General features: G+C 71.1%; 102 protein-coding genes and 2 pseudogenes (2 of these 104 only partly in view). 62 read left to right on the top strand and 42 right to left on the bottom strand.

Features of this window, described 5'->3' with window-relative positions:
• Together ACFV9J_RS23395 and ACFV9J_RS23390 are read left to right on the top strand one after the other, a co-directional pair.
• Positions 1 to 687, top strand: the 3' portion of a protein-coding gene (locus ACFV9J_RS23395) for a helix-turn-helix domain-containing protein (RefSeq protein ID WP_385356831.1). 177 nt of this gene lie to the left of the window's left edge; only the last 687 of its 864 coding nucleotides appear in the window; the start codon falls outside the window, past its left edge; its stop codon occupies positions 685 to 687.
• Positions 659 to 967, top strand: coding sequence for a DUF397 domain-containing protein (locus tag ACFV9J_RS23390; RefSeq protein ID WP_385356829.1), 309 nt, complete (start codon positions 659 to 661; stop codon positions 965 to 967). The genes ACFV9J_RS23395 and ACFV9J_RS23390 overlap by 29 nt, the downstream gene beginning before the upstream one ends.
• 12 nt (positions 968 to 979) lie before the next feature.
• Here the strand turns inward: ACFV9J_RS23390 and ACFV9J_RS23385 are convergent, their stop codons facing one another.
• Together ACFV9J_RS23385 and ACFV9J_RS23380 are read right to left on the bottom strand one after the other, a co-directional pair.
• Complete coding sequence (locus tag ACFV9J_RS23385; RefSeq protein WP_385356827.1) at positions 980 to 1,480, bottom strand: hypothetical protein; 501 nt, start codon at positions 1,478 to 1,480, stop codon at positions 980 to 982.
• A 38-nt stretch (positions 1,481 to 1,518) separates the two neighbouring features.
• Entirely contained in the window at positions 1,519 to 2,394 is an 876-nt protein-coding gene (locus ACFV9J_RS23380) for a helix-turn-helix domain-containing protein (RefSeq protein WP_385356826.1), read from the bottom strand.
• Between the two features lie 167 nt (positions 2,395 to 2,561).
• Between ACFV9J_RS23380 and ACFV9J_RS23375 the strand changes: the two genes are divergently transcribed.
• The 6 genes from ACFV9J_RS23375 to narI all read left to right on the top strand — a co-directional run bounded on the left by ACFV9J_RS23375 (position 2,562) and on the right by narI (position 11,582).
• Entirely contained in the window at positions 2,562 to 3,602 is a 1,041-nt protein-coding gene (locus ACFV9J_RS23375; protein WP_385356824.1) for an NAD(P)-dependent alcohol dehydrogenase, read from the top strand.
• A gap of 165 nt (positions 3,603 to 3,767) precedes the next feature.
• Positions 3,768 to 4,553, top strand: coding sequence for an SDR family oxidoreductase (locus ACFV9J_RS23370; protein WP_385356822.1), 786 nt, complete (start codon positions 3,768 to 3,770; stop codon positions 4,551 to 4,553).
• A 216-nt stretch (positions 4,554 to 4,769) separates the two neighbouring features.
• Positions 4,770 to 8,483 (top strand): nitrate reductase subunit alpha, encoded by a 3,714-nt coding sequence (locus tag ACFV9J_RS23365; RefSeq protein ID WP_385356821.1) that lies wholly within the window; start codon positions 4,770 to 4,772, stop codon positions 8,481 to 8,483.
• A complete protein-coding gene (gene narH, locus ACFV9J_RS23360; protein WP_385356819.1) occupies positions 8,483 to 10,198 on the top strand; it encodes a nitrate reductase subunit beta in 1,716 nt (571 codons plus the stop codon). Before ACFV9J_RS23365 ends, narH begins: the two co-directional genes overlap by 1 nt.
• Positions 10,195 to 10,872 carry a nitrate reductase molybdenum cofactor assembly chaperone gene (gene narJ / locus ACFV9J_RS23355; protein WP_385356818.1) on the top strand — a complete coding sequence of 226 codons (678 nt, stop codon included), beginning with the start codon at positions 10,195 to 10,197 and terminating at the stop codon, positions 10,870 to 10,872. The genes narH and narJ overlap by 4 nt, the downstream gene beginning before the upstream one ends.
• Complete coding sequence (gene narI, locus ACFV9J_RS23350) at positions 10,869 to 11,582, top strand: respiratory nitrate reductase subunit gamma (protein WP_385356817.1); 714 nt, start codon at positions 10,869 to 10,871, stop codon at positions 11,580 to 11,582. Before narJ ends, narI begins: the two co-directional genes overlap by 4 nt.
• A gap of 88 nt (positions 11,583 to 11,670) precedes the next feature.
• On the opposite strand, the gene ACFV9J_RS23345 is transcribed toward narI, so the two are convergent.
• The gene (locus ACFV9J_RS23345; protein WP_385356816.1) at positions 11,671 to 12,714 is read right to left on the bottom strand and encodes an aldo/keto reductase; all 1,044 of its coding nucleotides are present in this window, start codon (positions 12,712 to 12,714) and stop codon (positions 11,671 to 11,673) included.
• Positions 12,715 to 12,858: 144 nt separating this feature from the next.
• Between ACFV9J_RS23345 and ACFV9J_RS23340 the strand changes: the two genes are divergently transcribed.
• The 3 genes from ACFV9J_RS23340 (at position 12,859) to msrA (ending at position 16,028) form a co-directional block, all read left to right on the top strand.
• The gene (locus ACFV9J_RS23340) at positions 12,859 to 13,455 is read left to right on the top strand and encodes a TetR/AcrR family transcriptional regulator (protein ID WP_385356815.1); all 597 of its coding nucleotides are present in this window, start codon (positions 12,859 to 12,861) and stop codon (positions 13,453 to 13,455) included.
• 142 nt (positions 13,456 to 13,597) lie between these two features.
• The gene (locus ACFV9J_RS23335; RefSeq protein WP_385356814.1) at positions 13,598 to 14,992 is read left to right on the top strand and encodes a hypothetical protein; all 1,395 of its coding nucleotides are present in this window, start codon (positions 13,598 to 13,600) and stop codon (positions 14,990 to 14,992) included.
• Positions 14,993 to 15,509: 517 nt separating this feature from the next.
• Positions 15,510 to 16,028 carry a peptide-methionine (S)-S-oxide reductase MsrA gene (gene msrA / locus ACFV9J_RS23330; RefSeq protein WP_385356813.1) on the top strand — a complete coding sequence of 173 codons (519 nt, stop codon included), beginning with the start codon at positions 15,510 to 15,512 and terminating at the stop codon, positions 16,026 to 16,028.
• A gap of 87 nt (positions 16,029 to 16,115) precedes the next feature.
• On the opposite strand, the gene ACFV9J_RS23325 is transcribed toward msrA, so the two are convergent.
• A complete protein-coding gene (locus ACFV9J_RS23325; protein ID WP_385356812.1) occupies positions 16,116 to 17,234 on the bottom strand; it encodes a hypothetical protein in 1,119 nt (372 codons plus the stop codon).
• Between the two features lie 96 nt (positions 17,235 to 17,330).
• Here ACFV9J_RS23325 and ACFV9J_RS23320 point away from each other — a divergent pair, with 96 nt between their 5' ends.
• Positions 17,331 to 18,485, top strand: coding sequence for a cystathionine gamma-synthase (locus ACFV9J_RS23320; RefSeq protein ID WP_385356811.1), 1,155 nt, complete (start codon positions 17,331 to 17,333; stop codon positions 18,483 to 18,485).
• 13 nt (positions 18,486 to 18,498) lie between these two features.
• Here the strand turns inward: ACFV9J_RS23320 and ACFV9J_RS23315 are convergent, their stop codons facing one another.
• The 3 genes from ACFV9J_RS23315 to ACFV9J_RS23305 all read right to left on the bottom strand — a co-directional run bounded on the left by ACFV9J_RS23315 (position 18,499) and on the right by ACFV9J_RS23305 (position 19,987).
• The gene (locus ACFV9J_RS23315; RefSeq protein WP_385356810.1) at positions 18,499 to 18,756 is read right to left on the bottom strand and encodes a hypothetical protein; all 258 of its coding nucleotides are present in this window, start codon (positions 18,754 to 18,756) and stop codon (positions 18,499 to 18,501) included.
• A 46-nt stretch (positions 18,757 to 18,802) separates the two neighbouring features.
• Positions 18,803 to 19,309 carry a sigma factor-like helix-turn-helix DNA-binding protein gene (locus ACFV9J_RS23310; RefSeq protein ID WP_385356809.1) on the bottom strand — a complete coding sequence of 169 codons (507 nt, stop codon included), beginning with the start codon at positions 19,307 to 19,309 and terminating at the stop codon, positions 18,803 to 18,805.
• A gap of 171 nt (positions 19,310 to 19,480) precedes the next feature.
• On the bottom strand, positions 19,481 to 19,987 hold the full coding sequence (locus ACFV9J_RS23305; RefSeq protein ID WP_037666375.1) for a MarR family winged helix-turn-helix transcriptional regulator: 507 nt from the start codon (positions 19,985 to 19,987) through the stop codon (positions 19,481 to 19,483).
• Between the two features lie 163 nt (positions 19,988 to 20,150).
• Here ACFV9J_RS23305 and ilvA point away from each other — a divergent pair, with 163 nt between their 5' ends.
• The 3 genes from ilvA to ACFV9J_RS23290 all read left to right on the top strand — a co-directional run bounded on the left by ilvA (position 20,151) and on the right by ACFV9J_RS23290 (position 23,402).
• Positions 20,151 to 21,380 (top strand): threonine ammonia-lyase, encoded by a 1,230-nt coding sequence (gene ilvA, locus ACFV9J_RS23300; protein ID WP_385356807.1) that lies wholly within the window; start codon positions 20,151 to 20,153, stop codon positions 21,378 to 21,380.
• Positions 21,381 to 21,540: 160 nt separating this feature from the next.
• Positions 21,541 to 22,548, top strand: a complete 1,008-nt coding sequence (locus ACFV9J_RS23295) for an ATP-binding cassette domain-containing protein (RefSeq protein WP_385356805.1) — start codon at positions 21,541 to 21,543, stop codon at positions 22,546 to 22,548.
• On the top strand, positions 22,545 to 23,402 hold the full coding sequence (locus tag ACFV9J_RS23290) for an ABC transporter permease (RefSeq protein ID WP_385356804.1): 858 nt from the start codon (positions 22,545 to 22,547) through the stop codon (positions 23,400 to 23,402). Before ACFV9J_RS23295 ends, ACFV9J_RS23290 begins: the two co-directional genes overlap by 4 nt.
• A gap of 54 nt (positions 23,403 to 23,456) precedes the next feature.
• On the opposite strand, the gene ACFV9J_RS23285 is transcribed toward ACFV9J_RS23290, so the two are convergent.
• From ACFV9J_RS23285 to ACFV9J_RS23275, 3 genes are all read right to left on the bottom strand, one after another.
• A complete protein-coding gene (locus ACFV9J_RS23285; protein ID WP_385356803.1) occupies positions 23,457 to 24,176 on the bottom strand; it encodes a hypothetical protein in 720 nt (239 codons plus the stop codon).
• Between the two features lie 476 nt (positions 24,177 to 24,652).
• Positions 24,653 to 25,150 (bottom strand): transcription elongation factor GreA, encoded by a 498-nt coding sequence (greA, locus tag ACFV9J_RS23280; protein ID WP_385356802.1) that lies wholly within the window; start codon positions 25,148 to 25,150, stop codon positions 24,653 to 24,655.
• A gap of 180 nt (positions 25,151 to 25,330) precedes the next feature.
• Positions 25,331 to 25,729, bottom strand: coding sequence for a DUF4307 domain-containing protein (locus tag ACFV9J_RS23275; RefSeq protein ID WP_003974010.1), 399 nt, complete (start codon positions 25,727 to 25,729; stop codon positions 25,331 to 25,333).
• 151 nt (positions 25,730 to 25,880) lie between these two features.
• Here ACFV9J_RS23275 and mca point away from each other — a divergent pair, with 151 nt between their 5' ends.
• On the top strand, positions 25,881 to 26,741 hold the full coding sequence (gene mca, locus ACFV9J_RS23270; RefSeq protein ID WP_385356866.1) for a mycothiol conjugate amidase Mca: 861 nt from the start codon (positions 25,881 to 25,883) through the stop codon (positions 26,739 to 26,741).
• On the top strand, positions 26,734 to 26,973 hold the full coding sequence (locus ACFV9J_RS23265; protein WP_385356801.1) for a hypothetical protein: 240 nt from the start codon (positions 26,734 to 26,736) through the stop codon (positions 26,971 to 26,973). Before mca ends, ACFV9J_RS23265 begins: the two co-directional genes overlap by 8 nt.
• Positions 26,974 to 27,010: 37 nt before the next feature.
• Here ACFV9J_RS23265 and ACFV9J_RS23260 read toward each other — a convergent pair whose 3' ends face one another.
• On the bottom strand, positions 27,011 to 30,259 hold the full coding sequence (locus tag ACFV9J_RS23260; protein WP_385356800.1) for a tetratricopeptide repeat protein: 3,249 nt from the start codon (positions 30,257 to 30,259) through the stop codon (positions 27,011 to 27,013).
• Positions 30,260 to 30,813: 554 nt separating this feature from the next.
• Between ACFV9J_RS23260 and ACFV9J_RS23255 the strand changes: the two genes are divergently transcribed.
• The 5 genes from ACFV9J_RS23255 to ACFV9J_RS23235 all read left to right on the top strand — a co-directional run bounded on the left by ACFV9J_RS23255 (position 30,814) and on the right by ACFV9J_RS23235 (position 38,403).
• Entirely contained in the window at positions 30,814 to 32,331 is a 1,518-nt protein-coding gene (locus ACFV9J_RS23255) for a xanthine dehydrogenase small subunit (RefSeq protein ID WP_385356799.1), read from the top strand.
• Positions 32,328 to 34,748 (top strand): xanthine dehydrogenase molybdopterin binding subunit, encoded by a 2,421-nt coding sequence (gene xdhB / locus ACFV9J_RS23250; RefSeq protein WP_385356798.1) that lies wholly within the window; start codon positions 32,328 to 32,330, stop codon positions 34,746 to 34,748. Before ACFV9J_RS23255 ends, xdhB begins: the two co-directional genes overlap by 4 nt.
• Position 34,749: 1 nt before the next feature.
• Positions 34,750 to 35,559 carry a xanthine dehydrogenase accessory protein XdhC gene (gene xdhC / locus ACFV9J_RS23245; RefSeq protein WP_385356797.1) on the top strand — a complete coding sequence of 270 codons (810 nt, stop codon included), beginning with the start codon at positions 34,750 to 34,752 and terminating at the stop codon, positions 35,557 to 35,559.
• Between the two features lie 202 nt (positions 35,560 to 35,761).
• Positions 35,762 to 36,265: a nucleoside deaminase gene (locus ACFV9J_RS23240; RefSeq protein WP_159324081.1), complete on the top strand. Its 504-nt coding sequence runs from the start codon at positions 35,762 to 35,764 to the stop codon at positions 36,263 to 36,265.
• A 95-nt stretch (positions 36,266 to 36,360) separates the two neighbouring features.
• A complete protein-coding gene (locus tag ACFV9J_RS23235) occupies positions 36,361 to 38,403 on the top strand; it encodes a thioredoxin domain-containing protein (protein ID WP_385356796.1) in 2,043 nt (680 codons plus the stop codon).
• Between the two features lie 10 nt (positions 38,404 to 38,413).
• Here ACFV9J_RS23235 and ACFV9J_RS23230 read toward each other — a convergent pair whose 3' ends face one another.
• From ACFV9J_RS23230 to ACFV9J_RS23220, 3 genes and pseudogenes are all read right to left on the bottom strand, one after another.
• Positions 38,414 to 39,142 (bottom strand): Mut7-C RNAse domain-containing protein, encoded by a 729-nt coding sequence (locus ACFV9J_RS23230; protein ID WP_385356794.1) that lies wholly within the window; start codon positions 39,140 to 39,142, stop codon positions 38,414 to 38,416.
• A gap of 39 nt (positions 39,143 to 39,181) precedes the next feature.
• Positions 39,182 to 39,725: pseudogene (locus ACFV9J_RS23225) on the bottom strand (TetR family transcriptional regulator).
• Positions 39,726 to 40,430 (bottom strand): hemolysin III family protein, encoded by a 705-nt coding sequence (locus ACFV9J_RS23220; RefSeq protein ID WP_385356792.1) that lies wholly within the window; start codon positions 40,428 to 40,430, stop codon positions 39,726 to 39,728.
• A 286-nt stretch (positions 40,431 to 40,716) separates the two neighbouring features.
• Here ACFV9J_RS23220 and ACFV9J_RS23215 point away from each other — a divergent pair, with 286 nt between their 5' ends.
• On the top strand, positions 40,717 to 42,546 hold the full coding sequence (locus tag ACFV9J_RS23215) for a phosphoenolpyruvate carboxykinase (GTP) (protein ID WP_385356791.1): 1,830 nt from the start codon (positions 40,717 to 40,719) through the stop codon (positions 42,544 to 42,546).
• A gap of 291 nt (positions 42,547 to 42,837) precedes the next feature.
• Here the strand turns inward: ACFV9J_RS23215 and ACFV9J_RS23210 are convergent, their stop codons facing one another.
• From ACFV9J_RS23210 to ACFV9J_RS23200, 3 genes are all read right to left on the bottom strand, one after another.
• A complete protein-coding gene (locus tag ACFV9J_RS23210) occupies positions 42,838 to 44,238 on the bottom strand; it encodes an SMI1/KNR4 family protein (RefSeq protein ID WP_385356790.1) in 1,401 nt (466 codons plus the stop codon).
• 225 nt (positions 44,239 to 44,463) lie between these two features.
• Positions 44,464 to 44,895 carry a hypothetical protein gene (locus ACFV9J_RS23205; protein WP_385356789.1) on the bottom strand — a complete coding sequence of 144 codons (432 nt, stop codon included), beginning with the start codon at positions 44,893 to 44,895 and terminating at the stop codon, positions 44,464 to 44,466.
• Between the two features lie 115 nt (positions 44,896 to 45,010).
• A complete protein-coding gene (locus tag ACFV9J_RS23200; protein ID WP_385356788.1) occupies positions 45,011 to 46,222 on the bottom strand; it encodes a pyridoxal phosphate-dependent aminotransferase in 1,212 nt (403 codons plus the stop codon).
• Positions 46,223 to 46,456: 234 nt separating this feature from the next.
• Here ACFV9J_RS23200 and ACFV9J_RS23195 point away from each other — a divergent pair, with 234 nt between their 5' ends.
• Positions 46,457 to 47,329: a serine protease gene (locus ACFV9J_RS23195; RefSeq protein WP_385356787.1), complete on the top strand. Its 873-nt coding sequence runs from the start codon at positions 46,457 to 46,459 to the stop codon at positions 47,327 to 47,329.
• Between the two features lie 49 nt (positions 47,330 to 47,378).
• Here the strand turns inward: ACFV9J_RS23195 and ACFV9J_RS23190 are convergent, their stop codons facing one another.
• Both ACFV9J_RS23190 and ACFV9J_RS23185 read right to left on the bottom strand, forming a co-directional pair.
• Positions 47,379 to 48,989, bottom strand: coding sequence for an amidohydrolase family protein (locus ACFV9J_RS23190; RefSeq protein ID WP_385356786.1), 1,611 nt, complete (start codon positions 48,987 to 48,989; stop codon positions 47,379 to 47,381).
• A gap of 59 nt (positions 48,990 to 49,048) precedes the next feature.
• Positions 49,049 to 50,356, bottom strand: coding sequence for an amino acid deaminase (locus tag ACFV9J_RS23185; protein ID WP_385356785.1), 1,308 nt, complete (start codon positions 50,354 to 50,356; stop codon positions 49,049 to 49,051).
• A 136-nt stretch (positions 50,357 to 50,492) separates the two neighbouring features.
• On the opposite strand from ACFV9J_RS23185, the gene ACFV9J_RS23180 reads away from it, so the two are divergent.
• From ACFV9J_RS23180 to ACFV9J_RS23150, 7 genes are all read left to right on the top strand, one after another.
• Complete coding sequence (locus ACFV9J_RS23180) at positions 50,493 to 51,548, top strand: sugar kinase (RefSeq protein ID WP_385356784.1); 1,056 nt, start codon at positions 50,493 to 50,495, stop codon at positions 51,546 to 51,548.
• Entirely contained in the window at positions 51,545 to 52,309 is a 765-nt protein-coding gene (locus ACFV9J_RS23175) for an IclR family transcriptional regulator (protein ID WP_385356783.1), read from the top strand. The genes ACFV9J_RS23180 and ACFV9J_RS23175 overlap by 4 nt, the downstream gene beginning before the upstream one ends.
• Positions 52,306 to 52,716 carry a RidA family protein gene (locus ACFV9J_RS23170; RefSeq protein WP_271320100.1) on the top strand — a complete coding sequence of 137 codons (411 nt, stop codon included), beginning with the start codon at positions 52,306 to 52,308 and terminating at the stop codon, positions 52,714 to 52,716. Before ACFV9J_RS23175 ends, ACFV9J_RS23170 begins: the two co-directional genes overlap by 4 nt.
• A gap of 139 nt (positions 52,717 to 52,855) precedes the next feature.
• Entirely contained in the window at positions 52,856 to 54,337 is a 1,482-nt protein-coding gene (locus ACFV9J_RS23165) for a GntP family permease (protein ID WP_385356781.1), read from the top strand.
• A gap of 63 nt (positions 54,338 to 54,400) precedes the next feature.
• Positions 54,401 to 55,072, top strand: coding sequence for a hypothetical protein (locus tag ACFV9J_RS23160; RefSeq protein WP_385356779.1), 672 nt, complete (start codon positions 54,401 to 54,403; stop codon positions 55,070 to 55,072).
• A gap of 67 nt (positions 55,073 to 55,139) precedes the next feature.
• Entirely contained in the window at positions 55,140 to 56,462 is a 1,323-nt protein-coding gene (locus ACFV9J_RS23155) for an Nramp family divalent metal transporter (RefSeq protein ID WP_385356778.1), read from the top strand.
• Between the two features lie 306 nt (positions 56,463 to 56,768).
• Positions 56,769 to 57,356, top strand: coding sequence for a hypothetical protein (locus tag ACFV9J_RS23150; RefSeq protein WP_385356776.1), 588 nt, complete (start codon positions 56,769 to 56,771; stop codon positions 57,354 to 57,356).
• Positions 57,357 to 57,399: 43 nt separating this feature from the next.
• Here ACFV9J_RS23150 and ACFV9J_RS23145 read toward each other — a convergent pair whose 3' ends face one another.
• The 4 genes from ACFV9J_RS23145 to ACFV9J_RS23130 form a co-directional block, all read right to left on the bottom strand.
• On the bottom strand, positions 57,400 to 58,665 hold the full coding sequence (locus ACFV9J_RS23145; protein ID WP_385356774.1) for a hypothetical protein: 1,266 nt from the start codon (positions 58,663 to 58,665) through the stop codon (positions 57,400 to 57,402).
• A gap of 80 nt (positions 58,666 to 58,745) precedes the next feature.
• On the bottom strand, positions 58,746 to 59,255 hold the full coding sequence (locus ACFV9J_RS23140; protein WP_003973981.1) for a SigE family RNA polymerase sigma factor: 510 nt from the start codon (positions 59,253 to 59,255) through the stop codon (positions 58,746 to 58,748).
• Between the two features lie 98 nt (positions 59,256 to 59,353).
• On the bottom strand, positions 59,354 to 59,545 hold the full coding sequence (locus tag ACFV9J_RS23135; protein WP_385356773.1) for a hypothetical protein: 192 nt from the start codon (positions 59,543 to 59,545) through the stop codon (positions 59,354 to 59,356).
• Between the two features lie 11 nt (positions 59,546 to 59,556).
• Positions 59,557 to 60,408: a helix-turn-helix domain-containing protein gene (locus ACFV9J_RS23130; RefSeq protein ID WP_385356772.1), complete on the bottom strand. Its 852-nt coding sequence runs from the start codon at positions 60,406 to 60,408 to the stop codon at positions 59,557 to 59,559.
• Positions 60,409 to 60,624: 216 nt separating this feature from the next.
• Here ACFV9J_RS23130 and ACFV9J_RS23125 point away from each other — a divergent pair, with 216 nt between their 5' ends.
• The 4 genes from ACFV9J_RS23125 to ACFV9J_RS23110 all read left to right on the top strand — a co-directional run bounded on the left by ACFV9J_RS23125 (position 60,625) and on the right by ACFV9J_RS23110 (position 66,545).
• Entirely contained in the window at positions 60,625 to 61,113 is a 489-nt protein-coding gene (locus ACFV9J_RS23125; protein WP_385356770.1) for an ATP-binding protein, read from the top strand.
• 121 nt (positions 61,114 to 61,234) lie between these two features.
• Complete coding sequence (locus tag ACFV9J_RS23120; protein WP_385356769.1) at positions 61,235 to 61,546, top strand: hypothetical protein; 312 nt, start codon at positions 61,235 to 61,237, stop codon at positions 61,544 to 61,546.
• A 7-nt stretch (positions 61,547 to 61,553) separates the two neighbouring features.
• Positions 61,554 to 65,978 (top strand): RHS repeat-associated core domain-containing protein, encoded by a 4,425-nt coding sequence (locus ACFV9J_RS23115; RefSeq protein WP_385356768.1) that lies wholly within the window; start codon positions 61,554 to 61,556, stop codon positions 65,976 to 65,978.
• Between the two features lie 12 nt (positions 65,979 to 65,990).
• Complete coding sequence (locus ACFV9J_RS23110) at positions 65,991 to 66,545, top strand: hypothetical protein (protein WP_385356767.1); 555 nt, start codon at positions 65,991 to 65,993, stop codon at positions 66,543 to 66,545.
• Positions 66,546 to 66,629: 84 nt separating this feature from the next.
• On the opposite strand, the gene ACFV9J_RS23105 is transcribed toward ACFV9J_RS23110, so the two are convergent.
• The gene (locus ACFV9J_RS23105; RefSeq protein WP_385356766.1) at positions 66,630 to 68,342 is read right to left on the bottom strand and encodes a chitinase; all 1,713 of its coding nucleotides are present in this window, start codon (positions 68,340 to 68,342) and stop codon (positions 66,630 to 66,632) included.
• A gap of 318 nt (positions 68,343 to 68,660) precedes the next feature.
• Here ACFV9J_RS23105 and ACFV9J_RS23100 point away from each other — a divergent pair, with 318 nt between their 5' ends.
• The 13 genes from ACFV9J_RS23100 to ACFV9J_RS23040 all read left to right on the top strand — a co-directional run bounded on the left by ACFV9J_RS23100 (position 68,661) and on the right by ACFV9J_RS23040 (position 78,605).
• A complete protein-coding gene (locus tag ACFV9J_RS23100) occupies positions 68,661 to 69,638 on the top strand; it encodes a hypothetical protein (protein ID WP_385356764.1) in 978 nt (325 codons plus the stop codon).
• Positions 69,639 to 69,738: 100 nt separating this feature from the next.
• Positions 69,739 to 70,446 carry a Flp pilus assembly protein CpaB gene (gene cpaB, locus ACFV9J_RS23095; protein ID WP_385356762.1) on the top strand — a complete coding sequence of 236 codons (708 nt, stop codon included), beginning with the start codon at positions 69,739 to 69,741 and terminating at the stop codon, positions 70,444 to 70,446.
• Between the two features lie 7 nt (positions 70,447 to 70,453).
• Entirely contained in the window at positions 70,454 to 71,764 is a 1,311-nt protein-coding gene (locus ACFV9J_RS23090; protein ID WP_385356760.1) for a CpaE family protein, read from the top strand.
• On the top strand, positions 71,761 to 72,168 hold the full coding sequence (locus ACFV9J_RS23085) for a TadE/TadG family type IV pilus assembly protein (protein WP_385356758.1): 408 nt from the start codon (positions 71,761 to 71,763) through the stop codon (positions 72,166 to 72,168). Before ACFV9J_RS23090 ends, ACFV9J_RS23085 begins: the two co-directional genes overlap by 4 nt.
• Position 72,169: 1 nt before the next feature.
• Positions 72,170 to 72,532 carry a TadE/TadG family type IV pilus assembly protein gene (locus tag ACFV9J_RS23080; RefSeq protein WP_385356756.1) on the top strand — a complete coding sequence of 121 codons (363 nt, stop codon included), beginning with the start codon at positions 72,170 to 72,172 and terminating at the stop codon, positions 72,530 to 72,532.
• An 18-nt stretch (positions 72,533 to 72,550) separates the two neighbouring features.
• On the top strand, positions 72,551 to 73,888 hold the full coding sequence (locus tag ACFV9J_RS23075; RefSeq protein WP_385356754.1) for a CpaF family protein: 1,338 nt from the start codon (positions 72,551 to 72,553) through the stop codon (positions 73,886 to 73,888).
• Positions 73,889 to 73,897: 9 nt separating this feature from the next.
• The gene (locus tag ACFV9J_RS23070) at positions 73,898 to 74,848 is read left to right on the top strand and encodes a type II secretion system F family protein (RefSeq protein ID WP_385356752.1); all 951 of its coding nucleotides are present in this window, start codon (positions 73,898 to 73,900) and stop codon (positions 74,846 to 74,848) included.
• An 18-nt stretch (positions 74,849 to 74,866) separates the two neighbouring features.
• Positions 74,867 to 75,769, top strand: a complete 903-nt coding sequence (locus tag ACFV9J_RS23065) for a DUF5936 domain-containing protein (protein ID WP_385356750.1) — start codon at positions 74,867 to 74,869, stop codon at positions 75,767 to 75,769.
• A 262-nt stretch (positions 75,770 to 76,031) separates the two neighbouring features.
• Positions 76,032 to 76,232, top strand: coding sequence for a Flp family type IVb pilin (locus ACFV9J_RS23060; protein ID WP_385356748.1), 201 nt, complete (start codon positions 76,032 to 76,034; stop codon positions 76,230 to 76,232).
• On the top strand, positions 76,229 to 76,828 hold the full coding sequence (locus ACFV9J_RS23055; protein WP_385356746.1) for a pilus assembly protein TadG-related protein: 600 nt from the start codon (positions 76,229 to 76,231) through the stop codon (positions 76,826 to 76,828). Before ACFV9J_RS23060 ends, ACFV9J_RS23055 begins: the two co-directional genes overlap by 4 nt.
• 32 nt (positions 76,829 to 76,860) lie before the next feature.
• A complete protein-coding gene (locus ACFV9J_RS23050) occupies positions 76,861 to 77,445 on the top strand; it encodes a hypothetical protein (RefSeq protein WP_385356744.1) in 585 nt (194 codons plus the stop codon).
• Between the two features lie 8 nt (positions 77,446 to 77,453).
• A complete protein-coding gene (locus ACFV9J_RS23045) occupies positions 77,454 to 78,074 on the top strand; it encodes an OmpA family protein (RefSeq protein ID WP_385356742.1) in 621 nt (206 codons plus the stop codon).
• A gap of 6 nt (positions 78,075 to 78,080) precedes the next feature.
• Positions 78,081 to 78,605, top strand: a complete 525-nt coding sequence (locus ACFV9J_RS23040; RefSeq protein WP_385356740.1) for a hypothetical protein — start codon at positions 78,081 to 78,083, stop codon at positions 78,603 to 78,605.
• Positions 78,606 to 78,659: 54 nt separating this feature from the next.
• Here ACFV9J_RS23040 and ACFV9J_RS23035 read toward each other — a convergent pair whose 3' ends face one another.
• The gene (locus ACFV9J_RS23035; protein WP_385356738.1) at positions 78,660 to 78,872 is read right to left on the bottom strand and encodes a hypothetical protein; all 213 of its coding nucleotides are present in this window, start codon (positions 78,870 to 78,872) and stop codon (positions 78,660 to 78,662) included.
• A 187-nt stretch (positions 78,873 to 79,059) separates the two neighbouring features.
• On the opposite strand from ACFV9J_RS23035, the gene ACFV9J_RS23030 reads away from it, so the two are divergent.
• Complete coding sequence (locus tag ACFV9J_RS23030) at positions 79,060 to 79,770, top strand: hypothetical protein (protein WP_385356736.1); 711 nt, start codon at positions 79,060 to 79,062, stop codon at positions 79,768 to 79,770.
• A 226-nt stretch (positions 79,771 to 79,996) separates the two neighbouring features.
• A complete protein-coding gene (whiG, locus tag ACFV9J_RS23025; RefSeq protein ID WP_385356865.1) occupies positions 79,997 to 80,806 on the top strand; it encodes an RNA polymerase sigma factor WhiG in 810 nt (269 codons plus the stop codon).
• 111 nt (positions 80,807 to 80,917) lie between these two features.
• Here whiG and ACFV9J_RS23020 read toward each other — a convergent pair whose 3' ends face one another.
• Positions 80,918 to 81,325 carry a DUF192 domain-containing protein gene (locus ACFV9J_RS23020; protein ID WP_385356734.1) on the bottom strand — a complete coding sequence of 136 codons (408 nt, stop codon included), beginning with the start codon at positions 81,323 to 81,325 and terminating at the stop codon, positions 80,918 to 80,920.
• 240 nt (positions 81,326 to 81,565) lie between these two features.
• On the opposite strand from ACFV9J_RS23020, the gene ACFV9J_RS23015 reads away from it, so the two are divergent.
• The gene (locus tag ACFV9J_RS23015; protein WP_385356732.1) at positions 81,566 to 82,234 is read left to right on the top strand and encodes a hypothetical protein; all 669 of its coding nucleotides are present in this window, start codon (positions 81,566 to 81,568) and stop codon (positions 82,232 to 82,234) included.
• 35 nt (positions 82,235 to 82,269) lie between these two features.
• Complete coding sequence (locus ACFV9J_RS23010; protein WP_385356731.1) at positions 82,270 to 83,265, top strand: hypothetical protein; 996 nt, start codon at positions 82,270 to 82,272, stop codon at positions 83,263 to 83,265.
• Positions 83,266 to 83,303: 38 nt separating this feature from the next.
• Here ACFV9J_RS23010 and ACFV9J_RS23005 read toward each other — a convergent pair whose 3' ends face one another.
• Positions 83,304 to 83,528: a hypothetical protein gene (locus tag ACFV9J_RS23005; protein ID WP_385356864.1), complete on the bottom strand. Its 225-nt coding sequence runs from the start codon at positions 83,526 to 83,528 to the stop codon at positions 83,304 to 83,306.
• A 33-nt stretch (positions 83,529 to 83,561) separates the two neighbouring features.
• Here ACFV9J_RS23005 and ACFV9J_RS23000 point away from each other — a divergent pair.
• The 4 genes and pseudogenes from ACFV9J_RS23000 to ACFV9J_RS22985 all read left to right on the top strand — a co-directional run.
• Positions 83,562 to 83,777, top strand: a pseudogene (locus tag ACFV9J_RS23000) (ATP-binding protein); the annotation flags it as partial.
• 87 nt (positions 83,778 to 83,864) lie between these two features.
• Positions 83,865 to 84,737 (top strand): LLM class flavin-dependent oxidoreductase, encoded by an 873-nt coding sequence (locus ACFV9J_RS22995; protein ID WP_385356730.1) that lies wholly within the window; start codon positions 83,865 to 83,867, stop codon positions 84,735 to 84,737.
• Between the two features lie 102 nt (positions 84,738 to 84,839).
• Positions 84,840 to 85,811, top strand: coding sequence for a MerR family transcriptional regulator (locus ACFV9J_RS22990; protein WP_385356729.1), 972 nt, complete (start codon positions 84,840 to 84,842; stop codon positions 85,809 to 85,811).
• Positions 85,808 to 86,626: a class I SAM-dependent methyltransferase gene (locus tag ACFV9J_RS22985; RefSeq protein WP_385356728.1), complete on the top strand. Its 819-nt coding sequence runs from the start codon at positions 85,808 to 85,810 to the stop codon at positions 86,624 to 86,626. Before ACFV9J_RS22990 ends, ACFV9J_RS22985 begins: the two co-directional genes overlap by 4 nt.
• A gap of 30 nt (positions 86,627 to 86,656) precedes the next feature.
• Here ACFV9J_RS22985 and ACFV9J_RS22980 read toward each other — a convergent pair whose 3' ends face one another.
• Positions 86,657 to 87,868, bottom strand: coding sequence for a winged helix DNA-binding domain-containing protein (locus ACFV9J_RS22980; protein WP_385356727.1), 1,212 nt, complete (start codon positions 87,866 to 87,868; stop codon positions 86,657 to 86,659).
• 1,064 nt (positions 87,869 to 88,932) lie between these two features.
• Between ACFV9J_RS22980 and ACFV9J_RS22975 the strand changes: the two genes are divergently transcribed.
• The 3 genes from ACFV9J_RS22975 to ACFV9J_RS22965 all read left to right on the top strand — a co-directional run bounded on the left by ACFV9J_RS22975 (position 88,933) and on the right by ACFV9J_RS22965 (position 92,975).
• Entirely contained in the window at positions 88,933 to 90,258 is a 1,326-nt protein-coding gene (locus ACFV9J_RS22975; protein WP_385356726.1) for a PhoH family protein, read from the top strand.
• Positions 90,259 to 90,686: 428 nt separating this feature from the next.
• Positions 90,687 to 91,385, top strand: coding sequence for a transglycosylase SLT domain-containing protein (locus tag ACFV9J_RS22970; RefSeq protein WP_385356724.1), 699 nt, complete (start codon positions 90,687 to 90,689; stop codon positions 91,383 to 91,385).
• Between the two features lie 162 nt (positions 91,386 to 91,547).
• Positions 91,548 to 92,975, top strand: coding sequence for an AI-2E family transporter (locus ACFV9J_RS22965; RefSeq protein ID WP_385356723.1), 1,428 nt, complete (start codon positions 91,548 to 91,550; stop codon positions 92,973 to 92,975).
• A 259-nt stretch (positions 92,976 to 93,234) separates the two neighbouring features.
• Here ACFV9J_RS22965 and ACFV9J_RS22960 read toward each other — a convergent pair whose 3' ends face one another.
• Positions 93,235 to 93,771: an alkyl hydroperoxide reductase gene (locus ACFV9J_RS22960; RefSeq protein ID WP_115743982.1), complete on the bottom strand. Its 537-nt coding sequence runs from the start codon at positions 93,769 to 93,771 to the stop codon at positions 93,235 to 93,237.
• 6 nt (positions 93,772 to 93,777) lie between these two features.
• Entirely contained in the window at positions 93,778 to 94,332 is a 555-nt protein-coding gene (locus ACFV9J_RS22955; protein WP_087807470.1) for a peroxiredoxin, read from the bottom strand.
• 137 nt (positions 94,333 to 94,469) lie between these two features.
• On the opposite strand from ACFV9J_RS22955, the gene ACFV9J_RS22950 reads away from it, so the two are divergent.
• Positions 94,470 to 95,408, top strand: a complete 939-nt coding sequence (locus tag ACFV9J_RS22950; protein ID WP_385356722.1) for a LysR substrate-binding domain-containing protein — start codon at positions 94,470 to 94,472, stop codon at positions 95,406 to 95,408.
• 116 nt (positions 95,409 to 95,524) lie between these two features.
• Here ACFV9J_RS22950 and ACFV9J_RS22945 read toward each other — a convergent pair whose 3' ends face one another.
• The 5 genes from ACFV9J_RS22945 to ACFV9J_RS22925 form a co-directional block, all read right to left on the bottom strand.
• Positions 95,525 to 97,867: an ABC transporter permease gene (locus ACFV9J_RS22945; protein ID WP_385356721.1), complete on the bottom strand. Its 2,343-nt coding sequence runs from the start codon at positions 97,865 to 97,867 to the stop codon at positions 95,525 to 95,527.
• Positions 97,864 to 98,553 (bottom strand): ABC transporter ATP-binding protein, encoded by a 690-nt coding sequence (locus ACFV9J_RS22940; protein ID WP_385356720.1) that lies wholly within the window; start codon positions 98,551 to 98,553, stop codon positions 97,864 to 97,866. Before ACFV9J_RS22940 ends, ACFV9J_RS22945 begins: the two co-directional genes overlap by 4 nt.
• A complete protein-coding gene (locus ACFV9J_RS22935) occupies positions 98,550 to 99,074 on the bottom strand; it encodes a PadR family transcriptional regulator (protein WP_003973941.1) in 525 nt (174 codons plus the stop codon). The genes ACFV9J_RS22940 and ACFV9J_RS22935 overlap by 4 nt, the downstream gene beginning before the upstream one ends.
• Before the next feature lie 149 nt (positions 99,075 to 99,223).
• On the bottom strand, positions 99,224 to 99,502 hold the full coding sequence (locus ACFV9J_RS22930) for a hypothetical protein (protein ID WP_356856348.1): 279 nt from the start codon (positions 99,500 to 99,502) through the stop codon (positions 99,224 to 99,226).
• Entirely contained in the window at positions 99,499 to 100,437 is a 939-nt protein-coding gene (locus ACFV9J_RS22925; RefSeq protein ID WP_109033211.1) for an SPFH domain-containing protein, read from the bottom strand. The genes ACFV9J_RS22930 and ACFV9J_RS22925 overlap by 4 nt, the downstream gene beginning before the upstream one ends.
• Before the next feature lie 248 nt (positions 100,438 to 100,685).
• Between ACFV9J_RS22925 and ACFV9J_RS22920 the strand changes: the two genes are divergently transcribed.
• The gene (locus tag ACFV9J_RS22920; protein WP_385356719.1) at positions 100,686 to 103,019 is read left to right on the top strand and encodes a transglycosylase domain-containing protein; all 2,334 of its coding nucleotides are present in this window, start codon (positions 100,686 to 100,688) and stop codon (positions 103,017 to 103,019) included.
• A 141-nt stretch (positions 103,020 to 103,160) separates the two neighbouring features.
• Here the strand turns inward: ACFV9J_RS22920 and ACFV9J_RS22915 are convergent, their stop codons facing one another.
• The 3 genes from ACFV9J_RS22915 to ACFV9J_RS22905 are packed head-to-tail and all read right to left on the bottom strand — an operon-like array spanning position 103,161 to position 106,605.
• Positions 103,161 to 103,889, bottom strand: coding sequence for a hypothetical protein (locus ACFV9J_RS22915; RefSeq protein WP_385356717.1), 729 nt, complete (start codon positions 103,887 to 103,889; stop codon positions 103,161 to 103,163).
• Entirely contained in the window at positions 103,886 to 104,356 is a 471-nt protein-coding gene (locus ACFV9J_RS22910) for a hypothetical protein (protein ID WP_385356715.1), read from the bottom strand. Before ACFV9J_RS22910 ends, ACFV9J_RS22915 begins: the two co-directional genes overlap by 4 nt.
• A 14-nt stretch (positions 104,357 to 104,370) precedes the next feature.
• Positions 104,371 to 106,605: a glycoside hydrolase domain-containing protein gene (locus tag ACFV9J_RS22905; RefSeq protein WP_385356714.1), complete on the bottom strand. Its 2,235-nt coding sequence runs from the start codon at positions 106,603 to 106,605 to the stop codon at positions 104,371 to 104,373.
• A 382-nt stretch (positions 106,606 to 106,987) separates the two neighbouring features.
• On the opposite strand from ACFV9J_RS22905, the gene ACFV9J_RS22900 reads away from it, so the two are divergent.
• Positions 106,988 to 107,407, top strand: coding sequence for a hypothetical protein (locus tag ACFV9J_RS22900; RefSeq protein ID WP_385356712.1), 420 nt, complete (start codon positions 106,988 to 106,990; stop codon positions 107,405 to 107,407).
• A 103-nt stretch (positions 107,408 to 107,510) separates the two neighbouring features.
• Here ACFV9J_RS22900 and ACFV9J_RS22895 read toward each other — a convergent pair whose 3' ends face one another.
• From ACFV9J_RS22895 to ACFV9J_RS22880, 4 genes are all read right to left on the bottom strand, one after another.
• Positions 107,511 to 109,724 carry a SpoIIE family protein phosphatase gene (locus ACFV9J_RS22895; RefSeq protein ID WP_385356711.1) on the bottom strand — a complete coding sequence of 738 codons (2,214 nt, stop codon included), beginning with the start codon at positions 109,722 to 109,724 and terminating at the stop codon, positions 107,511 to 107,513.
• A 282-nt stretch (positions 109,725 to 110,006) separates the two neighbouring features.
• Entirely contained in the window at positions 110,007 to 110,717 is a 711-nt protein-coding gene (locus ACFV9J_RS22890) for a DUF402 domain-containing protein (protein WP_385356710.1), read from the bottom strand.
• A gap of 88 nt (positions 110,718 to 110,805) precedes the next feature.
• On the bottom strand, positions 110,806 to 112,191 hold the full coding sequence (locus ACFV9J_RS22885; RefSeq protein WP_385356709.1) for a class II fumarate hydratase: 1,386 nt from the start codon (positions 112,189 to 112,191) through the stop codon (positions 110,806 to 110,808).
• A gap of 127 nt (positions 112,192 to 112,318) precedes the next feature.
• A protein-coding gene (locus ACFV9J_RS22880; protein ID WP_385356708.1) for a M28 family peptidase crosses the window boundary here: on the bottom strand, positions 112,319 to 112,551 show its final stretch. The gene runs 1,228 nt beyond the window's last position; 233 of the gene's 1,461 nt are visible here — the last part of the coding sequence; its start codon lies off the right edge, out of view — the gene reads right to left on this strand; the stop codon is at positions 112,319 to 112,321.

Genomic DNA, 112,551 nt, shown 5'->3' with positions numbered 1-112,551 from the left:
CTGGCCCGGCACGCGGACCAGGTGCTGGGGACGGACGGGTTCTTCGAGCGGCGGTGCGAGGACGTGCGGAAGGCGCGGCGGGGGCCGCACGCCGCGTACTTCGAGAAGGTGCTGGACGCGGAGCGGCACGCCGAGTCCATCGAGGAGTGGTGCCCCAGCACGTTCCCCGGGCTGCTCCAGACCGCCCCGTACGCGCGGGCTCTCGTACGTGCCGCCCATCCGCAGGCCGTCGACGAGTGGGTGGAGGAGAAGGTGCAGGCCCGGCTGGCCCGCGCCCGTCTCTTCGAGGACGACCACACGACCCCGGAGTACTGGGCGATCCTGCACGAGTCGCTGCTGCTCGATCCGATCGTGTCGCCGGGGGAGATGGTCGCGCAGCTCGACCGCATCGTGGAGCTGGCCGGGCGGCACCGGATCACTCCGCAGATCGTGCCGCGGAAGTGCGGGGCGTATCCCCTGATGGCCGCCTCCATCATGGTCATGACCTTCCCGGACGCGCCACCCCTCGTCTACACCGAGGCGTCATACAGCGGGGACACCATCGACGATCCGGCCCTCGTGAAGCAGTACCGCAAGGCATACGATCGGCTCAGGGCCGTCGCACTGTCACCGGAGGCGTCCCTGGCCCGGATCGAGGCAGCGGCAGGGGATTACCGAAATGGCAAGCAACCGGATCGACTTGAGTGACGCGCTCTGGGCGAAGAGCAGCTACAGCAACGGTGACGGCGGCGACTGCGTCGAGGTCGCGAGCGACTTCCCCGGCGCCGCCCTGTGGCGCAAGTCGACCTACAGCAACGGCGACGGCGGCAACTGCGTCGAGGTCGCCGACGGCATCCCCGGCCTCGTCCCCGTCCGGGACTCCAAGGTCTCCCGCGACGGCGACGGGAACTGCCCCGTCCTCCTCCTCACCGCCCGCGCCTGGGCGCCCTTCGTCACCGCGCTGAGCCGGGGCACTCTCAGGGCGTGACGTCGGCCGGGATCAGGAAGACGGCCTGGCCGGAATCCAGTGAGCTTCGCGCACCGGTCGCCAGCGCCTCCTGTACTGAATGAAGAGGAGCGTGCCCAGTGTCGCCCAGACGGCCACCGCGAGAAACCCCCAAAGCCCGGAGGACCAGCCGGAGTCTTGCGTCAACCACCACAGGACAGCCGCGGAAGGGAGCAAGAAGAAGACCGGCACGACGAGCCACCCGAACACATAGCATCGGATGACTTCGCTCATTCGGACGGAGGACCTTCCGAAGAACTCGTAGCGCGTCGTGTGCACCGTCCCGCCGAGTGCCGGAGACTCGCTGCTCGCTCCCTGCCGCACGTAGTAGCGGCCCCGCGGCAGGACCGGGAACAAGATCACCAACCATGCGGTGGCAAAGAACCGGCCGCTGGTATCCGGCCGTGAGTTGTGCAGCAGCATGGTCCCGATGCCACTGTCGGTTCTCAACTCGGGTATCTCGTCCGGGGACAGCGGCCACACGGGATCAGACACCACCCCATGCTAGCCGTCGAGGACTCCCGGACGCACCGTCACGCCGACAGTGAGGCCGCCGCGTCCGTCCCCCAGCTCGCCAGCAGCCGCAGCGCGTCCGCCGACGGGGAGCCGGGCTCCGCGTGGTAGGTGATGAAGGCCTGTTCGTCGTCGTCGACCAGGCGGAACGTCTCGAAGGACAGGGTCAGGTCGCCGACCAGCGGGTGCCGCATCCGCTTGACGCCGTAGCTCTTCTCCTTGACGTCGTGCGTGGCCCACAGGCGGCGGAACTCCTCGCTCTTCACCGAGAGCTCACCGACCAGCGCGGACAGTCGCGGGTCGTCCGGGTGCCGGCCCGCGTCCATGCGCAGGAAGCTGACCATGTCGTACGCCTTCTGGTCCCAGTCGACGAACAGCTCGCGGTAGTCCGGGTTCAGGAAGACCAGCCGCGCCCAGTTCCGCTCGGCGGGCGGCAGCTTGCCCCAGTCGCCGAAGAGGGCCGCGGCCATCCGGTTCCAGGCGAGGATCTCCGAGCGGCGGCCCGACACGTACGCCGGCACCGTGTCGATCGACTCCAGGAGCTGGAGCAGCGCCACCCGCACCGGCTGCTTGCCCCGCGGGGCCCCGGCCCGCCGGCGCTGCTGCTTCGGCTTCGCCAGGTGCGTCAGGTGGGCCTGCTCCGCGTCGGTCAGCCGCAGCGCGCGGGCGATGGCGTCCAGGACCTCCGCCGACACGTTCTGCCCGTTGCCCTGTTCGAGACGGGTGTAGTACGCCACCGACACCCCGGCCAGCTGCGCCAGCTCCTCGCGCCGCAGCCCGGGCACCCGGCGCTGCCGCCCGTACGACTCCAGGCCCACGTCCTCCGGCTTCAGCCGAGCCCGCCGCGTGCGCAGGAACTCGCTCAGTTCGGCCCGCCGGTCAAGCTGTCCGTCCATGCTTCCAGTATCACCGGACGTATTCCCGGTCGTACGCACATGAGCCTGTCCCCGTCAGTGGTACGCACGCCGGTCGTACGCAAAGCCGTGGTCTGGGTGGATCCGCAGGTCGCAGGCAGGGTGGAAGCATCACCCAGGCACGCCGAGAGAAACCCGGAGAACCCGGCATGACCACTGTCGCCGCGTACGCAGCACCCGCCGCCAAGGCGCCGCTGGAGCGCACCACCATCGAGCGGCGCGAGGTGCGGGAACACGACGTCCTGATCGACATCAAGTTCGCCGGCATCTGCCACTCCGACATCCACCAGGTCAAGGAGGGCTGGGGCGAGGCCATCTTCCCGATGGTCCCCGGCCACGAGATCGCGGGCGTCGTCTCCGCCGTCGGCCCCGGCGTCACCAGGTTCGCCGTCGGCGACCGGGTGGGCGTCGGCTGCATGGTCGACTCCTGCCGCGAGTGCGAGAACTGCAAGGCCGGCCGTGAGCAGTACTGCACGGGCGGCAACGTGATGACCTACAACGGCATCGGCAAGGACGGCGAGCCCACCTACGGCGGCTACTCCGAGAAGGTCGTCGTCGACGAGAACTTCGTCCTCGGCATCCCCGAGGGCATCTCCCTGGACGAGGCCGCGCCCCTGCTGTGCGCCGGCATCACCACGTACTCCCCGCTCAGGCGCTGGAACGCGGGCCCCGGCAAGAAGGTCGCCGTCGTCGGCCTGGGCGGCCTCGGCCACATGGCCGTCAAGCTCGCGCACGCCCTGGGCGCCGAGGTGACCGTGCTGTCGCAGTCCCTGCGCAAGAAGGACGACGGCCTGAAGCTGGGCGCCGACCACTACTACGCCACCAGCGACCCGGCCACCTTCGAGGAGCTGGCCGGCACCTTCGACCTGATCGTCTCCACGGTCTCCGCCCCGCTCGACTTCGCCGCCTACCTGGGGCTGCTGAAGACGGAGGGCACGCTGGCCAACGTCGGCGCTCCCGAGGAGCCCGTCTCCCTCAACCTGTTCGCGCTGCTGGGCGGCGGCAAGTCCCTGACCGGCTCCATGATCGGTGGCATCGCCGAGACCCAGGAGATGCTGGACTTCTGCGCGGAGCACGGCATCGGCGCCGAGATCGAGCTGATCGCCGCGTCCGAGGTCAACGAGGCGTACGAGCGCGTGCTCGGCAGCGACGTGCGGTACCGCTTCGTGATCGACACCGCGACGATCTGATCCCCCGGGAAGATCTTTTCGGATTCTTCCCCCCGCCCTGTCACACAGCCGCCCCGCCCCGGGTCATACCGCCACGACACACAACGGCGGACGTCCGGGGCGGGGCGGTGCCACATCGGCTCCCACCCCGCTCCCCGGACGCCACGGACACCGGGAGCAGCAGCCATGACCCACCCCTCGACCTCCACGACGCCCCTCCTGGTCACCGGCGGCACGGGAACCCTCGGCGGCCACGTCGTCCCGCTGCTGCGGGCGGCCGGACAGGAGGTGCGCGTCCTCACCCGGCGCCCCCGCCCCGACGCGGACGGCATCACCTACGTCACCGGAGACCTGCGCACCGGCGAGGGCGTCGAGGCCGCCGTCGACGGCGTGCACACCGTCCTGCACCTGGCCGGCGGCCCCAAGGGCGACGACGAGGCGACCCGCACCCTGGTGCGCGCCGCGGTCGGTGCGGACGTACGGCACCTCGCGTACATCTCGGTCGTGGGCGCCGACCGCGTCCCGCTGGCCTGGCTGCGCACCAAGCTGGAGTCCGAGCGGGCGATCGCCGGCTCGGGGATCGGCTGGACGGTGCTGCGGGCGGCCCAGTTCCACGAGCTGACCCTGACGATGATCGAGAAGATGACCCGGCTGCCGGTCCTCCCGGTCCCGGGCGGGATGCGGCTGCAACCGGTCGCCGCCCGCGAGGTCGCCGCGCGCCTGGCCGAGCTGACGCTGGCCGAGCCGTCCGGCCGGGTGCCCGACATGACCGGCCCCGAGGTCCACGATCTGGTCACGCTGGCCCGTTCCTACCTCGACGCACGCGGCGGACGCCGGCGTCCGAAGCTGCCGGTGCGCATTCCCGGGAAAGCGGGGCGGGCGTACCGTTCTGGCCAGAACCTCACCCTGGAAGACGCTCTGGTCGGCAAGCTGACGTGGGCCGAATTCCTGGCGGAAAGGGTGACCGTATGAGCCCTCCCGGCGTTTCTGGCCGAAAGTCTGCGCAACCGAAGAATATGCGCATGACAACTATTGCAAAGCGAATGAAAACCTTCGCCCCCTCCTCCGCAAAGGGAGCCGGAGGATCGTTTCCGCAGCGAATTTCGGCGAGATGCTGAATGCGGCACACAGCGTGCCCGCCGGAACCCGGCGGGCATTGCTCCGTCGCGTTCGCAAGGAGATGGCAACGTGGTGCGAAGCAGGGCGAAGGCCGCGGCCGACGCCGCCGACCGGCTGCTGAAGGCCGGTCAGCTGCTGCGGAAGTCCCCGACCACCCTCGACCTGAGGGCCGTGTACCGCACGGACCAGAAAGTCAATGACAGTCCTTATCGGGAGCGGTGGGCGCATGACAAAGTCGTGCGCTCCACGCACGGCGTCAACTGCACGGGTTCCTGCTCGTGGAAGGTGTACGTCAAGGACGGTCTGATCACCTGGGAGACCCAGCAGACGGATTATCCGAGCATCGGTCCCGACCGGCCGGAGTACGAGCCGCGCGGCTGTCCGCGAGGCGCTTCCTTTTCCTGGTACACCTACTCGCCCACCCGCGTTCGCCATCCGTTGGCCCGCGGTGTCCTCGTGGAAATGTACCGGGACGCCAAACGCCGGCACGGCGGCGACCCCGTGGCCGCCTGGGCCGAGCTGACCGGTGACCCCGACAAGCGCCGCCGCTACCAGCGCGCCCGCGGCCACGGCGGCTTCGTCCGCGTCGACTGGGACGAGGCGCTGGAGATCGCCGCCGCCGCCCAGGTGCACACCATCGCCGAGTACGGCCCCGACCGGGTCGCCGGTTTCTCCCCGATCCCCGCCATGTCCATGGCCTCGCACGCGGTCGGCGCCCGCTACCACTCCCTCATCGGCGCCCCGATGATCTCCTTCTACGACTGGTACGCCGACCTGCCGATCGCCTCCCCGCAGGTCTTCGGCGACCAGACCGACGTACCGGAGTCGGGGGACTGGTGGGACGCGGCCCACCTGATGCTGTGGGGCTCCAACGTCCCCGTCACCCGCACCCCGGACGCCCACTGGATGGCGGAGGCCCGCTACCAGGGCCAGAAGGTCGTCGTCGTCTCGCCCGACTACGCGGACGCCACCAAGTTCGCCGACGAGTGGCTGCACCCGCACCCCGGCACCGACGGGGCGCTCGCGATGGCGATGGGGCACGTGCTGCTCACCGAGTTCTTCGTGCGGCGGCAGGTGCCGTACTTCACCGACTACGTGAAGCGCTTCAGCGACCTGCCCTTCCTGGTCGCCCTCGACGAGCACGCGCAGGGGAGGTACACGCCCGGCAAGTTCGTCACCGCCGCCGACCTCGGGCTCGGCCGGCACGCCGACGCCGGGGCGCGGGCCTGGATGCCGGTGCTGATCGACGCCGACACCGACGACGTCGTCGTCCCGAACGGCACCCTCGGCGACCGGTGGGGCAAGGACGGCGCGGGGCGCTGGAACCTCGACCTCGGCGGGACCGACCCGCTCCTCACCCTGCACGGACACACCGACGGCGGCCGTGACAACGGTGTCGAGGTGGTGCTGCCCCGCTTCGACGAACCCGGCGCCACCGTCGTACGCGGCGTACCGGCCCGGGAGATCGGCGGCCGGCTCGTCACCACCGTCTACGACCTGCTGCTCGCCCAGTACGCCGTGGCCCGGCCCGGACTCGCCGGCCAGTGGCCCACCGGCTACGACGACGCCGGCGAACCCTGCACCCCCGCCTGGCAGGAGCGCCTCACCTCGGTCCCGGCGGACGCGGCGGTCCGCACCGCCCGGGAGTTCGCGCGCACCGCCGAGCAGACCCGGGGCCGCTGCATGATCGTCATGGGGGCGGGCACCAACCACTGGTTCCACTCCGACACCATCTACCGCTCCTTCCTCTCCCTGCTCATCCTCACCGGCTGCCAGGGCGTCAACGGCGGCGGCTGGGCCCACTACGTCGGCCAGGAGAAGGTCCGCCCGTACACCGGCTGGCAGCAGCTGTCCACGGCCGCCGACTGGGTCCGGCCCTCGCGGCAGATGGCGGGCACCCCGTACTGGTACCTGCACACCGGCCAGTGGCGGTACGAGTCCCACGCCGCCGACGCCCTCGCGCCGCCCACCGCCCCCGGCACCCTCGCCGGGCGCCACACCGCCGACCTGGTCGCGCAGTCCGCCCGGCTCGGCTGGATGCCGTCCTACCCGACCTTCGACGCCAACCCCCTCGACCTCGGCCGCCGCGCCCGCGAGAGCGGCCAGGACCCCGGTGACTGGATCGCGGAGCAACTCGGCTCGGGCGCCGTCGACTTCGCCTGCGAGGACCCCGACGCGCCCCGCAACTGGCCGCGCGTGCTGACCGTGTGGCGGGCCAACCTGATCGGCTCCTCCGCCAAGGGCAACGAGTACTTCCTGCGCCACCTGCTCGGCGCCCGCGACGGCGCGACCAGCGACGAGGCGCCGCCCGAGCACCGGCCGCGCTCCGTGGCCTGGCGGGACGACGCCCCCGAGGGCAAGCTCGACCTGCTGCTGAGCCTCGACTTCCGGATGACCTCCACGACGCTCTTCTCCGACCTGGTGCTGCCCGCCGCCACCTGGTACGAGAAGCACGACCTGTCCTCCACGGACATGCACCCCTTCGTGCACGCCTTCAGCCCCGCGATCAACCCGCCCTGGCAGGCCCGCACCGACTTCGAGATCTTCCACTCCCTCGCCCGCCGCCTGGGCGAACTCGCCGCCGGCCGGCTCGACACGGCGTACGACCTGCTCGCCACCGCCCTCCAGCACGACACTCCCGGCGAGAGAGCCCAGCCCGGCGGCCGGGTCACCGACTGGCGCGACGGCCGCACCCCCGTCGAGCCGGGCCGCAACGCCCCGGACGTGACCCTCGTCGAACGGGACTACACGGCCGTCGCCGACCGGCTCGCCGCCTTCGGGCCGCTGGCCGAGGAGCACGGCATGACCGTCAAGGGCGTCACCGTCAACCCGCACGAGGAGTCGCGCTGGCTCGCCGCCCGCTGCGGCACCGCCCCCGCCGGGCCCGCCCGCGGCCGCCCCCTGCTCGACACCGACGTCAAGTTCTGCGAGGCGATCCTCGCCCTGTCCGGCACCACCAACGGCCGCCTCGCCGCCGAGGGCTTCGACCGCCTCGCCGACCGCGTCGGCCCCGGCGCCGGGCTCGCGGAGCTGGCCGCGTCGGTGGCGGAGCGGCGCGTGGTCTTCTCGGACACCCAGGAACGGCCCGTGCAGGTCGGCGCGAGCTTCGAGTGGTCCGGCAAGGAGGCGCCCGACCGGCGCTACTCGCCCTTCACCGTCAACACCGAGCACAAGAAGCCCTGGCACACCCTCACCGGCCGCCAGCACTTCTACGTCGACCACGACTGGATGGCCGAGCTGGGCGAACAACTCCCCGTCTACCGGCCGCCGCTGAACCTGGCCGAGCTGGGCGACGCCCCGACGACGGCAGGCGAGAGCGACGGCCGCGCGGTGACCGTCCGCTACCTCACCCCGCACGCCAAGTGGTCCATCCACAGCGAGTACCAGGAGAACCTGCTGATGCAGACCCTGGCCCGCGGCGGCCCCGTCATCTGGATGAGCCCCGCCGACGCCGACGCGATCGGCGCCGCCGACAACGACTGGGTGGAGGCCGTCAACGCGCACGGCGTCGTGGTCGCCCGCGCGGTCGTCTCGCACCGCGTCCCGGACGGCACGGTGCTCATGTACCACGTCCAGGAACGCCTGGTGAACGTGCCGAAGTCGGAGGCGAACGGCCGCCGCGGCGGCGTCCACAACTCCCTCACCAAGCTGCTCGTCAAGCCCACCCACCTCATCGGCGGCTACGGCCAGCTCTCCTTCGCCCCCAACTACTACGGCCCGACCGGCAACCAGCGCGACGCGGTCACCACCATCCGGCGCCGCTCCCAGGAGGTCACGTACTGATGCGCGTCATGGCACAGGTGGCGATGGTCATGAACCTCGACAAGTGCATCGGCTGCCACACCTGCTCGGTCACCTGCAAACAGACCTGGACCAACCGCACCGGCACCGAGTACGTCTGGTTCAACAACGTCGAGACCCGCCCCGGCCAGGGCTACCCCCGCGGCCACGAGGACCAGGAGAAGTGGAAGGGCGGCTGGCACCTCAAGGGCGGGCGCCTCGTCCCGCGCAGCGGCGGCCGGGCCCGCCGCCTCGCCCGCCTCTTCGCCAACCCCGAACTCCCCACCCTGGACGACTACTACCAGCCCTGGACCTACGACTACGAGAACCTCACCACCGCACCCCTCGGCGACGACATCCCCACCGCCCCGCCCCGCTCGGCGATCGACGGCCACCCCACCGCCATCACCTGGGGCCCCAACTGGGACGACGACCTCGGCGGCGGCCCCGACCAGCTCGCCGCCGACCCGCTGCTGGCCCGGATGAGCGAGCAGGTCCGCCTCGACTACGAGCGGGCGTTCATGTTCTACCTGCCGCGCATCTGCGAGCACTGCCTCAACCCGTCCTGCGTCGCCGTCTGCCCCTCCGGCGCCCTCTACAAGCGCGTCGAGGACGGCATCGTCCTGGTCGACCAGGACCGCTGCCGGGGCTGGCGGATGTGCGTCAGCGGCTGCCCGTACAAGAAGGTCTACTTCAACCACGCCACCGGCAAGGCCGAGAAGTGCACCTTCTGCTACCCGCGCATCGAGGCCGGCGACCCGACCGTCTGCTCCGAGACCTGCGTCGGCCGGCTGCGCTACCTCGGCGTCATGCTCTACGACCCCGACAAGGTCGGCGCCGCCGCCTCCGTCACCGACGAGAAGGACCTGTACGAGGCCCAGCTCGGCTGCTTCCTCGACCCCGACGACCCCGAGGTGGCCCGCGCGGCGGAAGCCTCCGGCATCCCGCACGACTGGGTCGAGGCCGCGCGCCGCTCCCCGGTCCACGCGCTGATCACCCGGTACCGCGTCGCGCTCCCGCTGCACCCGGAGTACCGCACGATGCCGATGGTCTGGTACGTCCCGCCGCTCTCCCCGGTCGTCGACGCCCTCACCGGCAGCGGCCACGACGGGGAGGACCCGGCCGCGCTGTTCGGCGCGATCGACACGCTGCGCATCCCCCTCGGCTACCTCGCCGAACTCTTCACCGCGGGCGATCCCGGTCCCGTCGAGGCCGCCCTGTGCCGGCTGGCCGCGATGCGCTCCCACATGCGGCGCGTCAACCTCGGCGAGGAACAGGACCCGCGGATCGCCGAGGCGGTCGGACTGGACGAGCCGGGCATCCTGGAGCTGTACCGGCTGCTCGCCCTCGCCAAGTACGACGAGCGGTACGTCATCCCGACCGCCTACACCGGCTCCGTCCCCGACCCGGGCGGCACCGGGGCGGGCTGCAGCCTGGACGGCGTGGGCGGGCCGGGGATGATGCCGATGCCGGACGGCGCGGGCGGCGGCTCCGGCTCCGGCTCCGGCTCCGGTTCCGGCTCCGGCTCCGGTTCCGGTTCCGGTTCCGGTTCCGGGGAGTTCGACCCCGACGCCTTCCACGCGCCGCCGACCGCCGGGTCCGGCACGTCGTCCGCGCTGCGCGGCCGGGTCAACCTCCTGAACTGGAACGGCAGGGGACGCCCGAACGGCCTCTTCCCGCGCGCCCGCGGCACCGTGCGGACGGAGCCGGAACTGTGAACCGCGGCCGCACGGGGAACACCACCAACGCCGCGGTGGTCTTCCAGGCCGCCGCCCTGCTCCTCGGTTACCCGGACCGGGACTGGCCCCGCCGCCCGCACACCGTCCGCGAGACGGTCGCCGAACTCCCCGGCCCCGAGATCCAGCTCCTGCTCTCCTTCTGCGACCGGGCGGAGCGGGAGGACCCCCTCGCCGTCGCCGCCCGGTACGTCGCCACCTTCGACCGCAGCCGCCGGCGCTGCCTCTACCTCACCTACTACACCGACGGCGACACCCGCCGCCGGGGCGCCGCGCTGGCCCGTATCAAGTCCGTGTACCGCACCCACGGCTGGCTGCCGCCGGACGACGAACTGCCCGACTTCCTGCCGCTGATGCTGGAGTTCGCCGCCCGCACCCCCGAGGCGGGCACCGCACTGCTGACGGAACACCGCGCGGCGGTCGAGGTCCTGCGCTACGCCCTCGAAGCCCACCGCAGCCCCTACGCCGCCCTCCTCCAGGCCGTCGGCCGGTGCCTGCCGGGCCGGGCACCGGCCAGCCGGGAGGAGGCCCTGCGCCTGACCCGGACCGGCCCGCCGACCGAGGCGGTGGGCCTCGACGTCCTGGGACCCTTCCCCGCCCAGCCGGGGCAACCCGCCCACCCTGGGCCGGCGAACGACGAAGGAGCCCGCCGATGAGGCACCTGCACACCGCCCTGTGGGGCGTGCTGCCCTACCTGACCCTGGTGGTGCTGGTGGCGGGGACGGCCTGGCGCTACCGCTACGACCGCTTCGGCTTCACCACCCGTTCCAGCCAGCTGCACGAGAGCCGGCTGCTGCGGATCGCGGGCCCGCTCTTCCACTACGGCCTGCTGTTCGTGATCGCCGGCCACGTGGCCGGGCTCCTGGTCCCCGAGTCGCTGACCGACCGCCTCCACGTCAGCGAGCGCGTCTACCATGCCAACGCCCTGATCGCGGGCGGCGCCGCGGGCCTGGCGACCCTGGCGGGCCTGTCCCTCCTCCTGTACCGGCGCCTGCGCACCCCCGCGATCCGGGCCGCGACCAGCCGGAGCGACCGAGTGGTCTACCCCCTGCTGATCACGGTCGTCCTCGCCGGACTGACGGCCACCGCGTCCGGCGCGACGGCGACGTCCACGTACGACTACCGGCTCGGCGTCTCGGTCTGGTTCCGCAGCCTGTTCGCACTGGACCCGGACGTGACCGCCATGGCCCAGGCCCCGCTGGTCTACCGCCTGCACGCGCTCCTCGCCATGGCCCTGTTCGCCCTGTGGCCCTGCACGCGCCTGATCCACGCCTTCACGGCGCCGATCGGCTACCTGGTGCGGCCGTACGTCGTGTACCGCTACCGGGGGCGCGGCGAGGTGGGACCGGGCCGGCCGGGACGCTGACGCCTCGGCGCCCGCCCCTCGGCGCCCGCCCCACGGCGCCCGCCCCACGGAGCCCGCCCCACGGAGCCCGCCCCACGGCGTCCGCCGTTCAGCCGGCCGCCGGGTGGCGCCGGCGCCGACGGCGCAGCGCCGGGTCGAGCAGCGCGGGCGTGGCGTCGAACTTCTCGTGCGCGGCGAGGTCGGTCCCCGGCGCGACGACGGCGTCGACCGCGTCGAGGACGTCGTCGGAGAGCACCGTGCCGGCGGCGGCGAGCTGGGAGTGGAGGTGGTCCAGGGTGCGGGGCCCGACGAGCGCGGCGGTGACGGCGGGGTGCGCGGTGACGAAGCCGAGCGCGAGCTGGATCAGGGTGAGCCCGGCCTCGTCGGCGACCGCGGCCAGCTTCTCGACGGCGTCGAGCCGGGCGCGGTTGGCGGGCAGCGCGGTGTCGAAGCGCTCGGGAAGGATCACGGACCGGTGCGTGTCGACCTCCCGCCCCGCGCGCACCGCCCCCGACAGCCATCCCGAGGCCAGCGGGCTCCACACCAACACGCCGAGCCCGTACTGCTCGGTCACCGGCAGCACGTGGCTCTCGACCCCGCGCTGCAGGAGGGAGTAGCTGGGCTGCTCGGTGACGTAGCGGCTCAGCCGGTGCTCGCGGGCGGCCCACTGGGCCTCGACGATGCGGTAGGCCGGGAAGGTGGAGGACCCGAAGTACCGGATCTTCCCGGCGCGCTGCAGATCGGTGAGCGCGGACAGCGTCTCCTCGTCGCTCGTGTTCGGGTCCCACCGGTGGATCTGGTAGAGATCCACGTGGTCGACGCCGAGCCGGCGCAGGCTGTTGTCCAGCTCGGTGACCAGCCAGCGGCGCGAGGCACCCTGGTGGTTGGGCTCGTCACTCATCGGCATGTACGCCTTCGTGGCCAGCACGATGTCGTCGCGACGCCCGGCGATCGCCTTGCCGACCATCTCCTCCGACTCGCCGCGGCCGTACATGTCGGCGGTGTCGATGAGGTTGATCCCGCCCTCCACGGCGGCGTCGACGATGGCGGTGGCCTCGTCCTGGGTGGTACGCCCGATGCTGCCGAAGTTCATGGCGCCGAGCGCCAGCGAGCTGACCTGCACACCGGTGCGGCCCAAGGTGCGGTACTGCATGACGGTTCCTCCGTTGGGGGCATGACTTGGTGGCGGGCTCGGTGCTCTGGCATCATGAGGACACCAAGCGGAACGCCGTCCCGTTTACTCGGCCAACAATACGGAACGGTGTCCCGTTTATCAATCGGTGAAGGGAACGGCACGGTGAAGGACGGCGAAGCGGCGACGGGACAGGCGGCCTCCCGGCCCAAGCGCGCGGACGCCCGGCGCAACGAGAAGACCCTGCTCGACGCGGCCGCCGCGGTGTTCGTCAGATCGGGAGTGGAGGCCCCCGTGCGCGACATCGCGGCCGAGGCCGGGGTCGGCACGGCCACGATCTACCGTCACTTCCCGACCCGGGCGGACCTCATCATCGGCGTCTACCGGCACCAGGTGGAGGCCTGTGCCGAGGCCGGTCCCGCCCTGCTGGCGAGCAGCCCGACCCCGTACGCCGCGCTCGCCGGCTGGATCGACCTGTTCGTCGACTTCCTGGTCACCAAGCACGGCCTCGCCGCGGTCCTCCAGTCCGACAGCGCGGGCTTCGAGACCCTCCACGCGTACTTCCTCGACCGCCTCGTCCCCGTCTGCACCGACCTCCTCGCCGCCGCCACCGACTCCGGCGAGATCGCCACCGACGTACCGCCCCTGGCGCTCATGCGCGGTGTCGGCAACCTCTGCATCGGCGCGGAGACCCCCAACCCGAGTTACGACGCGCGGCAATTGGTGGGGGTGCTGGTCGCGGGGTTGCGCCGACGGGACTGACGGGGCGGGACGACCCGGCCGGCCGCGTACGACGGGCCCGGCCCGCACCCGGCCCGTCATGATCTCCGGCGTTGACCCCGTACCGGCCCCGCGCGCACAATCCGGTGGCCGGCGACGTTCGCCGGCCGACAGGGGGGGGACCATGGACCGGGACTGCCGTACGCGAGAGACTCTCACCGCGATCGCCTACAACCCGGCGGCACCGGCCGAGATCCTGATCAGGCTGCTGAGCACGGAAGCCGCCGCGGCCTGGGACATCGTCGCCTGGCGTGCCCTGCCGGACCAGGTGATCGACGCCGTCCTCGCGCACCCCGACCGCAGGGTGCGGGGCGCGTTCACGGCGAACGTCGCGGTGGCGGCGGAGCAACGCGCCAGGCTGGTGGACGACCCCGACGCACGCGTCCGCCGGGAACTGGCCTACGGACCGGACTGGTTCCGGGTCCCCGCGCCACCCCTGCCCCGGTCCGTCCAGCGTCGCCTGCTCGCCGATCCGGACCCCGTGGTCCGCGAGGGCGCGGCGTTCTGCCGTCACACGGACCCCGACCTGGTCGCCGGACTCGCCGGTCATCAGGAAGCCGGCCTTCGGCGAGCGGCCTGCGGCCAGTGGTCCCTGCTCTCCGAGGACGCCCGTCAGCGACTGCTCCGGGACGCCGACGACGGAGTCCGCAAGGCGGCGATGATGAGGGCCTGCCGCGACGACGCGCACTGGACGGACCTCCTCCTCGCCACCGAGTTGGGTTCCTTCGACCGGCACGAGGTGATCCGCCGCGGTGGGATGACGACCACGACCGCCGAACGCCTCGCGACCAGCGGTGAAGAGGCCGACCGGTGCGAACTGGCGGCGAACCTCGCCGTCCCCGTCGACATCGTCCGAACCCTGAAGGACGACGAGGTGCACAGCGTCCGGCTGGCGGTGTCGGTACGGCCGGAGCTGACGGAGAGCGAACGCCTCGCCGTCGACGTCACCATCAAGCCGTCCGACCGCCTCCAGCCCGTCGAGTGGGTCCGCCTCTGCGACGACCCGGACGCCCTGCGGCAGTGCGCCAAGTCGGCCAACAGCCTGCTACGGCGCAGCGCCGCCCTCAGCCCGCACCTCCCCGCCGACGCCGTCGCCCTCCTCGCAGAGGACGACGACTACGCCGTGCGGCTCCTGCTGTGCGAGAACCAGCCGACCGTCGACGGCGAAGTGGTGCTGCAGACGTACCTGGACTGCGAGGTCATCACCAAGGGCGCGCTGCTGCGCCACCCGAACTTCCCGACTGCGGGCAACGGTGAGCGCTTCGCCGACGACCCCCGTCCGGAGAGGCGAGTGCTGGTGGGGCTCGACCCCGAAGCGCCCGTGGACATCGTGACCCGCCTGCTCGCCGACTCCGACGGGCGTGTACGTGCCATGGCGGCCGCGCACCCCGCGCTGCCGGTCGCACTCATCCTGCGCAGCTGCGAGGACCCGGAACTCTCCTCCCACGCGCTGACCAACGCGAGCCTGCCCGCGGAAGCCATGCACCGGTACCTGGACGCGGCGGGCGTACCCCGCTGAGCCGTACCGCCGCGGCGGCCCGTCCGCAGCAGCGCCAAGTCATCCCCGGGAACGACGGCTTGACTCCCGTCACGCCTCGCTCAAAGACTTCCGGTGCCGCTCTCCTGGGCCTTGAGGAGTTCGTCGCCGTGTTCGACCGCCCAGCGCCCCAGCGCCGTCATCTGGGCGATGAACCGCTGCAGGGGCGCCAGATCCGATCCCTACCGGGACTGGTCCGCGGCTGGGGGATGAGCGGTTGCCCGGCGGCGGAGGTGGTCATTGCTACTCCCATGGGCGCGATTCTGGTCCCACGCATCAGGCTGTCCGGCACACGCGTCGACGCACCGCCCGAACGGGTGAGGCGGAACCGATACGCCCGTCCGAGGCGGTCACGCACCCGCTGCCCTGGTCGGGCGGAAGGCCGGGCATGGAATCGTTGGGGAGCCCGGTGTGTTGCACACAGGGTGGAGACGGAGGCCGGTGACGTGCGGGCCGAGCGCTCCGAACGACCGGGTCGAGAGAATTTTGGAGGGCCGCGATGGCTGCGCAGACGCAGAGGGCCGTGCTGGCGGGCGGGTGCTTCTGGGGCATGGAGGAGCTGATCCGTCGGCTTCCGGGCGTGACCGCGACCCGGGTCGGATACACCGGGGGTGACGTCCCGAACGCGACGTACCGCAATCACGGCACGCACGCGGAGGCCATCGAGATCCTCTTCGACCCCGAGGCGACCGACTACCGCGCGCTCCTGGAGTTCTTCTTCCAGATCCACGACCCGAGCACCAAGAACCGCCAGGGCAACGACATCGGCCTCAGCTACCGCTCGGCGATCTACTACGTGGACGACGAGCAGAAGCGGGTCGCCGAGGACACGATCGCGGACGTGGACGCCTCCGGACTGTGGCCCGGCAAGGTCGTCACCGAGGTGGAGCCGGTCGGCCCCTTCTGGGAGGCCGAGCCGGAGCACCAGGACTACCTGCAGCGTTACCCGGACGGGTACACCTGCCACTTCCCGCGCCCGGGGTGGCGACTGCCCGCCCGCAGCGGCAGCGAGGGCTGAGCGTCCGAGGCTCAGCGGGACGAGACTCAGCGGGACGCGGTCCGGCCGGTGACGGCGGGGCCGCGTTCCTGTGAGCGTGCCCGGTGCTCAGTGCGGCAGCGTGGCCGGGCTGCCGCCGTTCGCCTCGTACCCCGCCACCGCGAGCGCGCGGTACACCGCGAACTCCGCCGCCGGGTCGGTGGACAGCGTCCAGGGCAGGGCGCCCACGTGGCCGTCTATCACCGTCAACTGGTTCATGGCCTCGGCCCAGCGCTCGCCGCGGACCAGGAAGAACACCAGAAGGTGGCGGACGTGCGCCTGCATGGGGTCGTCCGGGCGGGCCGAGTGGACCGCGTGCAGGGCGCCGTGGACGGCCTTGGTGACGACCTCGCTCTGGTAGAAGCCGCTGACCAGATTGACCTCGGGCAGGTGCTCGAAGACCGCGAAGAGCGGCATCGCCGCCAGAAGCGAGCCCCGCGGGGCCCGTGCGGCCGCCGCCTCCGCGAAGGAGTACGCCAGCTCGCGCGAACCGTGCCACTTCTCGCACCAGTACTGCAGGGCGGCCAGGTGCGCGCCCATGTGGTTGGGAGCGCGGTCCAGGATCTTCAGCCAGAGCTGCTCGAACTCCTCGCGCGAGTAGCCCAGACCACGGGCCACCGACAGCTCGACGATGTACGGGATCGGGTCCCCGGGCGCGAGGAGGGCCGCCTCGCCGCAGGCCGCCTTCGCCTCCTCCATGATGATCCGGAAGTCGTCCGAGCCCGGCGTCGACGTCCGCCACGCCTGCTGCACCAAAAACTCGGCGTGCACCGCCGCGCCGCCCGCGTCCTTGGGCGCCTCGGCCCGCCACACCCGCAGCCACTGCCCGCCCGGCGTCTCCCCGACACCGCCGGGCCGCTGCCGCAGCTCCAGCGACGCGGCACCCGCGAAGGCCTGCACCCGCTGCCAGCGCCGCTCACCCTCCGCCTCCGTGCCGGCGAGGAGCTGCATCGCCCCCCGGTAGTCCTGGGTGCGCTGCACCAGGTCCAGGACGTCGAGCAGGTCCTGGTCGGGGCCCGGCATCCGGATGTCCAGCTCCTCCTCGCGGGCGAAGCCGTAGTTCGCGGGGTCGGCGGCGTCCGGGTGGCCGGGCTCGACCAGGCCGACCGCGCCGCGCCGGCGCCGCGAGACTTGGAGCAGCACGAAGCCGAGCATGACCAGTGCCATCAGGACCCAGAGAATCTCCATGTCTCAAGCGAACCAGACGCCGCCGACAATTGGCCAACCCGTCCCCCGCCCTGTGGAAAACGCGCGAAGCGTTCCGCACGGCTACCCTCGGTGCCCATGAGCGACAGGCACATCAGTCAGCACTTCGAGACGCTCGCGATCCACGCGGGCAACACCGCCGATCCCCTGACGGGCGCGGTCGTCCCGCCGATCTATCAGGTGTCGACCTACAAGCAGGACGGCGTCGGCGGGTTGCGGGGCGGCTACGAGTACAGCCGCAGCGCCAACCCGACCCGCACGGCGCTGGAGGAGAACCTCGCCGCCCTGGAGGGCGGCCGTCGCGGCCTCGCGTTCGCGTCCGGACTGGCGGCCGAGGACTGCCTGTTGCGTACGCTGCTGCGCCCCGGCGACCACGTGGTGATCCCGAACGACGCGTACGGCGGCACCTTCCGCCTCTTCGCCAAGGTCGCCACCCGGTGGGGCGTGGAGTGGTCGGTGGCCGACACCGGCGACGCCGCCGCCGTGCGGGCCGCCCTCACCCCGAAGACCAAGGCGGTGTGGGTGGAGACGCCCTCCAACCCGCTGCTCGGCATCACCGACATCGCGCAGGTCGCCCAGGTCGCCCGGGACGCCGGCGCCCGGCTCGTCGTCGACAACACCTTCGCCACCCCGTACCTCCAGCAGCCGCTGGCGCTGGGCGCCGACATCGTCGTGCACTCGCTGACCAAGTACATGGGCGGGCACTCGGACGTCGTGGGCGGCGCGCTGATCGTCGACGACCCGGAGCTGGGCGAGGAGCTGGCCTTCCACCAGAACGCGATGGGCGCGGTCGCCGGACCCTTCGACTCCTGGCTGGTGCTGCGCGGCACCAAGACCCTCGCCGTGCGCATGGACCGGCACAGCGAGAACGCGACCAAGGTCGCCGACATGCTCTCCCGGCACGCGCGCGTGACGAGCGTGCTCTACCCGGGGCTGCCCGAGCACCCGGGGCACGAGGTCGCCGCCAAGCAGATGAAGGCGTTCGGCGGCATGGTGTCGTTCCGCGTCGAGGGCGGCGAGCAGGCCGCCGTCGAGGTGTGCGACCGCGCGAAGGTCTTCACGCTCGGCGAGTCCCTCGGCGGCGTCGAGTCGCTGATCGAGCACCCGGGCCGGATGACGCACGCCTCCGCGGCGGGCTCCGCCCTGGAGGTGCCCGCCGACCTGGTGCGGCTGTCGGTCGGCATCGAGAACGCCGACGACCTGCTGGCCGACCTCCAGCAGGCGCTGGGCTAGGGCCTGGGAGGGCTCACCAGCCCTCCCAGCCGGTCACGGGTGGGGTCGTCTCCGAGGGCGGCTCCACCCAGGGCTGCACGGTCAGCGCCCACACCGCGAACGCCACGGCCGCGGCGCCCAGCAGCAGCCACATCAGGCGGCGGGCGGCGGTCCTGCGGCGCAGCATGCGGCCGCCTCGGCGGACGGCCTCCGCGTAGAGGTCGGGCGGCACGCGCGGGGGCGACTGCTCCATGATCTGCCGTGCGGCGGCCTCGCGCCGGGGACGGTTCACCGGCACCTCCCCGGGCGCCACGCGCGCGTGCCGGTCGCCGTGTCCGTCATGGCGTCGCCGCCTTCGCGTCCGCCGTCACCGGGCGGGCGGGTGCCGGCGGCGGGCGCAGCAGAGCGGCGGTCGCCCGGTCGCAGATCGTCCGTACCCGCTCCACGGGCAGGCCCAGCAGCGCGGCCGTCTGTTCCTCGGCGACTCCCTCGTACAGCCTCAGCACCAGGAGCAGGCGTTCCTGCGGGGCGAGCCCGCCCAGGGGGCCCGCGGGGTGCCGGCGGGTCCGGCCGAGAGCGCCGTACCGGTGCCAGGCCTCACGGGCGAAGCGCGTGGCCAGGTGCTGGCGGGCGCGGTCGTACGGGTCCTCCCCGTGCAGGCGGTCCCAGTCCGCGTACGTGTGGGCCAGGCTCAGGGCGAGCAGGCGCCGCGCGCGCGGGTTGGCGTCCGGGGCCTCGGCGGTGAGCAGTGTGGCGGCGTGCAGAAGCCGCCCGGCCGCGCCCGCGACGAACGTCTCGAACTCGCGGGCCCGGCGGGCGTTTCGGGACGCTTGCCGTTCTCGCACCGCGCCTCCCGCCCAGACGGCGACGACCCCTGAGGTCTCATATCAGGCCAGGGGCGGGCCGCCGGTCAAGGGTTCGGTGCGAACCCCGTTCCGGAAAGCTCGGGAGGGATCAAACGGCTCAGGAAGGCTCGGGAAGGCTTGAGAAGCTCCGGAAAGGACGGGAAGGGTCGTTCAGGAGCCCGAGGGGGCGTCCGTGGGCGACACGCCGGACGGGGCCATACGGGCGGACAGGGCGCCGTTGAAGCGCGCGAGGAGCGCGCAGAACGTCTCGCGCTCCTGCGGCGCCCAGTCGTGGGTCAGCTCGGCCATGAGCTGACGCCGGGAGGAGCGGACCTCCTCCAGCCGCGCCACGCCGCGCGGTGACAGCTGGAGGACCACCGCGCGTCCGTCCTCGGGGTGCGAGGTCCGCTTGACGAGTCCGGTGTCGACGAGCGGGGCCACCTGGCGGGTGACCGTCGAGGAGTCGATCCCCATGCTCGCGGCGAGCGCCTTCACGCCCATCGGGCCTTCCTTGTCGAGGCGGTTGAGCAGCAGGTAGGCGGCGCGGTCCATGGAGTTGCGCACCTGTCCGACCCCGCCGAGCCGGGTCTGTTCGGCACGTCGGGCGAAGAGCGCGACCTCGTGCTGGAGCGTCTCGAGAAGACCGGTGTCACCGGCGGTCGTCATGTCCATCGACATTTCAGGTGTTGTGGGCATGGCCGGGGGCTCACTTCGTGGAGGGCTGCTAATTGGGGGACAGGGTACGCGGCCCGGCGGCAAGGCGTACCGGCGCTGGGCAAAGCGGGTCTCGGAGGTTGGTCACAACGGCGCACGGCGCCCGTGAACTGCGATGCTGGAGGCTATGAGCTACAGCACAGCGTCCCGCGTCGCTCCCGTCACCCTCGACGACGTGCGCGGAGCCCAGAAGATGCTCTCGGGCGTGGCGCGGGTGACGGCGATGGAGGGCAGCAGGCACCTGTCCCAGCTGGTCGGCTCCCCGGTGCACTTCAAGTGCGAGAACCTCCAGCGGACGGGCTCGTTCAAGCTGCGCGGCGCCTACGTGCGGATCGCCGGGCTGCTGCCCGAGCAGCGGGCCGCGGGCGTGGTCGCGGCGAGCGCGGGCAACCACGCGCAGGGCGTCGCGCTGGCCTCGTCGCTGCTCGGTGTGCGCTCGACGGTGTTCATGCCGCAGGGGGCGCCGCTGCCGAAGATCAGCGCGACCCGGGACTACGGCGCCGAGGTGCGGCTGCACGGCCAGGTGGTGGACGAGACGCTGGCCGCCGCGCAGGAGTACGCGGAGCGGACCGGCGCGGTCTTCATCCACCCCTTCGACCACCCCGACGTCATCGCGGGCCAGGGCACGGTCGGGCTGGAGATCCTGGAGCAGTGCCCCGAGGTACGGACCGTCGTGGTCGGCATCGGCGGGGGCGGGCTGGCGGCCGGCATCGCGGTCGCGGTGAAGGCGCTGCGGCCGGACGTGCGGATCGTCGGCGTGCAGGCCCAGGGTGCGGCCGCCTACCCGCCCTCGCTGGCCGCCGGGCGCCCGGTCGCCGTCGAGAACCCGGCGACGATGGCCGACGGGATCAAGGTGGGGCGGCCCGGCGACGTGCCGTTCGGGATCGTCGGCGAGCTGGTGGACGAGGTCCGCACGGTCTCCGAGGACGAGCTGTCCACCGCTCTGCTGCTGTGTCTGGAGCGGGCCAAGCTGGTCGTGGAACCGGCCGGCGCGAGTCCGGTGGCGGCGCTGCTGAGCGCGCCGGGCTCCTTCGAGGGGCCGGTGGTGGCGGTCCTGTCCGGCGGCAACGTGGACCCGGTGCTGATGCAGGGCGTGCTGCGGCACGGCATGGCCGCGCAGGGCCGCTACCTGGCGGTCCGGCTGCGGCTGACGGACCGGCCCGGGGCGCTGGCCACGCTTCTCGGGGTGTTGTCAGTAGTCGACGCTAACGTCCTCGATGTGAGCCACGTCCGAACCCATCCGCGGCTCGGGCTCACGGAGGCGGAGGTCGAGCTGCACCTGGAGACGAAGGGCCCGGAGCACTGCGCCGAGGTCGGCCGGGCGCTGCGGGAAGCGGGATACACCGTCATCGCCTGAGGCCGGGCGGGGCACCGGCAGTCACTTCGTCACTCGTTCGAGCAATTGCATTGTGAGACGCGATACATCGCGTTATGGTGTGTCGTAAATCGCTCGCTGAGCGCGGCGAAACGTACAAACCTAGGCTTTCCGAAGAATCCCCGACGACGTGGAGACTCATATGCCAGGCGCCATCTATGCCGAAGGCCTGGTGAAGACCTTCGGTGACGTAAGGGCTCTCGACGGCGTCGACCTCGACGTTCCCGAGGGCACGGTCCTGGGCCTGCTCGGACCGAACGGCGCGGGCAAGACCACCGCCGTCCGCTGCCTCACGACGCTACTGCGCCCCGACAGCGGCAAGGCGGTCGTCGCGGGCATCGACGTCCTCAGGCAGCCCAACGAGGTACGCCGCTCCATCGGCCTCTCCGGCCAGTTCGCCGCGGTCGACGAATACCTGACCGGCCGGGAGAACCTGCAGATGGTCGGCCAGCTCTACCAGATGAAGGGCAAGGTGGCGAAGGCGCGGGCCGCCGAGCTGCTCGACCAGTTCCACCTCTCGGACGCCGCCGACCGCCCCACCAAGACCTACTCGGGAGGCATGCGCCGCCGGCTCGACCTGGCGGCCGCCCTGGTCGTCTCCCCGCCCGTCATGTTCATGGACGAACCCACGACCGGCCTCGACCCCCGCAACCGGCAGGAGCTGTGGGAGGTCATCAAGCAGCTGGTCGCCGGCGGTACGACCCTGCTGCTGACCACGCAGTACCTGGAGGAGGCCGACCACCTCGCGCACGACATCGCGGTCGTCGACCACGGGCGTGTCATCGCCCGTGGCACCTCCGACCAGCTCAAGGCCCGCACCGGGGGAGAGCGCGTCGAGGTCGTCGTCCACGAACGCGACCACATGGCGACGGCCGCCGAGGTGCTCGCCGGATTCGGCAAGGGCTCGACCACCGTCGAGGAGCACACCCGCAAGCTCACCGTCCCCGTCACCGGCGGCGCGAAGCTGCTCGCCGAGGTCATCCGCGAACTCGACGTCCGCGGTATCGAGATCGACGACATCGGCCTGCGCCGCCCGACCCTGGACGACGTCTTCCTCTCCCTCACCGGCCACGTGGCCGAGGTGAAGGACGAGGAGAACAACCTGGCGGACGACGCAGGCCACGAGCAGGAGAAGGAGGCCGCCAAGTGAGCGCCGCCACCGACACGGCGCCGGTCACGGCGCCCGGCAACCCCGTGAGCCAGTCCGTCCGGGACTCACTGGTCATCGCCCGCAGAAACCTGATCCGGATGACCCGGATCCCGGAGATGGTCCTGTTCGGGGTCATCCAGCCGGTGATGTTCGTGGTCCTCTTCACGTACGTCTTCGGTGGCTCGCTGAAGATCGGCAACACCACCGACGCGGACGTCTACAAGGACTTCCTGATGGCGGGCATCTTCGCCCAGACCGTCACCTTCGCCACCGCCGGATCGGCGGCGGGCATCGCCGACGACATGCAGAAGGGGCTCGTCGACCGCTTCCGCTCCCTGCCGATGGCCCGGGGCGCGGTCCTCACCGGCCGCACCGTGGCCGACCTCGTGCAGACGGCCATCACCCTGCTCGTCCTCGCGATAGTCGCGCTGATCGTGGGCTGGCGCACCGGCTCCGCCGACCCGACCAGCGCCGGCGAGATCCTGGCCGGATTCGCGCTGCTGCTCCTCCTGGGATACGCCTTCACCTGGATCGGGGCGCTGATCGGTCTGTCCGTGCGCACCCCGGAGGCGGCGACCTCGGGCGGGATCATCTGGCTGTTCCCGGTGACGTTCGTCTCGAACGCCTTCGTCGACTCCAGCCAGATGACGCCCTGGCTCCGGCACATCGCCGAGTGGAACCCGTTCAGCGCCACCGTGCAGGCATGCCGCGAGCTGTTCGGCAACCCCGGCGTCGTGCAGTCCGACGCCTGGCCCATGCAGCACCCCGTCTGGGCCTCGCTGATCTGGTCCGTCCTGATCATCGCGGTCTTCCGGACGCTGGCGGTCCGCAAGTACCGCTCCGCGTCCATCTGACGGAGGACTTGGGGCGCGAGGGCGCGAGGGTGCGCGGCCACGCGGACGGGCTGCCTACGGGCTCCCGCCCGGTGGGTTGTTCCCGGCCGTCGGGGTGGGTGGCGCCGTCGTGGTGGTGGAGGCCTGGGACTGTTCCGGCCGGGTCGGTTCGGTGGGCTCGGTGCCCTGCGCCTGCGCCTGCGGCGGTACATGCGCGCCGGTGGGCTGGGGAGAGCGCCGTTGCTTCCACGCGAGCCACAGTCCCAGGACGGCGGCAAGGGCGGTCGCGAGGAAGGCCAGTTCCTCGACCATCTTCTTGAGCCAGCCGTAGGTGTCGGCGGCCCAGGAGAAGGCGCCGTCCTCCTTGGGGGCCTCCTTGGCCTTTGCGTCGGCGGTGATCGGCGGCTTCTCGTAGAGGACGGTGGTCGTGTTCCCGTAGTAGGAAGTCACGGTGAGGGCGAAGTACACCGTGCCGGGTTTCTTGGGCGTCACTTCCCAGACCCAGGCCGGTGCGTCCGTGAACCGACGGTCCTCCGTCACGAGTCGGCGCTTGGAGGAGATGGGCGTGCAGGTGGCGACACCGGAGCAGTGGAGGCTGACGGTGACCTGGCCGCCCACGGTCACCTTCTCGCTCTCGGTGTCCTTCTCCGTGCTCTTCTCCCTGCCCTTCTTCGCCACCCAGGTGCCCGAGACAGCAGCTCGGAAGTAGGACGGCCTGCCGACCGTCAGATCGAGCGAGGAGGGCTTGCTGTAATCGAGACGGCCGGTGAAGAGCCGCGTGCGAGCACGGCTCACCTCCGCGTCGAAGAGGTCGTCGCTGCTGCAAGCCGCTTCCCTGCCGCACGCTGAGTCTTCTGCCTCCTTCGGGTCCAAGTCGACCCATAACGTCAACGTGACGGAGACAAGTAATCCAAGGAGAGCTGCAAGGGTCGCTTTGTGGACACCGGTGAGCGATGCCGCCCAGGCCCGGATTCGTCGCGGTGCCGCCCTGCGTGCTGACCCCGATGGAGCGGCTCGGTGCTTCTCGTCCTCGCCAGGTCGAAACACGCAGCCCCCTCGCGGTGTCGGTGCCCGCCACCCACGCAGAAGACGGTGGGTGCCGAGCGAGGCAGCAACTCTACTGGTCTGACGGGTGATGCGGAATTTGATGGCGCATGGGCGATTTGGCCACGCCTCCCGCCTCCCGCCTCCCGGCTCCCGCCTCCCGCCGACGAGCCCCCGGCGTCACGGGGACACCGGGGGCTCGTCGGCGGTGGGCGGTGGGCGGCGCGTCAGCCGCTGTACGGCTCGGCCTTGAGGATCCTCACCGAGGCCGGCTTGCCGTTGGGCAGCTCGTACTGGGCGTCGTCGCCGACCTTGTGGCCGAGGACGCCCGAGCCGAGCGGGGACTGCGGCGAGTACGTCTCGATGTCCGAGCTCGCGTACTCGCGCGAGGCGAGCAGGAAGGTCAGCGTGTCGTCCTCGTCGCCGTCGAAGGCGATCGTGACGACCATGCCGGGCGCCACGACGCCGTCGGCGGCCGGGGCCTCGCCCACCTTGGCGCTCTCGAGCAGCTGGGTCAGCTGGCGCACGCGGAGCTCCTGCTTGCCCTGCTCCTCCTTCGCCGCGTGGTACCCGCCGTTCTCACGCAGGTCCCCCTCCTCACGAGCCGCGGCGATCTTGGCAGAGATCTCGGTGCGCGCAGGACCAGTAAGGTATTCAAGCTCCTCCTTGAGCTTGTTGTACGCCTCCTGGGTCAGCCAGGTGACGTTCTCGCTGGTCTGGGTCACGGGTGCTCCTCGTTGGTACTGGGAATACAAATCAACGCCCTACCCAGAAGGATGTTCCTTCACGGAAGGGCGAAACCACGAGCCTAACAATTCAGTGGCCAAAGGGGGAGGACATAAGCCACCAGATTCCTGTCACCGCAGGTCAGGCGGCAGGTATTGGCGTCAGTGGGGCTCGCCGCATCACTCCGGATGGCAGCCGAGCAGCTCGGCCGTCGTCCCGGCGGCCTTGGTCCGCAGCGTGACGACCTTGTCGATGCGGGTGTCGTCCCCGTCGAAGCGGAAGTCGGCCCGGCCCACCTCGTCGCCGTCCTCCGCCTGGGAGCGCACGGTGCAGTAGCCGGTGACGCCGGCGTCCTTGCGGACCTCCAGGTGCACCTGCACCGAGTCCTCGGCGAGCTCGAAGCCGATCAGCTCGCCGCTGATCTTGTTCTGACCGACGTAGTGGTAGCCGAACCAGCCGATCAGTGCGAGCAGGAGCGCGCCGAGCACGGCACCGACGATCTTGAGCGTGCGGTCGGCCTGCTCGTCCGAGGAGCGGCCGTAGCGGCCCTGAGGAGTCCGCGTGCTCGCCGTACTCATGATCGTCCTCTCCGCGGGAGCGGGTCCGGGTTCTCGGGCCCCGGAATTATTCCGCTCCCGATTCGGTCACTATAGAAGCCTGCGATTGCGCCGCTGCACGCCGGGGCGCCGACTGACCGAGGATTGAGTCTTGACTGACCAGCTGCGACTGATGGCCGTTCACGCCCACCCCGACGACGAGTCGAGCAAGGGCGCGGCCACCATGGCGAAGTACGTGTCCGAGGGGGTGGACGTGCTGGTGGTGACCTGCACGGGCGGGGAGCGCGGCTCCATCCTCAACCCGAAGCTCCAGGGGGACGCGTACATCGAGGAGAACATCCACGAGGTGCGCAGGAAGGAGATGGACGAGGCCCGGGAGATCCTGGGCGTGGGGCAGGAGTGGCTCGGCTTCGTCGACTCCGGCCTGCCCGAGGGCGACCCGCTGCCGCCGCTGCCGGAGGGCTGCTTCGCCCTGGAGGACGTCGACAAGGCGGCCGGCGAGCTGGTGCGGAAGATCCGCTCCTTCCGCCCCCAGGTGATCACCACCTACGACGAGAACGGCGGCTACCCGCACCCCGACCACATCATGACCCACAAGATCACGATGGTGGCGTTCGAGGGCGCGGCGGACACCGAGAAGTACCCGGAGGGCGAGTACGGAACGGCTTACCAGCCGCTGAAGGTCTACTACAACCAGGGCTTCAACCGGCCCCGCACCGAGGCGCTGCACCACGCGCTGCTGGACCGCGGCCTGGAGTCGCCCTACGAGGACTGGCTCAAGCGCTGGGCGGAGTTCGAGCGCAAGGAGCGCACCCTCACCACGCACGTGCCCTGCGCGGACTTCTTCGAGATCCGCGACAAGGCGCTGATCGCGCACGCCACGCAGATCGACCCCGAGGGGGGCTGGTTCCGGGTGCCGATGGAGATCCAGAAGGAGGTCTGGCCGACCGAGGAGTACGAGCTGGCCAAGTCCCTCGTGGAAACCTCCCTCCCCGAGGACGACCTCTTCGCGGGCATCCGGGACAATGCCTGACATGAGTGCAAGCGCAAGCCTGGCAATGACGCACCTCGTCACCCTCGCCGAGCTGGACGAGGACAAGGTCACCCCCGGTGTCCTCGGGTTCATCGTGTTCGCGGTGATGGCCCTGGCGGTGTGGGGACTGATGAAGTCCATGAACCGGCACATGGGCAAGGTGGACTTCAAGGAGCCGGCGGAGCGGGACGCCGCCGGCGGCGGCGGTGAGGCGAAGCCTCAGCGGAGCTGACCCCGGGTCGGCCGCCGCACGGGCGGGCGGGCCCGGCTCAGGCCTTGACCGCCACGCCCATCACCTCCCGCGCCTGGCGGCCCGGGACCATGCCCAGGCGCCAGGCCTGCCAGCCCGCCTCCAGCTGTACGCCGCGCTCCAGCAGGAGCTGGTAGGCGTCCACGTAGTCGTCCAGCTTGGTGTCGCGGGCGGGATGGCGGGCGCGGGAGAGCTGGGCCAGCTCCTCCTGCGCCACCGCCGTGCCGATCTCCACCCCGCCCGGGGCGGCGTACGGCAGCAGCGTGCAGCGCAGGAAGCGGGCCCAGTCCTCGCCCCGCCGGTCGCCGTACCCGGCGAACAGGGCGGCGGCCTCGTCGCACAGGGCCAGCGCCTGCGGCGTACGGGCGTTGCCCGCGTCCACGACCGCCAGCTCCAGGCACGTCCACGCCTCGCCGTGCCCGACGCCGATGCGCTGGAAGTCGGCGCGCGCGTCGACCAGGAGCTGCCGGGCGAAGCCCGAGTTGCGCAGGGATCCCGTCTGGGCGGCCCGCTGGTCGCGGGTGACCCGCGCCGAGTGGTGCCGGGCGCAGGCCAGGCCGTACACGTCCCGCATCCGGGAGAACATCGTGCGGGAGCGTTCCAGTGCGCGCACCGACTGGTCGAGCGCGCCCGTCTCCTCCAGTGCCTGGCCCAGGTAGTAGATGCTCCACGCCTTGCCGCGCGCGTCCGCGTTCTCCCGGTGCCGGGTCTCCGCCCGTCGCAGCCCCTCCACCGCCGCGGACACGTCCCCGTCCACCAGCCGGGCCCGCGCCAGTTGGGTCAGCGCCCAGGCCTCGCCGCGGGCGTCCTGGGTGCGGCCGTACAGCTCCAGGGCCGCCCGCAGGTCCGACTCCGCCCCGGGGACGTCGCCCATGCGCAGGTGGAGCTGGCCGAGCTGGAAGTGGGCCCACGCCTGGCCGTGCACCGACTCGCCCGCGCGGTGCAGCACCAGCGACTCGGTGAGCAGCTCCAGGGCCTCGGCCAGCCTGGCCCGGTCGCGCTGCACCGCTGCCAGCGCGTGCATCGTCCAGGCCCGGTCGGTGGCCAGCTCCGGCACGGCCTGGAGGTCCAGCGCCTCCTGGAGCTTGGCCGCCGCGTCGGTCAGGTTGCCCTGGTGGTGCAGCGTGATCCCCAGCGAGCACAGGGCCCGCGCCGCACCGGCGTCGTGGTGGGCGTCCCGGTAGAGGTCGACCACGGAGGCCAGCGTCGTACGCGCCTTGTCCAGCTCGCCGAGCTGCCGGGCCGCGATGCCGGTGCGCCACTGCACCGAGCGCACCAGCAGCCCCTGGTCCACGGACTGCGCCAGCTCGCTGATCTCACCGAGCCGGTACAGGTCGCCCCGCAGCAGGCAGTAGTCGCACAGCGCGCCCAGCAGGTTCAGCACCGCGCCCTGGTCGACGCCCTCCGCGTGCCGCAGGGCCGCCGTGATGAAGCTCGACTCGTCGTCCAGCCAGCGCAGCGCCTCGTCCAGGGACGTGAAGCCGTACTGCCCGAACTGGTTGGAGCGGGTCGACATGTTGCCGTCGACCAGGCGCAGCACGGAGTCGGCCAGCTCGGCGTAGTTGGCGATGAGCCGTTCCTGCGCGGCCGTCCGGTCGGCGGGCTCCTCCTCGTCGGCGAGCCGGGCGCGGGCGAAGACACGCACCACGTCGTGCAGACGGTAACGGCTGCCCCGGACGTGGTCGATCAGCCCCGCCCGCGACAGCGCCGTCAACTGTCGGGTCGCCTCCGCCTCGTTTGTGGCCAGCAGCGCGGCCGCGGCCGCGGCGCCCAGCGAGGTGCGCCCCGCCAGCGCCAGCCGGCGCAGCAGCCGGCGGGCCGGTTCCGACTGGTCGGTGTAGCGCAGCCACAGCGCCCGCTCGACCGGCTCCACCGGCCCGTAGGCGCCCAGGTCGGTCGCCAGCGCGCGCGGTGAGCGCGGGCCCAGCGACGATCCGGCGATGCGCAGCGCCAGCGGCAGCCCGCCGCACAACTGCCGGATCAGCTCGCTCGACTCGGCGTCGTAGGGCCCCGAGGCGTCCTCGGCCGCGGCGCCCAGCAGCTCCTCGGCGCCCGCCGCGTCCAGCGCCTCCACGGGCAGGTCGTACACCCGCGCGGGCAGGTCGGGCGGGAGCCGCAGTGCCTCCCGCGCGGTGACCAGCACCAGGCTGTCCGAGCGCTCCGGCACCAGCGTGCGCACCTGCTCGGGGTCCGAGGCGTCGTCCAGGACGACGGTGACCGGGACGCCCGTCAGATGCTTGTGGTACAGCTCGCTGAGCCGCTTGACCTGATGGTCCGCGGAGGAGCGCTCCCGGAACAGCAACTGCTCGCGCGGCGCCCCGAGCCGGTTCAGCAGGTGCAGCAGGGCGTCCCGGGTGCTCAGCGGCGACTCCCCGCCGTCCGCGGAGCCGGCCGATCCAGATCCGCCGGATCCGGCGCCGCCCGACCCGGACCCGGCCCCGCGCAGATCGACCAGGCAGGCCCCGCGGAAGTAGTCCCGCAGCTCGTGGACGGCCCGGACCGCCAGCGCCGTACGGCCGCTGCCGGGCGCCCCGTGCAGCACCACCACCGTCGGCTTGGTCTCCGTGCTCGCGCGGGCCGCCTGCACCCACTGCCGCAGCCGCGCCATCTCCTGCCGCCGGCCCGCGAACACGCCCTCGGGCTCGGGCAGTTGCCCGAACGACTGCTCCAGCGCGCTGCGTCCCCGGGCGGCCGCGCTCTTGTCGGCGCCCCGCAGCTTCGGCCCGGTCTTGGCCGGTCCGGTGGACGCGGCGAGCATCCGCTGCTGGTCCAGGAACGGCCGGATGCCGCGCACCTCCAGCGCGGTGAGCCACTGCAGCCGCAGCTGCTCGGGCCCGCCGGGCTGGCTGACCGCCCCGGCCCGGTGGTGGGCGGCCGGCACATGGGCCCCGACCACCTTCACCACGGTCGCCGCCGCGCCGACGACCCCGACCGTCACGCCCGCGCCCACCGCGGTGCCGGTGCCGGTGCCCAGCGCCACGTCGGCCACCACCGCGGCGACGGCCGCCACGGCGGCCACCAGCAGGGGCGTGCCGGCGCCCTCACGGGCGTAGCGCTGGCGGAAGGTGAGCTGTCCCGCCGCCGCCTCGTCGAGGGCGTGGGTGTAGGCCGAGTACTCCTCGCCGGCCGTGCCCGCCATCGCGTCCAGCGCAGCGCGGGCCCGGGAGAGCAGTACGTTCCCGTCCGTGCGTCCGCCCGAGCGCCGTACCTCCTCCTCCACGGCTCGCCTGAGCAGCCCTTCGGCCTCCACCCGATGACTGTCCCGCATGTCGCGCCCCCTCCGGCGGCATCGGTGTCCTGCCGGGTCGCCCCGGGCGCCCCGGTGGCCCCAGGCGTCCCAGCGGCCCTCCGGCCCATCCCCGGGTCCTTCCCCGGTTGTGCGTCGGTCAAGTGTGCTGCGACGAGGAGACCCTGGGGAGGGGTGGTCCGCGCCGGCCGGGAAAATCGACGAATTCCGCTCTTGACCCGGGTGACCGCGGCCACTTATTTTCGAGTGAAGCAGACCCATGACTACCGACAGGAGGCGACCGGCAGATGTACACCAACTCCGACCTGAGTCGCCTCGCCCGCCGCACCGTGTGGGTTTCGGGTCGGGTCGCGCACGGCTGCTGACACGCCGTTCCGCTTTCTCTTTCACTTTCACCACTTCACGGCATGCCGTTGTCGCGTGCCGATGTGCGCTCGCTGGTCTCCCGCGGCGCGTTTGGACACAGAAAGCTGCCTGAAATTGGCGAACACGATGAATCCATCTGCCTCGAATCCACCTGTCCCGAATCCACCTGTCCCGAATCGACCCGCCCCGATTCGAATTGAAGGTCTGTCATGGTGACGGCACGGATCACGGTCAACGGAAAAGAAGCACCGATCGCGCCGGCCGCCCCGCACACCACGGTGCTGGACTTCCTGCGCGAGCGTGGCCTCACCGGCACCAAGGAGGGCTGCGCGGAGGGCGAGTGCGGCGCCTGCTCGGTCCTGGTGGCCCGCCCCGGGGTGAACAAGCCCACCGACTGGGTGCCGGTCAACGCCTGCCTGGTCCCCGTCGCGGCGCTCGACGGCCAGGAGGTCGTCACCTCCGAGGGCCTGGCCACCGTGGAGGCGCCCGGCACGCCGCCCGTCCTGCACCCGGTGCAGGAGGAGATGGCGGTCCGCGGCGGCTCCCAGTGCGGATACTGCACGCCGGGATTCGTCTGCAGCATGGCGGCCGAGTACTACCGCCCCGACCGCTGCGCGCACGCGGACCGGGGTCCGGACGCGACCGCCGGTGCGGCCGGTGCCGGTGCCGACGGCGGCGACAGCGGCGACGGCGGCGACGCCGAGCACGGTCCGAACGGCTTCGACCTGCACGCGCTCAGCGGCAACCTGTGCCGCTGCACCGGCTACCGGCCGATCCGCGACGCCGCCTTCGCCGTCGGTACGCCCACCGACGAGGACCCGCTGGCCCGGCGCCGCGAGCAGGACCCGCCCGCGCCGGTCGCCACCGAATACCGTCAGGACGACAGCGCCTTCCTGCGCCGCGGCACCCTGGCCGAGACCCTGCGGCTGCTGCGCGAGCGGCCCGACGCGGTGGTGGTCGCGGGCAGCACCGACTGGGGCGTCGAGGTCAACATCCGCTCCCGGCGGGCGGATTGCGTGATCGCCGTCGACCGGCTGTCCGAACTGCGCGGCCTGCGGGTCGAGTCCGACCACGTCGAGATCGGGGCCGCGCTGACGCTCACCGAGATCGAACGCCGCCTGGACGGCAGCGTCCCGCTGCTGGCGCAGCTGTTCCCGCAGTTCGCGTCCCGGCTCATCCGCAACGGCGCGACCCTCGGCGGCAACCTGGGCACCGGCTCGCCCATCGGCGACAGCCCGCCGGTGCTGCTCGCGCTGGAGGCGTCGCTGGTGCTCGCCGACGCCGACGGGGAGCGCGAGGTCCCGCTGGCCGACTACTTCACCGGCTACCGGCAGAGCGTGCGCCGTCCCGGCGAGCTGATCCGCGCCGTGCGCCTGCCGCTGCCGCTGTCTCCGGTCACGGCCTTCCACAAGATCGCCAAGCGGCGCTTCGACGACATCTCCAGCGTCGCGGTCGCCTTCGCGCTCGACGTCGAGGACGGCACCGTCCGCAAGGCCCGCATCGGGCTCGGCGGCGTGGCCGCCACCCCGGTCCGCGCGCTCGCCACCGAGGCCGCCCTGGAGGGCCGGCCCTGGACCACCGGGACCGCCGAGGCCGCGGCCGAGGTGCTGCGGGGCGAGGGCACGCCGATGAGCGACCACCGGGCCAGCGCCGGCTACCGGGCCGCGATGCTCGGCCAGAGCCTGCTGAAGCTGTACGCACAGACCACCGAGGCGGTGCCGTCATGAGCCACCTGTCCGAGCGTCCCGAGAAGCCGGTCGTCGGCGTCTCCATGCCGCACGAGAGTGCCGTCCAGCACGTCACCGGTGCCGCGCTGTACACCGACGACCTGGTCCAGCGCACCAAGGACGTGCTGCACGCCTACCCGGTCCAGGTCATGAAGGCCCGCGGCCGCGTCACCGCACTGCGTACCGGGGCCGCCCTCGCGGTGCCGGGCGTGGTGCGGGTGCTGACCGGCGCCGACGTGCCCGGTGTCAACGACGCCGGCATGAAGCACGACGAGCCGCTCTTCCCCGACGAGGTCATGTTCCACGGCCACGCGGTCGCCTGGGTGCTCGGCGAGACGCTGGAGGCCGCCAGGATCGGCGCGGCGGCCGTGGAGGTGGACCTCGAGGAACTGCCCTCGGTCATCACGCTCCAGGACGCCATCGCGGCGGACAGCTACCACGGCGCCCGGCCCGTCATGACGCACGGCGACACCGACGCGGGCTTCGCCGACTCCGCGCACGTGTTCACCGGCGAGTTCCAGTTCTCCGGCCAGGAGCACTTCTACCTGGAGACGCACGCGGCCCTGGCCCAGGTCGACGAGAACGGGCAGGTGTTCATCCAGAGCAGCACCCAGCACCCGTCCGAGACCCAGGAGATCGTCTCGCACGTGCTCGGGGTGCCCGCCCACGAGGTGACCGTGCAGTGCCTGCGGATGGGCGGCGGCTTCGGCGGCAAGGAGATGCAGCCGCACGGCTTCGCGGCCGTCGCCGCGCTCGGGGCCAAGCTGACCGGCCGCCCGGTGCGGTTCCGGCTCAACCGCACCCAGGACCTCACCATGTCCGGCAAGCGGCACGGATTCCACGCCACCTGGAAGATCGGCTTCGACGCCGAGGGCCGCATCCAGGCCCTCGACGCCACGCTCACCGCGGACGGCGGCTGGAGCCTGGACCTGTCCGAGCCGGTGCTCGCCCGGGCGCTGTGCCACATCGACAACACCTACTGGATCCCCAACGCCCGCGTCGCGGGCCGGATCGCCAGGACCAACACGGTCTCCAACACCGCCTTCCGCGGCTTCGGCGGACCGCAGGGCATGCTGGTGATCGAGGACATCCTGGGCCGCTGCGCGCCGCAGCTCGGCGTGGACGCCAAGGAGCTGCGGGAACGCAACTTCTACCGGCCGGGCCAGGGCCAGACGACGCCGTACGGTCAGCCCGTCACCCAGCCCGAGCGGATCGCCGCCGTCTGGCAGCAGGTCCAGGACAACGGCCACATCGCCGACCGCGAGCGCGAGATCGCCGCCTTCAACGCCGCGCACCCGCACACCAAGCGGGCCCTCGCGGTCACCGGCGTGAAGTTCGGCATCTCGTTCAACCTCACCGCCTTCAACCAGGGCGGCGCGCTGGTGCTGATCTACAAGGACGGCTCCGTCCTGATCAACCACGGCGGCACCGAGATGGGCCAGGGCCTGCACACCAAGATGCTCCAGGTGGCCGCGACCACGCTGGGCATCCCGCTGCACAAGGTGCGCCTCGCCCCGACCCGGACCGACAAGGTGCCCAACACCTCCGCCACCGCGGCCAGTTCCGGAGCCGACCTGAACGGCGGGGCGGTGAAGAACGCCTGCGAGCAACTGCGCGAGCGGCTGCTGCGGGTGGCCGCGAGCCAACTGGGCTCCAACGCCGCCGACGTGCGCATCGTCGAGGGCGTCGCACGCAGCCTGGGCAGCGATCAGGAGCTGGCCTGGGACGACCTGGTGCGCACCGCGTACTTCCAGCGGGTCCAGCTCTCGGCGGCCGGCTACTACCGGACCGAGGGGCTGCACTGGGACGCCAAGGCCTTCCAGGGGTCGCCGTTCAAGTACTTCGCCATCGGCGCCGCCGCGACCGAGGTGGAGGTGGACGGCTTCACCGGCGCCTACCGCATCCGCCGGGTGGACATCGTGCACGACGTCGGCGACAGCCTGTCCCCGCTGATCGACATCGGCCAGGTCGAGGGCGGGTTCGTGCAGGGCGCGGGCTGGCTGACCCTGGAGGACCTGCGCTGGGACACCGGCGACGGCCCGAACCGCGGGCGTCTGCTGACCCAGGCCGCCAGCACCTACAAGCTGCCGAGCTTCTCGGAGATGCCCGAGGAGTTCAACGTCACCCTCCTGGAGAACGCGACGGAGGAGGGGGCGGTGTTCGGGTCCAAGGCCGTGGGCGAGCCCCCGCTGATGCTGGCGTTCTCGGTGCGCGAGGCGCTGCGTCAGGCGGCCGCCGCGTTCGGGCCGAGGGGGACGGCCGTCGAGCTGGCCTCGCCCGCCACGCCGGAGGCGGTGTACTGGGCGGTCGAGTCGGCCCGGCAGGGCGGCACCGCCGGGGACGGCCGCACCCACGGCGCGGCGGCCTCCGACGACGGCGCGGTCCGCACCGGCGTGGAAGTGCTGAGCGGTGCCTGACATGACCTGGGTCGCCGCGGTCGCGCGGTTGCGGGCCCGCCGGGAGCCCGGCGTGCTGGTGACCGTCGCGACCGTGCGCGGCCACGCCCCGCGCGACGCCGGCGCGAAACTCGTCGTGGGGCGCAGCGGCACATGGGGCTCGATCGGCGGCGGCAACGTCGAGGCCGTCGCCGTCGACCGGGCCCGGGAGATGATCGCCGCGGCCGCACCGGAACCGGAGATGCTGGACTTCGCCCTCAACGACAAGGTGACCAACCGGCACGGCGTGCAGTGCTGCGGCGGCACCGTCGCCGTACTGCTCGAACCGCTGCCGGTGGTCCGGGCGGTGGCGGTCTTCGGCGTCGGGCACGTCGGTCTGGAACTGGCGCGCGTCCTGGCCCGTCAGGACCTCGACCTCCACCTGGTCGACAGCCGCGCCGAGCTCCTGGCCGAGGAGCGGCTCGGTGTGCTGTCGGACGCCGTGGCGCAGGTGCACACGCACCACACGCCGCTGCTGCCGGAGGAGGTGCTGGCCGAGCTGCCGCCCGGCACCCACGTCCTGATCATGACCCACGACCACGCCGAGGACGCCGCCCTGTGCGACGCCGCCCTGCGCACGGACCATCTGGGGTCCATCGGACTGATCGGCTCGGCGGCCAAGTGGGCGCGCTTCCGCAAGCGCCTCGCCGACGAGGGCGGCCACGACGACGCCGTCATCGACCGGATCAAGACCCCGATCGGGCTGGCCGACATCACCGGCAAGGAGCCCGCGACCATCGCCGTGAGCGTCGCGGCGGACCTGCTGCGCACCTTCGAGGCGGACGGGGCCTGACCCCTCCAGGGCCCTTGTGGGCCCTTGTGGGCCCTTGTGGGAATCTACGAAGCGCCGGTCGCAGCCTGCCCGTAGTTCATGTATTCGGCCCCTGGCCGGTTCTCGTCGGCGAGCGGTGTACTGCTCCTACGCATCCTCCCCGCGAAGCGCACCGGCCCGCACGCCGTACTCCCGCACGCTGCCCGCCCAAGAAGGAGCACGCATGACGACCGACACCCTCGAGACCGGCATCCGCGAGTTCGAGCGCGCCTGGATGGACAAGGCCATCGAGCTGGCCACCACCAGCGTCCGCAACGGCGGCGGCCCCTTCGGCGCCCTGATCGCCAAGGGCGGTGAGATCGTCGCCCTCGGCAACAACCAGGTGACCGCCGGCCTCGACCCCACCGCGCACGCCGAGGTCAGCGCCATCCGCGCCGCCTGCAAGACGCTCGACACGTTCAGCCTGGAAGGCTGCACGCTCGTCACGTCCTGCGAGCCCTGCCCGATGTGCCTCTCCTCGGCCCTGTGGGCCCGCGTCGACCGCCTCGTCTTCTCCGCCGACCGCCACGACGCCGCCGTGGCCGGCTTCGACGACCGCAAGTTCTACGACCTGTTCGAGAAGCGGCCGCAGGCGAACTGGCCCATGACCGTGGAACACCTCGACCTGCCCCACCGCACCCAGCCGTTCGACGCCTGGATCGCCAAGACGGACCGCGTCGACTACTGAGCACAAGCCGCTCCGAGGCCCCGGCCGCCCCGTCCGCACGCCCCTCCACCCGTGGCGTATGGGCGGGGCGGCGGCGCGTACGCCAGGATGGAGACATGCCCAACCGACTTGCGCAGGCGACGTCCCCCTACCTCCTCCAGCACGCGGAGAACCCGGTCGACTGGTGGCCGTGGGAGGCCGACGCGTTCGAAGAAGCCCGGCGGCGCGGCGTCCCCGTCCTGTTGAGCGTCGGCTACAGCGCGTGCCACTGGTGCCACGTCATGGCGCACGAGTCGTTCGAGGACGGGCCCACCGCCGAGTACCTCAACTCGCACTTCGTGAGCGTCAAGGTCGACCGCGAGGAGCGCCCCGACGTCGACGCCGTCTACATGGAGGCCGTGCAGTCGGCCACCGGTCAGGGCGGCTGGCCCATGACCGTGTTCCTCACGCCCGACGCGGAGCCCTTCTACTTCGGCACGTACTTCCCGCCCGAGCCCCGGCACGGCATGCCCTCCTTCCGCCAGGTGCTCCAGGGCGTCCAGCAGGCCTGGGCGGAACGGCGCGGCGAGGTCGACGAGGTCGCCGGGAAGATCGTGCGGGACCTCGCCGGGCGGGAGATCTCCTACGGCGACGCCGAGGCACCGGGCGAGGAGCAGCTCGGGCAGGCGCTGCTCGGGCTCACCCGGGAGTACGACGCCGAGCGCGGCGGGTTCGGCGGGGCGCCCAAGTTCCCGCCGTCCATGGTGATCGAGTTCCTGCTGCGCCACCACGCCCGCACCGGCGCCGAGGGCGCGCTCCAGATGGCGGCCGACACCTGCGAGCGGATGGCCCGCGGCGGCATCTACGACCAGCTGGGCGGCGGCTTCGCCCGCTACTCGGTGGACCGCGAGTGGGTCGTGCCGCACTTCGAGAAGATGCTGTACGACAACGCGCTGCTGTGCCGGGTGTACGCCCACCTGTGGCGGGCCACCGGCTCGGACCTCGCCCGCCGGGTCGCCCTGGAGACCGCCGACTTCATGGTGCGGGAACTGCGCACCGCCGAGGGCGGGTTCGCCTCCGCGCTGGACGCCGACAGCGACGACGGGACGGGGAAGCACGTCGAGGGTGCCTACTACGTGTGGACGCCCGCCCAGCTCACCGAGGTCCTCGGCGCCGAGGACGCGGAACTGGCCGCGCAGTACTTCGGCGTGACCCAGGAGGGCACCTTCGAGCACGGCGCCTCCGTGCTGCAACTGCCGCAGCAGGAGGGCGTCTTCGACGCCGCGCGGATCGCGTCGGTGCGGGAGCGGCTGCTCGCCGCCCGGGACGGACGTCCCGCCCCGGGCCGGGACGACAAGGTGGTCGCCGCCTGGAACGGCCTGGCGATCGCCGCGCTCGCCGAGACCGGCGCCTACTTCGAACGCCCCGACCTGGTCGAGGCCGCCGTCGCCGCCGCCGACCTGCTGGTACGCCTGCACCTGGACGAGCAGGTCAGGCTCACCCGCACCAGCAAGGACGGCCGGGCCGGAGCCAACGCCGGGGTGCTGGAGGACTACGCCGACGTGGCCGAGGGCTTCCTCGCGCTGGCGTCGGTCACCGGGGAGGGCGTCTGGCTGGACTTCGCGGGTTTCCTGCTCGACCACGTCCTCATCCGCTTCACGGACGAGTCCGGCTCGCTGTACGACACCGCCTCCGACGCCGAGCAGCTGATCCGCCGCCCCCAGGATCCCACCGACAACGCCACCCCGTCCGGCTGGAGCGCCGCCGCGGGCGCCCTGCTGACGTACGCCGCGCACACCGGCTCCGAGCCCCACCGCACCGCCGCCGAACGCGCCCTCGGCGTGGTGAAGGCGCTCGGCCCGCGCGTCCCGCGCTTCATCGGCTGGGGGCTGGCGGCCGCCGAGTCGCTGCTCGACGGCCCGCGCGAGGTCGCCGTGGTCGCCGCGGGACCGGCCGACCCCGCCGCGCGCGGGCTGCACCGTACGGCGCTGCTCGGGACCGCGCCCGGGGCGGTCGTCGCCTTCGGGACCGAGGGGAGCGACGAGTTCCCGTTGCTCGCCGACCGGCCCCTGGTGGGCGGGGCACCGGCCGCGTACGTCTGCCGGAACTTCACCTGCGACGCGCCGACCACCGACCCGGACCGGCTGCGTGCGGCGCTGGGCGGCGCCCCGACCGGCTGAGGCGGCCCGCTCAGACGTCCCGGGTGCCGCCCACGGCGCGCTCCACGATCGCCTCCAGCTGCTCGTGGTGCGCGCCCCGCCAGTAGGCGCGGCCGCACGCGGTGCACTGGGCGAAGACGTCGTACGACCGCTGGGTGCCGCCCTTGAGCTGCTCCGCCACCTCTTCCTTGGTGGCCGCCCTGAGCAGTCCGTTGCAGGCGGTGCACCGCGTCCAGGGGCTGAGCGCGGGCCGGAACCGGTCCAGGACCTCCGGGAGCTGCTCCTCGGGGCGGGTGCTGTAGACGTAGGCGCCGGCCCACAGCTCGCGGCGGCGCAGCAGACCGCGGTCGCGGCTGAGCAGGACCCGCTTCTCGGCCGCCGACAGCGCGGCGAGCGCCGGGTCGCCGAGGTCCGTCGACTCGTACGCCGTGTCCACGCCGAGCAGCCGCAGCCGGCGCGCGAGGGTACCGAGGTGCACGTCGAGCAGGAACCGCAGGGGAGCGCCGGGGACCCGCTGGGGGTGCCCGACGGGCCGGACGCGCACCGACTCGCCGCCCGCCGGGATGTGGCCGGGCGGGACCTCGCGGCCGTCGACGAGCAGGGCGCCGACCTCGGTCAGCGGGACCCCGAGGGACTCGACGAGATGGCCGAGGGTGGAGACGCCGTCGGTGGCCGCGCGGGCGGCGCCGGTGGGGCGGGCGCGCGGGACGAACAGGTGCAGCTCGGGGGCGAACTCGACGTGGATCTCGGGACCGTTCACCCGGTCAGGATGCCACGGGGCCGGGCCCGGGCCCGGGCCTCAGTCTTTTCGACGGCCTTCCCGACGGCCCTCCCGGCGGCATCCCCGGTGGCTCTCCCCGCGGCCTTCCCGGAGGGCGGGCAGCCCGTTCTCCAGGGCGTCCAGGGCGCGGTCGGCCAGCTCGGCCAGGCCGGCCTCTCCTCGTGGTCGTGCTCGGCCCAGTACCTGGAGGCCTCCATCAGGCCGCCGACCAGGGACATCGACGCGATCCTGACCTCGAGACCGTCCGGGTCGAAGCCGGGTCCGCAGCCGGGTCGGCTCGGCCTCCTCGCCGGCGCCGAGGTCGAGGGCCTTGCGCGGCACGTGCCGCAGGGAGTCCGACCACGGTTCCTCCGCGGGCCGGGCGGCGAGTTCCGCGGCCGGGACCGGGTCGTACTCGCCCGTGAGGACGATGTCCTCGCTGGTTGGTCGGGAAGTAGCCCTGCTGACGGATCAGCCCGTGGGTCGCGGCGCGGATCGCCTCACGGGTCCTGGTCTTCTTCCGCTCCCGCAGGCCCGGCCGCGGGGCCCCGGGTGGCGACCGTGCGACGACGCCCCTCGGCAGCTAGTACGCGACCAGCGAGATCCCCACGTAGTGCGCGATGAAGGCGGCCAGCGTGAAGGAGTGGAACACCTCGTGGAAGCCGAACCAGCGCGGTGACGGGTTGGGACGCTTGAGGCCGTAGATCACGCCGCCCGCGCTGTAGAGCAGGCCGCCGACGATCACCAGGACGAGGACGGCGATGCCGCCGGCCCGCATGAACTCGGGCAGGTAGAAGACGGCCGCCCAGCCCATGGCGAGGTAGCAGGGGGTGTAGAGCCAGCGCGGGGCGCCGACCCAGAAGACGCGGAAGACGATGCCGGCCGCGGCGGCCGCCCAGATGCCCCACAGCAGCCACTCGCCCTTGGCGCCGGGCAGCAGCAGCATCGTGAGCGGGGTGTAGGTGCCCGCGATGATCAGGAAGATGTTGGCGTGGTCGAGACGGCGCAGCACGCCGTCCATGCGCGGGCTCCAGTCGCCCCGGTGGTAGAGCGCGCTGACGCCGAACAGCAGGCAGGCCGTCAGGACGTAGACACCGCAGGCTATGCGGCCTTCGGGCGACTCGGCTAGGGCGGTGAGCACCAGACCGGCGATCAGGACGGCGGGGAACATGCCGAGGTGCAGCCAGCCGCGCAGCTTCGGCTTGACCGGATGCGGGAGGGAGAGCGCTACGGGCCCGCGGCCGCCGGCCGGCAGGTCCCTGGGCGCGTCGGGGACGGACGCAGTCATGGGCGCATCGTACCTACGGTTCCGTAAGTTACGTATCAGTACGGACGTATGACGAACGGCGAGTGGCCATCGTCTCACGGGGGAGCCGGCGGGGCATCCCCGGTCCGGCGGCGTGGCGATCCTCACTCCGCTCAGTTGTGACGCCCTCTGGACAGATGGGCACTCAGGTCGGATGATCAAATGAGTGCGGTCGACACCGGATGAGCGCCCGCGAGGCACACGTCACGCATCCGGGTCGCAGCCCCCACGGGGCCTCCAACAAAAAACCCCTCATTTAGGAGCAATCGTGGCGCGCGACATCGCGGCTCCCCCCGTCCCCACCAAGCACCGGGAACTGATCTCGTGGGTCAACGAGATCGCCGAACTGACCCAGCCGGACACAGTGGTCTGGTGCGACGGATCCGAGGCCGAGTACGAGCGCCTGTGCGGGGAGCTCGTCGAGAAGGGCACCTTCCGCAAACTCGACCCGATCAAGCGCCCCAACTCGTACTACGCGGCCTCCGACCCCACCGACGTCGCGCGCGTCGAGGACCGGACCTTCATCTGCTCCGCCAAGGAGGAGGACGCGGGCCCGACCAACCACTGGAAGGACCCCGCCGAGATGCGGGAGATCTTCCGTGGCGACAAGGGCGAGGGCGGGCTGTTCCGCGGCTCCATGCGCGGCCGGACCATGTACGTCGTGCCCTTCTGCATGGGCCCCCTCGGCTCCCCGCTCTCCGCGCTGGGCGTCGAGATCACCGACTCCGCGTACGTCGCCGCCTCCATGCGCACCATGACCCGTATGGGACAGCCGGTCCTGGACGAGCTGGGCGAGACGGGCTTCTTCGTCAAGGCCGTGCACTCCGTCGGCGCCCCGCTGGAGCCCGGCCAGGCCGACGTCCCCTGGCCCTGCAACAGCACCAAGTACATCTCGCACTTCCCCGAGGACCGCGAGATCTGGTCCTACGGCTCCGGCTACGGCGGCAACGCCCTGCTCGGCAAGAAGTGCTACGCCCTGCGCATCGCCTCCGTCATGGCCCGCGACGAGGGCTGGCTCGCCGAGCACATGCTGGTGCTGAAGCTGACGCCGCCCACCGGGGAGCCCAAGTACGTTGCCGCCGCCTTCCCGTCGGCCTGCGGCAAGACCAACCTCGCCATGCTGGAGCCCACGATCTCCGGCTGGACCGTGGAGACCATCGGCGACGACATCGCCTGGATGCGCTTCGGCGAGGACGGCCGCCTGTACGCCATCAACCCCGAGGCCGGCTTCTTCGGCGTCGCCCCCGGCACCGGTGAGCACACCAACGCCAACGCCATGAAGACCCTCTGGGGCAACTCGGTCTTCACCAACGTCGCCCTGACCGACGACGGCGACGTGTGGTGGGAGGGCATGACCGAGGAGACTCCCGCACACCTCACGGACTGGAAGGGCAACGACTGGACGCCCGAGTCCGCTGCGCCCGCCGCGCACCCCAACGCCCGTTTCACCACGCCCGCCGCGCAGTGCCCGATCATCGCGCCGGAGTGGGAGGACCCCAGGGGCGTGCCGATCTCGGCGATCCTCTTCGGCGGGCGCCGCGCCACCGCCGTACCGCTGGTCACCGAGTCCTTCGACTGGAACCACGGCGTCTTCCTCGGCGCCAACGTGGCCTCCGAGAAGACCGCCGCCGCCGAGGGCAAGGTCGGCGAGCTGCGCCGCGACCCCTTCGCCATGCTGCCGTTCTGCGGCTACAACATGGGCGACTACATGGGGCACTGGGTCGACGTGGCCAAGGACAAGGACCAGTCCAAGCTGCCGAAGATCTACTACGTCAACTGGTTCCGCAAGGACGACGAGGGCAGGTTCGTCTGGCCCGGCTTCGGCGAGAACGGCCGCGTCCTGAAGTGGATCGTGGAGCGCCTGGAGGGCCGCGCGGAGGGCGTCGAGACGCCGATCGGCGTGCTGCCGACCAAGGAGTCCCTGGACACCGACGGTCTCGACCTGGCCGACGCCGACCTGGACTTCCTGCTCGGCGTCGACAAGGAGGTCTGGCGCGAGGAGGCGGCACTCGTCCCCGAGCACCTGAACACCTTCGGCGAGCACACGCCCGCCGAGCTGTGGGACCAGTACCGGGCGCTGGTGCGGCGCCTGGGCTGAGCACCCGTCCCCACCGCCCAGCTCCGTGGCCGGTCCGACTAGCCCTGACCCGCGAAGTCGTCACGAAGGCCGGTCACGTAGGGGGTTTCCCCGCGCTCCAGTAGCTCTTCGCACCCCGGAGCGCGGGGAAGCCCCGCTCGGGCCGGGTCCCCGCACAACGGCGTGCGACGGACCCGGCCCTTCGGCACGTCCGGCAGCGCGGTCAGCCGGTGAACGGCCGCCCGCAGCCCTTCGAGACCGTCCCCGCTCACTCCCCGCTCACTCCCCGCTCACTCCCCGCTCACTCCCTGCTCACCGGGCGCCGCCCTCCGCCGTCCGGTCGGTGTCCAGGTCGCCTTCGAGGACCGTCCGGCTGATCAGCGGGCGGTCCCACAGGGACAGGAGTTCGTTGGCGAGGGCGATGATCTGCGGCGGGTGGTGTTCGCCCCGCACCTCGATGTGGGCCGCCAGCAGACCCCGGGGGACGGCGCCCGCGTCGAGCAGGACCCGCCACTCCTCGGGGCCGAGGCGCAGGTACTCCAGCCGCGTCAGCCCGGCGATCTCCAGCGGGTCGGCGAGCGTGCCCGGGTAGGCGTCGAGGGTCCGCAGCCGCGGGAGTCCGGCGACCGGGGCGAGGCTGCGCGGCTCGCCCTCCCGGCCGCCGAGCACGAGCACCTCCAACTCGGGACGGGCGGCAGCCGACACGTCGTCGTTGAGGATGTCCAGCCGGGCGACCACCGGCGGTCCGTCCCAGTCGCGGCCCGCGTTCCACTCCGCCCGGCCGTTCACCACCATGTCGGTGAGGGACTCGGCGAGCAGTCCGGCGCCGATGCTGTCCCCGTGGCCGATCATCACGACCTGCCCGGTGTGCCCGCCCGGCCCCGGGGTCAGGTCGAGGGCGAGCCGGTCGCCGCCGCCGTTGTCGCCGAAGGCGATCCAGCCGGGCGAGCCGACGAGGCCCTGCACGGCGGCGTCCGGTGCGGTGACGACGGCGTCCGTGGCGGCGAACTGCCACAGGCTCGGGCGGGAGCGCGCGTCCGCGACGTACAGCTGGTCCAGGGGGAGCAGCTCACAGCCGACGGCGTCGATGACGCGCTCCTGAGCCGCGTAGTCGCCGCGCCAGTCCTGCCACCGGGCCCGGATCACGCGGTAGAGCGCCTTGAGCTCGTCGGGCAGCGTGACACCGAGGCGCGCCTCGGCCTCGGCGATCTCCGCCTCGGTCGCACCGACGGCCTCGGGGAGCCGCTCGCGCAGGGTCCGCTCCAGCAGCGCCGGGTCCGCCGACGGGGCCGGGACCGCCCCCGGCACCGCTTCGGGCAGCCGCCGCCAGGGCTCGGGGACCGCCCCCTCGACCAGCACCAGGGTCCCGACGAAGGGGCTGACGAGGCCGGGCTCCACGGCGGGGCCGGAGTCGACGACCTGGAGCGCGGTCCTCCCGTCCACGAGCGTCTCGACCATGAACGACACGGAGTCCGTGCCGTGGGCCCTCAGGGCGGCCTGGATCGCCTCCACGGCGGTGAACTCGTCCTGCATGTCCTCCACCAGCGACGCGCGCCCGGGCGCGGGGTGCGGCCGCCGCACGGGCACGCTCCACCCGCCGAGACCGATCTGCCCCATGACGTGGCCCCCGGGCCCGGCGAGCCGCTCCGGGTGGGACGCCCGCACCAGCCGCAGCAACGGCTCCCAGGTCGCGAAGTCGTGTATCGAGGACAACGGCGCTCTCCGTCCGCTCGCTCGGTGCGCCGGCCGGCCGCCGGGCCGCCGACGCCCCTGATCACCTTGACGCGGGGCGAGCATAGGCGCGGCCGCCGACAACGCCCCGGCGGGCGACGGGCATGCGCCGCTCCGCGCGCGGGAGGGACGGAGGGTGTGTGGCACCCGGTCCGCGCGTCGCTGCGGGTGCGCGCGGACCGGGGCCGTTCGAGGGCCCGGGAGGGCTCAGTGGGACGCGAGCGGGCGCGGCTCCAGGGCCGCGGAGTGCGCGTCCATGCGCTCGGCGGTCAGGATCGCGACCGCCGTGTCGGCGCGGGAGGCCGCGACCACCAGGGCGCGGGCCGCGAGGGTGTGCGCCCGCCCGTGCAGAGCCGCCGGACGCGGCTCCTGGCGGCCGGCGGCGACCTGCAGCCGGACCGGCGCCCGACCTCCCCGCAGCCGGGTCACCTGCTCGGCGAGCCGCTCGGCGGCGGCGTCCAGGCCGGTGTCCAGGCCGGTGTCGGGGGCCAGCGCGCGCAGCTCGTCGGTGACGGCGAGCAGCGCCGCGAGGTGGCCGGCGAGCTGGATGTCCAGCTCCTCGTCCCGGGACCGGCGGGGGAAGTCCGTGGGGCCGGCCATCGTGCTGTGGACCGACTTGCTGCGGATCGGCTCGTACATGGATGGCCTCCTGTGTGCTTCAGGAAGCCATCCTACATTAGATTCAATCTAAAGTTGACGGCGTTCGGGTCTAAAGGGTCTAAAGTTGACGGTGTTCGGGATACCCGGGGTGCACTCAGTGCTGCCCGTACCCGTCCAGGAAGTTCCCGATCCGGCCCACCGCCTCGCGCAGGTCCACCGCCGTCGGCAGGGTCACCACCCGGAAGTGATCGGGCTCGGGCCAGTTGAAGCCGGTGCCCTGGACGACCATGATCTTCTCCTGGCGCAGCAGGTCCAGGACCATCCGCCGGTCGTCCTTGATCTTGAAGACCTTGGGGTCGAGCCGCGGGAAGAGATACAGCGCGCCCTTCGGCTTCACACAGGTCACGCCGGGAATGCTGGTCAGCGCCTCGTGGGCGGCGTCCCGCTGCTCGCGCAGCCGCCCGCCGGGCAGCACCAGCTCGTTGATGGTCTGCCGCCCGCTGAGCGCCGCGACCACGCCGTGCTGGCCCGGCATGTTGGCGCACAGGCGCATGTTCGCCAGGATCGTCAGGCCCTCGATGTAGGACTCGGCGTGCGCGCGCGGCCCGGAGATCGACATCCAGCCGACCCGGTAACCGGCCACCCGGTACGCCTTCGACATGCCGTTGAAGGTGAGGGTGAGCAGGTCGGGGGCGATCGCGGCGGTCGGGGTGTGGGTGGCGTCGTCGTAGAGGATCTTGTCGTAGATCTCGTCGGAGCAGACCAGCAGGTTGTGTCGGCGCGCGATGTCCGTCAGCCCGCGCAGCATCGCGTCGTCGTAGACCGCGCCCGTCGGGTTGTTCGGGTTGATGATCACCAGCGCCTTGGTGCGGTCGGTGATCTTCCGCTCCACGTCGGCGAGGTCGGGCATCCAGTCGGACTGCTCGTCGCAGCGGTAGTGCACCGCCGTACCGCCGGACAGTGAGACGGCGGCCGTCCACAGCGGGTAGTCCGGGGCCGGGACGAGGACCTCGTCGCCGTCGTCGAGCAGGCCCTGCATCGCCATCACGATCAGCTCGGAGACGCCGTTGCCGATGAAGACGTGCTCGACGTCCGTTTCGATGCCGAGGGTCTGGTTGTGCATGACGACCGCCCGGCGCGCCGCCAGCAGGCCCTTCGCGTCGCCGTAGCCGTGCGCCGTGGAGACGTTGCGGAGGATGTCCTCAAGGATCTCCGGCGGGCACTCGAAGCCGAAGGCGGCCGGATTGCCGGTGTTCAGCTTCAGGATGCGGTGTCCGGCCGCCTCCAGCCGCATCGCCTCCTCGAGCACCGGGCCCCGGATCTCGTAACAGACGTTGGCGAGCTTGGTCGACTGGATCACCTGCATGTCCGCGAGCTTACGACCCGGTTACGACCCATGGGCCGTGTTTTCCACCACGTGAGACGCCCCCGTCCGGGTGGTCGCGGCCGCCGGTGACGGTGCCCGGTGGGCCGGTTCCCGCCAACTGGCGGCCGGTTACCGGCCCTTGTCCGCACCCCTCTCCGTCATGAGAATGCTCATGACAATACGGTGCCGTCCGGACGACCTCCGGCCGGTGCCCTCCATAGAGGGGACCCCCACATGAACAAGCCTCTCCTTGCCGCGCTCGCCACCCTGGCCGTCACCGGCGTCGGCGTGGCACCGGCGGCCGCGTCACCCGCGTCACCCGCGTCACCCGCGTCACCCGCGGCTCCCGCGTCACCCGCGGCTCCCGCCACCCGCGCCGTGTCCTTCGCCGGCACCGTCGCGCTCAGCAACTGCTCCGGCTCGGTCGTGCGCCTGCCCGCCTCCGAGGACGACGACCCGGCGCTGGTCATGTCCAACGGCCACTGCCTGGAGACCGGCTTCCCGGCGGCCGGCGAAGTCGTCGTGGACCAGCCCTCCAGCCGCACCTTCGGGCTGCTCAACGCCTCCGGCAGCCGCGTCGGCACCCTGCGGGCCGGCAAGATCGCCTACGCGACGATGACCGACACGGACGTCTCGCTCTACCAGCTCACCAGCACGTACGCCCAGATCCGCGGCTCCTACGGGATCAGCCCGCTCACCCTCGACGACAGCCGTCCCGCGGCGGGCACCGCGATCACCGTCGTCTCCGGCTACTGGAAGCGCACCTACGCCTGCGACGTCGACGGGTTCGCGTACCGCCTGAAGGAGGGGGAGTGGACCTGGAAGGACTCGGTCCGCTACACCTCCGCCTGCCAGACCATCGGCGGCACCTCCGGATCGCCCGTGGTCGACAACGCCACCGGCGAGGTCGTCGCCGTCAACAACACGGGCAACGAGGACGGCGGACGCTGCACCGACAACAATCCCTGCGAGGTCGCCGAGGACGGCACCGTCACGGTCCGCGAGGGCATCAACTACGGCCAGCAGACCTACCGGATCCCCGGCTGCTTCGGCCTCGACAACAAGCTCGACCTCTCGCGCAGCGGCTGCGCCCTGCCCAAGCCCTGACGACGGGGCCCCGGGCCGGTCCGGCGGGCCCTGCCGGACCGGCCCGGGATCAGCGCGGAACCCGGCGCACCGACCGTCCGGCCAGTACGTCGGTGCGCCGCCCGTCCTCCATCACGAAACGCCCGTCGACCAGCACGTACGGGATGCCGGTAGGCAGCACCCGCGGCTCCTCGAACGAGCTGCCCGCGGCCACCGTCGCCGGGTCGAAGAGCACCAGGTCGGCCCGGTACCCCTCGCGGACCAGTCCCCGGTCCGGCAGCCGCAGCCGGGCCGCAGCGCGCGAGGTGAGGTGGGCGACGCACTCCTCCAGCGGGAGTACGCCCAGCTCGCGCACGTAGTGACCCAGGTAGTGCGGGAAGGTGCCGTAGGCGCGCGGGTGCGGCTTGGCGCCCTGGAGGATGCCGTCCGAGCCGCCGGTGTGGACCCGGTGCCGCATGATCGCGCGCACGTTCTCCTCGTGGCCGACGTGCTGGAGGACGGTCGGCGCCAGCCGGTCGGCGAGCAGCAGGTGCCGGGCGACCGTCCACGGGCTCTCGCCGCGCAGCCGCGCCGACTCCAGCACCGTACGGCCGACGTACTCGGCGAGCGCCGGGTCGCCCGTGCCGGAGATCTCGATCGTCTCCCACTCCATGGGCACGCCGTGGGAGCCGTCGGAGCCGATCTCCTCCATGTGGTGCCGGATCCGCTCGGCGGTGTCGTCGTCCGCCAGCCGCTTCAGGATCTGCTCCGGGCCGCCCTCGCTCGCCCAGCTCGGCAGCAGCGCCACGAGGGTGGTGCAGCCGGGGGTGTAGGGGTAGGTGTCGAGGGTGATGTCGGCGCCGCCCGCGAGTGCCTCGTCGAGCAGGGTCAGCAGCTCGGGCGCCTTGCCCTTGTTCACGCCGAAGTTCATGGTGGCGTGCGCCAGGTGCAGCGGGCAGCCCGCCTCCCGGGTCAGCTCCACCATCTCCTCGTACGCCTTCAGGGCCCCCGCCCCGTACGAGCGGTGGTGCGGGCAGTAGTAGCCGCCGTACTGGGCGACCACCCGGCACAGCTCGGTCAGCTCGGCGTCCTTGGCGTACATGCCGGGCGTGTAGGTCAGCCCCGACGACAGGCCGACCGCGCCCTGCTCCAGGCCCTCGGCGACCAGGCGCCGCATGTGCTCCAGCTCCGCCTCGGTCGCCTCCCGGTCGTCCCAGCCGACGGCGAGGGCGCGCACCGTGCCCTGCGGGATCAGGTACGCGGCGTTCACGGCGATGCCGCGGTCGAGCCGGTCCAGGTACTCGCCGACCGACCGCCAGTCGAAGTCGACGTCGTCCCCGTGGCCGTTCCACCCGGCGATCGCCCGGCGCACCTCGCCGAGGGTGCGGTCGTCGACCGGCGCGTACGACAGCCCGTCCTGGCCGATGACCTCCAGGGTGACGCCCTGGGCGGCCTTGGCGCTGTGGTCCGGGTCCCGCAGCAGCGCCAGGTCGCTGTGGGCGTGCATGTCGATGAAGCCGGGGGACAGGACCAGACCCTCGGCGTCCAGCTCCCGGCGCGCCTTGGGGCGCTGGCAGCCGGCGGCCGCCGCCTCCTTGACGATCGAGACGATCCGGCCGCCGTCGACCACGACGTCGGCGCGGTAGGAGGCGCCGCCGGAGCCGTCCACGACGTCGGCGTCCCTGATGACCAGCTCTTCCATGCCTGACTCCTCCTGGTTCCTCTGCCTGGATCCGGTGCGTGGATCCTCTACCCGGTCCTCTAGAAGAACGTGCGGATGTAGTCGACGACCGTCCCGTCCGCCTGCGCGAGAGGGATGAGCTGCCACTTGTCGAAGGAGGTGCACGGGTGGGACAGGCCGGTCCCGAGCCAGTCACCGACCTCCAGCTCCGCCTCCCCGGTCGTACGCACCCACGCGTGCTGGTCGGACAGACCGGTCACCTCGATGCCGGTCGCCGGGCGCTCCGGGCCGCCGTCCGCCGGGCGCACCACCTGGGCGAAGGGCAGGTGGAGGTCGTACGCCGCGTCCCGCTTGCCCGCGTTGGTGAACGCCTGCTCGGGGGAGGGGCGGGAGACGACCTGGCTCCACAGCCGGAAGGCGGGCTCCAGGGCGCCTTCCGCGGGGACCCGGTTGAAGGGGGTCAGCTCGCGGTAGTGGCCGTCGTCGTGGGAGACGTACGCGCCCGAGCGCAGCAGCTTCAGGACGGGCAGCGAGAGGCCGGGGACCTCGGCGAACACGTCGGCGACCGCGTCGAACCAGGCGCTGCCGCCCGCGCTCAGCACGATCTCGTCGAGGCCTCTCCCGGCGAACCGCCCGGCCTTGTCGAAGTCGGCGGCCAGCGCGACCAGCCGCCGCAGCCACGCGTGCACGCGCTCCGGGTCGGCGTCCGGCACCTCGCCCTCGTACCCGGCGACACCGGCCAGCCGCAGCGTCCGGGTGCCGGCCACCGCGTCGGCGACCGCCGCGCACCCGGCCTCGGTGCGCACACCGGTCCGGGCGCCCTCACCGGCGCCCAGCTCGACCACGACGTCCACCGGACGGCGGGCCCCGGCCCCGGACAGGGCCGCGTCCATCAGCTCGACGCCGCGCACGGAGTCGGCGTAGCAGACGAAGCGGAAGCCGGGGTCGGCGTCCAGCTCGGCCGAGATCCAGCGCAGGGCGGCGGCGTCGACCAGTTCGTTGGCCAGGAAGACCCGCTGGATACCGAACGCCCGCGCCACCCGTACCTGGTGCGGCACGGCGAGGGTGATGCCCCAGGCGCCGTGCTCGATCTGGCGGTGGAAGAGCTGCGGCGCCATGGAGGTCTTGCCGTGCGGCGCGAAGGCGAGGCCGTGCCGGGCGGAGTACGTCTCCATGAGCTTCAGGTTGTGCTCCAGGCGCTCGGCGGACAGCGCGAGCACGGGGGTGGTGAAACCGCCGGTGAAGAGGTTGCGGCGCTGCCCGGCCAGCTCGGCGAGGGTCAGGCCGTACGCGTCCGGCGGGAGGCCCTTGAAGCGGTGGTCGACCCGCTCCCCGGCCAGCTCGGCGAGGGCATCGCGGCCGCCTGCGGGGCCGTTGTCGAGGGCCATGGAGTCTCCCTGATCTGATTCGTTGCAAATCCTGCAACGATCGTTGCGTATATCGCTTACTGCTGTCTAACATCTCGGCGAACGCGGGGTCAACGGAGCCGCCGCCCGCGAGACGCGAAGAGGAGCCAGGACCATCGTGACCGTTGACGGACCCCGCAGCACCGCCCCCGACGTCGTGGACGTCGTCGCGCTCGGCGAGTCCATGGTCACCTTCCTGCCCTCCCGGCCCGGGCGCCTCGCCGACGTCCCCTCCTTCGACCGCGCCATAGGCGGCGCCGAGTCCAACGTGGCCTGCGTGCTCGCCGCCGCCGGACACTCCGCCCGCTGGGTCGGCCGGGCCGGCGCAGACGGCTTCGGCGACCACCTCGTCGAGGCGATCGGCGCGTACGGCGTCGACGTCCGCGCCGTGCGCCGCGACCCCGCCCGCCCCACCGGCGTCTACTTCCGCACCGCGGGCGACCGCGCCACCGACGCGCACGAGGTGGCCTACTACCGGGCGGGCTCGGCCGCCTCCGCGATGTCCGTGGACACCATGGACCTCGACGCGATCCGCTCCGGCCGCGTCCTGCACCTGTCCGGCATCACCCCCGCCCTCTCCGCCGACTGCCTCGGCCTGACGCGCGAGCTGACCGCCCGCCGCCCCGGCCGGCCCCTCGTCTCCTTCGACGTCAACCACCGCCCGGGCCTGTGGCGCGACGCCCGGCACGGACACGGCCCCGAGGTGCTCCTGGAACTGGCCCGCGGCGCCGACCTCGTCTTCGTCGGCGACGACGAGGCACGCGACGCCTGGGGTCTCGACGGACCCGAGGCCGTCCGCGCCGCGCTGCCCGAGCCGGAACTGCTCGTCGTCAAACAGGGCGCGAGCGGCGCCACCGCCTTCCACGGCACCGACGCCACCTCCGTGCCCGCCCTGCACGTCGACGTCGTCGCCGCCGTCGGCGCGGGCGACGCCTTCGCCGCCGGGTTCCTCTCCGCCACCCTGCGCGAGAAGCCCGTACGCGAGCGCCTGCGCCACGGCCACCTCTGGGCCGCCGCCGCCCTCACCGCCCCCGCCGACCTCGCCGCACCCCCCGCCCGCGGCCACGCCGACCGCCTCGTCGCCCTCGACGACGCAGCGTGGGGGAGACTGCGACTCGGCCCCGGCTGGACACACGCCGCGGAAGGGGCCGAGGAGGAGGTACGTACGCCATGAGTCAGACCGTCGACCGCGCGCTCAGCATCCTGCCGCTGCTCGCCGAGGGCCCCGCCGACCTGGGCCGGGTCGCCGAGCGCCTGGGCGTGCACAAGTCCACGGCCCTGCGGCTGCTGCGCACCCTCCACGAGCACGGCTTCGTCTACCGGCAGTCCGACCAGCGCTACCGCCTCGGCGCCCGGCTCATCTCCCTCGCCCAGGAGGCGATGGAGAACCTCGACGTCCGCGAGATCGCCCACCCCCACCTCGTACGCCTCAACGAACAGGTCGGGCACACCGTCCACCTCGCCGTGCACGAGGAGGACGAGGTCCTCTACATCGACAAGGTCGAGAGCCGCTACCCGGTCCGCATGTACTCCCGGATCGGCAAGCCCGTCGCGATCACCGTCGCGGCCGTCGCCAAGCTGCTGCTCGCCGACCTCCCCGAGAACGAGCGCCGGGCCGTGGCCGAGCAGCTCGACTACCCCATGTACACGGCCCGTTCGACACCGAACGCGGACGGGTTCCTCAAGGAACTCGCCAAGGTGCGCGAACAGGGCTGGGCCACCGACCTCGGTGGCCACGAGGAGTCCATCAACTGCGTCGCCGCGCCCATCCGGGGCGCCGACGGCCGGGTGGTCGCCGCCATGTCGGTCTCCGCGCCGAACGTGGTCGTCACCGCCGACGAACTCCTCACCCTGCTCCCGCTGGTGCGCCGTACGGCGGACGCCATCAGCGGCGAGTACTCCGGCAGGACCCCAGTCAAGGAAGTCACCGCATGACCGACAAGATCGCTCTCGTCCCCGCGACCCACACCGTCCCCCCGGCGAAGTTCAGCCACGGCGTGAAGAAGGGCAACATCCTCCAGGTCGCCGGCCAGGTCGGCTTCCTCCCCCACGAGGAGGGCAAGGCCCCCACCCCGGCCGGCCCGACCCTGCGCGAGCAGACCCTCCAGACCCTCGCCAACGTCAAGGCGATCCTGGAGGAGGGCGGCGCCTCCTGGGACGACGTGATGATGCTCCGCGTCTACCTCACGGACGTGGACCACTTCGCCGAGATGAACCAGATCTACAACGCCTACTTCGAGGAGCAGGGCCTCACCCAGCCGCCCGCCGCGCGCACGACCGTCTACGTCGGTCTGCCCGCCGGCCTCCTCATCGAGATCGACGCGCTCGCCGTCCTCGGCTGACGGTCCCTCCGCGCCGCCTGTCTGATCGCCTGTCTGACCGCCTGTCTGTGAACGGCACGGCGTCCCCCTCCCCTCGGGGGCGCCGTGCCGCGCTCCTCCCTGCCCGAAAGCACCATGTACTTACCCAGAGGACCCCCGTATGTCCTACGCGTCCCTCCCTCTTGCCGCCGCCTCCGAGGCCCCACCCCACACCGGCGGTCTGCTCACCCTGATCGACGGCACGGCGGGTCTGCTGACCATCGCCGCCCTCGGCATCGCACTGCTGCTCTTCCTCATCATCAAGGTGCGGCTGCAGCCCTTCGTCGCGCTGCTCGCCGTCTCCATAGCCGTCGGCCTGCTCGCCGGCCTGTCGGTCACCGAACTCTTCGGCACCGTCCAGAAGTCGGACGCCGTCTCGACCATCGAGTCCGGCATGGGCGGCATCCTCGGCCACGTCGCCATCATCATCGGCCTGGGCACCATGCTCGGCGCGATCCTCGAAGTCAGCGGCGGCGCCCAGGTGCTGGCCTCCCGCCTCCTCGGCCTCTTCGGGGAGAAGCGCGCCCCGCTCGCCATGGGCCTCACCGGCCTGATCTTCGGCATCCCGGTCTTCTTCGACGTGGGCATCTTCGTCCTCGCGCCCATCGTCTACGCCGCCGCCAAGCGCTCCGGCAAGTCGATCCTGCTCTACTGCCTGCCGCTGCTGGCCGGCCTGTCCATGACCCACGCCTTCCTGCCGCCGCACCCCGGCCCGGTGGCCGCCGCCGGACTGCTGAACGTGAAGCTCGGCTGGATCATCCTCATGGGCATCGTCTGCGGCATCCCCGCCGTCCTCGCCGCCTGGGTGTTCTCCGCCTGGATCGGCCGCCGCATCTTCGTGCCCGTGCCGCAGGACATGGTCGAGGCGTCCGAGGAGGCCAAGCAGGCCGTCATCGAGGAGCAGCGCAAGGCCGGCGTCGCGCCGACCGAGACCCCGGTCGCGCTCGGCACCGTCCTCGGCATCATCGGCACCCCGCTGATCCTGATCCTCGCCGCGACCTTCTCCTCCATCGCCCTCGACCCGTCCACCCTCCGCTCGGTGATCGAGTTCTTCGGCAACCCGTTCGTCGCCCTGACCATCGCCCTGCTCCTCGCCTACTACCTGCTCGGCATCCGTCGCGGCTGGCCCCGCAAGTCCCTGGAGACCGTCTCGACGGCCTCGCTGAAGCCGGTCGGCAACATCCTGCTGGTGGTCGGCGCGGGCGGTGTCTTCGGCGCCGTCCTCAAGGCCAGCGGCGTCGCTCAGGCACTCTCCGACACCTTCAACGACGTCGGCCTGCCGGTGATCGTCCTCGCCTACCTGATCTCCGTGGTGCTGCGGGTCGCGCAGGGCTCGGCGACGGTGGCCATCGTGACGACGGCGGGCATCGTGGCGCCGCTGCTGGCCGAGGGCGACCACTCGCAGGCGTTCGTCGCGCTGGTCATCATGGCCATCTCGGCGGGCTCCATCTTCGCCTCGCACGTCAACGACGGCGGCTTCTGGATGGTCGCCAAGTACTTCGGCATCAGCGAGCGGGACACGCTCAAGACGTGGACCGTGCTGGAGAGCGTGCTGTCGGTCGCCGGGTTCGTGGTGGCCGCGGTGGTGAGCCTGTTCGTGTAGGCGTCTGATAACGAAGTTGGGGCTGGCTGTGCCCGACACAGGATCGTCCACCATACTGCCCGCGTGGAGCAGCGCAGAGGATCGACGAGCCAGCCCCTGGAAGGCGCCGGATTCGACCCGGCATTCATCCCCGGGCTCACCGCCCCCGTGTCCGGTGAGCCCGAGGACGTGAGACGCGACGAGGCGGAGAAGGACGCCGACGCGGAGACCGCGGAGCCCTCGGCCGCCGGCGAATCGCCCACCGCGGACACCGCGGTCGCCGAGGACGTCGAGGACGCCCGGGAACCGGAGGACGAGGCCCCCGTGGACGGCCCCGTCTTCGAGGCCGCCGACCGCCGCGCCAAGATCGTCGCCGACCACAAGGGCGTACGTCTCTCCCTCGACGACCAGGGCTGTGAGTTCCGCTGGGACGAGGTCGGGGCGGTCGAGACGGAGACCGGCCGCTTCGGCAAGCGGTTCACGGTCACGGTGCACACGCCGGACCGCCGCTGGTACCCGATCGAGATCGAGGCCGCCTCCCGAAGCCGTTTCACCGAGTGGGAATCGGCCCTGGACGAGGTCCTGGACGCGTATTTCGAGGACGGCGAGGCGGAGTCCGCAACCGAGGTGGAGTCCGAAACCGAAGCGGAATCCGAAGAGACGGCGGACACGGCAGAGACTTCGGACACGGCGGAGAAGGGCGCCGAGAAGGGCGCCGAGGAGGGCGCCGAGGAGGCCAAGGCCCGCGCGGAGTAAGCGTTTCGGGTGAAGATCCGTGCACGCCCTCTTGTGGCGCCGGCGGCCATGGGCTTTCTTGACCCCCATGGCGGACACCACGGGCAACACCTCAGACGCAGGCGTATCGGTCGGGGCCGACCAGGCCCCCCGTAAGTCCAGTTGGCGCTACATCGGCCCGGGGATCGTCGTCGCCGCGACCGGTGTGGGCGCCGGCGACCTCGTGGCCACCCTCATCGCGGGCAGCAACTTCGGCTACACCCTGCTGTGGGCGGCGGTCATCGGCTGCCTCGTGAAGATCTCCCTCGCCGAGGCGTGCGGCCGCTGGCACCTGGCCACCGGCCGCACCCTCTTCGACGGCTGGGCCAGCATCGGCCCCTGGACCACGTGGTTCTTCGCGATCTACGCGGTGATCTGGGGCTTCGTCTACGGTGCCGCGGCGATGTCGTCCAGCGCCCTCCCCCTCCAGGCCCTCTTCCCGGACATCATGGACCTCGAATGGTGGGGCATCGCCTGCGGCCTGGTGGGCCTGGTCTTCGTCTGGTTCAACAAGTACAACGTCTTCGAGAAGGTCATGACGGTCCTGGTGGGCGTCATGTTCGTGGTGACGGTGTACCTGGCGATCCGCGTCACGCCCAACCTGGGCGACGCCTTCGCCGGACTCCTCCCGGTCCTCCCGGACGAGAAGGACTCGGTCCTCAACACGCTGGGCCTGATCGGCGGCGTGGGCGGCACCATCACGCTGGCCGCGTACGGCTACTGGGTCAACGCCAAGGGCTGGACCAACACGGGCTGGATGAAGGTCATGCGGCTGGACAACCGGGTCGCCTACGCCACGACCGGCATCTTCGTCGTCGCGATGCTCTTCGTCGGCGCCGAACTGCTGCACTCGGCCAACATCGCGATCGCGAGCGGCGACAAGGGCCTGATCCAGCTCGGCGACATCCTGGAGGACCAGTACGGCACGACGACCGGCAAGCTCTTCCTGATCGGCTTCTTCGCCACCAGCTTCACCTCGCTGATCGGCGTCTGGCACGGCGTGAGCCTGATGTTCGCCGACTTCCTGGCCCGCCGGCGCGGCGAGCGCGAGGCGCGGGGCGACGAGTTGGCCTCGGGCCGCCGCGAACGCTCCTGGGCCTTCCGCGCCTACCTGCTGTGGCTCACCTTCCCGCCGATGATCCTGCTCTTCCAGGACGAGCCCTTCCGCCTGATCATCATCTACGGCGTCCTGGGCGCCGCCTTCATGCCCTTCCTCGCCCTCACCCTGATGTGGCTCCTCAACTCCTCCCGCACACCCCGCGAATGGCGCAACGGCAGCCTCAGCAACGGCATGCTCGCCGTGGCCGGGCTGCTGTTCCTCGTCCTGTGCGTGAAGCAGATCTGGGACCAGCCGTGGTCGGAGTTCTTCTAGGTTCCGGAACCGGCGGGCACGGACGCCTTGCCCGGACGGCTGCCCCTGCGTACCTGTCCCGTTCGGGTCGGCGCGAGGTAGACGTGGTCAGTTGCTCGTCGGGATCGGAAGGATCAGAACTCCATGCGTGTGCGCGAACAGGAGGAGAACCTGTCGGGGCCGAAGCCGGACACGGCGCGGGGCCGCGGCAACCCCGGTCTCGTCCGGCCGCTCGAGACCAGCGGGCAGTTGTCGCCCGACGGCATGTCCGCCCTGCAGCGAAGTGTCGGAAACCGGGCTGCGACCCAGGTGGTGCACCGTTCAACGGTGCAACGTGCCCCATCCTCGGAGCAGGACGTGGACGACCTCAAGAAGAGGCTCGGGGCCAGGAACACCTACGCGGGCCACGCCTTCGCCCAGGGAAGGCTCTTCTTCGACCGCTTCGCGGGCAAGAGCAAGGAGTTCGCCTCCCTGAGCGTGCCCTCGTCCGACGGCCAGAACATCTACTACCGGGGGATGACCGAGGAGGAGTTCACGAAGTTCGCGGCGAGCGGCCGGATGGAGGAACGGGACAAGGGCTATCAGGGACTCTCACCCACCCGTGACTATGCGGACAAGTACGTCGGCATGCCGGGATACCTCGTCCGGTTCGAGCTGAGCAGCAGTGCGAGGGCCGCCCAGGTGTCGATCGACGAGGACATCTTCGAGTACACCGGCGTCACCCAGAAGCCGGAGTCGGGTGTGATGTCCTACGGGCTGGCGAAGACGGCGCACTTCGCCCAGTGGGTCCAGCAGAACGCCAACAACCAGAAATGGGAGTGGGCGAAGCCGGGCGACGCGGTCAAGTACTTCAACGCCTGGCTGGACACCAAAATGATCACCTGGCGGCTGGTCAAGTGCAACGTGCCCCGCTGACCAGCCGCGCGGCCGGGCCCTGCGCCCGCGAGCGGTCACCGCGCTAACGCACCCCGCCCCACCTCTCGCTGAGCGCGAGCACCCGCAGCTCCTCCATGGTCAGTGCCGGGGCGTCGCGGGTGGCGTCCTTGTTCTGGTCGCCGGTGTTGAAGGCGCTGATCACCACGCGGAAGCCCTCCGGCCCGGGGCGCAGCGTGTCCACCGTCCACATCACCACGCCCGAACCGGCCTTCTCGCCGGGCCCCTGCCGGGTGACGAGGCGGGTGCCGTCGGGCAGGATCTCCCCGCCGGCGTACAACTGCCCGGCGTCGTCGGCCATCCCGTACTGCACGTTGATCTGGACGAGGCTGCGGCCCCGCCCGTCGTCCACGACGACGTAGGCGTACTCGGACTCCTGCCCGCCGCGCGCGACGACGTCCAGCTTGTCGGGGAGCAGCGCGGCGAGCGTGTCGCCGACCGACTTCCCGGAGACCTCGGGCCGCTCGGTGCGGGGCGCGGCCGACCGCGGCGGCTTCGGGCTCTTGGGAATGGCGTCGACGACCTCGCGCCACACCCCGGCGGTGACCAGCGTCCGCAGCCGCTCCGGCGGCAGGGGAGGCGTGTCACGACTGACCGGCGCGTCCTTCTCCGCGGGGGAGTTCCACTCGGAGACGCTGACGTGCTGTCCCTCGGCGGTGACGAGGTCGGCGGTCCAGAGCTTGGTGTCCACGCGCAGGTCCGGGTACTCGTAGCCCTGGTACAACCTGAGCGTCGAGCCGTCGGGGAGCCGGTCGGAGGTGCAGTCGTCGTACGGGGTGACGTTGTGGTCGGGACACGCCGTGAGCTGCCGCGCCTGGGCGCTCCCCGGCTCCACCCGTGCGAAGCCCATGCCGATGGCGGCGGCCCCGGCCCCGTCGTCGTACACGAGGTGCGCGGCCGGGCCCAGCTGGTGGTCCGAGCCCCGGGCCCACTCCTCGCCGTACGTCCCCCGAGGCAGCAGGCCCTTGAGCTCGCGCAGCAGGTCGTCGCCGGTGACGACGGTCGCGGCGGCGGTCGCGGTGCCGTTCGGGGTGTCGGCGGGGGCGGCACTGGTCCGGTCGCGGCCGGCCGGGTCGTCCGCCGGGAGGACGAGCACCCCGCCCACCCCGGCGAGGGCGACCCCGGCCACCCCGCCCACCACGGCCGTCCGGCGCCGCAGCAGGGCCCGCCGCCCCCGGACCCGCCCGGCGGAGACGAGGGCCGTGCGATCGGCCTGGAAGTCGTCACCCGCGTCGCGCAGGGCGGCGGACAGACGGTCCTCGAAGGGGTCGGGACGATCGGTTTCGAGCATGGCGAACCACCCTTTCCACTAGTGAGTCTGAGATGAGCTGTCGACAGCGGCGGACAGGCGGCGGGCCGGACGGGAGCCGCCTAGGGTCTGGCGTACTCCGAGAGGTCCTCGCCCAGCAGCTCCCGCAGCCGGCCGAGCGCCCGCGAGCACCGGGTGCGCACCGCCGCCGAACTGACGCCGAGCACGTCGGCGGTCTGCTCGACCGAGCGGTCGTCCCAGTACCGCAGGACGACGACGGCCCGGTCCTTGGCGGGCAGCCGCGCGAGCGCGTCCAGCAGCGTCAGCCGCAGGGACGCGTCCCCGTCACCGGCGCCGGGCAGATCGGGGAACACGTCGGTCGCCCGCTCCCCGCTGCTGCGCCGCCGCTGATGGGCGAGGAAGGCGCGGGTGAGCACGGTCTGCGCGTAGGCGGCCGGGTTCTCCGCCCGCGACACCCGCCCCCACCGCACGTAGAGCCGCCCGAAGGTCTCCTGCACGAGATCCTCGGCCAGATGCGTGTCCCCGGCGGTGAGCAGACACGCGGACCGGTACAGGTGCCCGGCCCGCGCCACCGCGAACTCGGCGTACTCGTCCGCCCGCCCCTGCCTCATCCGTCCGCTCCCCCGAAGTCCCCGCCGCCGTGTACCGCCTTCACCTCATTGATGCGGTGGACCCCGGGAAATGTTTCATACGGACTTCACAGCAGGATTCACAGCAGGTGGTCGGCCTTCCCCGCCTTGATGTCGAGGATCATCCGCCGCAGCGCCTCCCGGCTGTCGGTGAGGGGCGCGTCCTCCGCACCGGCTATGGCGACGTAGGCGTTGCCGGTGGCATCGGTGCCGAGGCGGAAGCAGGAGTTTCCCTCGCCGCAGAAGGGTGCTTCCCAGGTGATGTCGCTCATCGGGCGTCTCCTCAGAGGTCGTTGGCGATCGCGTGGACGAAGCCGCGTGATGCCTCTGACGAGAGGGCGATGCGCTCCATCCAGTCCAAATGGGCACGGTACTTCGCCAACTGGGCCTCGGCGTGCAGGAAATCAGGCCCGTGCGAGCTGTCGACCTGCACGGTGTCGAGCTGGGTCACAGGCCCCTCCGCGTACAGCACCGTCTGCCCGGCGCCGGGGAAGGCTCCGGCGGCGAAGGGGATCACCAGGAGCGTCACGTTGTCCTGCTCCGTCCTCTCCAGGACGTGGCGCAGCTGTGCCTTGGCCACCTCCCGCCCACCGAACTGCATGCGGAGCGCGGCCTCGTGCACGATGGCCACGAACGGCGTTGCTTCCGCCCCGTCCAGCACGCTTTGCCGCTCGACCCGATGAGCCATGCGCAGAGCGACCTCGTGCTCGGGCAACTGCGGGATGACGACCCGGAAGACAGCCATCGCGTGGTCGGACGTCTGGAGCAGCCCAGGCATGTGCATCGAGTAGGCGGCCCGCATGCGGGCGGAGTGCGCCTCCAATTCCGCGATGTCCAGCATCCCCTGGGGCAGCGACCCCCGGTACTTCTCCCACCAGCCCCGCCGACCGGCTGCGGCCATGCTGACCAAGGCCTCGACGTACTCCGCGTCTGCACAGTCGCAGTTGCAGGCCAGGGTGCGGACCCGCTCCGGGCTGACGGCTCGTACCCCCGACTCGATGTGCGAGATCGTGCCCCGGTCAACCCCGAGCAGCCCCGCGGCAGACTCGGCGGACATGCCCGCCGACGTGCGCATGCGACGAACCTCGATCCCCAGCCGCTTCTGACGTGCTGTGGCTGATGTCCTCGCTCCCATGTGCCGCTCCCTCCACCTCGTCGTGGGCAAGTCTGCCGTCGGCACACGCAAGGCTCCACGATCGAGCGCATTTTTTACTGACGAGTGCCAAATGTGGCACCAACCGCGATACGTTCGGTGAGGGAAACGCTACACACGGCGTTCGGCAGTGCATCGCGCAAGCCTGCCCGCGCGACGGAGCCACCGACCGCCCACCCGCCCGACGAAGGAGTCGCCATGCCCACAACCCGTTGCCCCGCCGCCCCCACCTACCCGGCGGACCCGACGCCCCCCATCCCCGAAACCCTGGCCTACAGCCTCACGCTCCCCGCCGCACTGGCCAGCGCAGCGCTCGCGCGGGCGACGACCCGGGAGGTCCTGCGCGCCCACGGCCTGACGGACATGCTGGACCCGGCGCTGCAGGCGGTCGGCGAACTGGCAGCGGTGGCCTGCCAGTTCACCGAATCCCAGAACTACTACCTGACCCTCCGCTACCGCTTCCGCACCCTCCGCCTGATCGCCTACGACAGCCATCCCCGCCACACCAGCCCGCACCTGGCCACCGCCTGCGACACCCGACGCCGCGCGGCCCTCCGCGTCCTGGCCTGCGTCTGCCGCGCCTGCGACGGCACATGGGGCTTCGGCGAGGCGAGGGAACCGGGTGGCGGCACCCGCATGTGGGCGACCCTGCCGAGGGCGAGCGCGGCGGCGTACGGGGCGCCTTGAGGACGTAGGTCACAGTCGGACTTTGCCGTCCCTTGGCTCCGCCCATACCTCCCGTAGAACCGCTCTCACTACCGTCGTCGCGTTGGCAGGCGCACAGGGTGAATCACGGGGGAGGGCCGGCATGGCGGACCTGGCGAAAGAGGCGGCGTCGCTGCACAAGGCGGCGTCGGGGCTGCGGGCGGTGGGACACCACACGGCGAAGCCGTTGCAGGAGTTCGAGTCCGCATCGCAGGATCTGTCCGCCCTCGGCGCCCTGGGGTCGCTCCTCGGCGCGAAGGGCGACATCGAGGAGGGCATGACCACGCTCGTGAAGCTGACGAAGCAGCTGGACGAGGAGTGGGAGACGGAGGCGAAGTTCATGGGTGACGTCTGTGACGCCTTCGACCTGCTCGAGGTGCTGCTGACGGCTGCGGCGCGGGCGAAGAAGGGCTGAGCGGGGCGTGGTCGACCTCAACCCGCTGCACTACGTCAACAAGTTCAACCACATGTTCGGCGACACGGTCGCCGACGGCTTGGAGTTCCTGGGCATCACCGACCCGGCGGTGGACCCGGACGGCATCCGGGAACTCGCCAAGAGGTGGCGTGCGCTGGCCAAGGGCCTGGACGACGCGGCCGAGGCGGCGCGCAAGTCGCTGGCGGACGTGGAGTGGGAGGGCAAGGCGGCCAAGGCCCTCCACAAGCGGGCCAAGTCGGCTCGCAAGCAGGCCACGGAGATGGCCGACTCCCTCCGCGAGGGCGCGAAGGCGCTGGACGACTTCGCGGACAAGGCGCACGAACTGCTCTCGGAGATCGGCGTCATCCTGGCGGAGATCGCCGAACTGGAACTGGCGGGGCTCGCCCTGTCCGTGCTGACCGGCGGCACGTCGGCGGTCGTGTCGACGCTGATGGCCGGCTCGCGGGCCGCGAAGGTGGTCGCGCTGGTCGCCCGGATCGAGCAGGAGGGCACCGTCCTGGCGTCCGCGATCCGCGGGGTGATGGAGGTCATCCGGGCGGTCGAGCGGGCACTGAAGACGCTGAAGGAGATCCGCGGGGTCGCGGCGGCCGGGAAGATGGCGAAGGAGGGCATGAAGTTCTCCGCCTTCGACACGCTCCTGCGCGACCCGGAAGCCTTCAAGGACCCGCAGAAACTCGCCGGCCTCCTCACCGAGGGCGCCCTGCTGGGCGTCGGCTTCGGCGCCCTGGGCAAGGCCCTCGGCAAGGGCCTGAAGGCCCTCAAGCCCGCCGACCTGGCCAAGCTCAGCAAGGGCCTGAAGCTGAACTGCGCGACGTTCGAGCGGCTGAGACTCAATCCAGGTTTCAACAAGCTGCCCGCCTCGATCCGCAACGAGATCAAGAAGTTCGTACGCGACCCCATCGACGTCGCTACGGGCGAGATGGTGCTGACCCGCACCGACGTGTCGCTGCCGGGAGTGCTGCCCCTGATCCTGCTGCGGACGCATCTCTCCTCGTACCGCTGGGGCGGCTGGTTCGGGCCGTCATGGGCTTCTACCTTGGACCAGCGTGTACAGGCCGACGACGAAGGCTTCGTCTATGCGGCCCCTGACGGTGCCCGCCTCTGCTTCCCGCTCCCCGACCCGGAGACGGGTGAAGCGGTGAGCCCCGTAACCCCAGGCTCCCGGCTGTCCCTGTCGTGGGACGACGAGACGGACGGCGCCGTACGCATCACGGACCCCGAAACCGGCTTCGCGTACGTCTTCAACGGACCGATCGCCGTCGCCGGGGACGAAGCAGTCGACCTTCCCGTGCAGCACGTGACGGATCGCAGCGGCAACCGCATCACGGTTGTCTACGAGGAAGCCGACCGCCCCGCTGCGCTGGTCCACTCGGGCGGCTACCGCATAGCCCTGGACCACCACCCGGCCTACTCGCGTATCACCGGCCTGCGCCTCCTCGATCCCGAGATCCCGGACGGCCCGGGCGTCACTCTCGTCACCTTCGGCTACGACGAAACGGGCCGCTTGACCGAGGAGATCAACTCCTCAGGTTCGGCGATGCGCTACACCTACGACTCCGAAGGCCGTGTCACCTCCTGGACCGATCGCAACGCCACCTCGTACCGGTACACGTACGACGAACGGGGGCGCGTGGCGGCAACCGGCGGCACCGGAGACTTCCTCGCTTCGGCCCTCGCCTACGACGACCGCACACGCACCACCCGAGTGACCGATTCCCTCGGTCACATGCGGATCTACGAGCACAGCGAGGCGCTGCGCCTGCTCCGCGAGACCGACCCCCTGGGCAACGTCACGACTCAGGAGTGGGACGAGGACCTGCAACTCACCGCCGTCACGGATCCCCTGGGAGCCGAGAGACGGTATGTGTACGACGAGCGAGGCAACGTCACGCGTGTGATACGCCCCGACGGGGCGGAGCTGTACTCCGAGTACGACGCCCATGGCCTGCCCACGGTTGTCACGGGTCCTGACGGCGTCGCCTGGCATCAGGCGTACAACGAACGTGGTGACCGCGTCTCTGTGACAGACCCGCTGGGAGCCACCACCCGCTTCAGCTACAACTCCGCGGGCCACCTGACGTCCGTCACCGATGCCCTTGGACACCGCACCCATGTTCGGTGCAACGACGCCGGACTGCCCGTCGAGATTGTCGATCCTCTCGGTGGAAGCAGCCACTACACCCGGGACATCTTCGGTCGTCTGAGTGCATTCACCGACCCCCTCGGCAACGTGACTCGTCAGGAATGGACTTCAGAGGGCAACCTCAGTCGACGTGTGCTGGCCGACGGATCCGACGAACGCTGGGAGTATGACGCCGAGGGCAACTGCAAGAGCCACCGGAGCGCCACTGGAGCGCTCACCCGGTTCGAGTACGGACAGTTCGATCTGATGACCGTCCGCACGGGGCCGGACGGCGCACGTCACGTCTTCGACTACGACACCGAGCTGCGCCTCATAGAGGTCACCAACCCGCAGGGACAATGCTGGAATTACGTCCACGACGCGGCCGGTCGACTCGCGAGCGAATCCGACTTCGACGGTCGTGTCGTCTCGTATGCGCACGACAGCGCCGGCCGGGTCGCCGCCACTACCAACGCGCTGGGGCAGACGACTCGATTCGAACGCGACAGCAGCGGCCTTGTCACTCGGAAAGCAGCCCTCGACCGGAGCACCGACTACACCTATACGCGGACAGGACGTGTCGCCACCGCGGTGACGGCGGACTCCGCCATGGCCTTCACCTACGACCCCGCGGGGAACCTGCTGTCCGAAACGGCCGACGGCCGAACCACTGGATATGAATACGATGTGTTGGGGCGCCGCACGAAGCGTGTCACTCCCACGGGAGCCGTCAGCAAGTGGAGCTACGACCCGGCGGGGCGACGTACCGAACTGATCACCGGCGACGGGCACACGATCCGGTTCGCCTACGATGCGGCGGGCCGTGAGCTGAGCCGTCTCATCGGCGGCTCCGCAGTGTCCCACTCCTTCGACGCGTTGGGGCGCCGCACGAGTCAGTCCGTGCTGGACGCGACGGGCGAAACCGTTCAGAGCAGGGGGTACACCTACCGGGCGGACGGTTGTCTGACCCGCGTCGACGATCGGCTGACCGGTGTCAAGGACTTCGCCCTCGACGTGGTCGGCCGCGTCACGGGCGTACGAGCCGAGGACTGGTCCGAGCGTTATGCGTACGACGAGGCCGGCAACCAGACCGATGCCTCGTGGCCTGCCGTGCACGCCGGTCACGAGGCCACCGGATCCCGCAGTTACGCCGGCACACGGATCACCCGTGCCGGGAACATCCGATACGAGCACGACAGTGCCGGCCGCATCACGCTACGACAGAAGGTCCGGCTGTCCCGCAAACCGGACACCTGGCGCTACGAGTGGGACACCGAGGACCGTTTGGTCTCGGTGACCACACCGGACGGCACCAAGTGGCGCTATCACTACGACGCGCTGGGGCGCCGTGTGGCCAAACTGCGGCTGGACACCGACGGAGTCGGTGTCGTCGAGCGGACGGAGTTCACCTGGGACGGAGCCGTCCTCTGTGAAGAGACCACTGTGACGACGCTGCTGCCCCGACCGGTCACCGTCACATGGGATCACCAGGGACTGCACCCCATCGCCCAGAGCGAGCGACTCGGTGCCGACGCGGTCTCCCAGGAAGAGATCGACTCCCGCTTCTTCGCCATGGTCACGGACCTTGTCGGTACGCCGACCGAGCTACTGGACGACTCAGGGGCCGTTTCCTGGCGCACACGCGCCACGGTGTGGGGCAAAACGGCCTGGGCCGCCGACAGCACGGCATACACGCCGCTCAGGTTTCCGGGCCAGTACTTCGATCCGGAGACGGGGCTCCACCACAACTACCACCGGATGTACGACCCGGAAACCGGGCGCTACCTCACTCCGGACCCGCTCGGCCTGGCACCGGATCCCAACCCGTCCACTTACGTTCACAATCCGCACTCGTGGGCCGACCCGCTCGGTCTGGCCCCGCGGTGCGACGACGCGGTCCCCGGGTTCCGCAAGCAGACCGACCATCCACTGAGCAAACGGATACATGTCGGTGAGGACGGCAAGGTCACCATCACCGGCAAGGGCGCGCTCTACGTCAATCTGAGCGGCGACATCGGGCATACTGTTCGATTCCGTGGGGAAGGTGGTCAGATCGTCGAGTTCCAGATATCGGCCGAGTTCCGCGAAAAGATCAGACGCACCGCTGTGCCCCAGGAGGAGCCTGGTCTTGGATTCAGCAAGGCTGAATGGAAGCAGATGAAGCGGATTTGTCCGGAGATCTCGGATCCCACCATGGGGGACGACTTGTACGGCATTCCCAGCGGGATGCTCAATGAGTTCAGGGAAGAAGTGGCAAAGTATCCGGGTAGGGTTGTTCAGGAAGGTTAGGAAACGTCTCGCATGCTGCACGAGATCGAGGACATCGAGCAGGAGCGGCTCCGGCTGTCGCAGAGGCCCGCGGTGCGGGAGGCGCCGCCCGTTTTCTGTGCCTTCGACGTACGGACCAGTTGCCCGGTTCCGGAATTCCGCGACAGGGTGCTGTCCGTGCTCGATCCCGCACTTCGACTGGCCGTCTCGCAACCATTCGAAGGCGAGGATCTTCCGGTCGACGCGATCCCCGGTTGGTTCACAGCCGTCGCCCGGGATAGCGCCGAACCGGCCCCGGATTTCGCCGCGCAAGGCGCTGAACGCTACTCCACTGCGGTCGGACGAGGGGCCTGGGACCTTCAGGAGTGGCTGTATCAGTTCGATCCGGAATCCGAGTTTCGTGGCTGGGCCTGGTGGGACCTGACACAGTCGGGCGAACGTGAAGCGCGTGTGTGGGTGGACACGTGGGGCGAGTCCTTCTTCGCCTGCGACGAACTCCGGTGGCTCGCGTACGTCTCCGGTGCCGTGGAGGTTCACGGACCGACTTTGGAAAGATCCGAAGCCTGGTTTGCCGCAGCGCGGTCCTGAAGCGCAGCGACAGGCCCCCGCCCGCGCGTGGGCGGGCAGGGGCCGGGTCGGCAGGGTCAGCCGGATGGGTGGAGGCGGCCGGAGTTACGGCAGAGCGTGCACGTGCGCACCCACCGCGTTCGACCAGCCGTTGCCCGCCGTCGCGTCCCAGTTGGTGGACCAGGTCATCGCGCCCCGCAGGTCAGGGTACGTCTTGGAGGGCTTGAAGGAGCCGCAGTTGGTCGCCTTGGTGAGGCAGTCCAGGGCGGCGTTGACCACCGACGGGGAGACGTAGCCGCCGCCCGCCGCGCGGGTGGAGGCCGGCAGGCCGAGGCCCACCTGGGACGGGGCGAGGCCGCCCTCCAACTGGATGCAGGCCAGGGCGGTGAGGAAGTCGACGGTGCCCTGGGCGTACACCTTGCCGTCGCAGCCCAGCATCGTGCCGCTGTTGTAGTACTGCATGTTGACGACCGTGAGGATGTCCTTCACGTTCAGCGCGGTCTGGAAGTAGCCGCCCTGCGTCGACTGCATGTCGATCGTCTGCGGGGCCATCGTGAGGATCATGTCCGGGCCCGCCTTCGCCGCCAGGGCGCGCAGGGCCTGGGTCATGTAGGTCGGGTTGAGACCGTTCTCCAGGTCGATGTCGACGCCGTCGAAGCCGTACTCCTGCATCACCGAGTACACGGAGTTCGCGAAGTTCGTCGCGGAGGCGGAGCTGTTCACCGAGACGGTGCCCTTCTCGCCGCCCACCGAGATGATGACCTTCTTGCCCGCGGCCTGCTTGGCCCGTACGTCCGCCTTGAACTGGTCGACCGTGTAGCCGCCGAGCCCGGCCGAGTCGAGGTTGAAGGTCACGGCGCCCGGCGTCGTGGTCGCGTCGGCGAAGGCCACCGCGATGATGTCGTACGCGGCCGGCACGTCGGAGATCTTCTGGACCGTCGCCCCGTTGTTGAAGTTCTGCCAGTAGCCGGTCACCGCGTGCTTGGGCAGGTCGCCCTGGTTGCCGCCGTCGTCCGGGGCCGTCGTGCGGGCCGTGACCGCCGCCGACTTCACCGACTCACCGGCCGCGTTCGTCGCCGTGACCTGGAAGGAGTACGACGTCGAGGCCGCCAGGCCGGTCACCGTGGCTGACGTGCCGGTCACCGCGGTCACCTTCGTGCCGTCGCGGTAGATGTTGTAGCCGGTGGCGCCGGACACCGTGTTCCAGGTGAGGGAGGCGGAGTTCGGCGTCGTGCCGGAGACGCTCAGACCGGCCGGAGCGGTCGGGACCGTGGGGTCGGGGTCGCCGTCGCCGCCACCGCCGTCGGGGCCGAAGACGGACAGGTCGTCGACGTAGTACGCCGCCTGCCCGTACCAGCCGTGCGTGTACACGGACACGGAGGTCGTCGAGGAGCCGGTGCTGAAGGTGGTCTTCAGCTGCTTCCACGCCGTCGAGTCCGGGGTCCAGGTCGACACGTCCGTCGTGCCCGTGCCCGTCACGCCCAGGTAGGAGTACCCGCCCTGCACCCAGGCGCTCAGCGTGTACGTCGAGTTGGGCTTCACCGCGACGCTCTGCGAGCAGCGGGCGTTGTCCTGCCCCGCCGGGGTGGCCTTCAGCGCGGCGGAGCCCGCGTGCGCCGGGGAGGCGACCGTGGTGCCGCTGTTCGCCGAGCAGGTCCAGTTGCTCAGACCCGACTCGAAACCGGCGTTCTTGGCGTTGTTGACGTCGGCGGCCGAGGCCGGGCCGACGGCCGTGAACGCGAGTGCCAGGGCGGCGGTGACGGCGCCCGTCAAGGAGCCGAGACGTCTTCCGCGGCCGCGTCTGCGTACGGGGTCCACTGCTGCCTCCGGGGGTGGGGTGGGGCGGAATGGGGGACGGTGGCCACCGTTGACGTACAAGGTGGTCCAGACCAATTGAAGGTGTCAAGGGGTAGGTGCGGACCAAGTTGGCGGCCGGGTCCCTGCCGTCCGGAAAGCGGTGGCTCGCCATCGAAAATGCTCAACCTGCCCTGATTTGGCGCGTCTTGTGCAACACAAGTTGTTCCACAGGCTGGAGAAACGCTGTTCTCCGGTCACAGACGCGTGGATACAGTGCTCAGGTAGTCACGCAGTGAAGTCATCCGGGTGTGCCGGAGTAACACCGGCGGGCCGACGGGCATGGGAGACGGGGAGCCGCGCGTGCCAACTGCCATTGCCGTGACCAGTGCCGACCTGGCACTGCCGCCGCAGGACGAACGCACCCTGCCCGCGGCCGTGCTCCAGGACGTCGACCGGCGCCCCCTGGAGCAGGTCCTGGCCGAGTTGCAGACGCTGGTCGACCAGTGCGGGCACGTGATCGTCGTGTGCTCCCAGGCCGTCCCCGCGAGCGTGGAACGCCGCCTGCACACCGTCCGCGCCCTCCTGGAGACCGACCGCATCGCCCTGTTCCGGCCGCCGCTGCCGCCGCTCGGCATCGCGGTGCTGGCCCGCCAGTTGCGCCAGCTGGCCTCCTGCGACCTCAGCCCGGGCGTCCTCGCCTCGGCCGGCCGGCTGCTCACCCACTACATCCACGCCGGTGCCCTGCTCGGCTCCGTCGCCCGGCTCGACCACGTCCCCGTGGGCCTGAAGGCGCACGCCAGGTCCTGGGTGCCCGGCAGTCAGTTCGGCGTCGTCGCCCACCCCGTGCCGCAACTGGTGAGGATCGGCCCCGAAGCCGCCCTCGCCGGGCCCGAGTTCGGCACCTGGCTGCTGGTCGCCAAGGGACAGCACCCGACCGACTGGGTCACCGGCTCGCTCGCCCCCTCCTGGCACGTCCAGGGGCTGCGCGAGACGGCCCTGCCCGCCGAGTCCGCCACCTGGTGGGGGACGGGCCGGCTGACCGAGTTCTGCGCGTACCTCCCCGACCTCTCGGTCCTCTACCAACTCGTCACGTCCGTACGGCGGAGCACCTGCCACTGGTGCGGCATCGACGTCATCGGCGACCGCTGCGTGTTCTGCTCCGCGACACCACCGGACTACGACGACAGCGGCGGGAACGGGAGGGGCGGGAACGGGAGGGGCGGGAACGGGAGGGGCGGCGGCCTGGACCGCGCGCTCGGCCACCGCCGCGATCCCGCCCTCGGCCGCCGTCGTGAGAGACGAGCCCTGACTGGGTAGATCCGTAGCGCCCCGTCCTCGTCCGCATCTCCGTCCGCATCCCCGTCCGCGCCCGTCCGTCCGCCCGGACGTCCGACCCCCCAATGAGGTTGCACGGCCCATGAACTCCCGTCAGCGCCGCGGCATCATCCTGCTGATCCTGTCGGTCCTCTGCGCCCTGGGCGCCTTCGCCGGCGTGCTGTCCGTCATCAACGACGTGAAGTCCAAGGTCGGCCCCGAGGTGACCGCGTACCGGGTGAAGTCCGACATCGAGCCCTACACGGAGCTCGGCGCGACGCAGTTCGAGAAGGTCGAGATGCCCGAGCGCTGGCTGTCCGAGAACGCCGTCACCGACCTGTCCCGGGTCCGCGGAAAGATAGCCGTGACCACGCTGAAGGCGGGCTCGCTGCTCCAGACCGACATGATCGTCGACACGCCCGCCCTGCGGCCCGGGCAGCAGGAGGTCGCCATCATGATCGACGCGGCGACCGGCGTCGCCGGGAAGATCACCCCGGGTTCCACCGTCAACGTGTACGCCACCTTCGAGGGCGCGCGCGAGGGCGACCCCGACCAGTCGAAGATCATCGTGACCGGCGCCAAGGTCATCGACGTCGGCGAAATCACCGCGCTGGAGCCCGACGAGGACAGTCGCGACCGCGAACCCACCGACGCCGTCCCCATCACCTTCGCCCTGTCCACCATCGACGCGCAGCGCATCACCTACGCCGAGTCGTTCGCCCGGCGCGTCCGGCTCGCGCTGGTGGCCCCCGGCGGCGACACCACGGTCCCCGACAAGGACCGTACGTACGAACTCGCGAAGGACAAGTGAGAGCCGTATGGCCACGAGGATCCTCCCGGCAGTCGGCGACCCGGACGCCGTACGGTCCCTCACGACCCTGCTCAGCCAACTGCCGGACGCCGAACCGGTCGCCCCGGTCACCGACTCCACGCAGCTCGTCGACACCCTCGCCCGCCTCGCCGCCGAGTCGGTCGACGAACTGCCCGAGGTCGTCGTCGTCCACGAGCGCATCGGACCGGTCCCGGCCCTTGAGCTGATCCGCGAGGTCGCCCTCCGCTTCCCGGCCGTCGGCGTCATCCTCGTCACCTCCGACCCCGGCCCCGGCCTCTTCCAGGCCGCCATGGACCACGGCGCCCGCGGCCTGGTCGCCCTCCCGCTCGGCTACGAGGAACTCGCCAGCCGCGTCCAGGCGGTGGCCCAGTGGTCGGCGGGCGTACGCCGGCACCTCGGCGGCGCCGTCGACGTGTTCACCGGAACCGGCGGCACCGTCGTCACCGTCAGCGGCGCCAAGGGCGGCGTGGGCGCCACCCTGACCGCCGTCCAACTCGCCCTGGCCGCCCAGGCCTCCGGCCGGTCCACGGCCCTGCTCGACATGGACCTCCAGACCGGCGACGTCGCCTCCTACCTGGACGTCCAGTTCCGCCGCTCCGTGGCCGACCTGGCCGCCATCACCGACCTCTCCCCGCGCGTGCTGGCCGACGCCGTCTTCCGCCACGACAGCGGCCTGGCCCTGCTGCTCGCCCCCGGCGAGGGCGAACGCGGCGAGGAGGTCACCGACCGCGCCGCCCGCCAGATCGTGGGCGCCCTGCGCTCCCGGTACGAGGTCGTCGTCGTCGACTGCGGCGCCCAGCTCGGCGGGGCAGGCGCCGCCGCCGTGGAGAGCGCCGACACGGCCCTGCTGGTCACCACCCCGGACGTGGTCGCCGTACGGGGCGCCAAGCGGGCGGTGCGGATGTGGGAACGGCTGCAGATCCGCAAGGCGGCGGAGACCACCGTGGTCGTCAACCGGCACACCCGGGGTACGGAGATCCAGCCCCCGCTGATCCAGAAGATCACCGGCACGGCGATCGCCGCCACCACGGTCCCCGCCAACTTCAAGGAGCTGCAGGGCGCCGTGGACGCGGGCCGGGTCCACGAACTGGACGGCAAAAGCACCGTGAAACAGGCCCTGTGGGCCCTCGCGGGCGAGCTGGGCCTGGCCGGCGTGTCCGACGGGGGCCGGAAGGGGCACGGCCGCTTCCGCGGGGAGCGGGGCGACCGGAGCGAGCGCGGGGACCGGGGGGACCGGGGCGACCGGGGTGACCGGGGCGCGTCCGGCTTCCGGCGCCGGAAGGACGGTGCCGGGTGAGCCGGTTACGCGGGTGGGGCCGCGCCCGGGACCGCGCCCGGGACGGCGGTCAGGTCACCATCGAGTTCCTCGGCATGACGCCGGTGATCATCGCGACGCTGGTGGTGCTGTGGCAGCTCGTGCTCGTGGGATACACGTACACGCTCGCGGGGAATGCTGCGGACGAGGCGGTACGGGCGGCGACGGCGGCCGAGCGCGGGGCGCGGCAGGGGGCCTGCCAGGAGGCGGGCCTGGACAAGCTGCCGGGCTCCTGGGAGGGAGGTGCCAGTGTGGACTGCGGCACCGCGGGCGGTTACGTCACCGCCGACGTGCGCATCGAGGTCCCCCTCCTCTTCCCGGGCACCCTCAGCGTCCCCTTCACCGTGCACGGACACGCGGGGGCCGTGGAAGAGGAGGACGACTGAGATGCCGTACTCCCGAGGGCGACGGGCGAGGGACCGGGGCCAGGTGGCCATCGAGTACCTCGGCTTCCTCCCGATCCTGGTCGTCGTCGGCATGGCCGTCGTACAGCTCGGCCTGATCGCGTACACCGCCCAGCAGGCCGGCACCGCGGCCCGCGCGGGGGCGCGCAGCGCCTCGCTCCAGGAGAGCGCGCAGGCGGCGTGCGCGGCGGCCGTCAGCAGCTGGCTGGCGGACGGCACCGACTGCCCGGAGTCGCGGGGCGGGGACGAGGTGACGGTCACCGCCACCGTCGAGATCCCGTCGATCGTGCCCGGATGGGACTTCGATCCGGCCCGCAAGACCGCCACCATGCCGCTGGACCACTGACCGAGGAGCGAAGGACGCATGAGCCTGCGCGCACGCATCCACTCCCCCGAGGAGCACGGCAGCCGGGGCGAGGACGGACACCTGGTCGCCTCCTACCGGGCCAAACTCCTGGAGGAGATCGACCTCGCCGAGATGAGCGCGCTCGCGATGGCCGAGCGCCGGGCCCGACTGGAGCGGGTCCTCGGGCACATCATCAGCCGCGAGGGCCCGGTCCTCTCGACGCTCGAACGTTCCCAGCTGATCCGCCGGGTCGTCGACGAGGCCCTCGGCCTCGGCATCCTGGAACCGCTCCTCGAGGACGCCTCGATCACGGAGATCATGGTCAACGGCCCCGACGCGATCTTCGTCGAACGCGCCGGCCGCGTCGAGCAGCTGCCCCTCCGCTTCGCCTCCCACGACCAGTTGATGCAGACCATCGAGCGCATCGTCTCGACGGTCAACCGCCGGGTGGACGAGTCGAACCCGATGGTCGACGCCCGCCTCCCCTCCGGCGAGCGGGTCAACGTCATCATCCCGCCGCTCTCCCTCACCGGCGCCACCCTCACCATCCGCCGCTTCCCCCGCTCCTTCACCCTCCAGGAGCTGATCGGCCTCGGCTCGCTCGACGAGAACATGCTCTACCTGCTGGCAGGCCTCGTGCAGGCCCGCTTCAACATCATCGTCTCGGGCGCGACCGGCACTGGGAAGACCACCCTCCTCAACGCCCTCTCCGGCCTCATCCCCGAATCCGACCGCATCATCACCATCGAGGACTCGGCCGAACTCCAGCTCCAGCAGGCGCACGTCATCCGCCTGGAGTCCCGTCCGCCCAACGTCGAGGGCCAGGGCCGCATCACCATCCGCGACCTGGTCCGCAACTCGCTGCGCATGCGCCCCGACCGCATCGTCGTCGGCGAGGTGCGCGGCGGCGAGTCCCTGGACATGCTCCAGGCCATGTCCACGGGCCACGACGGCTCGCTGGCCACCGTCCACGCCAACAGCGCGGAGGACGCGCTGATGCGCTTGCAGACCCTGGCCTCGATGTCCGACGTCGAAATCCCCTTCGTCGCCCTGCACGACCAGATCAACAGCTCCGTCGACGTCCTGATCCAGCTCACCCGCTTCGCCGACGGCGCCCGCCGCATCACCGAGATCGCCCTGCTGGCCAGCCACGGCGGCGAGCCCTACCGCCTGGCCACGGTCGCCCGCTTCAACGCCCGCCCGATGACCGCCGACGGCCGCGTCCTCGGCGCGTACGAGTACCACCCGCTCCCGCACCGCACCGCCGAACGCCTCTACATGGCGGGCCAGCCCATCCCGCAGGCCTTCGGTGTGGCCCACACACCGGACCAGCTCACCACCCGAGAAGCCAGGTAGGACCGCCCGATGGAACCGGAACTCGACACGCTCGTCACGCTCACCACCGGCATCACGCTGCTGACCTGCGTCCTGGCGGTCGTCGGCCTGCACTCCTACGCCGCCGGCAAGGCGCAGCGCGCGGCCCTGGTCGACCGCCTCACCGCGACCGGCCAGGCACCGGCGGCCGGACGCCGACGCCGCTTCCCGACCCTGGACCGCCGCCTGCGCCGTACCGGACTGGGCCGGAACCTGGAACGCCGCCTGTCGGCGACCGGCCTGGACGTGACCCCCGGCGAGTTCTTCGCGTACATGGTGGCGACGGTCGCCGGCCTGTGGCTGATCGGCCAGGCGGCCCTGGCCCCCTTCTTCGGCCCCCTGGCGGGCCTCCTCGGCATCGGCGTGGCGATCCAGTTCCTCAACTGGCAACGCCAGAAACGCATCGAGAAGTTCATCAACCAGCTCCCCGAACTCGCCCGCATCCTCGCCAACGCCACCCAGGCCGGCCTCGCCCTGCGCACCGCCATCGGCATGGCCGCGGAGGAACTGGAGGCCCCGGCCGGCGAGGAACTGGGCAAGGTGGCCGACCAACTCGCCATCGGGGCCTCGATGGACGACGCCCTCGGCGAACTCGCCGACCGCCTCCCCTCCCGCGAACTGGTGGTCCTGGTCACCACCCTCGTGCTGTCCAACCGCGCCGGCGGCCAGGTGGTCGGCGCGCTGCGCAACCTGACGGAGACCCTGGAGGAACGCAAGGAGACCCGGCGCGAGGTCCGCACCCAGCTCTCCCAGGTCACGATGACGTCGTACGCCGTCCCCGTCCTGGGCATCGGCTCGTTGCTCCTGATGAACGGGGTGAAGGACGGCGCCCTGGAACGCATGACGGGCTCCCCGGCAGGCCAGGCCGCCGTGATCACCGCCTTCGCGCTCTACGCCGTCGGCTTCGTCCTCATCCGCCGCCTGTCCCGCATCGACGTCTGAGAGGGGGAAGACAAGGACATGGGCCTCGAACTCCCCGGCATACTCCTCGCCCTCCTCATGGCCCTGGCCGTCTCGGGCGTCTTCGCCGGCATCCGCATGTACCGGGCGGAGGCGAAACTCCCCGACGACCTCGCCCTCGCCCTGGAGGTCGGTGCCACCCGCACCGGCGCGGCGCACTCCCTCATCGACCGCATGGGCATGCGCTACGCCCCCGCCGTACTGCGCCTGATGGGCCCGGCCCTGGTCGCCCGCTACCGCCGCAGGATCGACCTGGCCGGCAACCCCGGCGGCCTCACCATCGACCGCTACGCCGCCCGCCGCGCGGTCTACGGCGCCCTGGGCGCGCTGGGCTTCCTGGTCTTCCTCCTCCGAGGCCAATACCTGGTGGCCCTCCTGCTCCTCGCCTTCGGCGCGTTCTGGACGGAGGTGGGCATCTGGTCGGCGATCCGCATCCGCAAGGACGTCATCGAGCGCACGCTGCCCGACTTCCTGGACGTCCTCGCGGTCGTGGTCAGCGCGGGCCTGGGCTTCCGCCAGGCCCTGGACCGGGTGTCCACGCGCTACGAGGGCCCCTGGGCCGACGAACTGCGCATCACGCTCCGCCAGATGGACCTCGGCATGAGCCGCCGCGAAGCCTTCACGGAGCTGCGCCGGCGCAACGACTCCGAACAGGTGGCGATGTTCGTGACGGCACTCCAGCAGGGCGAGGAACTGGGCGCCCCCATCGTCGACACCCTGGTCTCGCTGGCCAAGGACATGCGCCGCACGGACGCGCAGAACGCCCGCCGCAAGGCCGCCCGCGCGGTCCCCAAGGCCACGCTGATGATCACGACCTTCATGGTCCCGGCCACGATGATCCTCCTCGGCGCCGGCCTGATCCTGGGCTCGGGGACGGACTTCGGAACGATCACGGGGGAGTAGGGGAGTGCGACTGCACATGAACAGGAGAAGACAACTATCGCCCCCCAACAACCCATTGGCCTCACTTCACCGCAATACCTTTCGCACTTGCAATCCATTGTGGGACAGTCGATACCTGGTACTCCCGACAGGTCGAGGTCCCAACCGAGCGCGAGGGAGGTGGAGATCGTGGACGCCCTGACGTCCGGCACGACCAGCCAGCAGATCACCGCCGCCCACCCGCACGAGCAACACGGCTTCGCCCACCCTGGAGGGGAACACCATGACCAACTGGCTCCACACCGCCGCCGCACACCTGCACACCCGCCTCACCACCCAACACGACAAGGGCCAGACGGCGGTGGAGTACCTGGGCATCATCGCCGTGGTGGTGGCGATCGTGCTGGCGATCACGGGGACGGACATCGGGCAGACGATTTACAACGCGATCAAGGACAAGATCACCGAGGTCACCGGCGGTTGACGCCGGCACGTGTATACGACGACGCAGGGCAGGCTTTCCCTATCTACATCACGGTGGTGGGGGGCCTGCTCCTTCTCGCGCTCGCGTATTTCGCGGTCGGCCAGGCTGCAGGAACTCGTAGCGAGGCGCAGACGGCAGCAGACGCTGCGGCGCTCGCGGCGGCTCTCGAAACCCGGGACCGCCTCGCGGACCAGTGGCTCGACAACGTCCGGGAGCCGGACTCTTGGCAGGACATCTTCGAGGGGAAGGTGGCCGTTCCCAACGCGTGTTGGCGTGCCCACGAACTGGCGGCGCGCAACGGCGCGGGGGTGGACTGCGCACCGGATGGCCTTCTGGGCTACAGCGTCTCCGCCGAGACCAATGACACGGTCGGCGACACCATCGTGCCGGGCACAGAGGACCAGAAGGCGACGGAGAGTGCGACGGCCGTCATAGAAGCCCGCTGCTCGCTCAAGCCGCCCGCCGAGGATGCCGAAGCCGATGCGCTGCCGAGCCTCATCTGTAAGGGCGGCGAGGACTGGGATCTCAAGCCGGACGATCTCTCCGACCTGCCGAAGCCCGAGGATCTGTTCGACGTTCACCTGGCCGATAGTTGACAAGCGAACGACGAGGACGAAGGAAGCGAGTCATGAGCATTCGGTTCACAACAAGGGCGCGAGGAGGGCTGCCCGCATGGCCCGTTGCCATCGTGCTGGCCTTCGGCCTGGTGGCCTGTGGTGGTGGAGGCGGAAGCGATGACGACAAGCCGGAGTCGTCGACGGCCGCTTCCAAGAGCAGCGAGTCGAAGCCGGACGCTCAGGAGGGCGATTCGGGCGAGACGCTGGCGGAGCTGAAGGGGCCCAGTGGCCTGTTCCTGAAGATCACCGCCGCGGAGCGGGATGCGGGTGGTTTCATCACGATCAGTGGCGACCTGAAGAACGATGGTGAGAAGACCGTCAATGTCCCCGCTCAGCTGAGTGGCAACGAGACCGAGATCATCCGGAACGGCAGCTCTCTCGGTGGTGCCACTCTGGTGGATTCCAAGGGCAAGAAGCGCTACTACGTGCTGCGTGACACGGACGGGCGGCCACTCACGACCACCAATTTCCCTGCCTTGAAGACGGGCGAGTCCCTGCCGGTGTTCATGCAGTTCCCCGCGCCCCCCGCCGACACGGCCGAGGTGACGCTCCAGCTGCCGATGTTCACGACCGGCACCGTCGAGATCTCCGGGTGAGGCACACCATGACCTCACCCCCACGCCTGCTGGCCGCAGTCACCCTCATGCTCGCCTCGACCGTCTACGGCACCACCACCGCCCACGCCGACGACGACCCCAACGACCCCCCGGGCACCGAACCCTCCGCCACCGCCCCCGTGGAGGTGGACCCCAACGACCCCGACCTGAAGCTCCCGGACGGGGCCACGCTCGCGCAGGCGAAGGTGCTGGACATCAAGTCGGTCGTGGAGGAGCAGAGCGGCGACGAACGCCGCGAGGACACCAACACCAGCGTGACGCTCGCGCTCCAGGCCGAGGTGCTGTTCGGCAAGGACAGCTCGAAGCTCGGCGCGGAGGCGAAGTCCCGCATCAGAGGCATCGCCGACGAGATCAGGACCCAGAACGCCACAAGAGTCCGCGTGTTCGGCTTCACCGACGACCTCGGCTCCTCCGCCCACGGCGACGTACTCTCCAAACGCCGAGCCAACGCCGTACACGACGTCCTGTCCCAGTCCCTCAACGACGCCGGCATCACCTACGAGGTCCGCGGCTACGGCGAGCAGTACCCCATCGCCGACAACTCGACGGAGGCCGGCCGCAAGAAGAACCGCAGGGTCGAGGTCTCCTTCCCCCGCACGGAGCCCTGACGCACCATGAGGTACCCAATGCACCCCCGCCCACGTCCCACCCGCACCGCCCTGACGGCCCTCGCGGCGCTGGCGGCCCTCACGACGACCGCGTGCGGCAGCACCCACGAGGCAGACGACGAGCCACCCCGAACGCCCCGGGACCGCCCCACGCCGTCCCGCGCCACCCCTGCACCCCCCTCCCCCTCCTCCGCGGCAGCGGCCTGCTCCGACGGCAACTGCGAGATCGCGATCACCGAGCCCGTGACCATCCACTTCCGGGGACCGGGCGACGACGGCCGGGCAACGCTCTCGGTGACGACCGTCGGCCCGAACGAGATCGAGTACGAGGTGAAGTCCGGCAACACCCGGTCCAAGGGCGGCGCGAGCGGCCCGGGCCAAGGCTGCCTCACCTACCTTCGCGATCGTGGCAGCGGCAACTCCTGCGGCACCCTCGACAGCACCCGCCCGAGCCCGCGGCCCGACGCCGTGGTGATCCAGGCGACGACGGGCACGGACGGCACGGCACTCCTCCACATCGTGTCCCCGTGACGCGCGACACCGGCTCGGCCGGACGCACCGCAGGTACCACGAAGAGCCGGTGCTTCAGGTACCGATGAGGGATCGCAGCACCGGAACGCTGCCCCCCGAGCTCACCAGCCCCACGAGGACCGATCCGGCGACCGGACTGCCACTCAGCCAGGCCAGGCCGCCCACGACGAGCCCGATGACGACGGCGGTGAGCAGCACCAGCGCGGTGTGCAGGGTCAGGAACGGACCCGGAGTCCCGGGCGGCGAGCTGTGATCGGACGAACGCACGGACGGCTCCTGGGGGAACAGAGGGCTGAAACAGATGCTGTGATGCCGCCGTTCCTAGATCGCATCGACACGAGAACCCCACGCACACCTCCCACACATCGCCCGTTCAGGTCATCTCGCCGCACGCGCGTGGGGTGGATCCGAGGGCCGCACCTAACACCCGTGGGTACGACCTGAAGGGAGGCCGATGCAGGGGGACGAGACCCGGGACAGCCGTGAGCGTCGCGCTGCCGACGAACTGCTCCTCAAACACCTTGCCAAGAGCGGGTTCGAGGGCCCCGACTACGAGCGGTTCCAGAACGAACTCGTGCGCTACGCCCTCTCCGTCCTGTGCGCGTGGCTGCATTCCGGGCAGGTCTTCAACCTCGCCCGGCAGACCGGCTTCGGAGTCCAACCCACCGAGATGGAAAGGGAGGAGCTGCGCCGCGACGGCGATCTGCGCGAGGAGCTGGCGAACTTGACCGTGGCCCGGGCGCTGCCCCGCTTCAGGCAGACCGCGCTGATCGAGGGAGGCTGGACCTACGACGGAGGAGCCGGCCTGACCAGTTACTTCATGGGTGCCTGTCTGAGAGCGTTCCCGAACGAGTTCCGACTGTACAGAGCGGGCGAGGACCGCTACCGGCGTGCCGTGCACCGGGAACAGGCGCATCAGGCCAGGTACCAGGTCGCCCCGAGCGCGGAGCAGGAGGCGCTCGGGGGCCTGTGGGCCCGGCAGGTGATCGAGACCATCGCCGACCCGCGCACCCGCACGGCGGTGACCGCGAGCGCCTTGGCCGACTACACGCACGACGAGATCCGGGAACTGCTGGACGCTTGCTCGACCCGTGTGATCGAGGCACTCCTGTACCGGTGGCGCAAGAAGGCGAAGAGCAGTGAGGGGGAGTGGCGGCATGGATGACAACCGGACCTTTGAAGAACTCCTCGAGCAGTCCTCCCTGGGCACTCGGGGGGCACGTACGCTGCGTCGGCGCACTACTGACACCCGTGCCGAGAGCGTGGTGGGGTTGGCCGAGGCCCGGGAGTCTTCTGCCGGGAGCGTGGAGCGGGCCGCAGGTGCACGACCGCGCCGCGTCCGGCGCCAGGGTGCCGCCGAGAGCGTTGCCGGCGCACACCCGGGAACCGTCCTGACCGACGGAGGCTCCCCGACCGGCCCGAGCCCGTCTCCCGGAGTTCCGCCCTCTCTGCCGGAGTTGTGGCGGTCGTACAAGGCGACCGGTGACGAGCGGCTGCGGGAACAGCTGATCCTGCACTACTCGCCCCTCGTGAAGTACGTGGCGGGCCGGGTCAGCGTGGGACTGCCGCCCAATGTCGAGCAGGCCGACTTCGTCTCCTCCGGGGTGTTCGGCCTGATCGACGCCATCGAGAAGTTCGACGTCGACCGGGAGATCAAGTTCGAGACGTACGCGATCACCCGGATCCGGGGCGCGATGATCGACGAACTGCGGGCGCTGGACTGGATTCCGTGGTCGGTGCGGCAGAAGGCGCGCAACGTGGAGCGGGCGTACGCGACGCTGGAGGCGCGCCTGCGCCGCACCCCCTCGGAGAGCGAGGTCGCCGTGGAGCTGGGGATCGCGGTGGAGGACCTCCACGCGGTCTTCAGTCAGCTGTCGCTGGCCAACGTGGTGGCCCTGGAGGAACTGCTGCACGCGGGCGGCGAGGGCGGCGACCGGCTGAGCCTGATGGACACCCTGGAGGACACCGCCGCCGACAACCCGGTGGAGGTCGCCGAGGACCGTGAGCTGCGGCGGTTCCTGGCCCGGGCGATCAACACGCTGCCGGAGCGCGAGAAGACCGTCGTCACGCTGTACTACTACGAGGGCCTCACGCTCGCCGAGATCGGGAACGTGCTGGGTGTGACCGAGAGCAGGGTCAGCCAGATCCACACCAAGTCGGTGCTGCAACTGCGCGCCAAGCTGGCGGGCTTCGGCCGCTGACGCCGTGCCGGGCGGCGACGCCGTCCGGAGGGTCTTCCCGCGCGGTCTTGAACGATCGGGCCCGCTCGGCGAGGCGCCGCGCGGTCGGCTCGGTGCCGACGTCACGAACGACTAGTCCTGCTGACCGACTCCGCCGGCCGACTCGGCCGAGCCCTCCACGACCTCCACCCGCGCCCCCACCCGAACCCCCCACTCACCCATCGCCCCGGCCTCCGCCTCCAGCACGTGCCGCGCCCGCAGCCGGGGCAGCCCCAGCCTGCCCGGCCGCATCGTGCGCACGGCGACGACGTTGAGCCGCCGGTCGAGGTAGGCCACGTCGATGTCCATCCGCATCCGGAATGTGTGCACACCGCTGGCGGGGGTCAGCAGCATCGCCCCGTCGACCGAGTCGCGCCCCAACAGCCCTTTGGTCCGTGCGCGGTACGAGCTCGCGACCTCCAGCGGAACACGAACGCGCTCGCCGTCCGGCCCCACCACGGCCAGAATCCCCACCCCGTTCCGCCACCTCTGCCGTCCCATGCAGCTGCCCTCCGTTCAGCCCTGTCACCTCGCTGAAGGTATCTGCCACGCAGACGACAGCCGGAGCCCTTTGCTGCTTCCGGTGCGTTACGGAACCGTTATGGCCCAAGAAGCCACAAGTGCAGAGGGTTTGAACTCCCGGGTGGCCAGGGCGAGACAGGTGTCACTCTGGTGCCGTCCGTCCCCGGTGGATAGCGTTGCTTCGCTGAAGAAAAGCCTCGTCCCACCCAGGAGCCTACAGTGAATCGCCGCCGCCCCACCCTCCTCGCAGCGCTCACGCTGACCGCCACAGCGGCCTTGACGCTGTCCGCGTGCGGCAGCGACGACAGTTCCGGCAAGGGGGAGGGTGAGGACAAGATCGCAGGGGTGGAAACGGGTAGCACTACCCCGTCCGCCTCGCCGACTTCTTCCGAGCCGTCGAAGGCCGGTAGGCCGAAGATCGAACTTCCGGCTGATCTCTCCTACACGTTCGAGTGGCCAAAGTCGGGGGACAAGGATAAGGACGCGATCCTTGACGACACCGAACAGTCCATTAAGGCCGTGGACTTGGCCATTGTCAACCAGGACGCACTCGACAAGGCGTATCTCTATTACTACGAGGGCGAGGCTGCCGCCGGCACGCAGAAGTTCATCCAGAACTATGTTGACCAGAAGGCAGGACTCACGGGGAGCTACCGCTTCTATGCCCCTCAAGTAGCGGTCGATGGGGACGGTACCGCTTCCTTCACGTACTGCGAAGACCAGGGCAAGGCGTATGTGAAGTACCTCAAGACCAACAAGGTCAGGAAGACCGAGGTGTCTGCGAAGAGCTACGTCATCTACCACACGTCGCTGAAGAAGAACGAGGAAGGCGTGTGGGAGATCCAGGAGATCGCTTCGGAGAGTGGGAGTGCCAAGTGCCAGCCCTGACACATGCAGTGAAGGCACTACCGGCCACGCTCGTGGTGAGCGCATGTCTCTCCGTTCTCGTCCTGCCCGGACAGGCACGCGCCGACGACATTCTGGACGGCAACACGCAGAACTCGGGAACGGAGCAGCGTGCCGACACCGGCGACGACGGGACCGTTTCGGTCACCGTGGGTGGTGTCGTCTTCGATCGTTCCAAGAACGGGAGCGGTGACTCGGTCGGTGCGATGACGTCGTCCACGTCCTGGAGTCCACCGGCTTGCTGGTACGCCCCGAAGTACACGCCCAAGGAGTTGCAGGATTACCTGGAACCGATCTGGGAGGCCGAGTCCACGGGATACGAGTGGGATGCCAAGCAGCGCGAGAAGTACAACGCGAAGGATGAGAAAAAGGGCTTCAACAAGGACAAGACGGGCAAGGGCTTCTGGTGGGGCTCGTACGTGAACAAGAGTTACCCGCCCGGCTGGGACAAGTGTGACACGGAATACTTCTGGGTGGACAAGGGTGACCCGCCACCCGCGGACAAGGAGAACGCCGTCACCCCGGAGGTCCTCGCCGAACTCGCCTACGCGGAGATCCGCGTCCCCGGGACCGAGGTGACGCTGGCGCCTGCCGGGGCGACCAAGGTGAACCTTCCGACGTGGGCGTGGCTGGACGGTGCCGAGTTCAAGCCGGTCTCGGTCACCGCGTCCGTGGAGGAGATCGGCATCGAGGCGACGGCCACGGCTGAGCCGGTCTCGCTGCAGATCGAGCCGGGCACCCCGGACGCCGAGATCTACCCGGCATCGGGAGTCTGCGCGATCAAGGACGGCCGTATCGGCGCTCCGTACGAGAAGGGGAGGGCGGACGACACACCGCCGTGCGGGGTGAAGTACCTGCGCTCCTCGGGCGACGGCACGTTCCCGCTCCAGGCGACGGTCACGTGGGAGATCCACTGGACCGGCACCGGCGGCGCGGGGGGAGACCTGCCCGACGGTACGTTCGGCGCCACCCAGGACGTCGTCGTCCAGGAGATCCAGGCCGTCAACCGCTGATCGTTCGCGCCAGTCCGGATCAAGCTCTTGGAAGGCGCTCAGAGGAGGTGGTCCGCCTTGCCCGCCTTGATCTCGAGAATGAGCGACCGAAGAGCTTCGCGGCGGTCGGTGAGGGGGCGGTCTTCCTGCCCGGCGATGGCGATGTAGGCGTTGTCTTCGTCATCGGTACCTATGCGGAAGCAATTGTTACCCTCGCCGCAGAAGGGCTCTTCCCAGTTGACGCCTGACACGGTAGCGATCTCCTCAGAACTCACGGACGACATGTCGGACGAGATCACGCGAGGCTGTCTGTGAGTCGAGACGAGGCCCTTCGACTGATCCTTTTCGACGGCCATCCCCGCCACATCCACCCGCGCCTCGCCGCCGCCTGCGAAGCCCGGCGGCGGTCGGCGCTTCGGGTCATGGCCTGCGTCGTCCGGGCCTGCCGCGGAGACTGGGGATTCGGCGATGCTCGCGAACCGGGCGGTGGGACGCGCATGTGGGCGGTGCTGCCGAAGGAGACAGTGCGCTGAAGTACGTGACGTGAGCCCGGCTCGACACCGGGCCACGCCCTCGTAATGGTGTTGAACGGGGCCCTCGGCCGAAGGTAGGAAGGCCGCATGACTGGACTCGGTGCCGTGTTCCGCCCCCAGCTCGCCCCCGAGCGGCTCCGTGCCGTGGCTCGGGTCGCCGATGAGGTGGGGCTCGAGGAGCTGTGGCTGTGGGAGGACTGTTTCCGGGAGGGCGGGATCTCCACGGCCGCCGCCGCCCTCGCGTGGACCGAGCGGGTGCGGGTCGGGGTCGGGCTGTTGCCCGTGCCGTTGCGGAACGTGGCCGTCACCGCGATGGAGGCCGCCACGCTGCACCGGATGTTCCCCGGCCGCCCCGTCCTCGGCGTGGGACACGGGGTGCAGGACTGGATGGGACAGGTCGGGGCCCGGGCCGAGTCGCCCCTGACGCTGCTGCGGGAGTATCTCGTGGCGCTGCGGGCGTTGTTGGGGGGCGGGCGGGTGACGTCCACGGGGCGCTACGTCCGACTCGACGACGTCGCGCTGGACTGGCCGCCGGAGCAGCCCGTCGAGGTGCTCGCCGGCGCCACCGGGCCGCGCTCGCTGCGGCTGGCCGGTGAGGCCGCCGACGGCACCGTGCTCACCGCGAACACTCCGCCCGACGGAGTGCGCCGTGCCCGGCGGCTCATCGACGAAGGGCGGGCGGCGAGCGGGCGGACGGAAGCGCACAGGGTCGTCGTGTACCTCCTCGCCGCCACCGGAGCCGGTGCCCACGACCGGCTCCGGGCCGAACTGGTCGCCGAGGGCGTCGGGGCGGTGCCGGATCTCGGGGTCGCCGGAGACGCGGAGGCCGTCGCGGACGCCGTGCGGCGGTTGGCCGAGGCCGGGGCCGACACCGTGATCCTCCAGCCGACCGGGGACGAGCCCGATCCGGAGGGGTTCGTCCGGTTCGCCGCCGAGCGGGTCCGGCCGTTGGTGGCCTGAGGGTCGCTGACGGTGGCCTCGTGCCGTACGGGTTGCACCTTCCGTAGCGGCATGTGGTCCGGTGGACCTACGTCCCGATGCCGTGAGGAAGGGTCCCTGCTCATGCGTTCGTCCTTCATGCCACCCCGCCGGGTCAGGATCGGTGACGCGGCGGCCTTCGTCGGCAGCACGCCACGGGCGATCCGGCATTACCACGAGATCGGCCTGCTCCCCGAGCCCGAGCGGGGCGGCGACGGCCGCCGCCGCTACGGGTACGAGGACATGATCCGCCTGCTGTGGATCCGCAGGACGGCCGACGCCGGCGTCGCCCTGGACGACATCCGTGACGCCTTTGGCACCGCCTCTGCCACCGCCTCCGCCACCGGCTTTGCCACCGGCACGGCTCCCGGCGGTGGTGACAGCGCAGAAGGCGTCGCGGGCATCCTGGAGCGGTTGGAGGAGACCCTCGCCGCGCGGGAGGCGGAATTGCGGCGGCAGCGGGCCGCCGTGCGGCGGATGCGCACCGAAGGCAGCCGGACGGGCCTGCTCTCCGACTTCGTCACCGAACGCCTCAGGAGCCTGCCCGAGGGCTCCCTGCGTCAGGCGGACCTGGACAGTCTGCTGGTCACTGAGCGGATCCTCGGCCCGCTCGGCGCGGCCGTGCAGGCCACCCGCTTCGTCGTCCTGGCCACGCATCCCACTCTGCGGGAGGAGTCCGACCGCGTCGACGACGCCGAGGAGGCACTCGACGACAGTGTCGCCGTCGATGATCCCCGGGTCGCGCAAGTGGCCGTCGAGCGGCGCGCCTTCGAAAGCGCCCTGGAGGCCGCCATCGAGGAGTCCGGCCTGGGTGCGGACGACGATGCCCTCTTCGACGCCTGGGACACCTCGCACCCTGCCACCGCCGATGGGGGCGAGGCCGACTCCGTCAGCGCGTTCGAAGCCACCGGCTGGATGCCCTACGACTTCTCCCCAGCCCGCCGGCGCTGTATGGAACTGGCCGCAGAAACAGAAACACCCGCAGAACGAGCCGCAGAACAAGCAGCCCCAGACATCACCGCCCCCCAAAGCTATCGAGCGGAGCCTTCTTCATGACGCCCCCTGCCCACCCCGCACCCTTCGAGCGCCTCGTGGCCGAAGGTGCCGCCGTCCCCACCGAAGGGTGGGACTTCTCCTGGTTCGAGGGGCGGGCCACCGAGGCCCGGCCCTCCTGGGGGTACGCGCGGTCCATGGCCGGGCGGCTGGCCGGGGCCACCGCCGTACTGGACGTGCAGACCGGGGGAGGGGAGGTGCTGGACTTCGCCCTCGAAGCCGCCGGCCCCCACCGGGCCCCGCTCGTCGCCGCCACCGAGGGCTGGGCGCCCAACGCCGCCCAGGCCACCCGGCTGCTGCGTCCGCGCGGAGTCACGGTGGTCGCCTCGGCCGACGACGCGCCCCTGCCCTTCGCGGACGGCGCCTTCGACCTGGTCGTGAGCCGGCACCCCGTCGAGCCGCACTGGGCCGAGGTGGCCCGCGTGCTCACGCCCGGCGGCACCTACTTCGCCCAGCACGTCGGGCCTGCCAGCGTCTTCGAACTCATCGAGTACTTCCTCGGGCCGCTGCCCGAGGACAGCCGCCGGCACCGTGACCCCGAGCGTGAGCGCGCCGACGCCGAGGCGGTCGGCCTGGAGGTGGTCGAGCTGCGGGCGGAGCGGCTGCGGATGGAGTTCCTCGACATCGGTGCCGTGGTCCACTTTCTGCGCAAGGTGGTGTGGATGGTCCCCGGGTTCACCGTCGAGGCGTACCGGGACCGGCTGCGCGACCTGCACGAACGCATCGAGGCCGACGGGCCCTTCGTCGCCCACAGCTCCCGTCATCTCTTCGACGTGCGCAAGCCGGATGCCACGGGCGGGCCCGGCGCGCGGCCCTGACACCCATCTGCCGGGCCCGGGCCCGCGTCCTCACGCGTGCGCCCCCACCGTCACCTCTCCGATCACCAGCTCCGCCGCCGCCGCCTCCAGTACGGCCCCCACCCGTTCCGCGCAGTCCGCCAGCTCGCGTTCCTGTCGTGCCGTCAGGCGGGCCAGCGGCTCGACCGTGACCGTCGTACGGCGGCCCCGGCGGCGCTGGTGCCAGACGCCCGCCGCGACCCCGTCGACCAGGAGCACCGGGAAGTTGCCCGCCTGCCCGCCCGCCAGCGCCCGCCGGTAGGCGGCCCCCGGGAAGAGCAGTTCCCGCGGCTGGGCGGCGACGACGTACGCGTCGAAGTACGGCAGCAACCGCACCCCGCGCAGCGGTTCGTCCCGTTCCGCGGCGTCGGGGAAGCCGGTGTCGCCCGCCGCCACCCACGCCGGGGCGCCCTCGAAGCGGACCTGCTCGATCTCGCCCGCGGCGGCCAGCTCGGCGTAGCGGGCCTTCGCCCAGCCGGGTGGTGCGGCCAGCCAGCGGGCGAAGTGCTGGGGCGTCGCCGGTCCGTACGCGTACAGGTATCGGCGTACGAGGAGCCGTGACGCCTCCTCGGGCGGCAGCGGGGTGAAGTGGGGCGGCCGGGTGTACGTCACCCTGCGGCCGCGGTTCGGGCCGAAGGACAGGGCGCCGCACTGGCCCGCCCGGTGCAGGACCTGGCGCCAGCGCGGCCACATGGTCTGGAAGGCGGGCATGACCAGGTCGCCGGCCCAGGGGCCGGTGCGCGCGACGACCTCCTCGCCGAGTTCGTCGATGGTCAGGAAGGCGCCGTCGAGCGCGTCGGCGATCGCGGCCACGACCTGCCCGGCCTGCTCCCCGGTGAGGCGTACGTCGGTGGGGAAGGCGGCCGTGCCGGACGGGATCGCGGGGAGCGCGGCGCACCACATGGGGAGGTCGCGGGGCGGGAGCAGATGCACCGTGCCGCGCGGGCCGTGCGTCTTCACCAGCGCGGGCGCGGGCACGTGCGCGGGCGTGGGCGTGGGCGGAGCGGTGGGCCACAGGGCGTCGCGTACGTCCGTGCGGGTCACGCCGTCGGCCCGCAGGCCGACCGACAGCTCGGCCGCGGACAGTACCTGGGCGTGGACGCCGAGCATCGCGGCGGCCACGTCGGCGACGGACGTGCCCGTTCGGGCCCGCCTGGCCAGGAACTGCCGTTCCAGGCGTCGTGCGCTCGCCGCGGCCCAAGTGATCCCCGTCGTCTTCGTCATGAGGCGACGTTAGGTGAGAAGTAGGACGGATTCCGTCCTCGGTCGTCCGGGGTCGCCCTCGGTCGTCCGGGGGTGGATCTTCCGGGCTCAAGTGGCGCACCTTCGCAAACATCCGTGTGTGCGGAGGCAGGGTACGCAATCACCCGTCGATCCTCACAGGGTTTCCACATCGTTATTCATCGATGTCCTCTTCGAGTCGAAAACGACCCGCCCGGTCGCGTAGGTTCGGAGCCAGGTAATTCGCGTGAGCAAAGCTGCGCGCGTGGCACCGCGCAGTGGAGGGGGCTGCGCGGTGCCGGATCAGTCGCCGGACCGGTCGCCGCCGTCGCCGGGCCGGCCACCGGACCGGCCCCGGTCAAGCCGGCCGTGCCGGTCGCGTCACCCGGACGGGCGAAGCGGACTTCCACCCCGTCACGCCGGTCGGCGGCGCCGCCGCGCCACACCAGTCGCACGCGCATCACCGCCCGCCCGAAGGCGCGCAGTGATTTGGCCACCGTTCAGGCCGGAATATGGGCTTCCGCGGTCATCCGGACGTCGCCGGGCAACTCCGGAGAGTAGTTGTGGCACGCCGATGCACGCAGCATCACTTACGAAGGGTTATGGTGGAAACCCCCCCTCGGGCCGGTCCGTATCCCCCCCCACGGACCGGCCCGTTTTTTCTGCCCGGCCGGGCGGCGCCTGCGAGCGGTACGCCCGTAACGAGGAGTTCACCGGTGCGCCGTCCTGTGTCGTGGCATGGCGGCGCTTGTTCGAGGGCATAAGCCAAGCAGGTCGACGCCCGAACCACGGGTGTCGGATCTCAGCGGACGGCACGGAGCCGTCCGCCCGGGAGGCCCTTTGCACCAGCCCCACCGTGCGGTCACGGCACGGAAGACGCGGCGGAGGACCGGTCCGCGGTCCGCGCCAGTGCAGGGCGGCCCCAGGGACCTGCCTGACGACGACCGTCCGGCGGCCCTCCGACCGGTCGGCTCGTTCCCGCCCTCCCGGCGCGGCTCGTTCCCGCCCTCCCGGCCCAGCGTCCACTCCGTCGCTCCCCGACCTCTTCCGAGGGGGTACGTCCTTCCGTGGTGACCAGCACAAAGCGCCACAAGCCAGATAGGCGCACCTACGTTCTCGACACCAGCGTCCTGCTGGCCGACCCGAACGCCCTGAACCGCTTCGACGAGCACGAGGTCGTGCTCCCCATCGTCGTGGTGACGGAGTTGGAGGCCAAACGGCACCATCCCGAACTCGGCTACTTCGCCCGGCAGGCCCTGCGCCTGCTCGACGAGTTCCGGGTGCGGCACGGTCGCCTCGACGCCCCCATCCCGATCGGGGACCTCGGCGGCACCGTCCGCGTCGAGCTCAACCACTCGGACCCCAGCGTGTTGCCCACCGGCTACCGCCTGGGAGACAACGACTCCCGCATCCTCGCGGTCGCCCGCAACCTCCAGGCGGAGGGATTCGACGTCACCGTCGTCTCGAAGGACCTCCCGCTCAGGATCAAGGCGTCCTCCGTCGGACTCCTGGCCGAGGAGTACCGCGCCGAGCTGGCCATCACGGACGCCTCCGGCTGGACCGGAATGTCCGAACTCACCCTGCCGGGTGAGCAGGTGGACGTGCTCTTCGAGGAGGGCAGGGTCTACGTCCCCGAGGCGACCGACCTGCCCGTGCACACCGGTCTGACCATCCAGTCCGAGCGCGGCAAGGCCCTCGGCCGGGTCGCGCCCGACGGCAACGTCCGGCTGGTGCGCGGCGACCGGGAGGCGTTCGGCATCAAGGGCCGCAGCGCCGAGCAGCGGATCGCGCTCGACCTGCTCCTCGACCCGGACGTCGGCATCGTGTCGATGGGCGGCCGGGCCGGCACCGGCAAGTCGGCGCTCGCCCTGTGCGCGGGCCTCGAAGCGGTCCTGGAGCGCCGGCAGCACCAGAAGGTGATGGTCTTCCGGCCGCTGTACGCGGTGGGCGGGCAGGAGCTCGGCTACCTGCCCGGCTCCGAGGCCGAGAAGATGAGCCCCTGGGCGCAGGCGGTCTTCGACACGCTGTCGGCCGTCACCAGCCGGGAGGTCATCGAGGAGGTGACCGCGCGCGGGATGCTGGAGGTACTGCCGCTCACCCACATCCGGGGGCGCTCGCTGCACGACGCGTTCGTGATCGTGGACGAGGCGCAGTCGCTGGAGCGGAACGTCCTGCTGACCGTGCTGTCCCGGATCGGGGCCAACTCACGGGTCGTACTCACCCATGACGTGGCACAACGGGACAATCTGCGGGTGGGCCGATACGACGGAGTCGTCGCCGTCGTCGAGAAACTGAAGGGGCATCCGCTCTTCGCGCACGTCACCCTGACGCGGTCCGAAAGGTCCCAGATCGCGGCGCTCGTGACCGAGATGCTGGAGGACGGTCACATCTGACCCGTCCGAGAACTCCGACCCGACTCGGGCCGGTTACCCGTCAGTTCGGCGCCGTCCGGAAAGGCCCAGAGCCTAGCCGGGCGGCGCCTCGGCGTGTGCGGATTTCCGTGAATCCCCTGGGCCAAACGAGATGTGAGCTTTCACACGCAACACAGAATTGCCTCACCCCGCCGGGTTACGGCAGAGTCTCACTCCTGTCAGGCCCCGCATACGACACAGTTGTACCCCCAGCGGTACGGCGCCCCAGAAGCACCAGATCCAACTCCATAGCAGAGTCGTATGCCGCCCGAGCACCACGCGGCGCTCCCGCCGAGGGAGTTGTCCACCGGGCCCGTGCCTCCCGTGACCCGTAGTTGGGGAGGCCAGTGCCAGGGGCACGATTGCGTCCGCGAGGGTCACCGAAGCGGGCGATGCTGGAAGGAAACCGTGTGAGCCGGATCTCGGTCCGGGGATTCGCAGTGGCCTCGGCCACGGCGGTCACCGCCGTCGGAAGCGTCGTCGGAGTTGCCTCGGGCAGCGTCGCGCAGAACAACGACGACGCGGAGGCGACGGCAGCAGGCACCACCCTGCTTGCCGACATCCCCATGGGTGAGCAGGCGCAGGTGCAGACCGCGTCCCTGACGCAGCAGGCCGACGTTCAGGCCATCGCCGCGGACGCGAGCGCCAAGAAGGACGCCGAGGAGGCGGCCCGCAAGGCAGCCGCCAAGACCGCCGTGGACAAGCAGGAGAAGGCCAAGAAGGCGGCCGCGGAGGCCAAGGAGCGCGAGGCGGAGAAGGAAGCGGCCAGCCGCGACGCCAAGCGCGAGTCCACCAGCTTCGCCGTCCAGAGTTCCTACAGCACCGGCCAGATCCAGGCGATGGCGCGCCAGATGGTGCCCAGCGGCCAGTTCCAGTGCTTCAGCAACATCGTGAACCACGAGTCCAGCTGGAACTACCAGGCCGTCAACGCCTCCTCCGGCGCCTACGGCCTCTTCCAGGCCCTCCCGGCCGGCAAGTACGCCTCCGCGGGCGCCGACTGGCGGACCAACCCGGCCACCCAGATCAAGTGGGGCCTCAGCTACATGGACAACCGCTACGGCAGCCCGTGCGACGCCTGGGCCTTCTGGCAGGCCAACCACTGGTACTGAGCCCGTAGTCGCCCGCCTTCCCCGGCGCCGCGGTCCACGCTCAACCTCGCGCAGCCCCTCACCGTCTTATGGTGAGGGGCTTTCGCGCTCCCGCCATGTACGGTCGGACCGGAACGACTCCAGGGGGGAGTGGTGGGGAAGGACGGGGGAAGAGGACGGATCATGTCACGAGTGCCAGGGTGGCTCGGCCGGCTCGGCGCCGGACTGACGCGGGCGAGCGAGCGGTTGGAGCAGCGCCGCGAGGAAGCGCGGCGCGCCGACGCCGACGACGGCCCCGGGCCGGCCTCCCACCACGAGCGGCGGCCCCCGAACGACACGGCCGAGGACACGGCCGGGGACGCGGCCGGGGACTCCGCGGCCGAGCACCTCGCCGCCCACCGCCCGGTCGCGCTCGCCAACCGTCCCGATCCGGCTCAGGCCGTGCCCTGGGGAGTACGGGTGGCCGCGGAGGCGGGGTGGCGGCTGCTGGTGCTCGCGGGCACCGTGTGGGTGCTGATGCGGGTCATCAGCGCCGTACAGCTCGTGGTGCTGGCGTTCGTGGCCGCGCTGCTGATCACCGCGCTGCTCCAGCCGGCCGTGGCCTGGCTGCGCCGGCACGGGGTGCCGAGGGGGCCGGCCACCGCCCTGACCGCGATCCTCGGCTTCGTGGTGATGGGACTGATCGGCTGGTTCGTCACCTGGCAGGTCATGGAGAACATCGACAACCTCTCCGACCAGGTCCAGGACGGCATCGACGAGCTGCGCAACTGGCTGCTGAACAGCCCCTTCCACGTCACCGACAAGCAGATCAACGAGATCGCGAAGAACCTTCGCGACGCGGTGGGCGCCAACACCGACCAGATCACGTCGGCCGGACTCGAAGGCGTCACGGTCGTCGTCGAGGCGCTCACCGGCATCCTGCTGGCCGCGTTCTCGACGCTGTTCCTGCTCTACGACGGCAAGCGCATCTGGCAGTGGTCGCTGAAGCTGGTGCCCGCGGCGGCCCGGCCTGGCGTGGCCGGGGCCGGCCCGCGCGCCTGGCGGACGCTGACCGCCTACGTGCGCGGCACGGTGATAGTCGCGCTGATCGACGCCATCTTCATCGGCCTCGGCATCTACTTCCTGGACGTGCCGATGGCCGTCCCGCTGGCCGTGTTCATCTTCCTGTTCGCCTTCGTCCCGCTGGTCGGCGCGGTGGTGTCGGGCGCGCTCGCGGTGGTGGTGGCGCTGGTGACCCAGGGCGTGTTCGCGGCGGTCATGACGCTCGTCGTGGTGCTGGCGGTGCAGCAGATCGAGGGGCACATCCTGCAGCCGTTCATCCTCGGACGCGCGGTGCGGGTCCATCCGCTGGCGGTGGTGCTGTCGGTGGCCGCCGGCGGCATGGTGGCCGGCATCGGCGGCGCCGTGGTCGCCGTGCCGCTGGTGGCGGTGACCAACACCGTCGTGGGCTACCTGCGGGCGTACTCCCGCGAGGCCGCCCTGCGGCAGACGCCGAGACCGCACGGAGCCACCTCGACCGACGCCGCCCCGGCCGTCGACCGCGTGCCGGGACCGCCGAAGCCCCCGGGCCCGCCGACGGACGGCCCACCGCCGGACACCTCCCCGGCCTAGCCAGGGCCTGTCCGGCGGATCATGCCGCAGACGCGGGGGACCCCCATCGCGTCGACTGCTTCCTCCGCCTTGCAGCCGCACGCACCAGACCCCGCTCACCGGCGCTGATGAAGTGCCGTGTCTGCCCTGCGACCTGATCCGCCGGACAGGCGCTAGCGGCGCGCCGCCGGCGCACCGGCATGCGAACGGGCCCCGTCCACCTCTCGGTGGGCGGGGCCCGTGCCGTGCGTGGCGGGCCGGGGACGAATCCCGGGCGGGACTACTCGGCGGCGAGGACCGCCTCGGCGTCCAGCGTGACGCCGACGGCCTCGACCACGGCGGCGATCTTGAACGCCTCCTGGATCGTCTCGCGGTCCACACCGGCCTTGCGGAGCACCTGCTCGTGCGAGTCCAGGCACATGCCGCAGCCGTTGATGGCGGACACCGCGAAGGACCACAGCTCGAAGTCGACCTTGTCGACGCCCGGGTTGCCGATGACGTTCATCCGCAGACCGGCGCGCAGGGTGCCGTACTCGTGGTCCGACAGCAGGTGCCGGGTGCGGTAGAAGACGTTGTTCATCGCCATCACGGCGGCGGCCGACTTGGCGGCCGTGTACGCCTCGGGCGTGAGGTTGGCCTTCGCCTCCGGCTCCAGCTCGCGCAGCACGATGGGGGAGCGCGAGGCGATGGCGGTCGCCAGCACGGTGCCCCACAGCTGCTGCGCCGGGAGGCCGGAGTTGCCGATGACCGAACCCAGGTTGAGCTTCAGGTCCTTGGCGTAGTCCGGAACGGCGGACTTCAGGGAGTCGAGGGACATGTCAGATCACTCTCCCGAGAGCAGCGCGACCGGGTCCAGGGTCTCGTCGCCCTTGCTCCAGTTGCACGGGCAGAGCTCGTCGGTCTGCAGGGCGTCGAGGACCCGCAGGACCTCCTTGGGGTTACGGCCCACGGAGCCGGCGGTGACCATCGTGAACTGGATCTCGTTGTTCTGGTCCACGATGAAGACCGCGCGCTGCGCGAAGCCGTCCTCGCCCTCGATGCCGAGGTCACGCATCAGCTCGTGCTTCGAGTCGGCCAGCATCGGGAAGGGCAGGTCGGTCAGGTCCGGGTGGTCCTTGCGCCAGGCGTGGTGCACGAACTCGGAGTCGCCGGAGAAGCCGAGGATCTGGGCGTCACGGTCGGCGAACTCGTCGTTCAGCTTGCCGAAGGCGGCGATCTCGGTCGGGCACACGAAGGTGAAGTCCTTGGGCCAGGCGAAGACGACCTTCCACTGACCCTCGTAGGTCTTGTGGTTGATCTGCTGGAACTCCTCGCCCTTCTCCAGCGAGACACAGGCGGTCAGGTCGAACTCGGGGAACTTGTCACCGACAGTGAGCACGTGCTCTCCAAAAGCGCAGCGAAGAAACGCCCATTTTGCGAGCGTTTCCCATGGGTTGGACGTTAGTGATGTTGGCACAGGGTGCATTGATTAGTGAAATAGCTACACTCGGTCGAGTTGATCGGAGGTAGCTATTAGTGTCCAGTAAGAAGAGGCAGCCCAGCCTCGCTCAGCTGCGGGCTTTCGACGCGGTCGCCGAGCACCTGCATTTCCGCGACGCCGCCGCCGCGATCGGCATGAGCCAGCCGGCGCTCTCGGGCGCCGTCTCCGCCCTGGAAGAGGCACTGGGTGTCACCCTCCTGGAGCGTACGACGCGCAAGGTACTGCTCTCCCCGGCCGGCGAACGGCTCGCGGTGCGGGCCAAGGCGGTACTGGCGGAGGTCGGCGCGCTCATCGAGGAGGCGGAGGCGGTGCGGGCGCCCTTCACCGGCGCGCTGCGGCTCGGCGCCATCCCGACCGTCGCGCCGTACCTGCTGCCGACGGTGCTGCGCCTCGTCCACGAGCGCTATCCCGACCTCGACCTCCAGGTCCACGAGGAGCAGACGGCGAGTCTCCTGGAGGGCCTGACGACCGGCCGGCTCGACCTGCTGCTGCTCGCGGTGCCCCTCGGTGTCCCGGGCGTCACCGAACTCCCGCTTTTCGACGAGGACTTCGTCCTGGTCACACCGCTCGACCACCGGCTCGGCGGCCGGGAGGGCCTTGAGCGCTCGGTGCTGCGCGAGCTGAAGCTGCTGCTGCTCGACGAGGGGCACTGCCTGCGCGACCAGGCGCTCGACATCTGCCGGGAGGCGGGCCGCGCGGGCGTCCCGGCGACGACCACGGCCGCCGGTCTGTCGACGCTGGTGCAGCTGGTGGCGGGCGGCCTCGGGGTGACGCTGCTGCCCCGCACCGCCGTCCGGGTGGAGACCTCCCGCTCCAGCCAGCTCCTCACCGCGTCCTTCACCGACCCGGCCCCCACCCGCCGTATCGCCCTCGCCATGCGCACGGGCGCGGCCCGCTCGGCGGAGTACGGGGAACTGGCGGCGGCCCTGCGCGAGGCGATGGCGGACCTGCCGGTGCGGACGGTGCACGACTGAGGGACCGAGGGACCACCCGGCCGGGCGGTCCCTCGGTCCCTCAGTCCCTCAGAGCCGCGGTCCCCGGGGCCCTCAGCGCCGCGGTCCTCGGTGCCTCGGTCGGGCACCCGCGGGGCCTACTCCGTGCGCAGCCCCTCCGGCCGCATCAGCCGCAGCAGCGGCGGCAGGCTGCACAGCGTCACCACCAGGACCACCGCGGCGCCGATGCCGGTCATGGCCAGGACGCCGGTCCAGTCGACGCCGACCGGGGTGCCCGTCATCTTCAGGAGCACCGTGCCCAGGGTCAGGCCCACCACCGAGGCGAGCAGCAGGCCCAGCACGATGGGGATCGCCGTCTGCCACAGCACCGACAGGCTCAGCGTGCGGCGCCGGGTGCCGAAGGCGACCAGGGCCGACAGCAGCTTCTTGCGCTCGCGCAGCTGCTCCAGCTGCGAGACCAGCAGACTGGCGCCGATCAGCGCCAGCACACACGCCGCCCCCACGAACAGGCCGGTGCGGATGGCGTCGAACCGGTCGGTCCGCTCGGTCGCCGCCCAGGTCACGGCGTCCGCCAGCGGGTCGATGGCAGCGGTGGTGTTCCGTACCAGGTCGTGCACGTCCGGCACCGACTGGTCCAGCTTGAGGTAGGCGTGTCCGTCCAGCGCCGGCGCGAAGGCCTCCGGCATCGCCGTCCGGGTCATCAGGAAGCCGCCCCGGTCGGTCCCGGCCAGCAGACCGGTACGCGGCTTCGCGGCCTTGACGCCCTCCGGCACCGTCCAGGGGACCCCCGGGCGCTTCGGGCCGCCCTCGTAGGACGGGTCCGCGTAGAGCTTCCGGCCCGGCGCGGCCAGCTTCGTCACGTCCTCCCCGCCGTCCCACTCGGCGCCGTGGACGACGAACACGTCCCCTTCGGCGCACGAGGACAGCGTGGCGATCTCCCGCAGCGAGGCGCAGTCGCCCACGGTCAGCGTCGTGCCGTGCTCCGGTTCCCGGGGGCGGTCGCCCAGCCAGGCCTCGGAGAAGGCGTAGACCGCCTCGACGCCCTTCGTGTCGCGGAACTTCCCGGCCGCCTGGTCCATGGCGACTCCGCTCGGGAGGATCGCCTCCATCTGCGCCTGCGACACGTCCTGCCCGGTGGACTTGGTGTAGTCGTCGTCCACACCGGCGAACAGCATCTGCAGCGCGATCGCCCCGGCGACGGCCACCGCGATGCCGTTGACCATCCGGGCCGCCGTCCCGCTGCTCAGCTGCAGCCGGCGCACGGCCAGCTGCCAGGCCACGCCGCCGGAGCCGAGCCGGGCGACGACGCTCTCCACGATCCACGGCAGGAGCGCGGTCACGCCGACCAGGAGGAGGACGACGCCGCCGGTCACCAGGTACTGGTTGAAGTCGCCGTTGTCCCGGCCGTTGCCGATCATCGGGTAGAGCATCGCCAGCCCGGCCAGCGGCAGCAGCAGCCGCCACCACAGCCGGCGCCGGGCCGGCCGCCCGGCACGCACCACGCCGAGCGGCTCGATGACCACCCCGCGCAGCGCGAACAGCGTCACCAGCACCGCCGCCGCCGGCACCGCCACCGCCACCAGCAGCGCCAGCACCGGTGAGGGGTTGAGATAGCTGGGGAACACGCTGATGCGGAACACCTCGGCGCTGCCCGCGAGCTGCCGTCCGACCATGAAGAACCCGGCACCGAAGACCAGCCCGAGCGCCGCGCCGGCCATCGCCTCACCGGCGGCGATGCGCCGGGTCATGCGGCTGTCGGAGCCCACCAGACGCAGCGCCGCGAGCCGCCGGTCCCGCCGCTCGCCGCCGAACCGCACGGCGGCGGCGATGAACACCGCGACCGGCATCAGCAGCACCACGAAGACGACGAGGATCAGCAGGAGCAGCACCGGGTCGGACTGCTCCTCCCCGGGCTCCGGGTCGCCGAACCGGTCGATACGCTCCGTCTTGCCCGCGGTGATGTGCTCCGCGAGTCCCTCCGCGCCCCGGTAGTAGGCGAGTTCGGCCGAGCCGATCAGCCCCTCCTCGGCGATCGTGCCGACCACCCGGTCCGGCAGCCGCTCGCGCAGCAGCGCGCCGGAGTCCGAGTTCAGCAGCTCCTTCAGCGCGGGGGAGACCACCATCTCGCCCACCGCCGGGAACTTCTCCACCCCCGGCGGCAGCGGTGCCCGCGGGCCCTCGGGCTCCAGGGCCCGGCCCCGGACGTCGTCGTCCCGGAATTCCTCGTCGACGCGGGCGATCACGAGCGTGTCGTTCGCCTTCGGCATCGGTTTGGTGGCGAAGGTGATGTCGGAGCGTGCCGCCTCCCGCTCGTGCCGGACGGTGAGCGCGTTCGGCAGCGCCGTCGTCAGCAGCAGCAGGGCCACGCCGAGCCCGACGCCGACCGCCGTCAGCACGGCCCGGGTCCAGCCCTCGCGGCCGCCGGTGAAGGCGAAGCGGACGCCCAGCATCAGGTCGGCGGCCCACTGGCGCACGTTCATACGACCCGCTCCATGTCCCGGGACTTGCCGTCGCGTACGACGATCTCGCGGTCGGAGTAGGCGGCCACCCGTGCCTCGTGCGTGACCAGCACGACCGCGGCGTTGGTGGAGCGGGCGGCGTCCGTGAGCAGCTCCATCACGCGCTCCCCGTTGAGGGAGTCCAGCGCGCCGGTCGGTTCGTCCGCGAAGAGCACCCGCGGGTTGGTGACCAGCGAGCGCGCCACCGCGACCCGCTGCCCCTGGCCGCCCGAGACCTCGCCGGGCCGCTTCTTTTTGAGGTCGTCGACCTCCAGCCGCTCCATCCAGCTCAGCGCGGCCCGCTCGGCCTCCTTGCGGGAGGTGCCGTTCAGGCGCAGCGGAAGGGCGACGTTCTCGACACAGGTCAGCTCCGGCACCAGCTGGCCGAACTGGAACACGAAGCCGAAGTCCGAGCGGCGCAGCGCACTGCGCTGGGCGTCGGACATCGCCGACAGCTCGCGCCCGTTGTACATGATCGTCCCCGAGTCGGGCGGCACGATGCCGGCGAGGCAGTGCAGCAGCGTCGACTTGCCGGACCCCGAGGGGCCCATGACGGCGACGACCTCGCCGGGGTGGATGGAGAACTCGGCGCCGTCGAGGGCGAGGGTGGGGCCGTAGGCCTTGCGGAGCTGGTCCGCCGAGAGCAGGGAACCTGCGGGGGGAGTCATCGGGTTACCGCCTCACGGAGCTTGTCGAGGCGCGCGGCGGTCAGTTCCAGCCAGCGCAGATCGGCCTCGAGGTGGAAGAGGGCGTGGTCGCAGATCAGCTGGTCCGCGAGATCGCCCTTGCGCTTGCGGTCGGTGAGGATGCGCATGCTGCGCAGGTGTTCCGAACGCTGGGTGTCGAGGATGTCGGCGGCGTCGCGGTGGGTGAGCAGCGCGAGGACGACCTTGGTGTACAGCGTCGACTGGAGGTACGGCTCGGGCTTCTCCGGCGTGGCGAGCCACCGCTGTACGTCGGTGATCCCCTCGTCGGTGATCGCGTACCGCTTGCGCTCGGGACCGCCGCCCGCCTCGATGCCGTCGACCACGACGAGGCCGTTCTTCAGCAGGCGGGACATCGTCGAGTAGACCTGGCCGTAGTGCAGCGGCCGGTCGTGACCGAACTTCTCGTCGAAGGCGCGCTTGAGGTCGTAACCGTGGCGCGGCCCGGACTCCAGGAGCCCCAGGAGGGTGTGACCGATGGACATGCGGAGCACTCTACACACGGTGTATACGCACTATGTATACGCACGGTGCAGAGATCGTGGCGGCGGGTGCGGGGCGGCTGCGGGAGTGCAGGTCGGAGCCGATTGTCACGGTTCCGCTACGGCGGAGGGCCCGCCTCCGCCCCGGACGGTCAGGACGGTGGCGCGGCCCCCGGGCGGCCGCCCCCGGGCGGACGGCCCCGGCGTGGCAGCGGCCCGGTGTCGCCGGGCAGCCGGCCGGCCTCGGCGAGTGCCCTGCGGAGCAGGAACTCGATCTGGGCGTTGGCCGAGCGCAGTTCGTCGCCCGCCCAGCGGGCCAGTGCCTCGTACACCTGCGGGTCGAGCCGCAGCAGCACCTGCTTGCGCTGCTGCGGCCGGCGCCGCGGAGCCGGGCCCTCGGGAGCCCCGGAATCCTCGGGCGGGTTCGTCACTGGTAGAGCGTCCCCGTGTTCAGGACCGGCTGGGCGGCGCGGTCCCCGCAGAGCACGACCATCAGGTTGGACACCATCGCCGCCTTCCGCTCGTCGTCCATCTCCACGATCCCCTGCTCGCTGATCCGGGCGAGCGCCGCCTCGACCATGCCGACCGCGCCGTCCACGATCTGCCGCCGCGCGGCGACCACCGCACCGGCCTGCTGCCGCTGGAGCATCGCCGAGGCGATCTCCGGCGCGTACGCGAGGTGCGTGAAGCGCGACTCGATGATCTGCACGCCGGCCGCCTCCACGCGCGCGTGCAGTTCGACGGCGAGCTTCTCGGTGATCTCCTCGGCGTTGCCGCGCAGCGAGAGGCCGTCCTCGTCGTGGGCGTCGTAGGGGTACTCGATGGCGATGTGTCGCACGGCCGCCTCGGTCTGGGTGGAGACGAACTCGACGTAGTCGTCGACCTCGAAGGTGGCCTGCGCGGTGTCCTCCACCCGCCACACCACGACCGCCGCCAGCTCGATCGGGTTGCCGTAGGCGTCGTTGACCTTCAGGACCGCCGTCTCGTGGTTGCGCACCCGCGTCGAGATCTTGGTGCGGGAGGTGAAGGGGTTGACCCAGCGCAGGCCGTCCTGGCGGATGGTGCCCCGGTACCGCCCGAAGAGCTGCACCACGCGGGCCTCGCCCGGCGCCACCATGTTCAGGCCGCACATCGCGAGGAAGGCGGCCAGGGCGATCAGGATGCCGCCGATGATCAGCACGGCCTTGCCGCCGGTCGAGTCGACCGCCGTGGCGCCGGCGATCAGACCGGCGCCGACGAGCAGCCCGACCAGTCCGAGCAGCAGCGCGAAACCGCCGCCGATGCTGTGCGCCTGGTTCTCGCGCACCCGTGGCGCGGGCATCTCGGGCACATCGGCGGTGACCTGCGGGGCATCGTGCGTGGACATGGGTGGTCCCCCGTTCGCTCTTTGCTTACTAAGTGATAACACTTTACCACCGGATCACAACCCTGAACCCCTCTCGTACGTCGGTTCCTATGGAGCGGGTGCTGATTCTCACGTCCGTACAAGGCTGGATCGGTTGCCGTTTGTCACATCTCCCGGTGTTAGCTTTCTGAGCTGACCTGAGCGACGAACCTGTGTGACGCGTGAGCGAGACGTGTCCGCAGATGACCGAAGCGGAGCGGATCGGACCCATGGGACGAGCGGAAGAGAGAAAAGCGCGACAGCGCGGTGGCCGCCGCGCGGCGCCGAAACGCCGCCGTTCGTCGGGCGCGGCCTCGGGCGGGGCCGCGGGCGGGAAGAGCCGGATACGCCGGCTGTTCACCTGGAAGAAGATCCTCGGCACGTTCTTCGGCCTCTGCCTGCTCGGCATGGGCGCCTTCATCGTGCTGTACATGATGATCGACATCCCCGAGGGCAACCCCGAGGCCGAGCTGCAGAGCAACGTCTACAAGTACAGCGACGGCAGCGTCATGGCCCGCACCGGGGACCGCAACCGCGAGATCGTCGACCTGGCCAAGGTGCCCAAGGACGTCCAGCGCAGCTTCGTCGCCGCCGAGAACAAGACCTTCTACGAGGACGCCGGCGTCGACCTCAAGGGCACCGCGCGCGGCGTGCTCAACACCCTCTCCGGCAAGGGCGCGCAGGGCGGTTCGACGATCACCCAGCAGTACGTCAAGAACTACTACCTGACCCAGGAACAGACGGTCTCGCGCAAGCTGAAGGAACTGGTCATCTCCCTCAAGCTGGACCGGGAGAAGTCCAAGGACTACATCCTCGCCGGCTACATCAACACCAGCTACTACGGCCGGGGCGCCTACGGCATCCAGGCCGCCGCACAGGCCTACTACCGCGTCGACGCCGAGGACCTGACGGTCGAACAGGGCGCGTACCTCTCCGCGCTGCTCCAGGCGCCGAACCAGTACGACTGGGCGATCGCCAGCGAAACCGGCAAGAAGCTCGTCCAGCAGCGCTGGAACTACGTCCTGGACAACATGGTCGAGCAGAAGTGGCTGAGCGCGGGCGACCGGAAGGGCATGACCTTCCCGACGCCCAAGGAGCCCAAGACCGCCGCCGGGATGGAGGGACAGACCGGCTACCTGGTGAAGGCTGCCGACTTCGAGCTCAAGAAGCAGCTCGTCGCCCAGGGTGCCGCCGAGGACATGAAGCAGGCCGAGACCCTGGTGGAACTCGGTGGTTACACCGTCACCCTCAACATCGACAAGAAGAAGCAGACTGCGCTGGAGGAAGCGGTCAAGGCCAAGCTCACCAGCAAGCTGGACCCCAAGAAGCGCAAGGTCGACGCCGACGTCCAGGCCGGTGCCGTCTCCGTCGACCCGAAGACGGGCTCCGTCGTGGCGATGTACGGCGGCGTGAACTACCTGAAGCACTTCACGAACAACGCCACCCGCGACGACTACCAGCCCGCCTCCACCTTCAAGCCGGTGATCCTCGCCGCCGCCGTGGACCAGGACGCCGAGACCCAGGACGGCGTGCCGATCACGGCCAACACCCTCTACAACGGCGACAGCGAGCGCCCTGCGATGGACGGCGACCGCGAGGTCGGCTTCGCACCGCCCAACGAGGACGACAGGGACTACGGCGAGATCGACGTCCAGGAGGCGATGAACAAGTCCGTCAACTCCGTCTTCGCGCAGATGGGCATCGACGTCGGCATGACCGAGGTGATGAAGGTCGCGGCCGACCTCGGCATGAACACCGAGGGCGACGACCCCGTGCCCGCGCAGACCCTGGGCAGTATGGGCGCCAGCCCGCTGGAGATGGCCGGCGTCTACGCCACCCTGGACAACCACGGCAAGAAGGTCACCCCGGCGATCGTGAAGTCGGTCGAGCACAAGGACCGCACGATCGAGATGCCCGACCCCATCGGCGAGCAGGTCGTCAGCCGGGAGGCCGCGGACACGGTGACCTCCGTGCTCACCGGTGTGGTCAACGACGGTACGGCCAAGACGTCCGTCCGGGAGAACCCGCTGCGCGACGGCCAGAAGGTGGCCGGCAAGACCGGTACGTCCGACAACAACAAGTCGGCCTGGTTCACCGGCTTCACCCCCAACCTGGTCACCTCGGTCGGCCTGTTCGGCGAGGACGACAAGACCCAGGACCACGTGCCGATGTACAAGGCGGCAGGCGTCGACTACCGCGTCAACGGCGGTGGCCCGCCGGCGGAGATCTGGGCCGCGTACACCTTCGGCGTCATGGACGAGGTCACCGAGTTCGACCTGGAGACCAAGCAGGGCGCCGCGGTGCAGCCGAGCAAGTCGCCGACGGCCCCCGAGTCGCCGACCCAGTCGCCGACCCAGGAGGAGACGACCGAGGCACCGCCGCCGTCCAACGACCCGACGACCGAGGCACCGCCGTCCAACGACCCGACGACCGAGGAACCGCCGGAGTCGCCGACCCAGTCGCCGTCGAACAGCGCGTCCAGCGGCGAAACACCGCCGGACGGCGGCGGGTCCACCGAGCCGGGCGACCCGGAGTTCCCGGACGGCGACCGACAGCAGCCATAGCGGCACTGCCGCACCGACCGCCGCGGACGTGACTCCGTGGTCGTGACTCCGTGGTCGTGACTCGGCCGGCGGTGTTCGGTCGGCTCGCGCGCGCGAGCCGACCGAACAGGGCGCCACCTCGGCGGGCAGGCGGTCAGCGGGTCATACGTAGCGACGAGCGCGACGACGCTGTGCGGGTACGCTCATGTCGGCCTCCTGGCCCGCGCCCTTGCCCGGGGTGACGTCCCAGGCGCGAAGCTTCTCGGCGACTTCGCCCAGCTTCTTGTCCTCGGGCCCGACGCCGATGAAGAAGAGGGCCTCGTCCGGCGTGCGGTCGTCGCCGCCCCAGGCGACGACCCCTTCGCAGTCCGCGAGGATGTCGCCGATCAGGAGTTCCTGAGTGGGGAAGAAGCCTCCGCGCAAGCCGGGCGGGTAGTGGCCGGGACGGATCCGCACCGCGGTGCCTGAGGCGAGATTGGACTCGGCCCGCCGCTGGTGGACCTTGTCCGGCGCCTGCCAGCCGACGACGTCGCCGCGGCGCAGCCCGTCGATCTCGTAATGGAAGCGACGTATCACGTAGGCGAGGACGGTTTCGACCTCGCCCATACGGACCTTGACGTCCACAGGGGTGCCTGGCACGGGCCGGGTGTAGATGCTGCCGCGGTTGTCGGTGACCTTCTCCATCTCCCAGCCGTTCAGGGACCTCCGCCCGGCCAGGGCATGGTCTCTGCGCCTTCGGGCACGCTGCACGGCCGCGCGGACGGCGTCCTTGGAGGGTTTGGCGTCCTGCGCGTATCCCGGGCGGACCATCGCCTGTGATCCCAGTACCGCACCGACGGCTACGGCCGTGCCGCGGAACAGGGCCGTGCGGCGGGTCATACGTGTGGTCACGTGGTGTTCTCCTTCTTGTCGTTGTGCGCTTCGGCGAGGCTGAAGGCGGTCAGGAGGAAGGCGGAGACGGCGAACAGCCCGGACACCGGAGTCACGTAACCCGGCACCGCGACGTCGTAGGTTCTGCCGTCGTCGGCGACGCACCCGAAGGCCAAGGGGAGGTAGGTCGCCTCGTATGCCACCGGCTTCCGGCCGTTCAGTGCCTCGTGGCAGGCGTCCGCCTGTCCGCTCTCGTCCAGTACCGCCAGGTGCAGGACGCCCCAGGTGTACATGCCGACCGCGCAGGCGGCGGCCACCAGACCGCCTGTCCGGAGCCCGGCCGTCAGGCCCCGGTGTCTGCCGCGAAGGGTGCGGACGCCGCGGACGACGCCGAAGACACCAAGGCATGCGGTGGCGACGAGTCCGGCGAGGGCCAGAACGATGACGGTGGCCGGGTCGTGTCCGGCGAACGGGGCATCTGCTGCCATGGCTCCTGTCCTGCTCACATGTTCCGGGAGATGGAGTGGTACTTCTCCAGCACGTAGTACAACGGCATACGCTTCTTGGCGTCGGTGAAGGCCGGCTCGAACGGCCCCTGGTAGCGGCGCAGGACCTCGTAGATCTCCTTGTCGGTGTACGACAGTGTGGGCTGGCGCAGCGCCGGTGAGTCGTCGTCGCCGCCGGGCTTCCCGTCGATGTCCCACCGGTCGATCATGACGACGCTGGTGAGCGCGAACTCCTCGTCGTCGCGGGCCTTCTTCCAGACGTCGTACTTGTCCTGGTCGCTGGCCGGGTCGCGGTAGGGCTGCCCCGTCGCGTAGCCCTTGTCCAGGGCGTGGTTCCACGCGGGGATCAGGGTTTGGGCGCGCTGCTGAGCGATCCCGGTGGAAGGATCCTGGGCGAGGAACTTGCCGGTGGTGTTGAAGGTGCTGATGACGGCGAGCTCGGCGGCCTCGTCCACCGGATCGATGTGCCGCATCTCCCAGTACGCGGTGGCCTGGATAAGGGCCTTGCGCAGGTTGTGCCTGTTGGACAGGCTCGTGATCAGCTCGTCGTGCTCGACGCAGATGGTGTCGAAGCACTTCCAGTGCTGGTAGGTGCGGGTGCCTCCGTCGTTGGGATACCCGATGGACTCCATGTACTTGCCGACGTCCGTCATCATGGATTCGACGAGCATGGAGTCGAGCCGCACATCCGCCTTGATCGCGCGAGGCGGGTCGAAGGACCCTTGGCCGGTGTCCCGGCCGGAGGCGATGTTGTTGTCGAGGTTGATCGCTCCGGCGCCCGAGCCGATGGTGCGGGTGACGATCTGGTCGTATGCCCAATCCGGCGGCAGCGGGTAGCCGAAGTTGCCGGAGAAGCCGGACGACATGTCGGACACGAACGACGCCGTGGAGTGTCCGGCTTCACCGACGCGGGTGCACACGTTGCGCGGACCGTACACGCCGATCTCGAACCGGTTGCCGTCGTCGGCCACCGCGTCCTCGATGCCCTTGAAGTGGGGGAGGACGTCGTTGGTGACCTGGTAGTCGAGAGCGTCGAAGTCGACGGCGAAGTAGATTCTCGTCCCGCGCCTGAAACCGTGGTCGAGGGCCGCGTTGATGGCGGCCTGCGCCGCGGCGCGGCCGAGCGGATAGCTGAAGCCGTCGGCTCCGCGTCCGTATGTCTGATAGATCGGGTAGCAGCGAAGACCGTTGTCGGCGATCGTCTGCAACTCACCCGGCTGGATGGCCTTCTCGGCGGTGCTGCCGCTCGGCGTGGGATCGGGGTTGGTCAGGTAGCGGCCGACATACGTGATGCCATGGGCCTTCAGAGTCTCGGCACGAGCCGGGGTGATCTTGGTGACGCCGTCGCAGGCTTCGCCTCTGCGGCTCTGGTCACCGTAGGAGACCAGAAGGGACGCCCAGGTGGAGAAGTCTCCGATGCCGGTGACGGGCAGCTTGACGAATGACTGGAATCTCTCGGTCTCGGTCTTCACGGTGGCGGTGAAGTTTCCGAAGGGAACCGGCCGACGGTTGAGGATCATCGCGGCGGTGAACAGCGACGCCCACGTGCCGGTCGTACCCGCGGCGACGGTGTGCTGCTTCAGGCCGGCCTGAGTGCCGGGCCCGAAAACCCCGTTGGCGACCCCGTCGGCCATACCGAGTTCGTACTGGATCGCCAGCAGCATCGACTTCGACACATCACGGGAGTTGTGGCCGTCGCAGGGGATCAGGTAGAAGTCCTGCCGGTCGACGTAGCGCCAGTTGAGCCACTGCTGGATGCCACGGATGCTCTCGGACCCGCCACTCACCACGACGTAGGCGTCCATGTTCAGCAGACCCTTTACGACCTTTGGCTCCAGGCCGCCGCCGGGAAAGCTGCGGTCCACACCCATGTTCGTCTTGAGGGCCGTCACACCAGCCTCGACACGGGAGTTGTACTTCCCGTCGATCTCACCGCCGTCGTAACCCTTGCAGTACAGCGCGGACTGGATGATTCGGCAGAAGTTCGCCGAGGGGACTGTCGATGCATCCAGTTTCGGGTATTTCGACTGCAGGGTGCGCAAGGTCGTCGGACCGAAGTTGTTCGAAAGGGCGGTGATCCCCATTTCGTGCTGGAGAGCCCTGGTGAGGGCATACATGACGGTCCAGCTCGTCCGTCCGTTCTCCTCCAGCTTGGATATGCCCAGTGTCGCGCCGTTGTTGTAGGTCGTGTTCACGAACCTTTGGGCGCGCAGCACCATCTCGTCAGCCACGAGAATTCTCCTCGACAGGGAATGAGTAAGAACAGGAGCGCCCGCGGTGGCACCCCCTTCGTGACCTGCGCACTCTTGCGCCGAGTCGGCTGGGAGGGTTTATGGAGCCGTTCGTGATGCAATGGTGCTGCCATTGACGCGCAATCCGTTTACAACCATCAGTGCCCCTTGGGTGTCCGCGCGTTGACTGGGCATCAATTGTCAAACCATATCGGTCTGGTGACTTTCACGACTGAGGGGACGCATCTTGATCATTCCTTGGATCGATGCTTAAGGTGTCGGCTGCCGGTGCACGGGAAAGTCAGAACTTGGCTATTCGTCGTCGTCGACGCTCCGCGTCCCGGCCTTTCGTGCTCATTTCGTTTCACAAGGAGAAGTGCTTATGCGCAAGCTCGTGCGTGCCTGTCTGACGGGCGGTGCCGCTGTCATGCTGGCCTTCGGCGGGACGACCTCGGCCCACGCCGGTGAGGACTCCGCCAGTTACGCCTGGGCGGACTGGAGTGTGGCCCCGAAGGACACGTTCGGCGGGCTGGCCTCGTTCAAGGCGTACGGGGAAATCCTGTCCATCAAGGACATCTCTTCCGACGGGCACTCAGTTGTCGCCATCATCGATTGGCCGGGTGGCGGCAGATACTACTGGTGGAACAGCAACGGATACGGTACGACGCGAAAGCTCGACCTGGAGATTCCTGAGGGCAAGCCCGTGGGCCTGAAGGCATGTCTCGCCGAATGGTCAGGGACTCCTACCGGGGGAATCATGTGGGACACGTGTGACTCGTCGTGGAACCAGACCACCGCCTGAGTGGAACGGGGCCGGGCACGGAGCGAGTGGTTCGCTCCGTGCCCGGCCCTTTTCCCCGCTCCTACCAACTCCTGGGCTCCGGTGGGCGACCGAGGTGCGGCTCTCACCCCCGGTTCAGCTCGAACCACACCACCTTGCCGGTGCTCAGCCGCGTCGCGCCCCAGCGCCGGGCCAGCCGGTTCACCAGGTACAGCCCGCGACCGCCCTCGTCGGTCGCCCGCGCCTGCCGTAGCCGGGGCAGCTGCGGCACGTCGTCGCCGACCTCGCAGCGCAGCACGTCCGTGCGCAGCAGCCGGAGGGTGACCGGCTTGGCGGCGTACCGCACCGCGTTGGTCACGACCTCGCTGACGAGCAGCTCCACGGCGTCCGTGAGGTCCTCCATGCCCCAGCGGGCGAGCGTCCGCCGGGCGAGGCGCCGGGCCTTGCCGGGGGCGGCGTCCTCGGGCTCCAGGAACCAGTACGCCACGTCGCTGGGCGCGATGCCGTCGAAGCGGGCGGCGAGCAGCGCGATGTCGTCGTCCCGGTCACCCGGGCCGAGCATGTCCAGCACCTCGTCGCACAGGGCTTCCAGGGGCGGCGGATGGTCCGGCCCGGTCAGCTGCGCGGTCGCCGCCAGGCGCTCCCGCAGCTGCTCTATGCCGGTCCACACGTCCCGCAGCCGGGACTCGACCAGCCCGTCGGTGTAGAGCAGCAGGGTCGCGCCGGCCGGGGCGTCCAGCTCCACGGCCTCGAAGTCCACGCCGCCCACCCCGATCGGGGCACCGGGCGGCACCCGCAGCACCTCGGCCTCGCCGCCCAGGTGCAGCAGCACGGGCGGCGGGTGGCCGGCGTTGGCGACGGTGATGCGGTGCGAGACCGGGTCGTACACCGCGTACAGGCAGGTGGCCATCCGGTCGGTGCCCAGTCGCTGCGCCTGCTCGTCCAGGTGGTGGAGCACCTCCTGCGGCGGCAGGTCGAGCCCGGCCAGGGTCTGCGCCGTGGTCCGCAGCTGGCCCATGATGGCCGCCGACGTCATGGAGTGGCCCATCACGTCCCCGACGACCAGCGCGACCCGGCTGCCCGGCAGCGGGATGGCGTCGTACCAGTCGCCGCCCACCCGCGCGGTCTCGGCGGCCGGGAGGTAGCGGGAGGCCAGCCGTACGCCGGTGCAGCGCGGCAGGTTCTCCGGGAGCATCGTGCGCTGCAGCTCGTCGGCGATGTACGCCTCCCGCCCGTACAGCACCGCCTTGTCGATGCCCAGCGCGCTGTGCGTGGCGAGCTGGGCGGCCACCAGCAGGTCGTCGGCCTCGAAGGGGATGCGCTCCGGGCCGCGCAGGAACAGCGCGGCGCCGATCACCCGGCGTCGGCCGCGCAGCGGCGCGAGGATCGCCCTGCGGCCGTCGGGCAGCGCGAAGTCGCGTTCCTCGCCCAGCAGTTCGGGCAGCGCGGCGCGGGCGGCCGGGGTGTCCGTGAAGACCGGGCGCACCCCGCGCAGCACCTCGGCCAGCGCGCTGCCCGGCCGTACTTCGCACAGCTCGGCGCCGACCGTCTCCAGCTCGGAGGGCTCCGGCTGGGCCGCGGGTGCGAAGCCGCCCTCGGTGTCCCGCTCGGCCGGTATGCGGTCGGTGCGCCGCAGCCGCAGCACCAGCGGGCCGGTGGGCCGCTCGTCGCCGACCGGCAGCGGCTCGCGCAGATAGACGAGGATGGCGTCCGCGAAGGTGGGCACGGTGGCCCGGCACAGCCCCATCACGATCTCGTCCAGGTCCATGCCCCGGGCGATCCGCCGGGTCGCGGCGCCCACGAAGCGCAGCCGGTCCCCGTCCCGCCGCATCGGCGTGGGCTGTCCGGGCGCGGTGGGCTGCCCGGTACGCCGGTCCGGCTCCGCCGGGGCGCCGCCGCGGTCCGTGGCGCCGGCCGGCACCTCGGACCCCGGCCGCACCGGAGCGGCCTGCTCGCCGCCGGGCACGCCGTCCGAGGGCACGCCGTCCGGCGGCGCGGCACCGGGCGCCGTGCCGGCCGGCACACCGCCGGGCCGCGCGCCGCTCGGTTGTCCGCCGTCCGGCTGTACCGGAACGCCATCGGACCCGGGCCGCGGGCGGTGTGTGTCGGGCTCCGCCGCCTGCCCGGCGCCCGGCTGGGAGTGCTCGAAGGCCCCCGGGGAGTCCGCGCCCGCGGTGGGCGGCGTCTCCCCGGTGCGCCCCTGGGCCGGTAACGCGGACCCGGAGGCGCGCGGCGGCACGGGGGCAGGCAGGAGCGCCCCGCGGGGGTCCGTGGGGTCGGCGCCCGTCGAGGGGCGGTCGAAGGAGGTCGGGTGCTCCGTCACGCGTGTCGAATCCATCCGTCCGGGACTGCGCGCGGCGCGTGCAGTTCGTCCCGCAGAAATCCCGATACCCGCAATCCGTGCCCAAGGAACGGGGTTCCCGCGTGGTCAGAGGCTGTTCCTGTGTCACCGGCGGGCCGTCCGCGGCCCGTCTGCGTGTTGCCCTCGTACCCCTCGCTCACGTCCTGCCGCCCCTCGGTGACGATCGGTCAAGCACAGCGCACGCTCCGCCGGTTGCCGCTGCCGCGCTCATTGCGGAGGACGATCCTACGTTTCTTGCTGGGGGGCACATCAAGGGTCTCATGAGGAGACGTGCGCGGGCGTGCGATCCCAGTCGCCCGGCAGCGACGGTACCGGCCACGCCGGATCGGGCCGCCAGTGCTCCCAGCCGTCGGCGAACGGTGACCCCCAGGCGCGGATCTCCGCCACCGCCGACCGCCCCGCCCGGCGCACCCGCCCGGCCGACGCGGGGTCCATCAGGCCGTCCCGCAGGGCCTGCGCGAACTCGTCCTCGTCGCGCCAGTGCCAGGTGCGGTCCGGGTGGACGGAGATGTCCAGGAAATGGTCCTCGGAGTCGACCCCGCCCTCCCAACGGGTCAGCGGCCGCTCCAGGTTCACGTACCAGTTCTTGAAGCGCCAGCCCGGGTCCCAGAACAGCCACACCGACCAGGCCTCGCCGGGCCGCGCCAGCTTCAGCACCCCCGTGCCGAACCACCGGTCGCGCTGCACGGCGCGCGGCTTGGTGTAGCGCGTGGCCAGCGGTTCCAGGTGCACGGGCGTGCCGTCGGCCAGGACCGGCTTCACACACTCGGTGCCGGGCGCCAGCCACACGGCGAGCAGGTCGGCGTCGTCCCGTACGACGGTGACGGGGCGCGCGATGTGGACGTACGGGCCGCCGTTCTCCCGGTACCGCCACAGGATGTGGCTGCCGGGCGCCCAGTGTTCCACCGGGCCCGGCGGGCCCTGCGCTCCCGGCCCCGGCGCCGCGCTCACCGCTTCTCCGTCTGTCATGGAGAGATATTAGGTGCCATGGCCAATCGACGCGCCGAAGATCGCGAGAGCGTGCGCCGGCGTACGCCCCCGCGATCGCCCACCTCCCTCACGGGCGGGTCATCCGCAGCACGTCCAGGGCCTCGTCCAGCTGCTCCTTCGTGAGGTCGCCGCGTTCCACGTACCCGCCCTCCAGCACGGTCTGACGGATCGTCTTCCGCTCGGCCAGCGCCCTCTTGGCGACCTTGGCGGCCTCCTCGTACCCGATGTACTTGTTGAGCGGCGTGACCACGGAGGGCGAGGACTCGGCGTACTCGCGGGCCCGCTCGGGGTGCGCCACGATCCCGTCCACGGTGCGGTCGGCGAGCAGCCGGGAGACGTTGGCGAGCAGCCGCACCGACTCCAGCACGTTCTTGGCGATGACCGGCAGCATCACGTTCAGCTCGAAGTTGCCCGCCGCGCCCGCCGCGGCGACCGTCGCGTCGTTGCCCGTGACCTGGGCGGCGACCATGAGGACCGCCTCGGGGATCACCGGGTTGACCTTGCCGGGCATGATGGACGACCCGGGCTGGAGGTCGGGCAGCGAGATCTCCGCGAGCCCGGTGCGCGGCCCGGACGCCATCCAACGCAGGTCGTTGGCGATCTTCGTCAGTCCGACGCCGATGGTCCGCAGCTGCCCGCTGGTCTCGACGATGCCGTCCCGGGCGCCCTGCGCCTCGAAGTGGTCGCGCGCCTCGGTCAGCGGCAGCCCCGTCGCGCGGGCCACCTCCTCGATGACGGCGGCGGAGAAGCCGGGCGGGGTGTTGATTCCGGTGCCGACCGCGGTGCCGCCCAGCGGCAGCTCGGCGAGCCGGGGGAGCGACGCCTGGAGCCGCTCGATGCCGTACCGCACCTGGGCCGCGTAGCCGCCGAACTCCTGCCCCAGGGTGACGGGCGTGGCGTCCATGAGGTGCGTACGCCCGGACTTCACCACGTCGGCGAACTCCGCCGCCTTGCGCTCCAGGGCGCCGGCGAGATGGTCGAGGGCCGGGACCAGGTCGCGGGTGACGGCGGCGGTGGCGGCGATGTGGATCGAGGACGGGAAGACGTCGTTGGACGACTGGGAGGCGTTGACGTGGTCGTTGGGATGCACGTCGCGGCCGAGCCGTTCACTCGCCAGGGTGGCGACGACCTCGTTGGTGTTCATGTTGGACGAGGTCCCGGACCCGGTCTGGAACACGTCGACGGGGAAGTGCTCGTCCCACTTGCCCTCGGCCACCTCGCCGGCCGCCTCCTGGATGGCTCGGGCGAGGTCCCCGTCGAGCACTCCCAGTTCGGCGTTGACCTTGGCCGCCGCGCCCTTGATCCGCGCGAGCGCCTCGATGTGCGCGCGCTCGATGCGCTGCCCGGAGACGGGGAAGTTCTCGACGGCGCGCTGCGTCTGGGCGCGCCACTTGGCGTCCGCGGGGACGCGGACCTCGCCCATGGAGTCGTGCTCGATGCGGTATTCGCTCATACCGGGTACAGCGTGCGGGGCGACGCGGATGTTCCGGGGCCGGGCCGAACGGGTGCCGTCTCACGCCGTGCTCCGGCACCCGCCCGACGGGTAACCCGACGGGTAACCCGACGGGTAACCCGATGGGTCAGCCTTCCCGCAGGCTCACGTCGTCCAGGACGAAGCTGGTCTGCAGGCTGCCGTCCTCGCTGCCGGTGAAGCTCAGGGCCACCTGCCGGCCGGCGTGGGCGCCGAGATCGACCGTGCGCTGCACATAGCCGCTCTGTGCGTCCACGTTGGACAGGGTGGCGAGCGTGGTGCCGTCGGCCTTCACCTTGAAGGTGTCGTACGCCGTCGCGCCCGACTCGTCGGTGTCGATGT

The organism is Streptomyces sp. NPDC059906, assembly GCF_042730645.1.
Classification (GTDB): Bacteria; Actinomycetota; Actinomycetes; order Streptomycetales; family Streptomycetaceae; genus Streptomyces; species Streptomyces rubrogriseus.
This window is presented reverse-complemented; position numbering and strand designations above follow the sequence as displayed.

What these genes read in the sequence shown, in the direction of transcription:
- mca (WP_385356866.1), top strand. Translation starts at nt 25,881, where the DNA reads ATGGCCGTTCACGCCCACCCCGACGACGAGTCGAGCAAGGGCGCGGCC.
- ACFV9J_RS23020 (WP_385356734.1), bottom strand. Translation starts at nt 81,325, where the DNA reads ATGGGACGGCAGAGGTGGCGGAACGGGGTGGGGATTCTGGCCGTGGTG.
- ACFV9J_RS23070 (WP_385356752.1), top strand. Translation starts at nt 73,898, where the DNA reads ATGGAACCGGAACTCGACACGCTCGTCACGCTCACCACCGGCATCACG.
- msrA (WP_385356813.1), top strand. Translation starts at nt 15,510, where the DNA reads ATGGCTGCGCAGACGCAGAGGGCCGTGCTGGCGGGCGGGTGCTTCTGG.
- ACFV9J_RS23100 (WP_385356764.1), top strand. Translation starts at nt 68,661, where the DNA reads ATGGGAGACGGGGAGCCGCGCGTGCCAACTGCCATTGCCGTGACCAGT.
- ACFV9J_RS22900 (WP_385356712.1), top strand. Translation starts at nt 106,988, where the DNA reads ATGCGCAAGCTCGTGCGTGCCTGTCTGACGGGCGGTGCCGCTGTCATG.
- ACFV9J_RS22980 (WP_385356727.1), bottom strand. Translation starts at nt 87,868, where the DNA reads ATGACGAAGACGACGGGGATCACTTGGGCCGCGGCGAGCGCACGACGC.
- ACFV9J_RS23175 (WP_385356783.1), top strand. Translation starts at nt 51,545, where the DNA reads ATGAGTCAGACCGTCGACCGCGCGCTCAGCATCCTGCCGCTGCTCGCC.
- ACFV9J_RS23380 (WP_385356826.1), bottom strand. Translation starts at nt 2,394, where the DNA reads ATGGACGGACAGCTTGACCGGCGGGCCGAACTGAGCGAGTTCCTGCGC.
- ACFV9J_RS22885 (WP_385356709.1), bottom strand. Translation starts at nt 112,191, where the DNA reads ATGAGCGAATACCGCATCGAGCACGACTCCATGGGCGAGGTCCGCGTC.
- ACFV9J_RS23240 (WP_159324081.1), top strand. Translation starts at nt 35,762, where the DNA reads ATGACGACCGACACCCTCGAGACCGGCATCCGCGAGTTCGAGCGCGCC.
- ACFV9J_RS23235 (WP_385356796.1), top strand. Translation starts at nt 36,361, where the DNA reads ATGCCCAACCGACTTGCGCAGGCGACGTCCCCCTACCTCCTCCAGCAC.
- ACFV9J_RS23255 (WP_385356799.1), top strand. Translation starts at nt 30,814, where the DNA reads ATGGTGACGGCACGGATCACGGTCAACGGAAAAGAAGCACCGATCGCG.
- ACFV9J_RS23220 (WP_385356792.1), bottom strand. Translation starts at nt 40,430, where the DNA reads ATGACTGCGTCCGTCCCCGACGCGCCCAGGGACCTGCCGGCCGGCGGC.
- ACFV9J_RS23080 (WP_385356756.1), top strand. Translation starts at nt 72,170, where the DNA reads ATGCCGTACTCCCGAGGGCGACGGGCGAGGGACCGGGGCCAGGTGGCC.
- ACFV9J_RS22925 (WP_109033211.1), bottom strand. Translation starts at nt 100,437, where the DNA reads ATGTCCACGCACGATGCCCCGCAGGTCACCGCCGATGTGCCCGAGATG.
- ACFV9J_RS23075 (WP_385356754.1), top strand. Translation starts at nt 72,551, where the DNA reads ATGAGCCTGCGCGCACGCATCCACTCCCCCGAGGAGCACGGCAGCCGG.
- ACFV9J_RS23165 (WP_385356781.1), top strand. Translation starts at nt 52,856, where the DNA reads ATGTCCTACGCGTCCCTCCCTCTTGCCGCCGCCTCCGAGGCCCCACCC.
- ACFV9J_RS23375 (WP_385356824.1), top strand. Translation starts at nt 2,562, where the DNA reads ATGACCACTGTCGCCGCGTACGCAGCACCCGCCGCCAAGGCGCCGCTG.
- ACFV9J_RS23200 (WP_385356788.1), bottom strand. Translation starts at nt 46,222, where the DNA reads ATGCAGGTGATCCAGTCGACCAAGCTCGCCAACGTCTGTTACGAGATC.
- ACFV9J_RS23135 (WP_385356773.1), bottom strand. Translation starts at nt 59,545, where the DNA reads ATGAGCGACATCACCTGGGAAGCACCCTTCTGCGGCGAGGGAAACTCC.
- ACFV9J_RS22910 (WP_385356715.1), bottom strand. Translation starts at nt 104,356, where the DNA reads ATGGCAGCAGATGCCCCGTTCGCCGGACACGACCCGGCCACCGTCATC.
- ACFV9J_RS22995 (WP_385356730.1), top strand. Translation starts at nt 83,865, where the DNA reads ATGACTGGACTCGGTGCCGTGTTCCGCCCCCAGCTCGCCCCCGAGCGG.
- ACFV9J_RS23190 (WP_385356786.1), bottom strand. Translation starts at nt 48,989, where the DNA reads ATGGAAGAGCTGGTCATCAGGGACGCCGACGTCGTGGACGGCTCCGGC.
- ACFV9J_RS23305 (WP_037666375.1), bottom strand. Translation starts at nt 19,987, where the DNA reads ATGTCGATGGACATGACGACCGCCGGTGACACCGGTCTTCTCGAGACG.
- ACFV9J_RS23120 (WP_385356769.1), top strand. Translation starts at nt 61,235, where the DNA reads ATGGCGGACCTGGCGAAAGAGGCGGCGTCGCTGCACAAGGCGGCGTCG.
- ACFV9J_RS23370 (WP_385356822.1), top strand. Translation starts at nt 3,768, where the DNA reads ATGACCCACCCCTCGACCTCCACGACGCCCCTCCTGGTCACCGGCGGC.
- ACFV9J_RS22890 (WP_385356710.1), bottom strand. Translation starts at nt 110,717, where the DNA reads ATGACAGACGGAGAAGCGGTGAGCGCGGCGCCGGGGCCGGGAGCGCAG.
- ACFV9J_RS22895 (WP_385356711.1), bottom strand. Translation starts at nt 109,724, where the DNA reads ATGGATTCGACACGCGTGACGGAGCACCCGACCTCCTTCGACCGCCCC.
- ACFV9J_RS23295 (WP_385356805.1), top strand. Translation starts at nt 21,541, where the DNA reads ATGCCAGGCGCCATCTATGCCGAAGGCCTGGTGAAGACCTTCGGTGAC.
- ACFV9J_RS22990 (WP_385356729.1), top strand. Translation starts at nt 84,840, where the DNA reads ATGCGTTCGTCCTTCATGCCACCCCGCCGGGTCAGGATCGGTGACGCG.
- ACFV9J_RS23125 (WP_385356770.1), top strand. Translation starts at nt 60,625, where the DNA reads ATGCCCACAACCCGTTGCCCCGCCGCCCCCACCTACCCGGCGGACCCG.
- ACFV9J_RS22920 (WP_385356719.1), top strand. Translation starts at nt 100,686, where the DNA reads ATGGGACGAGCGGAAGAGAGAAAAGCGCGACAGCGCGGTGGCCGCCGC.
- ACFV9J_RS23145 (WP_385356774.1), bottom strand. Translation starts at nt 58,665, where the DNA reads ATGCTCGAAACCGATCGTCCCGACCCCTTCGAGGACCGTCTGTCCGCC.
- ACFV9J_RS23060 (WP_385356748.1), top strand. Translation starts at nt 76,032, where the DNA reads ATGACCAACTGGCTCCACACCGCCGCCGCACACCTGCACACCCGCCTC.
- ACFV9J_RS23170 (WP_271320100.1), top strand. Translation starts at nt 52,306, where the DNA reads ATGACCGACAAGATCGCTCTCGTCCCCGCGACCCACACCGTCCCCCCG.
- ACFV9J_RS23065 (WP_385356750.1), top strand. Translation starts at nt 74,867, where the DNA reads ATGGGCCTCGAACTCCCCGGCATACTCCTCGCCCTCCTCATGGCCCTG.
- ACFV9J_RS23345 (WP_385356816.1), bottom strand. Translation starts at nt 12,714, where the DNA reads ATGCAGTACCGCACCTTGGGCCGCACCGGTGTGCAGGTCAGCTCGCTG.
- ACFV9J_RS23005 (WP_385356864.1), bottom strand. Translation starts at nt 83,528, where the DNA reads ATGTCGTCCGTGAGTTCTGAGGAGATCGCTACCGTGTCAGGCGTCAAC.
- ACFV9J_RS23110 (WP_385356767.1), top strand. Translation starts at nt 65,991, where the DNA reads ATGCTGCACGAGATCGAGGACATCGAGCAGGAGCGGCTCCGGCTGTCG.
- ACFV9J_RS22935 (WP_003973941.1), bottom strand. Translation starts at nt 99,074, where the DNA reads ATGTCCATCGGTCACACCCTCCTGGGGCTCCTGGAGTCCGGGCCGCGC.
- ACFV9J_RS23335 (WP_385356814.1), top strand. Translation starts at nt 13,598, where the DNA reads ATGGACCGGGACTGCCGTACGCGAGAGACTCTCACCGCGATCGCCTAC.
- ACFV9J_RS23205 (WP_385356789.1), bottom strand. Translation starts at nt 44,895, where the DNA reads ATGTACGAGCCGATCCGCAGCAAGTCGGTCCACAGCACGATGGCCGGC.
- ACFV9J_RS22940 (WP_385356720.1), bottom strand. Translation starts at nt 98,553, where the DNA reads ATGACTCCCCCCGCAGGTTCCCTGCTCTCGGCGGACCAGCTCCGCAAG.
- ACFV9J_RS23185 (WP_385356785.1), bottom strand. Translation starts at nt 50,356, where the DNA reads ATGGCCCTCGACAACGGCCCCGCAGGCGGCCGCGATGCCCTCGCCGAG.
- ACFV9J_RS23130 (WP_385356772.1), bottom strand. Translation starts at nt 60,408, where the DNA reads ATGGGAGCGAGGACATCAGCCACAGCACGTCAGAAGCGGCTGGGGATC.
- ACFV9J_RS23325 (WP_385356812.1), bottom strand. Translation starts at nt 17,234, where the DNA reads ATGGAGATTCTCTGGGTCCTGATGGCACTGGTCATGCTCGGCTTCGTG.
- ACFV9J_RS22965 (WP_385356723.1), top strand. Translation starts at nt 91,548, where the DNA reads ATGTCACGAGTGCCAGGGTGGCTCGGCCGGCTCGGCGCCGGACTGACG.
- ACFV9J_RS22960 (WP_115743982.1), bottom strand. Translation starts at nt 93,771, where the DNA reads ATGTCCCTCGACTCCCTGAAGTCCGCCGTTCCGGACTACGCCAAGGAC.
- narH (WP_385356819.1), top strand. Translation starts at nt 8,483, where the DNA reads ATGCGCGTCATGGCACAGGTGGCGATGGTCATGAACCTCGACAAGTGC.
- xdhC (WP_385356797.1), top strand. Translation starts at nt 34,750, where the DNA reads ATGACCTGGGTCGCCGCGGTCGCGCGGTTGCGGGCCCGCCGGGAGCCC.
- narI (WP_385356817.1), top strand. Translation starts at nt 10,869, where the DNA reads ATGAGGCACCTGCACACCGCCCTGTGGGGCGTGCTGCCCTACCTGACC.
- ACFV9J_RS23260 (WP_385356800.1), bottom strand. Translation starts at nt 30,259, where the DNA reads ATGCGGGACAGTCATCGGGTGGAGGCCGAAGGGCTGCTCAGGCGAGCC.
- ACFV9J_RS23050 (WP_385356744.1), top strand. Translation starts at nt 76,861, where the DNA reads ATGAGCATTCGGTTCACAACAAGGGCGCGAGGAGGGCTGCCCGCATGG.
- ACFV9J_RS22985 (WP_385356728.1), top strand. Translation starts at nt 85,808, where the DNA reads ATGACGCCCCCTGCCCACCCCGCACCCTTCGAGCGCCTCGTGGCCGAA.
- ACFV9J_RS23265 (WP_385356801.1), top strand. Translation starts at nt 26,734, where the DNA reads ATGCCTGACATGAGTGCAAGCGCAAGCCTGGCAATGACGCACCTCGTC.
- ACFV9J_RS23195 (WP_385356787.1), top strand. Translation starts at nt 46,457, where the DNA reads ATGAACAAGCCTCTCCTTGCCGCGCTCGCCACCCTGGCCGTCACCGGC.
- ACFV9J_RS23090 (WP_385356760.1), top strand. Translation starts at nt 70,454, where the DNA reads ATGGCCACGAGGATCCTCCCGGCAGTCGGCGACCCGGACGCCGTACGG.
- cpaB (WP_385356762.1), top strand. Translation starts at nt 69,739, where the DNA reads ATGAACTCCCGTCAGCGCCGCGGCATCATCCTGCTGATCCTGTCGGTC.
- ACFV9J_RS23155 (WP_385356778.1), top strand. Translation starts at nt 55,140, where the DNA reads ATGGCGGACACCACGGGCAACACCTCAGACGCAGGCGTATCGGTCGGG.
- ACFV9J_RS23030 (WP_385356736.1), top strand. Translation starts at nt 79,060, where the DNA reads ATGCAGGGGGACGAGACCCGGGACAGCCGTGAGCGTCGCGCTGCCGAC.
- ACFV9J_RS23390 (WP_385356829.1), top strand. Translation starts at nt 659, where the DNA reads ATGGCAAGCAACCGGATCGACTTGAGTGACGCGCTCTGGGCGAAGAGC.
- ACFV9J_RS23275 (WP_003974010.1), bottom strand. Translation starts at nt 25,729, where the DNA reads ATGAGTACGGCGAGCACGCGGACTCCTCAGGGCCGCTACGGCCGCTCC.
- ACFV9J_RS23140 (WP_003973981.1), bottom strand. Translation starts at nt 59,255, where the DNA reads ATGAGGCAGGGGCGGGCGGACGAGTACGCCGAGTTCGCGGTGGCGCGG.
- xdhB (WP_385356798.1), top strand. Translation starts at nt 32,328, where the DNA reads ATGAGCCACCTGTCCGAGCGTCCCGAGAAGCCGGTCGTCGGCGTCTCC.
- ACFV9J_RS22945 (WP_385356721.1), bottom strand. Translation starts at nt 97,867, where the DNA reads ATGAACGTGCGCCAGTGGGCCGCCGACCTGATGCTGGGCGTCCGCTTC.
- ACFV9J_RS23045 (WP_385356742.1), top strand. Translation starts at nt 77,454, where the DNA reads ATGACCTCACCCCCACGCCTGCTGGCCGCAGTCACCCTCATGCTCGCC.
- ACFV9J_RS23320 (WP_385356811.1), top strand. Translation starts at nt 17,331, where the DNA reads ATGAGCGACAGGCACATCAGTCAGCACTTCGAGACGCTCGCGATCCAC.
- ACFV9J_RS23040 (WP_385356740.1), top strand. Translation starts at nt 78,081, where the DNA reads ATGAGGTACCCAATGCACCCCCGCCCACGTCCCACCCGCACCGCCCTG.
- ilvA (WP_385356807.1), top strand. Translation starts at nt 20,151, where the DNA reads ATGAGCTACAGCACAGCGTCCCGCGTCGCTCCCGTCACCCTCGACGAC.